98 protein-coding genes (2 of these 98 cut by a window edge) are annotated in these 115343 nt (G+C 73.4%); 46 read left to right on the top strand and 52 right to left on the bottom strand.

The annotated features are described in order from the left end of the window. Together AMK31_RS09260 and AMK31_RS09265 are read right to left on the bottom strand one after the other, a co-directional pair. Positions 1–618, bottom strand: the 5' portion of a protein-coding gene (locus tag AMK31_RS09260; RefSeq protein WP_073939902.1) for a hypothetical protein. Its footprint begins 234 nt before the window's first position; only the first 618 of its 852 coding nucleotides appear in the window; it begins with the start codon at positions 616–618; its stop codon lies beyond the left edge, outside the window. A gap of 102 nt (positions 619–720) precedes the next feature. After that, positions 721–1677 carry a GlxA family transcriptional regulator gene (locus tag AMK31_RS09265; protein ID WP_073939903.1) on the bottom strand — a complete coding sequence of 319 codons (957 nt, stop codon included), beginning with the start codon at positions 1675–1677 and terminating at the stop codon, positions 721–723. 71 nt (positions 1678–1748) lie between these two features. On the opposite strand from AMK31_RS09265, the gene AMK31_RS09270 reads away from it, so the two are divergent. The 4 genes from AMK31_RS09270 to AMK31_RS09285 all read left to right on the top strand — a co-directional run bounded on the left by AMK31_RS09270 (position 1749) and on the right by AMK31_RS09285 (position 4741). Further along, positions 1749–2699, top strand: a complete 951-nt coding sequence (locus AMK31_RS09270; protein WP_073939904.1) for an NADP-dependent oxidoreductase — start codon at positions 1749–1751, stop codon at positions 2697–2699. A gap of 195 nt (positions 2700–2894) precedes the next feature. Further along, positions 2895–3269: an anti-sigma factor antagonist gene (locus tag AMK31_RS09275; protein ID WP_079186780.1), complete on the top strand. Its 375-nt coding sequence runs from the start codon at positions 2895–2897 to the stop codon at positions 3267–3269. 189 nt (positions 3270–3458) lie between these two features. After that, the gene (locus AMK31_RS09280) at positions 3459–4112 is read left to right on the top strand and encodes a DUF4230 domain-containing protein (protein ID WP_073939906.1); all 654 of its coding nucleotides are present in this window, start codon (positions 3459–3461) and stop codon (positions 4110–4112) included. A 74-nt stretch (positions 4113–4186) separates the two neighbouring features. Next, the gene (locus AMK31_RS09285; protein WP_073939907.1) at positions 4187–4741 is read left to right on the top strand and encodes a VanZ family protein; all 555 of its coding nucleotides are present in this window, start codon (positions 4187–4189) and stop codon (positions 4739–4741) included. Here the strand turns inward: AMK31_RS09285 and AMK31_RS09290 are convergent. The 3 genes from AMK31_RS09290 to AMK31_RS09300 are packed head-to-tail and all read right to left on the bottom strand — an operon-like array spanning position 4738 to position 6852. Beyond that, positions 4738–4974, bottom strand: a complete 237-nt coding sequence (locus AMK31_RS09290) for a hypothetical protein (protein WP_073939908.1) — start codon at positions 4972–4974, stop codon at positions 4738–4740. The genes AMK31_RS09285 and AMK31_RS09290 overlap by 4 nt on opposite strands. 44 nt (positions 4975–5018) lie before the next feature. Beyond that, complete coding sequence (locus AMK31_RS09295) at positions 5019–6038, bottom strand: DNA topoisomerase IB (RefSeq protein ID WP_073939909.1); 1020 nt, start codon at positions 6036–6038, stop codon at positions 5019–5021. A gap of 4 nt (positions 6039–6042) precedes the next feature. Continuing rightward, positions 6043–6852: an SDR family oxidoreductase gene (locus AMK31_RS09300; protein ID WP_073939910.1), complete on the bottom strand. Its 810-nt coding sequence runs from the start codon at positions 6850–6852 to the stop codon at positions 6043–6045. Between the two features lie 138 nt (positions 6853–6990). Here AMK31_RS09300 and AMK31_RS09305 point away from each other — a divergent pair, with 138 nt between their 5' ends. The 3 genes from AMK31_RS09305 (at position 6991) to AMK31_RS09315 (ending at position 10040) form a co-directional block, all read left to right on the top strand. Continuing rightward, positions 6991–8019, top strand: a complete 1029-nt coding sequence (locus tag AMK31_RS09305; RefSeq protein ID WP_073939911.1) for a PHP domain-containing protein — start codon at positions 6991–6993, stop codon at positions 8017–8019. Positions 8020–8061: 42 nt separating this feature from the next. After that, positions 8062–8727: an HAD family hydrolase gene (locus AMK31_RS09310; RefSeq protein ID WP_073940135.1), complete on the top strand. Its 666-nt coding sequence runs from the start codon at positions 8062–8064 to the stop codon at positions 8725–8727. 284 nt (positions 8728–9011) lie between these two features. Then, positions 9012–10040 carry an SDR family oxidoreductase gene (locus AMK31_RS09315; RefSeq protein WP_073939912.1) on the top strand — a complete coding sequence of 343 codons (1029 nt, stop codon included), beginning with the start codon at positions 9012–9014 and terminating at the stop codon, positions 10038–10040. A gap of 16 nt (positions 10041–10056) precedes the next feature. Here the strand turns inward: AMK31_RS09315 and AMK31_RS09320 are convergent, their stop codons facing one another. Both AMK31_RS09320 and AMK31_RS09325 read right to left on the bottom strand, forming a co-directional pair. Next, positions 10057–10320 (bottom strand): hypothetical protein, encoded by a 264-nt coding sequence (locus AMK31_RS09320; protein ID WP_073939913.1) that lies wholly within the window; start codon positions 10318–10320, stop codon positions 10057–10059. A gap of 72 nt (positions 10321–10392) precedes the next feature. Beyond that, a complete protein-coding gene (locus tag AMK31_RS09325) occupies positions 10393–11682 on the bottom strand; it encodes an ROK family transcriptional regulator (RefSeq protein ID WP_073939914.1) in 1290 nt (429 codons plus the stop codon). Between the two features lie 342 nt (positions 11683–12024). Between AMK31_RS09325 and AMK31_RS09330 the strand changes: the two genes are divergently transcribed. The 3 genes from AMK31_RS09330 to AMK31_RS09340 are packed head-to-tail and all read left to right on the top strand — an operon-like array spanning position 12025 to position 15082. Continuing rightward, positions 12025–12519 (top strand): FBP domain-containing protein, encoded by a 495-nt coding sequence (locus tag AMK31_RS09330; protein WP_073939915.1) that lies wholly within the window; start codon positions 12025–12027, stop codon positions 12517–12519. A gap of 53 nt (positions 12520–12572) precedes the next feature. Next, entirely contained in the window at positions 12573–13829 is a 1257-nt protein-coding gene (locus AMK31_RS09335; protein WP_073939916.1) for an FUSC family protein, read from the top strand. Between the two features lie 50 nt (positions 13830–13879). Continuing rightward, positions 13880–15082: a lactonase family protein gene (locus AMK31_RS09340; RefSeq protein ID WP_079186781.1), complete on the top strand. Its 1203-nt coding sequence runs from the start codon at positions 13880–13882 to the stop codon at positions 15080–15082. Here the strand turns inward: AMK31_RS09340 and AMK31_RS09345 are convergent. Beyond that, positions 15050–15775: a DUF2470 domain-containing protein gene (locus AMK31_RS09345; RefSeq protein WP_073940136.1), complete on the bottom strand. Its 726-nt coding sequence runs from the start codon at positions 15773–15775 to the stop codon at positions 15050–15052. The genes AMK31_RS09340 and AMK31_RS09345 overlap by 33 nt on opposite strands. Positions 15776–15894: 119 nt before the next feature. Continuing rightward, positions 15895–16725 carry a pentapeptide repeat-containing protein gene (locus AMK31_RS42070; RefSeq protein ID WP_073939918.1) on the bottom strand — a complete coding sequence of 277 codons (831 nt, stop codon included), beginning with the start codon at positions 16723–16725 and terminating at the stop codon, positions 15895–15897. A gap of 140 nt (positions 16726–16865) precedes the next feature. Between AMK31_RS42070 and AMK31_RS09355 the strand changes: the two genes are divergently transcribed. After that, positions 16866–17066: a DUF5999 family protein gene (locus AMK31_RS09355; RefSeq protein WP_073939919.1), complete on the top strand. Its 201-nt coding sequence runs from the start codon at positions 16866–16868 to the stop codon at positions 17064–17066. Positions 17067–17104: 38 nt separating this feature from the next. On the opposite strand, the gene AMK31_RS09360 is transcribed toward AMK31_RS09355, so the two are convergent. The 9 genes from AMK31_RS09360 to AMK31_RS09400 all read right to left on the bottom strand — a co-directional run bounded on the left by AMK31_RS09360 (position 17105) and on the right by AMK31_RS09400 (position 27001). Then, complete coding sequence (locus tag AMK31_RS09360; RefSeq protein WP_073939920.1) at positions 17105–17842, bottom strand: PIG-L deacetylase family protein; 738 nt, start codon at positions 17840–17842, stop codon at positions 17105–17107. Positions 17843–17888: 46 nt separating this feature from the next. Next, positions 17889–19190 carry an alpha/beta fold hydrolase gene (locus tag AMK31_RS09365; RefSeq protein ID WP_073939921.1) on the bottom strand — a complete coding sequence of 434 codons (1302 nt, stop codon included), beginning with the start codon at positions 19188–19190 and terminating at the stop codon, positions 17889–17891. 183 nt (positions 19191–19373) lie between these two features. Further along, a complete protein-coding gene (locus tag AMK31_RS09370; RefSeq protein ID WP_073939922.1) occupies positions 19374–20399 on the bottom strand; it encodes a LacI family DNA-binding transcriptional regulator in 1026 nt (341 codons plus the stop codon). A gap of 82 nt (positions 20400–20481) precedes the next feature. Further along, positions 20482–21897 carry a BNR repeat-containing protein gene (locus AMK31_RS09375; protein ID WP_073939923.1) on the bottom strand — a complete coding sequence of 472 codons (1416 nt, stop codon included), beginning with the start codon at positions 21895–21897 and terminating at the stop codon, positions 20482–20484. A gap of 14 nt (positions 21898–21911) precedes the next feature. Then, the gene (locus AMK31_RS09380; RefSeq protein WP_073939924.1) at positions 21912–22232 is read right to left on the bottom strand and encodes an L-rhamnose mutarotase; all 321 of its coding nucleotides are present in this window, start codon (positions 22230–22232) and stop codon (positions 21912–21914) included. A gap of 30 nt (positions 22233–22262) precedes the next feature. Continuing rightward, positions 22263–23345, bottom strand: a complete 1083-nt coding sequence (gene rhaS / locus AMK31_RS09385; protein WP_073939925.1) for a rhamnose ABC transporter substrate-binding protein — start codon at positions 23343–23345, stop codon at positions 22263–22265. Between the two features lie 29 nt (positions 23346–23374). Beyond that, positions 23375–24382, bottom strand: coding sequence for an ABC transporter permease (locus AMK31_RS09390; protein WP_073939926.1), 1008 nt, complete (start codon positions 24380–24382; stop codon positions 23375–23377). After that, on the bottom strand, positions 24375–25415 hold the full coding sequence (locus AMK31_RS09395; protein WP_073939927.1) for an ABC transporter permease: 1041 nt from the start codon (positions 25413–25415) through the stop codon (positions 24375–24377). Before AMK31_RS09395 ends, AMK31_RS09390 begins: the two co-directional genes overlap by 8 nt. Then, a complete protein-coding gene (locus tag AMK31_RS09400; protein WP_385310290.1) occupies positions 25412–27001 on the bottom strand; it encodes a sugar ABC transporter ATP-binding protein in 1590 nt (529 codons plus the stop codon). The genes AMK31_RS09395 and AMK31_RS09400 overlap by 4 nt, the downstream gene beginning before the upstream one ends. A gap of 272 nt (positions 27002–27273) precedes the next feature. Here AMK31_RS09400 and rhaI point away from each other — a divergent pair, with 272 nt between their 5' ends. The 6 genes from rhaI to AMK31_RS09430 all read left to right on the top strand — a co-directional run bounded on the left by rhaI (position 27274) and on the right by AMK31_RS09430 (position 35067). Next, positions 27274–28434, top strand: a complete 1161-nt coding sequence (rhaI, locus tag AMK31_RS09405) for an L-rhamnose isomerase (RefSeq protein ID WP_073939928.1) — start codon at positions 27274–27276, stop codon at positions 28432–28434. 120 nt (positions 28435–28554) lie between these two features. Then, a complete protein-coding gene (locus AMK31_RS09410) occupies positions 28555–30594 on the top strand; it encodes a bifunctional rhamnulose-1-phosphate aldolase/short-chain dehydrogenase (RefSeq protein ID WP_073939929.1) in 2040 nt (679 codons plus the stop codon). 8 nt (positions 30595–30602) lie between these two features. Continuing rightward, complete coding sequence (locus AMK31_RS09415) at positions 30603–32039, top strand: rhamnulokinase (protein WP_073939930.1); 1437 nt, start codon at positions 30603–30605, stop codon at positions 32037–32039. A 114-nt stretch (positions 32040–32153) separates the two neighbouring features. Further along, the gene (locus tag AMK31_RS09420; RefSeq protein ID WP_073939931.1) at positions 32154–32909 is read left to right on the top strand and encodes a (Fe-S)-binding protein; all 756 of its coding nucleotides are present in this window, start codon (positions 32154–32156) and stop codon (positions 32907–32909) included. Further along, positions 32906–34384 (top strand): LutB/LldF family L-lactate oxidation iron-sulfur protein, encoded by a 1479-nt coding sequence (locus tag AMK31_RS09425; protein WP_073939932.1) that lies wholly within the window; start codon positions 32906–32908, stop codon positions 34382–34384. Before AMK31_RS09420 ends, AMK31_RS09425 begins: the two co-directional genes overlap by 4 nt. After that, complete coding sequence (locus AMK31_RS09430) at positions 34381–35067, top strand: LutC/YkgG family protein (protein WP_073939933.1); 687 nt, start codon at positions 34381–34383, stop codon at positions 35065–35067. The genes AMK31_RS09425 and AMK31_RS09430 overlap by 4 nt, the downstream gene beginning before the upstream one ends. On the opposite strand, the gene AMK31_RS09435 is transcribed toward AMK31_RS09430, so the two are convergent. Next, positions 35052–35405, bottom strand: a complete 354-nt coding sequence (locus AMK31_RS09435) for a winged helix-turn-helix transcriptional regulator (RefSeq protein WP_073939934.1) — start codon at positions 35403–35405, stop codon at positions 35052–35054. The two genes, AMK31_RS09430 and AMK31_RS09435, sit on opposite strands and share 16 nt — an antisense overlap. A gap of 102 nt (positions 35406–35507) precedes the next feature. Between AMK31_RS09435 and AMK31_RS09440 the strand changes: the two genes are divergently transcribed. Beyond that, positions 35508–36353: an NAD(P)H-binding protein gene (locus AMK31_RS09440; protein WP_073939935.1), complete on the top strand. Its 846-nt coding sequence runs from the start codon at positions 35508–35510 to the stop codon at positions 36351–36353. 3 nt (positions 36354–36356) lie between these two features. Here the strand turns inward: AMK31_RS09440 and AMK31_RS09445 are convergent, their stop codons facing one another. From AMK31_RS09445 to AMK31_RS09455, 3 genes are read right to left on the bottom strand one after another with little or no spacing between them, the layout of a single operon-like run. After that, positions 36357–37298: an ABC transporter substrate-binding protein gene (locus AMK31_RS09445; RefSeq protein ID WP_073939936.1), complete on the bottom strand. Its 942-nt coding sequence runs from the start codon at positions 37296–37298 to the stop codon at positions 36357–36359. Next, positions 37295–37966 carry an ABC transporter permease gene (locus AMK31_RS09450; protein WP_073939937.1) on the bottom strand — a complete coding sequence of 224 codons (672 nt, stop codon included), beginning with the start codon at positions 37964–37966 and terminating at the stop codon, positions 37295–37297. The genes AMK31_RS09445 and AMK31_RS09450 overlap by 4 nt, the downstream gene beginning before the upstream one ends. Beyond that, on the bottom strand, positions 37963–38643 hold the full coding sequence (locus AMK31_RS09455) for an ABC transporter permease (protein WP_073940137.1): 681 nt from the start codon (positions 38641–38643) through the stop codon (positions 37963–37965). The genes AMK31_RS09450 and AMK31_RS09455 overlap by 4 nt, the downstream gene beginning before the upstream one ends. A 148-nt stretch (positions 38644–38791) precedes the next feature. Between AMK31_RS09455 and AMK31_RS09460 the strand changes: the two genes are divergently transcribed. Both AMK31_RS09460 and AMK31_RS09465 read left to right on the top strand, forming a co-directional pair. After that, positions 38792–39649, top strand: coding sequence for an AAA family ATPase (locus AMK31_RS09460; protein WP_073939938.1), 858 nt, complete (start codon positions 38792–38794; stop codon positions 39647–39649). Continuing rightward, positions 39646–41019 carry a vWA domain-containing protein gene (locus AMK31_RS09465; RefSeq protein ID WP_073939939.1) on the top strand — a complete coding sequence of 458 codons (1374 nt, stop codon included), beginning with the start codon at positions 39646–39648 and terminating at the stop codon, positions 41017–41019. The genes AMK31_RS09460 and AMK31_RS09465 overlap by 4 nt, the downstream gene beginning before the upstream one ends. Positions 41020–41030: 11 nt before the next feature. Here the strand turns inward: AMK31_RS09465 and AMK31_RS09470 are convergent, their stop codons facing one another. The 20 genes from AMK31_RS09470 to AMK31_RS09565 all read right to left on the bottom strand — a co-directional run bounded on the left by AMK31_RS09470 (position 41031) and on the right by AMK31_RS09565 (position 64902). Beyond that, the gene (locus AMK31_RS09470; RefSeq protein WP_073939940.1) at positions 41031–41396 is read right to left on the bottom strand and encodes a cupin domain-containing protein; all 366 of its coding nucleotides are present in this window, start codon (positions 41394–41396) and stop codon (positions 41031–41033) included. Positions 41397–41578: 182 nt separating this feature from the next. Beyond that, complete coding sequence (locus tag AMK31_RS09475; RefSeq protein ID WP_073939941.1) at positions 41579–42559, bottom strand: pyridoxal-phosphate dependent enzyme; 981 nt, start codon at positions 42557–42559, stop codon at positions 41579–41581. Continuing rightward, positions 42556–43245, bottom strand: a complete 690-nt coding sequence (locus AMK31_RS09480) for a helix-turn-helix transcriptional regulator (RefSeq protein ID WP_073939942.1) — start codon at positions 43243–43245, stop codon at positions 42556–42558. The genes AMK31_RS09475 and AMK31_RS09480 overlap by 4 nt, the downstream gene beginning before the upstream one ends. A 58-nt stretch (positions 43246–43303) precedes the next feature. Then, positions 43304–43540, bottom strand: a complete 237-nt coding sequence (locus AMK31_RS09485) for a hypothetical protein (protein WP_073939943.1) — start codon at positions 43538–43540, stop codon at positions 43304–43306. Between the two features lie 97 nt (positions 43541–43637). After that, on the bottom strand, positions 43638–45188 hold the full coding sequence (locus AMK31_RS09490; protein WP_073939944.1) for a TRAFAC clade GTPase domain-containing protein: 1551 nt from the start codon (positions 45186–45188) through the stop codon (positions 43638–43640). A gap of 6 nt (positions 45189–45194) precedes the next feature. After that, a complete protein-coding gene (locus AMK31_RS09495; protein WP_073939945.1) occupies positions 45195–47687 on the bottom strand; it encodes a GTPase-associated protein 1-related protein in 2493 nt (830 codons plus the stop codon). Continuing rightward, positions 47684–48874 carry a TRAFAC clade GTPase domain-containing protein gene (locus tag AMK31_RS09500; protein ID WP_073939946.1) on the bottom strand — a complete coding sequence of 397 codons (1191 nt, stop codon included), beginning with the start codon at positions 48872–48874 and terminating at the stop codon, positions 47684–47686. Before AMK31_RS09500 ends, AMK31_RS09495 begins: the two co-directional genes overlap by 4 nt. Beyond that, complete coding sequence (locus tag AMK31_RS09505) at positions 48874–50931, bottom strand: Hsp70 family protein (RefSeq protein WP_073939947.1); 2058 nt, start codon at positions 50929–50931, stop codon at positions 48874–48876. Before AMK31_RS09505 ends, AMK31_RS09500 begins: the two co-directional genes overlap by 1 nt. Continuing rightward, positions 50928–53030, bottom strand: a complete 2103-nt coding sequence (locus AMK31_RS09510) for an AAA family ATPase (protein ID WP_079186795.1) — start codon at positions 53028–53030, stop codon at positions 50928–50930. Before AMK31_RS09510 ends, AMK31_RS09505 begins: the two co-directional genes overlap by 4 nt. Next, entirely contained in the window at positions 53027–54517 is a 1491-nt protein-coding gene (locus AMK31_RS09515; RefSeq protein ID WP_073939948.1) for a hypothetical protein, read from the bottom strand. Before AMK31_RS09515 ends, AMK31_RS09510 begins: the two co-directional genes overlap by 4 nt. Further along, entirely contained in the window at positions 54514–55164 is a 651-nt protein-coding gene (locus tag AMK31_RS09520) for a 4Fe-4S single cluster domain-containing protein (RefSeq protein ID WP_241842593.1), read from the bottom strand. Before AMK31_RS09520 ends, AMK31_RS09515 begins: the two co-directional genes overlap by 4 nt. Beyond that, entirely contained in the window at positions 55152–56276 is a 1125-nt protein-coding gene (locus AMK31_RS09525) for a protein kinase domain-containing protein (protein WP_079186782.1), read from the bottom strand. The genes AMK31_RS09520 and AMK31_RS09525 overlap by 13 nt, the downstream gene beginning before the upstream one ends. After that, complete coding sequence (locus AMK31_RS09530; protein WP_073939949.1) at positions 56273–57079, bottom strand: protein phosphatase 2C domain-containing protein; 807 nt, start codon at positions 57077–57079, stop codon at positions 56273–56275. The genes AMK31_RS09525 and AMK31_RS09530 overlap by 4 nt, the downstream gene beginning before the upstream one ends. After that, positions 57076–57846 carry a vWA domain-containing protein gene (locus AMK31_RS09535; RefSeq protein ID WP_073939950.1) on the bottom strand — a complete coding sequence of 257 codons (771 nt, stop codon included), beginning with the start codon at positions 57844–57846 and terminating at the stop codon, positions 57076–57078. Before AMK31_RS09535 ends, AMK31_RS09530 begins: the two co-directional genes overlap by 4 nt. Continuing rightward, on the bottom strand, positions 57843–58073 hold the full coding sequence (locus AMK31_RS09540; RefSeq protein WP_241842594.1) for a hypothetical protein: 231 nt from the start codon (positions 58071–58073) through the stop codon (positions 57843–57845). The genes AMK31_RS09535 and AMK31_RS09540 overlap by 4 nt, the downstream gene beginning before the upstream one ends. Positions 58074–58206: 133 nt before the next feature. After that, on the bottom strand, positions 58207–59343 hold the full coding sequence (locus AMK31_RS09545; RefSeq protein WP_073939952.1) for a hypothetical protein: 1137 nt from the start codon (positions 59341–59343) through the stop codon (positions 58207–58209). Between the two features lie 61 nt (positions 59344–59404). Continuing rightward, entirely contained in the window at positions 59405–60094 is a 690-nt protein-coding gene (locus AMK31_RS09550) for an RES family NAD+ phosphorylase (protein WP_241842595.1), read from the bottom strand. After that, positions 60091–60897 carry a hypothetical protein gene (locus tag AMK31_RS09555; RefSeq protein WP_073939953.1) on the bottom strand — a complete coding sequence of 269 codons (807 nt, stop codon included), beginning with the start codon at positions 60895–60897 and terminating at the stop codon, positions 60091–60093. The genes AMK31_RS09550 and AMK31_RS09555 overlap by 4 nt, the downstream gene beginning before the upstream one ends. Further along, positions 60894–64262, bottom strand: coding sequence for a CHAT domain-containing protein (locus AMK31_RS09560; RefSeq protein WP_241842596.1), 3369 nt, complete (start codon positions 64260–64262; stop codon positions 60894–60896). Before AMK31_RS09560 ends, AMK31_RS09555 begins: the two co-directional genes overlap by 4 nt. Positions 64263–64359: 97 nt before the next feature. Beyond that, positions 64360–64902, bottom strand: coding sequence for a hypothetical protein (locus tag AMK31_RS09565; RefSeq protein ID WP_241842597.1), 543 nt, complete (start codon positions 64900–64902; stop codon positions 64360–64362). Positions 64903–65150: 248 nt separating this feature from the next. Here AMK31_RS09565 and AMK31_RS09570 point away from each other — a divergent pair, with 248 nt between their 5' ends. Then, entirely contained in the window at positions 65151–68510 is a 3360-nt protein-coding gene (locus tag AMK31_RS09570; RefSeq protein WP_073939954.1) for a CHAT domain-containing protein, read from the top strand. A 243-nt stretch (positions 68511–68753) separates the two neighbouring features. Here the strand turns inward: AMK31_RS09570 and AMK31_RS09575 are convergent, their stop codons facing one another. After that, positions 68754–70721 carry an ATP-binding protein gene (locus tag AMK31_RS09575; RefSeq protein WP_143204224.1) on the bottom strand — a complete coding sequence of 656 codons (1968 nt, stop codon included), beginning with the start codon at positions 70719–70721 and terminating at the stop codon, positions 68754–68756. 292 nt (positions 70722–71013) lie between these two features. Here AMK31_RS09575 and AMK31_RS09580 point away from each other — a divergent pair, with 292 nt between their 5' ends. Next, a complete protein-coding gene (locus tag AMK31_RS09580) occupies positions 71014–71649 on the top strand; it encodes a TetR/AcrR family transcriptional regulator (protein ID WP_073939956.1) in 636 nt (211 codons plus the stop codon). Between the two features lie 100 nt (positions 71650–71749). On the opposite strand, the gene AMK31_RS09585 is transcribed toward AMK31_RS09580, so the two are convergent. Continuing rightward, positions 71750–72742 carry a pirin family protein gene (locus tag AMK31_RS09585; protein ID WP_073939957.1) on the bottom strand — a complete coding sequence of 331 codons (993 nt, stop codon included), beginning with the start codon at positions 72740–72742 and terminating at the stop codon, positions 71750–71752. A 174-nt stretch (positions 72743–72916) separates the two neighbouring features. Here AMK31_RS09585 and AMK31_RS09590 point away from each other — a divergent pair, with 174 nt between their 5' ends. Both AMK31_RS09590 and AMK31_RS09595 read left to right on the top strand, forming a co-directional pair. Then, on the top strand, positions 72917–73714 hold the full coding sequence (locus AMK31_RS09590; protein WP_073939958.1) for a VOC family protein: 798 nt from the start codon (positions 72917–72919) through the stop codon (positions 73712–73714). Between the two features lie 69 nt (positions 73715–73783). After that, positions 73784–74950, top strand: coding sequence for a PP2C family protein-serine/threonine phosphatase (locus AMK31_RS09595; protein ID WP_073939959.1), 1167 nt, complete (start codon positions 73784–73786; stop codon positions 74948–74950). Here the strand turns inward: AMK31_RS09595 and AMK31_RS09600 are convergent. Both AMK31_RS09600 and AMK31_RS09605 read right to left on the bottom strand, forming a co-directional pair. Beyond that, positions 74913–75524 carry a hypothetical protein gene (locus tag AMK31_RS09600; RefSeq protein WP_073939960.1) on the bottom strand — a complete coding sequence of 204 codons (612 nt, stop codon included), beginning with the start codon at positions 75522–75524 and terminating at the stop codon, positions 74913–74915. The genes AMK31_RS09595 and AMK31_RS09600 overlap by 38 nt on opposite strands. 44 nt (positions 75525–75568) lie before the next feature. Next, positions 75569–76879 (bottom strand): ROK family transcriptional regulator, encoded by a 1311-nt coding sequence (locus AMK31_RS09605; RefSeq protein ID WP_107468557.1) that lies wholly within the window; start codon positions 76877–76879, stop codon positions 75569–75571. A 169-nt stretch (positions 76880–77048) separates the two neighbouring features. On the opposite strand from AMK31_RS09605, the gene AMK31_RS09610 reads away from it, so the two are divergent. From AMK31_RS09610 to AMK31_RS09625, 4 genes are all read left to right on the top strand, one after another. After that, positions 77049–78365, top strand: a complete 1317-nt coding sequence (locus AMK31_RS09610) for an ABC transporter substrate-binding protein (protein ID WP_073939962.1) — start codon at positions 77049–77051, stop codon at positions 78363–78365. 14 nt (positions 78366–78379) lie between these two features. Beyond that, positions 78380–79387, top strand: coding sequence for a carbohydrate ABC transporter permease (locus tag AMK31_RS09615; protein ID WP_073939963.1), 1008 nt, complete (start codon positions 78380–78382; stop codon positions 79385–79387). A 31-nt stretch (positions 79388–79418) separates the two neighbouring features. After that, positions 79419–80258 carry a carbohydrate ABC transporter permease gene (locus tag AMK31_RS09620; protein ID WP_073939964.1) on the top strand — a complete coding sequence of 280 codons (840 nt, stop codon included), beginning with the start codon at positions 79419–79421 and terminating at the stop codon, positions 80256–80258. A 95-nt stretch (positions 80259–80353) separates the two neighbouring features. Next, on the top strand, positions 80354–81724 hold the full coding sequence (locus tag AMK31_RS09625) for a GH1 family beta-glucosidase (RefSeq protein ID WP_073939965.1): 1371 nt from the start codon (positions 80354–80356) through the stop codon (positions 81722–81724). Positions 81725–81775: 51 nt separating this feature from the next. Here the strand turns inward: AMK31_RS09625 and AMK31_RS09630 are convergent, their stop codons facing one another. After that, a complete protein-coding gene (locus AMK31_RS09630; RefSeq protein ID WP_073939966.1) occupies positions 81776–82795 on the bottom strand; it encodes a LacI family DNA-binding transcriptional regulator in 1020 nt (339 codons plus the stop codon). A gap of 196 nt (positions 82796–82991) precedes the next feature. Between AMK31_RS09630 and AMK31_RS09635 the strand changes: the two genes are divergently transcribed. The 5 genes from AMK31_RS09635 (at position 82992) to AMK31_RS40630 (ending at position 90400) form a co-directional block, all read left to right on the top strand. After that, positions 82992–85178 carry a discoidin domain-containing protein gene (locus tag AMK31_RS09635; protein WP_073939967.1) on the top strand — a complete coding sequence of 729 codons (2187 nt, stop codon included), beginning with the start codon at positions 82992–82994 and terminating at the stop codon, positions 85176–85178. Between the two features lie 99 nt (positions 85179–85277). Beyond that, positions 85278–87440 (top strand): discoidin domain-containing protein, encoded by a 2163-nt coding sequence (locus tag AMK31_RS09640; RefSeq protein ID WP_073939968.1) that lies wholly within the window; start codon positions 85278–85280, stop codon positions 87438–87440. A 24-nt stretch (positions 87441–87464) separates the two neighbouring features. Continuing rightward, positions 87465–88541, top strand: a complete 1077-nt coding sequence (locus tag AMK31_RS09645; protein ID WP_073939969.1) for a DUF1996 domain-containing protein — start codon at positions 87465–87467, stop codon at positions 88539–88541. 87 nt (positions 88542–88628) lie between these two features. Beyond that, positions 88629–90050: a GH1 family beta-glucosidase gene (locus AMK31_RS09650; protein WP_073939970.1), complete on the top strand. Its 1422-nt coding sequence runs from the start codon at positions 88629–88631 to the stop codon at positions 90048–90050. A gap of 116 nt (positions 90051–90166) precedes the next feature. Then, positions 90167–90400, top strand: a complete 234-nt coding sequence (locus AMK31_RS40630) for a peptidoglycan-binding domain-containing protein (protein WP_073939971.1) — start codon at positions 90167–90169, stop codon at positions 90398–90400. 33 nt (positions 90401–90433) lie between these two features. Here AMK31_RS40630 and AMK31_RS40635 read toward each other — a convergent pair whose 3' ends face one another. After that, positions 90434–91084 (bottom strand): lipocalin family protein, encoded by a 651-nt coding sequence (locus AMK31_RS40635; protein WP_073939972.1) that lies wholly within the window; start codon positions 91082–91084, stop codon positions 90434–90436. A gap of 149 nt (positions 91085–91233) precedes the next feature. Between AMK31_RS40635 and AMK31_RS09665 the strand changes: the two genes are divergently transcribed. The 8 genes from AMK31_RS09665 (at position 91234) to AMK31_RS09700 (ending at position 104904) form a co-directional block, all read left to right on the top strand. Further along, positions 91234–94608: a pyruvate carboxylase gene (locus AMK31_RS09665; protein ID WP_107468573.1), complete on the top strand. Its 3375-nt coding sequence runs from the start codon at positions 91234–91236 to the stop codon at positions 94606–94608. 206 nt (positions 94609–94814) lie between these two features. Further along, the gene (locus tag AMK31_RS09670) at positions 94815–96260 is read left to right on the top strand and encodes a Gfo/Idh/MocA family protein (RefSeq protein WP_073939973.1); all 1446 of its coding nucleotides are present in this window, start codon (positions 94815–94817) and stop codon (positions 96258–96260) included. A 171-nt stretch (positions 96261–96431) separates the two neighbouring features. After that, positions 96432–99215, top strand: a complete 2784-nt coding sequence (locus AMK31_RS09675) for a hypothetical protein (RefSeq protein ID WP_073939974.1) — start codon at positions 96432–96434, stop codon at positions 99213–99215. Between the two features lie 158 nt (positions 99216–99373). Then, positions 99374–99895 (top strand): hypothetical protein, encoded by a 522-nt coding sequence (locus tag AMK31_RS09680; RefSeq protein WP_073939975.1) that lies wholly within the window; start codon positions 99374–99376, stop codon positions 99893–99895. Positions 99896–100009: 114 nt separating this feature from the next. Beyond that, positions 100010–100888, top strand: a complete 879-nt coding sequence (locus tag AMK31_RS09685) for a hypothetical protein (RefSeq protein ID WP_073939976.1) — start codon at positions 100010–100012, stop codon at positions 100886–100888. Further along, positions 100885–102720, top strand: coding sequence for a sacsin N-terminal ATP-binding-like domain-containing protein (locus tag AMK31_RS09690; RefSeq protein ID WP_073939977.1), 1836 nt, complete (start codon positions 100885–100887; stop codon positions 102718–102720). The genes AMK31_RS09685 and AMK31_RS09690 overlap by 4 nt, the downstream gene beginning before the upstream one ends. A 59-nt stretch (positions 102721–102779) precedes the next feature. Then, positions 102780–103808: an urea transporter gene (locus AMK31_RS09695; protein WP_241842598.1), complete on the top strand. Its 1029-nt coding sequence runs from the start codon at positions 102780–102782 to the stop codon at positions 103806–103808. A 31-nt stretch (positions 103809–103839) separates the two neighbouring features. After that, complete coding sequence (locus tag AMK31_RS09700; RefSeq protein WP_073939978.1) at positions 103840–104904, top strand: lipoate--protein ligase family protein; 1065 nt, start codon at positions 103840–103842, stop codon at positions 104902–104904. 12 nt (positions 104905–104916) lie between these two features. Here AMK31_RS09700 and AMK31_RS09705 read toward each other — a convergent pair whose 3' ends face one another. Beyond that, positions 104917–105402 (bottom strand): flavin reductase family protein, encoded by a 486-nt coding sequence (locus AMK31_RS09705; RefSeq protein ID WP_073939979.1) that lies wholly within the window; start codon positions 105400–105402, stop codon positions 104917–104919. 121 nt (positions 105403–105523) lie between these two features. Between AMK31_RS09705 and AMK31_RS09710 the strand changes: the two genes are divergently transcribed. Then, positions 105524–105778 carry an EF-hand domain-containing protein gene (locus AMK31_RS09710; RefSeq protein ID WP_073939980.1) on the top strand — a complete coding sequence of 85 codons (255 nt, stop codon included), beginning with the start codon at positions 105524–105526 and terminating at the stop codon, positions 105776–105778. 9 nt (positions 105779–105787) lie between these two features. Here the strand turns inward: AMK31_RS09710 and AMK31_RS09715 are convergent, their stop codons facing one another. Next, positions 105788–107059 (bottom strand): helix-turn-helix domain-containing protein, encoded by a 1272-nt coding sequence (locus tag AMK31_RS09715; protein ID WP_143204225.1) that lies wholly within the window; start codon positions 107057–107059, stop codon positions 105788–105790. Between the two features lie 208 nt (positions 107060–107267). On the opposite strand from AMK31_RS09715, the gene AMK31_RS09720 reads away from it, so the two are divergent. Continuing rightward, positions 107268–108308, top strand: a complete 1041-nt coding sequence (locus AMK31_RS09720) for an esterase/lipase family protein (protein WP_073939982.1) — start codon at positions 107268–107270, stop codon at positions 108306–108308. 42 nt (positions 108309–108350) lie between these two features. Next, entirely contained in the window at positions 108351–110300 is a 1950-nt protein-coding gene (locus AMK31_RS09725; protein ID WP_073939983.1) for a serine/threonine-protein kinase, read from the top strand. A gap of 66 nt (positions 110301–110366) precedes the next feature. On the opposite strand, the gene AMK31_RS09730 is transcribed toward AMK31_RS09725, so the two are convergent. Further along, positions 110367–111044 carry a macro domain-containing protein gene (locus AMK31_RS09730; protein WP_073939984.1) on the bottom strand — a complete coding sequence of 226 codons (678 nt, stop codon included), beginning with the start codon at positions 111042–111044 and terminating at the stop codon, positions 110367–110369. 123 nt (positions 111045–111167) lie between these two features. Between AMK31_RS09730 and AMK31_RS09735 the strand changes: the two genes are divergently transcribed. Both AMK31_RS09735 and AMK31_RS09740 read left to right on the top strand, forming a co-directional pair. Beyond that, positions 111168–112787, top strand: a complete 1620-nt coding sequence (locus AMK31_RS09735; RefSeq protein ID WP_073939985.1) for an ADP-ribosyltransferase domain-containing protein — start codon at positions 111168–111170, stop codon at positions 112785–112787. A 176-nt stretch (positions 112788–112963) separates the two neighbouring features. Further along, positions 112964–113941, top strand: coding sequence for a helix-turn-helix domain-containing protein (locus AMK31_RS09740; RefSeq protein WP_073939986.1), 978 nt, complete (start codon positions 112964–112966; stop codon positions 113939–113941). 9 nt (positions 113942–113950) lie between these two features. On the opposite strand, the gene AMK31_RS09745 is transcribed toward AMK31_RS09740, so the two are convergent. Continuing rightward, positions 113951–115343, bottom strand: the 3' portion of a protein-coding gene (locus AMK31_RS09745) for a helix-turn-helix domain-containing protein (RefSeq protein WP_073939987.1). It continues 962 nt past the right edge of the window; only the last 1393 of its 2355 coding nucleotides appear in the window; its start codon lies beyond the right edge, outside the window; it ends in the stop codon at positions 113951–113953.

Here is a 115343-nt window from a genome sequence, read left to right on the forward strand (position 1 = left end):
CAGCTCCAGGAAGTGGGCGGCCTGCCAGTCGCAGTGGGCCGGGCCCTTCGAGGAGTTCACTTCGGTGATCGGGACGCGATTGCCGTGCGCATCCGTCCAGATCTCGTACCACTGGGTGTCGGTGAAGCTCGCCGGCAGCTCCGCCGGGTCGCAGGAGGCAGAGGTCTCCGGTCCCCAACCCGGTGCGTTCTCGCGGTCCTTGGCGACGACGACCGCGACCTTCGTGCGTCCCGCGACGTCGTAGGAGAACAGCACACGGTCGCGTTCCTCGCGCTCCACGCGGTAGCCGGAGCGCGGTACGCCGGGCTGCTCCATGTCGAAGTAGGCGGCCAGCCCCTCCTCGGGTGTGTCACCGCCGTCCCCCTCGCTCCACGCCTCGCCCGCGCCACCGGAGTAGATCTCCCCGTCGCACTCCAGCGCCCGCCCCGCCGCGCCCGACTCGATCCGGGTCGCCCGCGGGCCGTCCTCGTCGAGGTCCCGGGCCGGCACGTGCAGCGGTCCGCGGTACGGCGTGGCGGGCGGCGTGCCCTCGACCAGGATGTCCCCGTCACCGCCGCCGACGCATCCGCCGACCGCCGCGATCGTGAACACCGCGCCCGCCCAGAACCTGTTACGCATCCGCCGCCCCGTTCTCTGTTCACCGCCGTGACGTTGCCGCTCCTGAGACGGGGTGAGGGGCCGGAACGTTCGTCCCGGGGGCGCAGGGCGGCGCTGTCCGGGTCAGCGGGTCGCGCGGAATGTCCGGCGGTAGGTCTGGGGTGAGACGCCGATCGCCGCGTTCAGATGCTGGCGCAGGGAGGCGCCGGTGGCGAAGCCGACCCGGGCCGCGATCTGGTCGACCGTCAGGTCGCTGGCCTCCAGCAGCTGGCGGGCCTGGGCGACGCGCTGCTGGACGATCCAGCGGCCGGGGCTGAGGCCCACCTCGTCGTGGAAGCGGCGGGCGAAGGTGCGCAGGCTCATCCGGGCGTGCGCGGCGAGTTCGGAGAGGGTCAGCGGCTGGTCGAGGTGCTGCAGGGCCCAGGCCCGGGTGGCTGCGGTGGCGGCGGCCCCGGTCTCGGGGACGGGCCGCTCGATGTACTGCGCCTGGCCGCCGTCCCGGAACGGCGGCACGACACAGCGCCGGGCGACGGTGTTGGCGAGGTGGCTGCCGTGGTCCTTGCGGATCAGGTGCAGGCAGACGTCGACGCCGGAGGCGGCCCCGGCCGAGGTGAGGAACGGGTGGTCGTCGACGAAGAGCACGTCGGGGTCCAGGTCGATGTGCGGGTACCTGCTGCGGAAGAGGTCGGCCACCTGCCAGTGGGTGGTGGCCCTGCGCCCGTCCAGCAGCCCGGCCGCGGCGAGCACGAACGCACCGGTGCAGATGGACACCACCCGGGTGCCGGACCGGATGCGGGCGAGCGCGGCCCGTACGTCGTCGGGCAGCTCGGCGGTCACGGCGGACGGCGCGACGGGGGCGACGACCACCGTGTCGGCGGTCTCCAGGGCCTCGGGACCGTGCTGCACACCGATCGTGAAGTCGGCGTTGCTGCGCACCGGCCGGCCGTCGACGGTGCAGGTCAGCACCTCGTACCGGCCGTCGGCGGCGCCGAGGATACGGCTGGGGATGCCCAGCTCGAAGGGATAGACGCCGTCGAGCGCCAGGACCACGACCCGTTCGGTCCGCCGTTCACCACGCATGGCACGATCCTATCGAAGAGTGGCAATCATGCCATTGTCCGGGCGGGCGGAGCCCGGCAGGCTGGTTCACCATGAACGATGTGAACACGATGCGAGCCATCAGCCAGGACGTCCTCGGCGGTCCCGAGGTCCTGAAGGTCGTCGAGCGGGAGCGGCCCGCTCCCCGGCCCAACGAGGTACTGGTGCGGGTCCGGGCGGCCGGCGTCAATCCGACCGACTGGAAGCACCGCGCCACCGGCGGTTTCCTGGGCGAGCCGCCCTTCGTCCTGGGCTGGGACGTCTCCGGCGAGGTGGTGGAGACCGGCATCGGGGTGGCCGCCTTCCGGCCCGGCGACGAGGTCTTCGGCATGCTGCCGTACCCGTTCGGCCACGGCTCGCACGCCGAGTACGTCACCGTCCCGGCCCGCGCCCTGGCGCCCAAGCCGGCCGGGATCGACCACACCCAGGCGGGCGCGCTGCCGCTGGTCTCGCTGACCGCGTGGCAGGCGCTGGTGGAGACGGCGGACCTGCGGTCCGGGCAGCGGGTGCTGATCCACGCGGCGGCCGGCGGGGTCGGGCACGTGGCCGTGCAGATCGCCAAGGCGCGCGGCGCGTACGTGATCGGCACGGCGAGCGCCGGCAAGCACGACTTCCTGCGGGAGCTGGGCGCGGACGAGGTGATCGACTACCGGGAGACGGACTTCGCCGAGGCGGTCAAGGACGTCGACGTCGTCCTGGACACGATCGGCGGCGACACGTCCGTGCGCTCGCTGCGGGTCCTGCGTCCGGGCGGGCTGGTGGTCTCGATCCTCCCGGTCGGGTCGGACGACTTCTACGAGGAGGCCGACCGGCTCGGAGTGCGGGCGCTGCGGATGCTGGTGGACGCCGACCGCACCGGCATGCGCGCGATCGCCGAACTGGTCGAGGCGGGGCAGCTGCGCGCCACGATCGCGGGCACGTTCCCGCTGGCCGAGGCGGCCGAGGCGCACCGGCTCGGCGACACCGGCCGGACCACCGGGAAGCTGGTGCTGCTGATGGACTGAGGCGGTGCCGTCGACCGCGTCGTCGGCGTCGTCAGCGGCCGTGTCTCGCCACTTCGCTCACGACACGAAAGAACTCGGTCGCAATTCACAGACATATGACAATCGAACATGCTGAAATTCAGTCCGCGAGGGTAACTTGCAGGGCAGGGCGCGCAGTTGTGCGCCGACTCGGGGCTGGTTGGAGGCGATGTCGTCGTGCAGCAGGAGCCTGCACCGCTCTCCCGGTATGTGCGCGTCCTCCAGGACCGTGGCCACACGGTCCTGGAGTTCCGCGGGGAGATCGACATCGTCGCGGCCGAGGAGATCGCCCCGCACCTGGACGACGCGACCGCGTCGCCCGCCCCGCGGATCGTGATCGACCTCGGCCCGGTCGAGTTCTTCGACGCGTCCGGGCTGCGCCTGCTGTACCGGGCCCGCAGCCGGGTGCTCTCCCGCGGTGGACGGCTGTCCCTGGTCTGCGCCCACCCGCAGACCCTGCGGGTGCTGCGCACCGCGGGCCTGTTACGGCTGCTGCCCGCGCAGCCGACCCGGGACGCCGCCCTCGACCGTCCCGAGAGCCCCGCCCGCTGAACCCGCTCACTCGCTGAACCGCGTGAGCCGCCCCGCACCCACGGTCCGGCCGCCCTCGTCACCACGAACAGGGCGCAGACCGCCGGTGCGCTCCCGCGCGCCCCGGCAAGGAGCGTAGATGGCCGACTGACCGGTCTGGGACGGGAACTGAGGGGCATTCGAACGGGTGGAGGAAGGTGGTGCGTCACCATGGCGACTTCCCTCGGTCGGATACCGGGCTGGGCCAAGGCCCTGGCCGCCGTCGTGCTGGTGCTCGTGGTGCTGCTGGCCGGGCTGCGGCTGAGCGTGCTCCCGGGACTGAAGGACGTGTTCGGCACCGAGACCCACGACCGCTCCGGTCCGGCACTGCTCCGGTCGGTCCGGGACATCAGCCGCTACGAGGCGGCGTCCGGCAACTTCCAGGTGGTGGTGGACCTGGAGAAGGACACCAAGTACCTGCCGGACGCGGTGCGCGGCACCCGCACCCTGTACGTGGGCGCGGGCACCGTCGACGCGTACGTCGACCTCGGCAAGCTCGGCGAGGACGACGTGACGGTGAACGAGGACCGGACCTCGGCCACGCTGCGGCTGCCGCACGCGGCGCTCGGCACGCCGGCCCTCGACCCCGAGCGCTCCTACGCCGTCTCCAAGCAGCGCGGGCTCCTCGACCGGCTCGGTGACCTGTTCTCCGACAACCCGAACGGCGAACAGGCCGTGCAGCGGCTCGCGGTGCGGCACATCGGCGAGGCGGCCAGGGACAGCGGACTGACCGCGCGGGCCGAGAAGAACACCACGGACATGCTCGAGGGGCTGCTGGGCTCCCTCGGCTTCAAGGAGGTGCGGGTGCGCTACGGCAACGGCTGAGCGGACTCCGCATCGAAGGACTCGCCGGGGGTAACCGGCTTGCTACAGACGGCAGTTGAAGACTGGAGGACGGCATGGTACCGGGCGCCCTGCGCTCCCTGTTACCGTCGCGGCCGCGACCCGAGGAGGACAGCGGGCGCAAGCCCGCGCCCCGGCGGTTGCTCGCCGCCGGCGGCCGCGCGCTGGCGATGGTCTGCGCGTTCGTGATGATGGTGGCGTTCGCGGTGGTGCTGGCCCGGCTCACGCTGGAGCCCTCCCCCGCCTCCGAGGCGCTGACGCACAGCAATCTGCGTCCGGGCCGCTCCTTGCGGGCCTATCTGGACCAGCCCGCGCTGCGCGACGCGGTCAAGCAGGTCGGCGGCAATCTGCTGCTCGGCGTGCCCTTCGGCGTCCTCGTGCCGGTGCTCGCGCCCCGGGCGCGCGGCATCGTGCGGGTGCTGCTGCTCACCGCGTTCGTGATGCTGCTGGTGGAGCTGGCCCAGGGCTCGGTGGTGACGGGGCGCGCCTTCGACATCGACGACGTCATCCTCAACACGACGGGCGCGCTGGCGGGCTATCTGCTGCTGGGACGGCGGCTGGGACGCGCGGTGCACGCGCGTGGCCGGCGTGATCGACGAGACGCCCCCTAGTGCGGCGTCCAGGTGAACTTGTCGCCGCCCACCCAGCGCACCACGTCCGGGTCGTCCAGGTCGTGCACCGTGATGCCGAAGGCGGCGGCGGTCCTCAGGACGTCGGTGACGGTCCTGGCCTGACCGACCACTTCGCCGTCGATCTCCATGATGCGGAACGGCGGGCTGCCCGGCTGTACACCGAGCACCATGATCCGCGGGTGGGACATATGCGGGCTCGCGACTTCGGTCATGCCATAAAGCGTAGGACGGTTCCGGCCATCGGCATCCGGACGCGTCACGCGGTCAGCAGCTCCAGGACGGCCGCCTCGACGGCTCCCTGGGTGGCGGGCCGGCCGAAGTCGCCGTGCTCGCCGAGCCGGCTGAGCGTGGGCGCGATCGTACGACCCTGCTCGAACAGTTCGAACACGCGTGGGTCGATGTACGAGGACCGGCACACCGCCGGTGTGTTGCCCAGGTAGTGGCTGACCTCGCGGACGGCCCGCGCCGTCTGGCGGCGACGGGACGCCGGGGTGCCGCGGCCGCCCTCGGCGGTGACGGCCACCGCGACGGCGGCCAGCACGGTGGCGTGCCAGGTGCGGAAGTCCTTGGCGGTGATCTCGGTGCCGGACAGCCGGCGCAGGGCCTCGTTCAGGTCGTCGCCGTGCAGGTCGTGCCACGCCCGCCGCTCCCAGAAGGCGAGCAGCCGCTGCCCGCCGCGCACCGGGCGGCGCAGCAGGGCGCAGACCACCGCGTGCGCCTGGTCGTCCACCAGCGCCCGCATCGTCTCGACGCCGCCCTTGGCCGGATAGCTGAACGCGATCTCGCCCCGGCCGCAGCGCACGTGCTCGCGGAGCATCGTCGTCAGGCCGTAGGTCTCGCTCTCGCGGGTGTGCCGGTCGCTGCCGATGCGGAAGAAGCCGAGGTCCAGCAGGCGTACCGCGCAGGCGGTGACCCGTTCCCGGCTCAGGCCCCGGCCGGACAGGCCGGCGGTGACGCTGGTACGCAGGCCGGGCAGGGCGGCGGCGACCTCGCGGACGTGCTCGTGCTTGGCCTGCTCCTGCCGGGCCCGGAACTCCGCGTGGTACAGGTACTGACGGCGTCCGGCGTCGTCCGTGCCGACGGCCTGGAGGTGGCCGTCGGGCCAGGGGCAGATCCACACCTCCCGCCAGGCCGGCGGGATGGTCAGAGCGCGGACGCGGGCCAGCTGTCCGGGGTCGGTGAGCGGGTCGCCGTGCTGGTCGAGGTAGCGGAATCCGCGGCCGTGGCGGACCCGGGTGAGGCCGGGGTGGTCCCAGGAGCTGCAGCGCAGGCGCACGGTCTCAGGGGCGCCGCCAGTCGTCGCCGGTCAGGTGCGAGCCGGCCTGCGGGCCCATCCGGAGCATGCCGCCGTCGACGGCCCACGAGGCGCCGGTGACGTACGAGGCGTCGGGGCCGGCGAGGAAGGCGATCACGGCGGCCACCTCGCGGGCGTCGCCGGGCCTGCCGAGCGGGACGCCGGGGCGGCGCTCCTCGGTCACGTCGGTGTCCTCCTGGCCGGTCATGGGCGTGGCGATCTCGCCGGGGGCGACGGCGTTGACGGTGATGCCGTGCTCGGCGAGTTCCAGGGCCATGACCTGGGTGAGCAGTCCGAGGCCGCCCTTGGCCGCGCAGTAGGGGGCGGCGCCCACCCTCGGCTGGTGCTCGTGCACGGAGGTCACGTTGACGATCCGGCCCCCGTCGCCCTGCCGGATCATGTGCCGGGCCGCCCGCTGCCCGCACAGGAAGGGGCCGACGAGGTCGATGTCGAGGACCTCGCGGACGGTGGACAGCTTCAGGTCCAGGTACGGGGTGGCGGTGCCCGTGCCGGCGTTGTTCACCAGGACGTCGAGGCGGCCCAGCCGGTCGGCGAGCTCGTCGACGGCGTCCGTGGCGTCGGGCAGCCGGGTGAGGTCCATGTGCGCCACCTCCGCCCGCTGCCCGTGGGCGCGGACCTCTTCGGCGGTCTCCTCGGCGCCCTTCAGATCGTGGTGCCAGGTGACGCCGACGTCCAGGCCCGCGCGGGCCAGCCGTACGGCGGTGGCCCGGCCGATGCCGGAGTCGGCGCCGGTGATGACGGCGCTCTTGGGGTGCCGTGCGGTGGGGACGGACATCGGGGCCTCCTCCGGTCGGGGACGTCGGCGCCCTGCGGTTGTCGGCAGTACCCGGGCAGGCAGGGGGCAAACCGCCTGCTCCGTGGTGCGGGGCGGCGGGGCCTGGGGAACTCTGGAGGCCTGGACGAGGAGGTGACCATGGATCCCGTCGAGGCCCTGGACCGGATCGCGTTCCTGCTGGAGCGGTCACTGGCGCCGACGTACCGGGTGCGTGCCTTCCGTACGGCGGGCAGGGTGCTGGCGGCGCTGCCCGCGGAGGAGGTGCGGCAGCGGGCCGAGGCCGGGTCGCTGGAGTCGCTGAAGGGCGTCGGGCCGAAGACCGCCCAGGTGGTGCGGGAGGCACTGGCCGGGCAGGTGCCGGGGTATCTGGAGCAGCTGGAGAGCGAAGCCATGGCCCCGGCGCGGCGGCGTGGCGGGGCGGAGCTGCGGGCGCTGCTGCGCGGGGACTGCCATGTGCACTCCGACTGGTCGGACGGCGGCAGCCCGATCGAGGAGATGGGGCGGGCCGCGATCGGGCTGGGGCACGACTGGGTGGCCCTCACCGACCACTCCCCGCGGCTGACGGTGGCGCGGGGACTGTCCGCCGAGCGGCTGCGGGAGCAGCTGGACGTGGTGGCCGCGCTGAACGAGACGTGGGCGCCGTTCCGGCTGCTGACCGGGATCGAGTGCGACATCCTCGAGGACGGCTCGCTGGACCAGGAGCCGGAGCTGCTGGAGCGGCTGGACGTCGTGGTGGTGTCGGTGCACTCCAAGCTGCGCATGGACGCCCGGTCGATGACCCGCCGGATGGTGACCGCCGTACGCGATCCGCACGCCGATGTGCTGGGGCACTGTACGGGGCGGCTGGTGACCGGGCGGGGGCGGCCGGAGTCGGAGTTCGACGCGGACGCGGTGTTCGCGGCGTGCGCGGAGGCGGGCACGGCGGTGGAGATCAACAGCCGTCCGGAGCGCCTGGACCCGCCGCGCCGGCTGCTGCGCCGGGCCGTGGCGGCGGGCGTGCTGTTCTCGATCGACACCGACGCGCACGCGCCGGGCCAGCTGGACTGGCAGATCAACGGGTGCGAGCGCGCGGAGGAGTGCGGGGTGCCGCCCGAGCGGGTGGTGACCGGCTGGTCGGTGGAGGAGCTGCTGGCGTGGACCCGGGAGGGGCGGGTTCCGGCGGCCTGAGTTCGGTGACTCGTTGCTCGGAGAGCGAAGGGAATGCGGATCATGGAACGTGCGGCGGTGTTCGATGTCGACGGGACGCTCGTCGACACCAATCACCTCCATGTCACGGCCTGGTGGGAGGCTTTCCGCCAGGCGGGGCACCAGGTGCCGATGCATGCCGTGCACCGCGCGGTGGGGCTGCCCTCGGGCGACCTGATCGAGCGGCTGCTGGGCGAGGACCGGGACAAGGAGCGGGACGGTGATCTGAGCACCGCCCACAAGGCGTTGTACGGGCAGTTCTTCGACCGGCTGCCCGCGCTGCGGGACGCCGGGAACCTGCTGCGGCGGCTGCACGGCGACGGCTGGAAGGTCGTCCTCGCCACCTCGGCGAGCGGCCCGGAGCTGTCCGCGCTGCGCCGCGCCCTCGACGCGGACGACGCCATCACCGCGACGGCGAGCGCGGAGGACGTCGAGGCGGGCAAACCCTCCCCCGAGCCGGTCCAGCAGGCGCTGGAGCTGGCCGGGGTGCCGGCCGGGCGGGCGGTGTTCGTGGGCGACACGGTGTGGGACATGAAGGCCGGCAGCCGGGCCGGGGTGCGGTGCGTGGGCGTGCTGTGCGGCGGCATTCCGCGGGCCGACCTGGAGCGGGCCGGCGCGGACGCGGTGTACGACGATCCCGCGCATCTGCTGGCGTCCCTGGCGGACAGTCCCCTGGCCGCACTGACGTGACGGAGGTCACCGCCCGGGACGGCGGATGCCGGAACATCCCGAAGTGGTTGCCCGTTGAACCGTCCGTGGGTGCGGATGGGACAGTGTCCCCGGGCCTCACCTTTTGCCCACAGGGACGATCGTTCGGCTGAAGCCCTGTGGAGCGTCTCGCCGAGAGGCGACCGCCATCCGCGCCCACCACCTGCCGCCCCGACCGTGATTCCCCCGTCCGGTCGGGGCTTTTTTCCTGTTCTCGTCCGGGTACTCGGCCCTCCCGCGGAGCAACCGGCCGAGAGGAGCCGACAGTGAGCAGCACAGCGGGCAGCAGGGTCGTGGTGACGGGCGCCACCGGCAACGTCGGCACCAGCGTGGTGCGCCTCCTGTCGGAGGATCCGATGGTCGGCTCGGTGCGGGGACTGGCCCGCCGGACACCGCAGTGGGCGCCGGAGAAGACGGAGTGGTCGGCGGTCGATCTGTCCTCGGACCGGGCCGACCTGGTGAGCGAGTTCCGCGGCGCGGACGCCGTCATCCATCTGGCCTGGGCGTTCCAGCCGACGCACGATCCGGCGCGGACCTGGCGGACGAACGTGCTCGGCGGCATCCGGGTCTTCGACGCGGTGGCCGCGGCCGGGGTGCGGACGCTGGTGCACGCCTCCTCGGTCGGCACCTACTCGCCGGGCCCCAAGGACCAGACGGTGGACGAGTCCTGGCCGACGCACGGCTGGCCGGACGCCGCCTACTGCCGGGAGAAGGCCTATCTGGAGCGGACCCTGGACACCTTCGAGCGGGACCATCCGGACACCCGGGTGGTGCGGATGCGTCCGGCTTTCCTGTTCAAGCGGGAGTCGGCGAGCGAGCAGCGCCGGATCTTCGGCGGCCGGTTCCTGCCGGGGCCGCTGGCGCGCCCCGAGCTGCTGCCGTTCCTGCCGGACATCCCCGGACTGCGGGTGCAGGCGCTGCACACCGACGACGCCGCCGAGGCATACCGGCTGGCCCTCTGGTCGGACGTCCGGGGCGCGTTCAACCTCGCCGCGGATCCGCCCGTGGACGCCGAGCTGCTGGGCGGGATGCTGAACACCCGGCCGGTACGGATGCCGCGCACCGCGGCGCGCTCGGCGATCGCCGCCGCGTGGGGCCTGCGGCTGCTGCCCGCGTCCCCGCATCTGTTCGACGCGGTGCTCAGGCTGCCGCTGATGGACTGCTCCCGCGCGCAGGCCGAGCTCGGCTGGCAGCCGACCCGTACGGCCACCGAGGTGCTGGAGGAGTTCCTGCAGGGCCTCCAGCAGGGGGCGGGGGCGGACACCGAACCACTGCGCGGGCGCAAGGTCGGGTGAGCCGCCCGGCCCCCGCTCAGGCGGGCGACTCCTCCGGTCCCGGGTGCTCGGGGTGCACGGTGTCGGCGCGCTGGTCGCCTCGCCGGCCGGTGCCCGCCTCGTCGGTGTCCGGGACGTCCGCGGACGCGGCGTCGTCCTCGGTGCGGTGCGTGCTCTCCGGTCCCGACGGCCCCATGGGCACGTCCCACGGGTCCTCTTCCTCGCTCACCTGCTGGTCGGGCAGGTCCCGGCCCACGGGCCCGGTGCCCCGGCCCGACTCTTCGTCCCGGCGCTCGTCCACGGCGTACTCCTCTCGGCTCGGGCTTCTCGAGCGCCACGCGAGTACCCGCCCGGCACGCGCCGAAATCCCCGCTCAGCGCGGTGCCCGCTCCTCCAGCACGGCCCGCCAGGCCGGTGCGGGGCCCTGCGGGGCGGGCTCGGGGCGGCGGCCGCCGCGGGCGAAGAAGTCGGCGAGCGGCAGGATGGCGGCGCCGACGGTGACCGCGTCCGGACCGAGCCGTCCCAGGTCGATGGTGACCTGCTCGGCCGGGTGCCGCAGGGCGTACGCCTTGGCGTGCGCGCGTACGGCGGGCAGGAACCCGGCGCCGAGCTGGAGTCCGGCCCAGCCGCCGATCAGGATCCGCTCGGGCTGGAAGAGGTTGATCAGGTCGGACAGGCCCGCCCCCAGGTACTCGGCGGTCTCCTCCAGCACGGCGAGCGCGGCGGCGTCGGCCGTGCCGCCGTCGGCCGGGTAGGCGGCGGCGAGCATCGCGGTCAGCGCGGTCTCCTCGTCGGTGCCCTCGGGCGGCCGGCCGCCCTCCTCGCGCCAGCGCTCCAGCAGCGACTCGGCGCCCGCGTAGGCCTCCAGGCAGCCGAGCGCCCCGCAGCGGCAGCGGCGGCCGCGGACCCGTACGGTCAGATGGCCCCACTCGACGGCCCGTCCGTGCTCCACCTCGGGGGTGACCAGGCAGGCGCCGACGCCGGAGCCGAACAGCACCACGACCGCGTTGCGGGCGCCGCGTCCGCCGCCGAACCACATCTCGGCCTGGCCGAGGGTGCGGGCGCCGTTGTCGATGAACCAGCGGACGGTGCCGGGGAGCCCGGAGCCGGTACGGAGCAGTTCCTCCAGCGGGACGGCGTCCCAGCCGATCGTCTGGCCGTGCACCACGGCGCCGCGCTCCGGGGTGCGCTCGACGATGCCGGGTACGCCTATGCCGACGCCGAGCAGCCGCTCGGGGTCGACGCCGGCGCTCTCGGTGACCTCGGCGACGCCGTCGCGGATGTGGCCGACGATCACGTCGACGTCGTAGCGCCGCTGGCCCAGGGGGCGTTCGGCGCGGGCGAGTTCGGTGAGGGCCAGGTCGAACAGCTCGATCCGCACCCGGGTCTCGCCGACGTCGACGCCGATCATGTGGGCGCTGCCGGGGGCCACGCGCAGCAGGGTGCGGGGCCGGCCGCCGTCGGAGTCGACGCTGCCGGCCTCCTCGACCAGGCCGTCCGCGACGAGGTCGGCGACCACGTTGCTGACCGAACCGGAGCTGAGTCCCGTCGCCGGGCCCAGCTCGAAGCGGCTGAGCGGCCCGTCGAAGTAGAGCCGTTGCAGCACCGCCGTCCGGTTGGCCCGCCTGAGGTCGCGTACCGTCCGCCCGTTCCGCTCCGCCATGTGGCTCCTCCCGAACCCGTCCCCGCCTGCGCCTCATATTACTCAGCCACTTAATTAATGGGCTGAGCGAAGCGGGACGTTCCGCTTCCCGGCATGTGTCCAGCGTGTCGAGCCACGCGGCGGCGGCCGCCTCGTCGGCACCCGGGGCGCGTTCCCGGTACAGGGTACGGAACGCCTCGCGCACGCCCGGGGCCATGCGGGCGCCGTCGCCGCAGACGTACACGCGCCCGACGGCGAGCCGGCACGTCATAAATCGATGGCACACCCATTCATCAGCCGCCTACCCTGGACCCCGCGAAACCTAGACCCCCTAGCTTTCGGTTCGTCTACAGGAGGCACCCCGTGCGACCGCTGACCGAGAAGGACATCCGCGGTTCCTTCGTCAACTGCTCCAAGGGCGAGGCCAAGCGCCTGCCCGTCCCCCGGGACCTCGACGAACGCCCCTGGGACGATCTCGACTTCCTGGGCTGGCGGGATTCCGGGGCGCCCGACCGCAGCTATCTGGTCGTCGAGCGCGACGGGCGCCCGGTCGGCGTCACCCTGCGCTTCCCGCCCCCGCAGCGCGGTTTCCTCCAGCGCAGCATGTGCGGCCTGTGCCTGACCGGCCATCCGCGTGGCGGGGTCTCCCTGATGACCGCCCGCAAGGCGGGGGCCGCCGGCCGCGAGGGCAACTCGGTCGGCCTGTACATGTGCACGGACCTCGCCTGCTCGCTCTACGTGCGGGGCAAGAAGGTGCCGGAGAGCGGTGCCCGGTTCGAGGAGAGCCTGACGCTGGAGGAGCAGATCGCCCGCATGACCGGCAATCTTTTCGCCTTCCTGGACAAGCTGAACGCCTGAACGAACCCATGTGGGACGTTCGACGTCCACAGTGACGGGGAACAGCGCAAGGGATGCGAGATGTACGTGAGTGGCCGGGTCCTGTCGTGCGATGGGTGCAGCGGCGTCGTGACCCGGTGGTCGTCCAGTCCCTGCGCTCGACGTTCGCCGCGACCGTCGCATACGTCATCGCGCTGCGGCTGAGCCCCGAGGCGGCCCCGCTCACCGCGCCGCTGACCGCCCTGCTGGTCGTCCAGGTCACCCTCTACGCCACCATCACCAACGGCATCCGCCGGGTGAACTCCGTCGTGGCGGGGGTGCTGGTCGCCATCGCCTTCAGTCTGCTGGTGGGTCTGACCTGGTGGAGCCTGGCGCTGGTGATCATGGTGGCACTGGCGGTGGGCCATCTGGTGCGGGTCGACGAGTACGTGGCGGAGGTGGCGATCAGCGCGATGCTGGTCCTCGGTGTCACCGCCGTCGGGGAGTACGCGTGGGCGCGGGTGCTGGAGACACTGATCGGCGCGGTCGTGGGGCTCGCCTGCAATGTGCTGCTGCCGCCGCCCGTGTGGGTGGGCGAGGCGGGCGAGTCGATCGAGGGGCTGGCCCGCCGGATGCGGCAGCTGATGCTGCGGGTCGGCGAGGAGGCGGCGGGCCGCACCCCGGTGGAGCGGGCGGCCGAGCGGCTGCACGAGGCCCGCCGGCTGGACCACGACATCGTGCAGGTGGACGCGGCGCTGCGGCAGGCCGAGGACAGCCTGCGGCTCAACCCCAGGGTGCGCGAGGGGCTGCTGCACCGGATCGTGCTGCGCACCGGCCTGGACACGCTGGAGATCTGCACGGTCGTGCTGCGGGTGATCGCGCGCTCCCTCACCGACCTGGCGAAGGAGCGGGAGCCGGAGCCGCTGTTCGAGCCGGGGACCGGCGCCGTGGTGGAGCAGCTGCTGGCCGAGATCGCGGACGCGATCGTCAGCTTCTCGGTGCTGGTCACCACCCATGTCAGCACCAACGCCGAGTCGGCCGAGGAGCGGCTTGCCGCCGAGTTGCACCGGGCGGCGGCCACTCGGGACAAGCTGGCCGGCATGCTGCTGGAGGAGGTGCGCCGCGACCCTCGGCAGTGGCAGCTGTACGGCGCGGTGCTGGCCGAGGCGAACCGCATCATCGACGAGCTGGACATCGAGCACCGCTCGCGCCGGCTGCTGGAGGAGCTGGACCGCAGCACCCGGGAGCAGCGCGAACGCCGGCCGTGGCTGACCCGGCTGCGGGACCGGGCGCGCATCACCCGTCGGCGGCTGCGGGACCGGCTGGCCGCGGCCCGCCGCCGCACCACATGAGACGGTGGGGCGGCAGCGGAACACCGGCCGGCGAACCGAGGGGGACATCGATGGGCTTCAGCAGGCGCCGCTTCCTGGGCACGCTCGCCGCGCTCCCCGCGGCGGCCGCCTGCTCGTCCGCGCCGGGAGCGGAGGGCGACGCGCCCGGGGGCCGGCCGGGCACGCCGGGCAAGGCATCCCGCCGGCCGTCCCCGTCCCCGCCCGCGTCCGCGTCCCGGTCCGGTCCCCGGCCGCTGTACCTGGGCACGTACACCTCCGCCGAGGGCGGCGGCACCGGCATCGCGGTGGCCTCGTACGACCCGGCGACCGGCCGTGTGAGCGCGGCCGGCACGCTCACCGGGGTGGCCGATCCGTCGTATCTCGCCGCGCATCCGAACGGGCGCGTCGTGTACGCGGTGAGCGAGCGGGCGGACGGCGCGGTGACCGCCGTACGGCTCGCCGACCGGAAAATACTCGGGAGCCGGAGCACCGGCGGCGCGGGCCCGTGCCATCTGTCGGTGCACCCCGGCGGCCACTGGCTGCTCAGCGCGAACTACGCCTCGGGCAGCGTGGCCGTGCACCCGATCGACGCCTCGGGCGCGCCGGGCGAGCGCACCGACCTCGTCACGCACTCGCGTCCCGCGCCCGGGCCGGGGCAGGACGGGCCGCACGCCCACCAGATCCTCACCAGCCCCGACGGCGGCCATGTCCTCGCCGTGGACCTCGGCACCGACACGGTGTACACGTACCGCCTCGACGAGCAAAAGGGCACGCTCACGGAGGTCGCGCGGGCCCGCACCCGGCCGGGCGCCGGTCCGCGTCACCTGACCTTCCATCCCGGCGGCCGGTACGCGTATCTGGCCAACGAGGTCGACGACACGGTCGCGGTCTGCGCCTACGACCCGGACAGCGGCCGCCTGGACATCGGCGAGGGGCAGTCCACGGGCGCGGACGGCGATGTCACCAACTATCCGGCGCAGATCCTGGTCACCGCGGACGGCGCGTACGCGTTTCTCGCCAACCGCGGGCACGACAGTCTGGCCCGGTACGCGGTGGAGGAGGACGGGGCGCGGCTGCGGCTGCTCGGCACGGTGCCGGTGGCGGGGGACTTCCCGCGGCAGATCGCCTTCTCGCCGGACGGGCGGCTGCTGTTCACGGCGAACCAGCGGTCCGGCACGGTCTCCGTCTTCCACGTGGACGGCGCGAGCGGCGGGCTGCGGCTCGCGGGCGAGCCGTACGCCTCACCCGTCGCCGTCTGCGCGCTGCCGCTGTAGCGTGCGCGGGCAGTTCGCGGCGCTCGCCTGGGACAGCAGCACGTGCATCCGCTCGGTGAGCTGCGCGACGTCGTCGGCGGGCCGGTGGAAGGCCAGCCGTACGTCGCCGTGGGCGCGGCGGCGTTCGATGCGCAGGGTCAGCCCGTGCCGGTCGACGGCGAGCGGCTGCACCCGCAGGGCGCCGTGCAGGCTGCCCGGCTCGACGAGCCGGGTGAGCCGCTCGACGGCGTCGGGGTGGGCGTCGGCCAGGTGGGTCAGCAGCCGGGCCTCGGCCGTGGCCAGCGGGTCGGGGGCGGCCGTGGCGAACTCGTCGAGGTCGATCAGGTCGAGGCCCGCGGTGCGGTGCAGCATGACGCGACTGGCCTGGAAGACGAGGTCGCCGTCCCGGACGGTGAACCAGCCGGCGAGCGACAGCCGGGCGCGGATCCGGTTGCGCAGCGGGACGGGGGCGACGTCGGCGAACTCCAGGACGGCGGACGGCTCGCCGCGCGGCGCGCAGATCGCGGCGGCGAGCAGGGCGCTGTCGTCGGACACGTGCAGGATCACTCTGCCGTCCTCGGTCACGGTGTGCGCGCCGACCAGCTCCTCGCGGACACCCTCCGCGGACACCGCGCACGACCACGCGGCGGCCAGCACCGACCGGGCACGCTCCGCCGCGGCGGGCACGGCCGCCCAGACGTGGCCGTCTCCCATCCCGTCACCCATCCGAATCCTCCTTAGGTAAGCCTCACCTAACCTACCGAAGATCGGGGTGTACGCCAACCACGCGTGGCAAAGCCGTGGATCACCGGCGCGTCGGCGGAGCGCGTGGTTCAGGCCGCTCCGGTCCAGTGCGCCGGGCGGGTCACCGAGCGCGGCAGCCGGGTGCCCGGCCCGCCGCGGGCCGCGTTCACCTGCGGCTGGGTCAGGAAGAAGGCGCCGGTGAGATCGGCGTCGGTGAGGTCGGCGTCCCGCAGATCGGCGCCGATCAGATCCGCGCCCCGCAGGTCGGCGCCGGTCAGGTCGGCGGCGATCAGCCAGGCGCCGCGGAGGCTGGCACCCCGCAGGTCGGCGCCCTTGAGGCGGGCGCCCATCAGATCCGCGCCCCGGCGGTCCTTCTTACGCCCGCGCGTCCCCGCCCGCGCCAGCTCGCTGGTCTTCAGCAGGAGCACGTTGACCTCCTGCCGGTGCGCGGCGACGTCCAGCGCCGCGATCTCCTCGGGACTCTGCCGGGTCAGCTCCTCGGTCCGCTCCCGCAGGCGGCGCAGCTCGGCGTGGAGCGGACGGGCGGCGGGCAGGGTCAGGGCCTCGGTGAGGTACCAGAGCAGTTCGTGCAGTTGGCGGACGACGGGGAAGACCTCGAACATCCGGCGGGAGTGCTCGCGGGACCCGGCGCGCCAGTCCTCGCCGCCGAAGACGACCTGGGACACCTTCTGCCCGGCGCCGAAGCAGTCGTAGACCGTGCAGCCGGTGAATCCCTTGTTCCGCAGCCGGTCGTGGATGCCGCACCGGTGGTCGTCCCGGAGGTTGGGGCACGGCTCGCCGGCCGCCTTGTCCCGGGCGAAGTCCGCCGAGGCGGCGAAGGGCAGGGCGACGCAGCACAGGCCGAAGCAGCTGCCGCAGTCGCCGCGCAGCTCGGCCAGGTCGCCTTCGTGATCACGCATGCGCTCCACCCTAGACGGGCGCCCGGAGCGAAAACTCACCGACGAGTTTCCGCCGGTGTGGGGGTCCTCTCATCCAACGGAAAACATCCTCGGCTACTACGGAGACAGCAGCCGACCCACGGTCGCATCGAGGAGACGCCATGTGCAGCCACCAGCCGCCCTGCCCCACCTCCGACAGCCCGGACCACTGCCTGGCCGTGACCGTCTCGGCCCATCCCGAACAGGGCTGGACCCTGCTGTGCAACGGCACCATCGTCTTCGACGACACCGGTGAGCTGCTGCCGGACGGCCGGGTGGTCCGGCCCCACCGCGCCACCGGCGCCCTGACGGGCGCGCTCTGACGCCGGGTCGGCGGAAGAACGGTTCGAGCGGGAACGGCTCAGCGCGGGAACAGCTCGAACGCCACCGCCGGCCTCCCGCCGAACCGCTCCCCCGCCTCCGCGGTGGTCGTGGCCAGGAACTCCCGGACGTACGTCTCGGGGTCCTGGTCCGTCAGCGCCTCTATGTACGCGCGGTGCTCCAGCAGGGAGCGCACCGCCGCCTCCAGTCCCGCCGTCGCCTCCACGGCGTGGGTGGGCGTGGCGGAACCCGCGACGGCGACCCAGCGCACCCCGTCCCACGGCTGGAGGCCCTGCTCGGCCAGTTCGGGGAAGATCCAGCGGTTCCCGGCGTCGCCGGCCGCGTCCAGGGTGGCGCGGCCGACGGCGACATGGTCCGGGGTGTTCCAGGCGACGCCGCCCCAGGTGTCCCGGTGGTTGAGGGTGATCACCAGCTCGGGCCGGTGCCGGCGGATGGCGGCGGCGATGTCGCGGCGCAGGGCGGTGCCGTACTCGATGACGCCGTCGCGGTGGTCCAGGAACTCCACCGACGACACGCCGACGGCCGCGGCGCTGGCCCGCTGCTCCCGCTCGCGCAGCGGGCCGCACTCGGCCGGGTCCAGCGTGTCGATGCCGGCCTCGCCTCGGCTGGCGAGGACGTAGGCGACGTCCCGGCCGGCCGCCGTCCACTGGGCGATGGCGGCGGAGCAGCCGTACTCGAGGTCGTCCGGGTGTGCCACGACCGCGAGGGCGCGGGTCCAGTCCTCGGGCATCGGCGTCAGCTGGGTGATCTCTGTCATGGCTCGCAGAGTAGCGAAGGAGAGCCCCGCGCCCCGGGGCGTTCGCTCAGGCCTCGTCTCGCGCCAGGGCCAGGAGCCGGTCCAGCACGCGCGGGCCTCCCGCTCGCACCCCGTCGTGCTCGAACTCGTCCGTCACCCAGGTGCGCAGGCCCCTGATCCCCCGCGCGGTCTCCAGGGAGTGGGCCGTGTCCACGTACATGTCGTCGTGGTAGATCGCCGCCGCGACCGGCACCTCGTTCGCGGCGAGCCGGGCGGGGTCGTACAGCGGTGTCCAGTCGGTGCGGGCGGCGAGGAGTCCGGCGGTCTCGCGCAGGGGGCGCAGCGCCGGGTCGGTCTCGAACATCCAGGGGTAGACGCACTCCCCGGTGAACAGCAGCGGCCCGTCGCCCGCGAGCGCCTTGGCCGCGTCGAACTGCGGGAACTCGGCGCGCACCCGCTCGGCGGCCCAGGCGGTGGGGCGCTCGTCCTGGCTGTAGATCGCCTCGTGGACGAGGGCGTACAGGGGGTGTCCGGCGTACGACAGCAGGCCCTGCGCCTCCTCCTGGAAGGCGTCGGACAGCGCCGGGCCCTGCGGGGTGCGGACGAAGGCGTGCTCCAGCAGGAAGTGCAGGCGGTGGCTGCCCTCGCTGCCGCCGAGGAGGATGCCGAGGGACTGGAAGGCCTCGACGGTGAGCCGGTAGCCGTTCGGCAGGACCACGTCGTGGCTCAGCAGGTGGTCGGCGATCCGGCGGGCCCGCTCGACGTCCTGCGGGTAGCGGGCGTAGTGCGCGGCGACCTTGCGTTCGATGCGCGGGTAGGCGGCCCGGTAGACGTCGTCGGCGTGGGCGTCCAGGGACGGCAGTCCGCCGGTGACGACGGCGGCGGCCAGGCCCTCCGGGGCGGTGGAGAGGTAGTTCACCGTGCAGAAGCCGCCGAAGCTCTGGCCGAGGACGGTCCAGGGCGCGCCGCCGGTGACCTCACGGCGGATCAGCTCGCAGTCCTTCACGATCGCGTCCGCGCGGAACCGGGCGAGGTAGTCGGCCTGCTCGGCGGGGCCTCCGCGCAGCGGGAGGGTCTGGCGGTTGGCCGGTGTGGAGTGGCCGGTTCCGCGCTGGTCGAGCAGGAGGACGCGGTACTCCTTCAGGGCGCGGCCGAGCCAGGCCTGCCTGCCGACGAACCGGTTCGCGCCGAAGCCGGGGCCGCCCTGGAGGTAGAGCAGCCAGGGCAGGTCCTGGTGCGCCTTGTCGCCGGCGACGACCTCCCGCGCGTAGAGCTCGATCGTCTCCCCCGCCGGGTCGGCGTGGTCGAGGGGCACGGTGAAGCGGCGGTCGGTGAGGACGACGCCGGGCTGGCGGTAGCTGACGCTCAACGGGTCTCCCGGTGCGGACGGCGATGGTGATCGCGTCCCAGTTCAGCACATGTCCGGCGGCCGGGCGGGGGCGGGGATCAAGAGCTGTTGCTGAACGCCGGTTCAGCGGGGATCAAGAGCCGTTGCTGAACGACGGTTCAGCGGGCCCGGGTCCTCGCGAACGCGCGGCCGCCGACCGGCCGTTCAGCGCCCGGCCAGGCTGGAGCGGCGGACCACGAGCTCCGGCTGGAGGACGACCCGGCGGTGTTCGTGCGGGCGGCGGCCGGTGTCCGTCTCGGTCTCCTCCAGCAGCAGCTCGGCGGCGAGGGCGCCCATGGTGACGGCGGGCTGCCGTACCGAGGTGAGCGGGACCGCCGCGGCGGCGGCGAACTCGATGTCGTCGTAGCCGACGATGGCGAGCTCGTCCGGCACGCTCACCCCGGCCGCGTACATGGCCTGGAGCACGCCGAGGGCGAGCAGGTCGTTGGCGCAGAACACGGCGGTCGGCCGGTCGGTGAGGCCGAGGAGGCGGGCGCCGGCGTCCCGGCCCGCGGCGACGTCGAGGCGTTCGGTGGGCAGCTCCCGCAGCGCCTCCGGTCCGAGGCCCGCCTCAGCGAGCGCGGTCAGCGCGCCGGTGCGGCGGTCGCGGACCTGGTTCAGGCCGGGCGGCCCGCTGACGTACGCGACGGACCGGTGCCCGGCGTCGACGAGATGCCGTACGGCGAGCGCGCCGCCCGCCACGTCGTCGACGGAGACCGAGCATTCGGTGGTGCCCTCGGCGACCCGGTCGACCAGCACGAACGGGATGCCGTGGCGGCGGAAGGCACCGATGTTCCGCCCGGTCGCGTCGGCCGGGGTGAGCAACACGCCGCGCACCCGCTGCTCGGCGAAGAGGGACAGGTACTCGGCCTCCTCGCCGGGGTTCTGGGCGCTGTTGCAGACCATCACGCCGAGCCCCGCCTCGCGGGCGGCGCGCTCGGCGCCGCGTGCGACGTCGACGAAGAACGGGTTGCCCATGTCGAGCACGAGCAGCCCCATGATCCGGCTGCGGCCCGCGCGCAGCTGACGGGCGGACTCGCTGCGGACGTAGCCGAGCCGGTCGATCGCGGACAGCACGCGCGCCCGGGTCTCGGTGGCGACCGTGTCCGGGCGGTTGATGACGTTCGAGACCGTGCCCACGGAGACTCCGGCGGCGCGGGCGACGTCCTTGATACCCACCGACTGGGCCATCAGGCAGGGACCTCCATGGAGACGAGGGGCGGCGGGAAGGCCTTCACATTACCGTCATGCCGCCGCCCCGGAGCGGCCTCGGTCAGGCGGGCAGGCGGAAGTCGGCGACGCGGAGCGCCGACGGGGTCGTACCGCTGGACTTCTCCTGGTACATGACGGACAGCACACCGTCCTGCGCGATCCGTGTCTCGTCGACGACCACCTCGCCGAAGGCGTCGAGCCCCGCGCCGTCGTACAGCTGACGCCAGTCGCCGTACCCGGAGGCGGCGGAGGCCGCCGCGATCCTGCCGTACGGGAGGACGGCGTACGCGTTGTCGTACCCGTCCAGGACCAGCTTGGTGCGCTGGCTGGAGTTCAGCGGGACGGGGATCTCCGTCTTCCGCCAGCTGCCGGAGGCATCGCGGCGCACGTGGAAGGCGCGGCCGTTCGCGGTGCGGTCGGCGACGTAGTCCGTGGTGCACTGGCCGAAGCGGCCGGGCACGTAGGAGATGATCGCGTGTGGCCGGCCGGCCGAGTCGGTGGCCTGGCTCTCCTGGTTCATCAGGGAGTGATCGGGGTTCAGCGGGTCCACGACCAGACCCGCGTCGGTCACGGAGACCCGGTCGGAGCCCCCGGTGACGCCGACGACCGCGCCCTGGCCGTTGCGCCAGGTACGGCCCCGGTCGTCGGAGTACACGTAGCCGGTGTCGTGGTTGGTGATCCCGCCGCTCGCGCACATCACCGCGCCGTTCTGCTCCCGCCAGGTGAAGAAGGCGTGCAGCCGGCCGTGGCGGTCGTAGTCGATGCCGTGCAGGTACATGTTGCGGGCGGTGGACGAGCCGTGCTCGCTGGTGTACGTGCCGGTCGAGCCGGTCCACTCCCCCAGCGCCGTCCACCTGGTGCCGTCGTACTCGGCGAGGGCGTTGCGTCCGTTGCCGGAGACGCCGGCGCGGTAGCTGAGCTGGAGCCGGCCCTCGGGGGTGGCGACGAACTGCGGGTAGGTGAACCGGGAGGTGAGGGCGAGCCCGTCGAGTGTGCTCTGGGGCGCGCCGAAGCGGCTCGCGGTCCAGCTGGTGCCGGACGGGTCGTCCAGGAGTCCGGCGGCGGACTTCACGTAGGTGAACCCGTCGCTGTGGGAGTCCATGTTGAGGTGCAGCCGGCCGTCGGTCTTCGAGACGCCCATGGAGATGACGTTGTGGGAGTCGTCGTAGCGCAGCGTGTGGCCGGCCTCGACCGTCTGCCAGGTGCCGGAGCCGAGGGCGCGGCGGCCGACGACGGCGTTGCGGTCGGCGGTGTACCAGACGGCGTACTGGTGGCCCTTGTAGGTCAGCAGGCCGTTCTTCTGGAAGGAGTTGTTGTTGACCAGGCCGTCGTAGGACACGAAGTAGATCGCCCGGCTGTCCAGGGTGGTGGTTCCCGCCGGGGTGAGCGAGGGGCCGGGGCCGGCGGCCCGCGCGACGCCGGGGGCGGCGGCCGCGGCGGCCGCCAGGGCGGAGGCGAGCACGGTACGTCTTCTCATCCGGGAGCTCCAGGTCAGGCGAGGTGGAAGACCTCGGTGAGCGGCTTCATGGATTCGTCGGGCCGGGCCCCGTCCGGCGACTCGAAGAAGGGGGCCATCTCCGCCTGCCAGCGGGCGTTGACGTCCGTGGCCTCCATACCGGCGAGGGCGGCCTGGAAGTCCTCGGTCTCCAGGTAGCCGACGAGCAGGCCGTCGTCGCGCAGGAAGAGCGAGTAGTTGTGCCAGCCGGTGGCGGAGAGGGCGTCGAGCATCTCCGGCCACACGGCGGCGTGGCGTTCGCGGTACTCGGCGATCTTGTCCTGGCGGACCTTGAGCAGGAAGCAGACGCGCTGCATGAAGTACCAGCTCCCAAGAGGCGAAGGGACTCAGAAGTCGTAGTCGTCGATGTTCTCGGCGTCGAACACGGTCGGCTTGCCCAGGCTGATCACGCCGTCCTTGCCGATGGTGTACTCGCCCATGCCGCCGGCGGTGAAGGTCTCGCCCTCCTTGCCGGTGATCTGCCCGGAGGCCAGGGCGACGGCGGTGCGGGCGGCCAGTTCGCCGAGCTTGGCCGGGTCCCACAGCTCGAACGCCTCGACGGTGCCGTTCTTGACGTACTTGCGCATGTCGTTCGGGGTGCCGAGGCCGGTCAGCTTGACCTTGCCCTTGTACTTGGAGCCCGACAGGTACTGGGCGGCGGCCTTGATGCCGACGGTGGTCGGGGAGATGATCCCCTTCAGGTCCGGGTACTCCTGGAGCAGGCCCTGGGTCTGCTGGAAGGACTGCTGGGCGTCGTCGTTGCCGTACGCGACCTTCACCAGCTTCATGTCCTTGTACTTCGGATTCTTGAGCTCGTCCTTCATGAACTCGATCCAGGTGTTCTGGTTGGTCGCGGTCTGCGCGGCGGACAGGATCGCGATCTCGCCCTTGTAGCCGATCTGCTCGGCGAGCAGCTGCACCTCGGTGCGGCCCAGGTCCTCGGCGGACGCCTGCGAGATGAAGGCGTTGCGGCAATCCGGCTTGGTGTCGGAGTCGTAGGTGACGACCTTGATGTCGTTGCTCATGGCCTGCTTCAGCGCGGTGCACAGGGCACCCGGGTCCTGCGCCGAGACGGCCATCGCGTCGACCTGCTGCTGGGTGAGCGTGTTGACGTAGGAGACCTGCCCGGAGGTGTCGGTGGCACTGGACGGCCCGACCTCCTTGTAGCTGGAGCCCAGCTCCTTCAGCGCCTTCTCGCCGCCCTTGTCGGCGGTGGTGAAGTACGGGTTGTTCACCTGCTTCGGCAGGAACCCGACGGTGAGGCCCTTCTTCAGCTCGGCGTTCGGGTCCGCCTTGCCGGCGGTGGCGGCGGAACCGCCCTCGTTCGCGACGTCCTTCTTGGTGGTGCCGCCGCAGGCGGTGAGCGCCAGGGCGAGCGAGGTGGCGGTGGCGAGCGCCGCGCAGCTGCGGCGGAGGGCTGTCTTACGCATGGCTGTCGTCCTTTACGAGGAAGGGCTGGTCATGAGGTGGGAGTCGAGGCGGCTCTGCGGCCCGCCCTCGCTGTGGAGATCTGACGTACGACCCGGGGGCCGAGCACGGAGAGAACGAGCAGGACGCCGGTGACGACGATCTGCGACTGGGCCGAGACGTCCTGGAGGCTCATCACGTTCTGCAACGCCCCCAGCAGGAACACCCCGGCGATCGCACCGCCCAGCGTGCCCTTGCCGCCGTCGAAGTCGATGCCGCCGAGCAACACGGCCGCGACGACGGACAGTTCGAGCCCCGTCGCGTTGTCGTAGCGCGCGCTGGCGTAGTGCAGAGCCCAGAACACACCGGTGAGCGAGGCCATCAGGCCCGTCAGCGTGAACAGGATCAGCTTCTGCCGCTTGACCCGGATCCCGGCGAACCGCGCGGCCTCCTCGCTCGCCCCGATCGCGAACAGCGACCGCCCGAACGGCGTGGCGTGCAGCGCGATCACGGCGATCGCCAGCAGCACCAGGAACGGCAGGAACGCGTACGGGACGAACGTGTCGCCGATGCGGCCGGCCGCGAAGTCCAGGTACTGCGCGGGGAAGTCGGTCACGGCGTCGGAGCCGAGCACGATCTGCGCGATGCCCCGGTAGGCGGCGAGGGTGCCGATGGTCACGGCGAGGGACGGCAGCCCGAGCCTGGTCACGAGCAGGCCGTTGATCAGACCGCAGACCACGCCGAGCAGCAGACACAGCGGGATGATCGCCTCGATCGCCATGCCCTGGTTCCACAGCGCTCCCATCACCGCGCCGGACAGCCCGGCCGTGGAGGCGACGGAGAGGTCGATCTCGCCGGAGACGACGAGCAGGGTCATCGGCAGGGCGATCAGCGCGATGGGCAGGGTGTTGCCGATCAGGAACGACAGGTTCAGCGCGTTGCCGAAGCCGTCGACGAAGGAGAACGAGAACAGCAGCAGGACGATCAGGAGCGCACCGACGGCTGAGTCCCACCTCTTCAGGGCGGACCAACGGCTCACGCGCGTCAGGGACTCAGGCATGGCGGGCGTTCCTCTTCTTCAGGGCGTTGGCCACCCGCAGCGCGACGACGCGGTCGACCGCGATGGCGAGGATGAGCAGGATGCCGTTGATGGCGAGCACCCAGACCGAACTGACGCCGAGGGCGGGCAGCACACCGTTGACGGAGGTCAGCAGCAGCGCTCCGAGGGCCGCGCCGTAGACGCTGCCGGAGCCGCCGGTGAAGACCACTCCGCCGACGACGACCGCGCTGACGACGGTGAGTTCGTAGCCGTTGCCGGTGCCGGAGTCGACGTTGCCGAACCGGGCCAGGTACAGGGCGCCCGCGAGGCCGGCGAGGGCGCCGCAGAAGGTGTACGCGGCGAGGATCCGCTTGCGCACGGGGATGCCGGCGAGCCGGGCGGCCTCGGGGTTGGAGCCGAGCGCGTACAGCTCGCGGCCGCTGCCGAAGTGCTTGAGGTAGTACGCGGTCGCCACCAGCACGGCGAGCGCGATCAGCGCGAGGTACGGCACGGCGGAGACGCCGCCGGAGCCGAAGTCGACGAAGCCGCCGGGCAGGTCGGCCGCGGTGATCTGCCGGGAGCCGACCCAGATGGAGTCGATGCCCCGGATGACGTAGAGCGTGCCGAGGGTGACGACGAGCGCGGGCACCTGGCCGAGGCTGACCAGCAGTCCGTTGAGCAGTCCGAATCCGACGCCCGTCAGCACGGCGAGGAGGACGGCCACCGCGGAGTTCCCGCCGCCCTGGAGGTACGTTCCGGCGGCGAAGGCGCTGATGCCCAGGGTCGACCCGACCGACAGGTCGACGTTCCGGGTGATCACCACCAGGGACTGGCCGGTGGCGACCAGGACCAGGATGGTGGCGTTCAGCAGCAGGTCCTTGATGCCCTGCTCGGACAGGAACTCGCTGTTGCCGGCCTGGGTGACGGCGATCATCACCAGGAGGACGAGCAGGATGGCGAGCTCGCGCATCTTGAAGACGCGGTCGACCAGACGGGTGCCGCTCGACTTGGGCACGTCCGTCACGGGAGCTGGCTGAGGGGTGGTCACCGTCACGCGGCGGCCCTCCCGGTGGCTGCGGCCATCACGGTGGCTGCGGCCATCACGGTGGCTGCGGCCATCACGGTGGCTGCGGCCATCACGGTGGCTGCGGCCATCACGGTTTCCTCGGTGGCGTCGGAGCGCGGGATCTCGGCGGTCAGCCGGCCCTCGTGCATCACCAGCACGCGGTCGGCCATGCCGAGGATCTCGGGCAGGTCGGAGGAGATCATCAGGACGGCCACGCCGTCGGCGGCGAGCTGCGACAGCAGGCGGTGCACCTCGGCCTTCGTGCCGACGTCGATGCCGCGGGTGGGCTCGTCGACGATCAGCACCTTGGGCCGGGTGGCGAGCCACTTGGCGAGGACGACCTTCTGCTGGTTGCCGCCGGACAGGGTGGAGACGGCGTCGGCGATCCGGGCGTACTTCACCTGGAGCCTGACCGCCCAGTCCAGGGAGCGGCTGCGTTCGGCGCCCCGGTCCATCAGGCCGGCCCGGACCGTCGTACGCAGGCCGGTGAGGCCGATGTTGCGCTCGATGGACATGTCCATCAGCAGGCCCTGGGCGCGGCGGTCCTCGGGGACGAGGGCGAGCCCGGCGGCCATGGCGGTGGAGGGGGCGCCGTTGGCCAGGGCCCTGCCGTCGACGGTGACCTCTCCGGCGTCCCGGCGGTCGACGCCGAAGACGGCGCGGGCGACCTCGGTGCGGCCGGCGCCGACCAGTCCGGCGAGGCCGACGATCTCGCCGCGCCGCACCTCGAAGGAGACGTCGGTGAAGACGCCCTCGCGGGTCAGCCGGCGCACGCTGAGCGCGACCTCGCCGGGTGCCACGTCCTGCTTCGGATACAGCTCGTCGAGGTCGCGGCCGACCATCCGGCGCACCAGGTCGTCCTCGGTCATGCCGGCGAGGGGTTCACTGGCGATCCAGGCGCCGTCGCGCAGGGTGGTGACCTTCTGGCAGATCTCGAAGATCTCCTCCAGCCGGTGCGAGATGAACAGGACGGCGGCGCCCTGTTCCCTGAGGGTGCGGACGACGCCGAAGAGGCGGGCGACCTCGCTGCCGGTGAGCGCGGCGGTCGGCTCGTCCATGATCAGGACGCGGGCGTCGAAGGAGAGCGCCTTGGCGATCTCCACGATCTGCTGGTCCGCGATGGACAGTCCGCGGGCCGGGCGGTCGGGGTCGAGGTCGACGCCGAGGCGCCGCATCAGGGCGGCGGTGGCGGCGTGGGTGGCCTTGTGGTCGATGCGGCCGAGGGCGCGCCGCGGCCGGCGGCCCATGAAGATGTTCTCGGCGATCGACAGGTCGGGGAAGAGCGTGGGCTCCTGGTAGATCACGGCGATTCCGGCGTCGCGGGCGTCGCCGGGGCCGTGGAAGACGACGGGCGCGCCGTCGAGCAGCACCTGGCCGGCGTCCGGCCGGTGCACTCCGGCGAGCGTCTTGATGAGGGTCGACTTGCCCGCGCCGTTCTCGCCGGCGAGGGCGTGTACCTCGCCGGGGAACAGCTCCAGGGACACGTCCCGCAGGGCGCGTACGGCGCCGAAGGACTTGGAGATGCCCTGGAGCGCGAGCACCGGGGTCGGCCCCGTGTCGGACGGGTGGGTCATGGGGGCTCCTCGACGACGCGTGGGATCGGCGAGGCGGTCCGCACGGCGTCGTGAAAGGTTTCAACTGGGTTGCCGGGACGTTAGGCAGGCCGGGCTTGTCACGTCAATGGGGCAGTGTCGAAAAAATTTCGATAGTCGAAGGTCACGGCGGGGTCACGACGAGCAGGGTTGGTCAGAGCGCTTGACACCCCTTCGGGTGGCTCATAGCTTGCCGTTCTGAATCGTTTCATTGAATCCGTAGCAGCAACCCGTGTAGCAACAGGAGCCCAGCAGTGACCGATGTCGCCGCGGTGAAGGCCGCGCTCAGGACCCAGGCCGTCGAGACGCCGTCGTGGGCGTACGGGAACTCCGGGACCCGTTTCAAGGTGTTCGCCCAGCAGGGCGTGCCCCGCGATCCGCGCGAGAAGCTGGACGACGCGGCGAAGGTGCACGAGTTCACGGGCGTCGCCCCGACCGTGGCCCTGCACATCCCGTGGGACAAGGTCGACGACTACGCGGCGCTCGCCGGGCACGCCGCGGAGCGCGGCCTGCGGCTGGGCGCGATCAACTCCAACACCTTCCAGGACGACGACTACAGGCTGGGCAGCATCTGCCACCCCGACGCGGCGGTGCGGCGCAAGGCCGTCGGCCATCTGCTGGAGTGCGTCGACATCATGGACGCGACGGGCTCCAAGGACCTGAAGCTGTGGTTCGCCGACGGCACGAACTACCCCGGGCAGGACGACATCCGCGCCCGCCAGGACCGGCTCGCCGAGGGGCTGGCCGAGGTGTACGAACGGCTCGGCGACGGGCAGCGGATGCTGCTGGAGTACAAGTTCTTCGAGCCGGCGTTCTACACGACGGACGTGCCGGACTGGGGCACGGCGTACGCGCACTGCCTGAAGCTCGGGCCGAAGGCGCAGGTCGTCGTCGACACCGGGCACCACGCGCCCGGCACCAACATCGAGTTCATCGTCGCGACCCTGCTGCGCGAGGGGAAGCTCGGCGGGTTCGACTTCAACTCGCGGTTCTACGCCGACGACGACCTGATGGTGGGTGCGGCGGATCCCTTCCAGCTGTTCCGGATCATGTACGAGGTGGTCCGGGGCGGGGGGTTCACGCCCGAGGTCGCGTTCATGCTCGACCAGTGCCACAACATCGAGGCGAAGATCCCGGCGATCATCCGGTCGGTGATGAACGTGCAGGAGGCCACGGCGAAGGCGCTGCTCGTGGACGGTGACGCGCTGGCCGCCGCGCAGGCCTCCGGCGATGTGCTGGAGGCCAACGCGGTGCTGATGGACGCGTACAACACGGATGTGCGGCCGTTGCTGCGGGAGCTGCGGGAGGAGATGGGGCTGGACCCCGATCCGGTCGCGGCTTATCGGAAGTCCGGGTGGGCCGAGAAGATCGTCGCCGAGCGGGTCGGTGGGCAGCAGGCCGGTTGGGGGGCGTGAGCGTCATCGTCTGCCGGGTTCCGTGATCTTCGGACTGCGGGCCGTACGTGGCTGGTCGCGCAGTTCCCCGCGCCCCTGAGGGCGTCGCCGTCTCTCCCTTCTGAAAAGGACTGAACAGTCATGGCCACTCATCCTGAAGCCGCCGCTCTGCTCGCCCGTTCGCACCGGCTCGGTTCCGACCCGCGCAACACCAACTACGCCGGCGGGAACGCATCGGCGAAAGGCACCGACACCGACCCCGTGACGGGGGGTGATGTGGAGCTGATGTGGGTGAAGGGGTCCGGCGGGGACCTCGGGACGCTCACCGAGGCGGGGCTGGCCGTGCTGCGGCTGGACCGGCTGCGGGCGCTCGTCGACGTGTACCCCGGTGTGGATCGCGAGGACGAGATGGTCGCCGCGTTCGACTACTGCCTGCACGGCAAGGGCGGGGCGGCCCCGTCGATCGACACCGCGATGCACGGCCTGGTCGACGCCGCGCACGTCGACCATCTGCACCCCGACTCCGGGATCGCGCTGGCCTGCGCAGCCGACGGGGAGAAGCTGACCGCCGAGTGTTTCGGGGACAGCGTGGTGTGGGTGCCGTGGCGGCGGCCCGGGTTCCAGCTGGGCCTGGACATCGCGGCCGTCAAGGAGGCCAACCCGCAGGCCGTCGGGTGTGTGCTCGGCGGGCACGGGATCACGGCGTGGGGCGACACCGCGGAGGAGTGCGAGCGGAACTCGCTGCACATCATCCGCACCGCGGAGGCGTTCCTCGCGGAGCGCGGCAAGGCGGAGCCGTTCGGGCCCGTGATCGAGGGCTACGAGGCGCTGGGCGAGGCCGAGCGGCGGGAGCGGGCGGCGGCGCTGGCGCCGTACGTGCGGGCCGTCGCCTCGCAGGACAGGCCGCAGGTCGGGCACTTCACCGACAGCGACGTGGTGCTGGACTTCCTGGCCCGCGCCGAGCACCCGAGGCTCGCCGCGCTCGGCACGTCCTGCCCCGACCACTTCCTGCGCACCAAGGTCCGTCCGCTGGTCCTCGACGTGCCGCCGACGGCGCCGCTCCAGGAGGCGGTCGCGCGGCTGAAGGAGCTGCACGCCGAGTACCGCGAGGAGTACGCCGCCTACTACGACCGGCACGCCGAGCCCGGCTCCCCCGCCATGCGCGGCGCCGACCCGGCGATCGTGCTGATCCCCGGTGTGGGCATGTTCAGCTTCGGCAAGGACAAGCAGACCGCCCGGGTGGCGGGCGAGTTCTACGTCAACGCCATCAATGTGATGCGGGGCGCCGAGGCGGTCTCGACGTACGCGCCGATCGAGGAGTCGGAGAAGTTCCGCATCGAGTACTGGGCGCTGGAGGAGGCCAAGCTCCAGCGGATGCCGAAGCCGAAGCCGCTCGCGACGCGGGTGGCGCTGGTGACCGGTGCGGGCAGCGGGATCGGCAGGGCGATCGCGCACCGGCTGGTCGCCGAGGGCGCGTGCGTCGTCGTCGCCGATCTGAACGCGGAGAACGCGGCGGCCGTGGCCGAGGAGCTGGGCGGGCCGGACAAGGCCGTCGCCGTGACCGTGGACGTGACCTCGGAGGAGCAGATCGCCGAGGCGTTCCGGGCGGGCGTGCTGGCGTTCGGCGGGGTGGACCTGGTGGTCAACAACGCCGGGATCTCCATCTCCAAGCCGCTGCTGGAGACCTCCGCGAAGGACTGGGACCTCCAGCACGACATCATGGCCCGCGGTTCCTTCCTGGTGTCGCGGGAGGCGGCCCGGGTGATGACCGCGCAGGGGCTCGGCGGTGACATCGTCTACATCGCCAGCAAGAACGCCGTGTTCGCCGGTCCCAACAACATCGCCTATTCCGCGACCAAGGCCGACCAGGCGCACCAGGTGCGGCTCCTCGCCGCCGAGCTCGGCGAGCACGGCATCCGCGTCAACGGCGTCAACCCGGACGGTGTGGTGCGCGGCTCGGGCATCTTCGCCGGCGGCTGGGGCGCCCAGCGGGCCGCCGTGTACGGGGTGCCGGAGGAGAAGCTGGGCGAGTTCTACGCCCAGCGGACGCTGCTGAAGCGCGAGGTGCTGCCGGAGCACGTGGCGAACGCCGTGTTCGCGCTGACCGGCGGGGACCTGACGCACACCACCGGTCTGCACGTCCCGGTCGACGCGGGCGTCGCCGCCGCCTTCCTGCGGTGAGCGCGCTCGTGAAGTCGTACGCCGCGGTCGACCTCGGCGCGTCCAGTGGGCGTGTCATGGTCGGCCGCGTCGGCCGGCACGAACTGGAGCTGACCGAGGCGCACCGCTTCCCCAACCGGCCCGTGCGGCTGCCCGAAGGGCTGCGCTGGGACGTGCTCGGGCTGTACGCCGGGGTGCTGGAGGGGTTGCGGGCGGCCGGCCGGGTGGACTCCGTCGGCATCGACAGCTGGGCCGTGGACTACGGTCTGCTGGACGCGGACGGGGCGCTGCTCGGCAACCCGGTGCACTACCGGGACACGCGCACCGAGGGCATCGCGGAGTCGGTGTGGGCGACCGTGCCGGCGGCCGAGCTGTACGCGGCGACGGGGCTTCAGTACGCCCCGTTCAACACGCTGTACCAGCTGACCGCCGCCCGCTCGTCCGCGCAGTTCGCCCATGCCGAGCGGCTGCTGCTGATCCCGGATCTGATCGCCTACTGGCTGACCGGCGAGCAGGGCACCGAACTGACCAACGCCTCCACCACCCAGCTCGTCGACCCGCGCACCCGCGACTGGTCGTACGACGTGGCGGCGCGGCTCGGCATCGACCTGAGCCTGTTCGCGCCGCTGCGCCGGCCCGGCGATCCGGCGGGCGTGCTGCGCGCGGAGGTGCTGGAGGAGACCGGGCTGAGCGGTCCCGTGCCGGTGACGGCGGTCGGCTCGCACGACACGGCGTCCGCGGTGGCGGCCGTCCCGGCGACCGGTGAGCGGTTCGCGTACATCTGCACCGGCACCTGGTCGCTGGCCGGGCTGGAGCTGACGGCGCCCGTGCTGACCGAGGAGAGCCGCGCCGCCAACTTCACCAACGAGCTGGGGCTGGACGGCACGGTCCGCTATCTGCGGAACATCATGGGCCTGTGGCTGCTCCAGGAGTGCGTACGCGCCTGGGGCGAGCCGGATCTGGGCGAGCTGCTGCGGGCGGCCGCCGTGGTGCCGGCGCTGCGGTCGGTGGTGGACGCGGGGGACGCGGCGTTCCTCGCGCCGGGCCGGATGCCGGAGCGGATCGCCGAGGCGTGCCGGGGGTCGGGGCAGCCGGTGCCCGAGTCGCCCGCCGAGGTCACCCGGTGCATCCTCGACTCGCTCGCGCTCGCCCACCGCCGGGCCGTCGAGGACGCGCAGCGGCTCGCCGGGCACTGCGTCGACGTGGTGCACGTCGTCGGCGGCGGGGTGCGCAACGCGCTGCTGTGCCAGCTGACCGCCGACGCGTGCGGGCTGCCGGTGGTGGCGGGGCCCACCGAGGCGGCGGCGCTCGGCAACGTGCTGGTGCAGGCGCGCGCCCACGAACTGGTCGGCGACCGCGCCGACATGCGCCGGCTGCTCACCCGCACCCAGCCGCTCACCCGCTACGAACCGCGCGGCGACACCGCCCGCTGGCGCGCGGCCCAGGACCGGCTCGCCGCGCGCTGACCGCCGGCCGCCCCGGCCCGCCCTCCCCCGGCGGGCCGGGGCCGGGCCTGCTGCCGTCCCCGTCACCCCCGCACTACCCTGCACCCATCCGATGATCGACCCCGAGGAGCCGCGATGCGTGTCGCTCTGTTCCTGACCTGTGTCAACGACACGCTCTATCCGGACACCGGGCGTGCCGTGGTGAAGTTGCTGACCAGGCTGGGCGTGGAGGTCGACTTCCCGATGGCCCAGACGTGCTGCGGGCAGGCCCACTACAACACCGGCTACCGGCACGAGGCGGAGCCGCTGGCGCGGCATTTCGCCGACGTGTTCGGGGAGTACGAGGCGATCGTGACGCCGTCCGGGTCGTGCGGGGCGATGGTGCGGGAGCTGTATCCGCGGATGGGTGAGCGGGCGCGCGCGGAGGGCCGCGGGGACACGCTGGCCGCGACGCTGGCGCCGGTGGTGCCGAAGACGTACGAGCTGACGGAGTTCCTGGTGGACGTGCTGGGGGTGACGGACGTCGGCGCGTACTACCCGCACACGGTGACCTACCACCCGACCTGTCACGGGCTGCGCGGACTGGGGCTCGGCGACCGGCCGCGGCGGCTGCTGGAGGCGGTGAAGGGGCTGGAGCTGGTGGAGCTGCCGGGCGCGGAGGAGTGCTGCGGGTTCGGCGGCACGTTCGCGCTGAAGAACTCCGACGTCTCCGCGGCGATGGGCGCCGACAAGGTGCGCAACGCCGAGTCGACCGGCGCGGAGGTGCTGTGCGCGGCCGACAACTCCTGTCTGATGCACCTCGGCGGCACACTGACCCGGCTGCGGTCGGGGGTGCGCCCGGTGCACATCGCGGAGATCCTGGCGAGCACGGAAGAGGAGCCCCTGGCATGAGCGGAACGTATCTCGGCATGCCGGCCTTCCCGGCGGCGGCGCACGAGGCGGTGCGCGACACGACCCTGCGCGGCAATCTGCGGCACGCCACCCACACGATCCGCGCCAAGCGGGCCAGGGCGGTCGCCGAGGTCGAGGACTGGGCGCAGCTGCGCGAGGCCGGGAAGCGGATCAAGGACCATACGCTGCGTCATCTCGACGAGTACCTGGTCCGGTTGGAGGAGTCGGTCACGGCGGCCGGCGGTGTGGTCCACTGGGCCGCGGACGCCGAGGAGGCCAACCGGATCGTCACCGAACTGGTCAAGGCGACCGGGGAGGCGGAGGTCGTCAAGGTCAAGTCGATGGCCACGCAGGAGATCGGGCTCAACGAGGCCCTGGAGGCGGCGGGCATCCGCGCCTACGAGACCGATCTCGCCGAGCTGATCGTGCAGTTGGGCAAGGACCGGCCGTCGCACATCCTGGTCCCGGCGATCCACCGCAACCGCGGTGAGATCCGGGACATCTTCGCGCGCGAGATGGGCGAGTGGGGCCGCCCCGCCCCCGACGGGCTGACCGACACCCCCGCCGAACTCGCCGAGGCGGCCCGCCTGCACCTGCGGGAGAAGTTCCTGCGCGCCAAGGTGGGCGTCTCCGGCGCCAACTTCATGGTGGCCGAGACCGGCACGCTGGTGGTCGTGGAGTCCGAGGGCAACGGCCGGATGTGCCTGACCCTGCCCGAGACGCTGATCTCGGTGGTCGGCATCGAGAAGATCGTGCCGACCTGGCGGGACCTGGAGGTCTTCCTCCAGACCCTGCCCCGCTCCTCCACCGCCGAGCGGATGAACCCGTACACGAGCACGTGGACCGGTACGACGGACGAGGACGGGCCGAGGGTCTTCCACCTGGTGCTGCTCGACAACGGCCGCACCGACACCCTCGCCGACGAGGTCGGCCGCCAGGCCCTGCGCTGCATCCGCTGTTCGGCCTGTCTGAACGTGTGCCCGGTGTACGAGCGGGCCGGCGGCCACGCCTACGGCTCGGTCTACCCGGGCCCCATCGGCGCCATCCTCAGCCCCCAGCTGCGGGGCACCGGCAGCGACATCGACGCCTCGCTGCCGTACGCGTCGTCGCTGTGCGGCGCCTGCTACGAGGTGTGCCCGGTCGCCATCGACATCCCCGAGGTGCTGGTGCATCTGCGGGAGCGGGTCGCCCAGGGCGGCCCGGTGACCCGCGAGGGCAACCGGGTGGTGCTGCGCCCGGCGAAGGGGCATGCGGCCGAGCGGGCGGCGATGCGGGCGGCCCGCTGGGCGCTGTCCCGGCCCGGTGCCCTGCGCGCCGGGCAGCGCGTCGCCTCCCGCACCCGCCGGCTCCATCCGCGCACGCTGCCCGGTCCGGGCCGGGCGTGGAGCGGGACCCGGGATCTTCCGCCGGTGCCGGCGGAGCCGTTCCGGGACTGGTGGCAGCGGACGCACGGGGGAAGGAAGGACGCGAAGTGAGCAGCAGGGACCGGATTCTGGGCAGGGTCCGGCGGGCGCTGGCCGACGTGCCGCGCGAGGACACGCCGTACGAGCGGGCGGTCGTGCGGGACTATCTGCGGGAGCACGGCGGGCGCACCGCCGAGGAGACGGTCGGTCTGCTCGCCGAGAACCTGGCGGACTACCGGGCGCTCGTGCACCGGTGCGCGGCCGGCGAGCTGCCGTCGGTGATCGCCGGGCTGCTGTCCGGGCACGGCTCGCGGACGGTGCTGGTGCCGCCGGGCCTCGATCCGGCCTGGCTCGCGGCGTCCGGGGCGGAGCGGGTGGCGGACCGGGCCGGGTCGACGCCGCACGAGCTGGACCGGGTGGACAGCGTGGTCACGGGGTGCGCGGTGGCGATCGCCGAAACCGGCACGATCGTCCTGGACGGCGGCCCGGACCAGGGCCGTCGCCGCATCACGCTGGTGCCGGACCACCACATCTGTGTCGTACGGGTCCCCGAGCAGGTCGTCTCCTCCGTGCCGCAGGCCCTGCTGCGCCTCGATCCGGCCCGCCCGCTGACGTGGATCTCCGGTCCGTCGGCGACCAGCGACATCGAGCTGGACCGGGTCGAGGGGGTGCACGGGCCGCGCACCCTGGAGGTGGTGCTGGTGGCCGGTCAGCCGAGCGCGGACGTCACCTCGTCCAGTCAGTCCCCGTCGTAGGCCCGCCGGGCCCGTTCCACCTTCTCGAGGTTGTCGCCTGCCCACTCGGCGAGGTGGGCGAAGAGCGGGGCGAGGCTGCGGCCGAGGTCGCTGATCTCGTACTCGACGCGCGGCGGCACCTCCGGGTGGTAGGTGCGGATGACGAGTCCGTCCCGCTCCAGCTGACGCAGCCGCTGGGTGAGCACCTTGGGGGTGATCGCGGTGATCCGGCGTTCGAGTTCGACGAACCGCTGGCGGCCGTGGGTGTGCAGGGACCACAGGATCGGGGTGGTCCAGCGGCTGAAGACGATGTCCACGACCGGGGAGATCGGGCAGGCGAGTTCGGGGTCGTCCACCATGCGCGTTCCTTCGGGGTAGTCACTTTCCTCTAGGTACCTACTATATCGGCGCTGTTAGCGTCACCTCGTCGTCAAGCAGACACATCCGCGAGGGAGTTGGACATGTACGTGGTGACGGGGGCGACCGGCAACGTCGGGCGCGCGCTGGTGGGGGTACTGGCCGCGGCGGGCGCGGAGGTGACGGCGACGTCGCGCGCGATCACGGCGGCCGACGTGCCCGAGGGGGTGCGGCTGCGGCGGGCCGATCTGACGGACGCGGAGAGCCTGCGGCCGGTCCTCGACGGTGCCGAGGCGCTGTTCCTGCAGAACGGCGGTGCCGTCGCGCATCTGCTGCGCACCGGCGACGTGCTGGACGTCGCCAAGGGCGCCGGGGTGCGGCGGGTCGTGCTGCTGTCGTCGCAGGGTGTGGCGACGCGGCCCGGGTCCGCCTCGCACGGGCTTGTCGCGCGGGCCATCGAGGACGCGGTGCGGGAGTCGGGCCTGGAGTGGACCATCCTGCGCCCCGGCGGGTTCGCCTCCAACGCATACGCCTGGGCCGAGTCGGTGCGCAGCGGCCGCACGGTGGCCGCGCCGTTCGGTGACGTCGGTCTGCCGGTGATCGATCCGGACGACATCGCCGGCGTCGCCGCGGTGGCGCTGCGGGAGGACGGTCACGCCGGGGAGGTGTACGAGCTGACCGGCCCCGCTCTCGTCACGCCCCGGCAGCAGGCGGCGGCCATCGGGGCCGCGCTGGGCGAGCCGGTGCGGTTCGTGGAGCTGTCCCGGCAGGAGGCGGCGGCCGGGATGGCCGCGTTCATGCCGGCGGACGTGGTGGAGACGACGCTGTCCATCCTGGGCTCGCCCACCCCGGACGAGCAGCGGGTCGGGCCGGATACGGAGCGGGTGCTGGGCCGGGCGCCGGGCACGTTCGCCGAGTGGGCGCGGCGGAACGCCGCCGCCTTCCGGTGAGGTCTACTTCAGCAGGTTCTTCTCCTCCAGGTAGCCGCGCGCCACGTCCTTCGCCAGTCGCCGCCAGCTGTCGACCCGCTGGTTCAGCGCGGCCAGGTCGGCCGTCGTGAGCACGGCGTTGAGCCGGTTCAGGGCGTCGGCGGCGCCCGCACCGCCCGCGCGGGCCCGGTTGACGACCGGGACGACGTGGTCGGCGTTCTGCAGCCGCTTGTCGTCGGCGAGCAGGACCAGGCCGAACTCGTCGAGGGTGGCGTCGGTCGTGGTGGTCAGCACCAGCTGGTCCCGGCCGCTCTGCACGGCCCGCTTCGCCTGGGTGGTCCCGACGCCCTTGGGGTCGACGGCGACGACGTCGATGCCGTAGGTCTTCTTCAGGCCGGGCGCGCAGTACGGCCGCCGTACGCACTCGTCGCCCGCCGCGAGCCGCACCTTCAGTCCCGAGTCGCCGAGGTCGCTGAGGGTCTTCAGCCGGTGCCGGCGGGCGTACGACGCGCTGACCGCGAAGGCGTTCTGGTCGACGGCCCGGCCGGGGTCGAGCACGGTCAGTCCGCGGGGGGCGGCGAGCCGGCGCAGGGCGGTCATGGTGGTGCCGAGGTCGGGGGAGCCGGCCGGCGGGGCGTCGGGGCCGTGGGTCTTGGCGTTCAGCCAGTCGGCGAACGTGGCCGCGTACTCGGGCACGACGTCGATACGGCCGGACTCCAGGGCCGGTTCGTACAGCTCGCGGTTGGCGACGGTGAGCAGGGAGGTGCGGTAACCGGCCTGGTTCAGCAGCAGGGCGTACATCTGGGCGAGCAGGTCGCTCTCGGTGAAGCCCGCGGAGCCGACGGTCAGGCTCCGGCTGTCGCCGGGCGGCGCGGTGACCTGGCCGCGCGTCTCCAGGGAGGGGCCGGTGGCGCAGGCGGTGGCCAGGAGCAGCAGGGCCGCCGTCGCGGTCGTACGGAGTCTCATCGTGTCCGCCGGGCCCAGGCCGGGGCCAGTCGTCCGGTCAGGGCGAAGACGCCCTCGACGACGAGCGCGAAGGCGGCGACGAGGACGGCACCGGCGACCACCTGCGAGGTGTCGGCGAGGTTGAAGCCGGCCGTGATGATCCGGCCGAGCCCTCCCCCGCCCGCCAGCGCGGCGATGGTCGCGGTGGCGACGAGCTGGACGGCGGCGATCCGCACCCCGGTGAGGATCATCGGGAGGGAAAGGGGCAGTTCCACGTGAAACATCACCTGTCGCCCCGTCATCCCCATGCCGTACGCGACCTCCACGACGCCGCGGTCGACCTCCCGCATCCCGACGTACGCGTTGGTGAGCAGGGGCGGTACGGCGAACAGCACCAGCGCGACGACGGTCGGGCCCTCGCCCCACCGGCCGACGGGGGTGAGCAGCAGCAGGACGAGGACGGCGAAGGTGGGGATCGCGCGGCCCACGTTGGAGATGTTGACGGCGAGTGCCCCGCCCTTGCCGAGGTGGCCGAGGACGACGGCGACCGGCAGCGCGATCACGCAGCTGACGACGAGGCAGACGACGGTGAGGACCAGGTGCTGGAGGAGGCGGTGCCCGATGCCGTCGGCGCCGCTCCAGTGGGCGGGGTCGGTCAGCCAGTCCCAGGCCGCGGTGAGGGTGTTCATCCGCGGCCCGCCCTCGTCCAGGGGGTGAGCAGCCGCTGGACGCCGAGCAGCAGGACGTCGGCGACGACGGCGATCACCACGCAGAGCACGGAGGCGGTGAGCACCTGGGCCTTGAAGTAGGTGTTCATTCCGGCGTAGATGAGGTTGCCGAGCCCGCCGAAGCCGACGACGGCGCCCACCGTCACCAGGGAGACGGCGGAGACGGTGGCGATGCGCAGCCCGGCCATGGTGGCGGGCAGGGCGAGCGGCAGCTCCACGGCGAGCAGGAGGCGGAGGGGCCCGTAGCCCATGCCGCGGGCCGCCTGCCGGATGTCCTCGGGGACGGCGCGCAGTCCGGCGAGGATGTTGCGGACCAGCAGGGTCAGCGAGTACAGCACCAGTCCGGCGACGACCAGGGTGGCGGAGAGCCCGTACAGCGGCAGGAGCAGCGAGAACATCGCCAGCGACGGGATCGTGTAGAGGATCGTCGTCACGGCGAGCACCGGACCGGCCGCCCAGCCCCGGCGGTGTGCCAGCATCGCCAGCGGCAGGGCGAGGGCCAGGCCGATGAGCACCGAGACCGATGTCAGCTGGAGGTGCTGGACGACCGCGTCGCGGAGGATCTCGCGGCGGGTGGTCAGATACTCGCCACAGATCCACTCGTTGCGCGCGAGGCAGTCGTCCGGGGGCGCGGTCACCCGTCCATTGCAGCGGGCGGCGGCGAGGGCCGGCACGTTGTGCTCCCCCGTACGGGTGCGGCGATCCGGGGCCGGGGAAGGCGTGACACAGTCGGTGAACAAGCGCTTAGATAGGTGACTGCTCCTCGACGCCGATCTGGAGGCCCTGGTGTTCACTTCCGTCGACGACGTCTCCGCGCGCCTCGCCGAGACCGGCTATCTGGCCTCCCCCGCGGTCGCCACGACCGTCTTCCTCGCCGACCGGCTGGGCAAGCCGCTGCTCGTGGAGGGCCCCGCCGGGGTCGGCAAGACCGAGCTGGCCAAGGCGGTGGCGCAGGTCGCGGGGGCGCGGCTGGTGCGGTTGCAGTGCTACGAGGGCGTCGACGAGTCACGCGCCCTGTACGAGTGGAACCACGCCAAGCAGCTGCTGCGGATCAGCGCCGGGCGCGACGAGAATTGGGACGAGACGCGCACCGACATCTTCAGCGAGGAGTTCCTGCTGCCGCGCCCGCTGCTCACCGCGATCCGCGGCGACGATCCGAAGGTGCTGCTGATCGACGAGACCGACAAGGCCGACGTCGAGGTGGAGGGGCTGCTGCTGGAGGTGCTCAGCGACTTCCAGGTGACCGTCCCCGAGCTGGGCACGGTCACCGCGACCCGCCGGCCGTTCGTGGTGCTCACCTCGAACGCCTCCCGGGAACTGTCGGAGGCGCTGCGCCGCCGCTGTCTCTTCCTGCACATCGGCTTCCCCGAGGAGGAGCTGGAGCGGCGCATCGTCCGGCTGAAGGTGCCCGGCCTGGACGCGGCGCTGGCGGAGTCCGTCGTCCGGGTGGTGGGGGCGCTGCGGGCGATGGACCTGCGCAAGGTGCCCTCGGTCGCCGAGACCATCGACTGGGCCCGCACCCTGCTCGCGCTCGGCGCGCACACCCTCGACGAGACCGTCGTACGCGACACCCTCGGCGTGGTCCTCAAGCATCAGGACGACGTGCTGAAGGCCGCCGCCAAGCTCGACCTGGACGCGGTGTGACCGTGCCGGCCCCGGATGTCGCGGCCCGGCTGACGGGTCTGGTCGCCGCGCTGCGCTCGCACGGGGTGCGCGTCGGCACCGGGGAGAGCGTGGACGCGGCGCGGGCGGTGGAGACGCTGGGGTTCGCCGACCGTGAGCTGCTGCGCGAGGGGCTGGCGGCGACGCTGCTGCACACCGCCGACCAGCGACGCGTGTTCGACCCGGTGTTCGACCTGTACTTCCCGCGGACCGTCGGCGCGCCGGGAACGGCAGCGGCGGACGGCCCGGCGGACCGGTCGGAGCTGCGCGACCGGCTCGCGGCGGCGCTCGCCGCCGACGACACCGCCCTGCTGGAGCGGCTGGCGGCGGAGGCGGTCGACGGCTTCGGCGGCTACGGGAGCGGGCCGCGGTCGGACGGCTGGTCGGCGTACCAGACCCTCGACCGGCTGCGCCCGCAGACACTGCTCGCCCGGGTGCGCGACACGGTGCGGGCGGGTGACGGCGGCGCGGGATTCACCGACCGGCTGCTGGACGACGAGATCCGGCGGCGCATCGAGGTCTTCCGCGCGCAGGTGGCCGCGGAGGCGCGGCGCCGGGTCGCGGAGCGGCGCGGGCGCGACGAGATCGCCCGGCGGGCCGTGGCGCCCACCGCCGACCGGGTGGACTTCCTGTACGCCGGGCAGGACCGGCTCGCCGAACTGCGCCGCACGGTACGGCCGCTCGCCCGCAAGCTGGCCACCCGGCTCGCCGCCCGCCGCAGGCGGGCCGCCCGGGGCAGCATCGATCTGCGGCGGACCGTGCGCGGCTCGCTGTCGACGGGCGGGGTGCCGATGCGGCCCGTGCTGCGCCGGCGGCGGCCGGCCCGGCCCGAACTGGTTCTGCTGTGCGATGTGTCGGGCTCGGTGTCCGGGTTCTCCGACTTCACGATGCTGCTCGTGCAGGCGCTGCACGACCAGTTCTCCAAGGTGCGGGTGTTCGCCTTCGTCAACCGGATCGACGAGGTCACCGGGCTGCTGGAGCACGGCGCGGCCGACCCCGGCGGGCTGGGCGCGCGGATCCGCGCCGAGGCCACGCTCACCGGCTGGCACGGCAGCAGCGACTACGGCGCCGCGCTGGGCGAGTTCGCGGAGCGGTACGGCGACGCGGTGGGCCCGCGGACGACGGTGTTCGTGCTCGGTGACGCCCGGACGAACATGGCCGATCCGAACCTCCCGGCGCTCCGGCGGATCGCCGGGCGGGCCCGCCGCCTGTACTGGCTCAATCCCGAGCCGCGCGCCCAGTGGGGCACCGGGGACTCGGCCGCCCCCGAGTACGCCGAGCTGGTGGCGATGCACGAGTGCCGCACCGCGCATCAGCTCGGCGTTCTGGTCAGCCGGTTGCTGCCGGTGTGAGGACCGCCGGGTCATCCCTCATCGGGCTTGGCGTACTCCTTGGCGGTCTGACCCTCGAAGTCGTAGGCGACGCACGCCTCGTCGCCCACGACCCACGCGTCGTGTCCCGGGGAGCAGACGAAGGCCTCGCCCGGGCCGACCTCGCCCTCGGTGCCGTCGTCCATGCGGATGTGCAGGTGCCCCTGGACGACGTAGCCGTTGTGGTTCATCTGACAGCTGTCCGTGCCCGCGATCGGCCCCACGTCCTGGGACCAGCGCCAGCCCGGCTCGAAGGTCGCCACGGCGAAGTCGCATCCCGTCAGGTGGACGGCTTCCAGGTGTCCGTGCGGGAAGTCCCGCCGCTCGTCCGGCTTGTCGAGCATCTTCATCTCGAGCATGATGCTCCTCCCTTCCGGCCGCTTCCGCCGCGGCCGGGGCCGGTCCCCGTCTCCCCTGCGGCGCAGGCGGTACCGGCGGCGGCCGGACCCCTCACGTCCATCGTCCGCCGGGGCGTTGGGGGCCGCCATTCGGGGCGGGCCGTCAGACCTCGCCCCCGGCCCTCAGACCTCGCCCTCGGCCGTCAGCCCTCGCCGCCCCCGCAGAGCCGGGCGAAGCGCTCCGTGTCGATGTTGCCGCCCGAGACGATCACGCCGACGCGCCGCGGCAGGCCCGTGACGCGGCCGGAGAGCAGCGCGGCCAGCGGTGTCGCGCCGCTGGGCTCCACGACGATCTTCAGCCGTTCGAAGGCGAACCGCATCGCCGCCCTGATCTCGTCGTCGCTGACGAGGGCGATCTCGTCCACCAGCCGCCGGTTGACGGAGAAGGTCAGTTCGCCGGGCGTGTGCAGGGCCTGCCCGTCGGCGATGGTGCGCGGCACCGGGACGCTGATCCGGTGGCCCGCCTCCAGGGACCGCTTGGTGTCGTCGCCGGCCTCGGGCTCGACGCCGATCACCCGGATCCCGGCCCGCAGCCCCTTCACCGCCGTCGCGCTGCCCGCGATCAGTCCGCCGCCGCCCACGGGGGTGATCAGCGCGTCCAGCTCCCCCGCCTCCTCCAGCAGTTCCAGCGCCGCGGTGCCCTGTCCGGCGATGATGTGCGGGTGCTCGTAGGGCGGGATGACGGTGAGCCCCCGCTCGGCGGCCAGCGCCTCGGCGATGGCGACCCGGTCGCCGGTGTAGCGGTCGTAGGTGACGATCTCGGCGCCGTACCCGGCGGTCGCCTCCCGCTTGGACGCCGGGGCGTCCTCCGGCATGACGATCACCGCGGTGGTGCCGAGTTCGCGGGCGGCGAGGGCGACGGCCTGCGCGTGGTTGCCGGACGAGTAGGCGGCGATGCCCCGGGCCAGCTGATCGGGCGTCAGCCGGGAGGCCGCGTTGTAGGCGCCGCGGAACTTGAACGCGCCGACCCGCTGGAAGTTCTCGCACTTGAGCAGCACCTGGGCGCCGACCAGCCCGTCCAGGGTGCGCGAGCGCAGCACCGGGGTGCGGTGGGCGACCCCCTTGAGCCGGGCGGCGGCGGCGCGGACGTCGTCGAGCGTGACGGGCGGTCGGGTGGTCGTCACTGGTGTCCTCCCTGGGACTTCGGGTCGTCGGCCGTGGCTCTGGCCTGGGAGAGGTAGCTGTAGGCGGAGGCGCGGGAGATGCCGAGGCGGGCGGCGACCTGCTCCACCGCGCGGCGGACGGCGAAGACGCCGTGCTCGTCGAGGCTGCGGAACAGCTCCAGGCGGCTGTCGCGGTCCAGGCCGGCCCAGTTGTGCGCCTGGTGCGCCGCGTGGGTGTCGAGGATGGCGTCGACGACGGAGTCGATGTCGTTGCCGAAGGTGGTGACCGGGGTCCGCGTGGTGTCCGCGCCGAGTCCGGCGAGCCCGCCGAGGAGGGCCTGGGCGCGGTGCACGGCGGTGACGTCGAGATTGACGCAGAGCGCGCCGAAGACGGTGCCCGCGGAGTCCCGCAGCACCATCGTGGACGCCTTGACGAGGTCGCCGGAGCGGGTGCGGGTGAGGTAGTTCAGCTCGTCGGACGCCTCGTCGCCGCGGGCGAGGACCCGCATGCCGATCTCGCTCATCGCCCCGCCCACCGCCCGCCCGGTCACCGAACCGGCCACGGCCACCACCGACTTCTCCGGCTGCCGGTAGTCGTGCAGCACGACTTCGCACAGCGGACCAAAGGTGGCCACGAGCCCGTCGACGACGGGAACGAGCGCACCGATGATCGCGTCCCGCTCGGCGTCCAGGTCCTGCCCGGCCATGAGCCCCCCCCTCTTGGACTGTCAGTCCAGCGTCTGGACCTCCAGTCTAATCAGGTGCTCAGGCGTGTGCGTGCGTGACGTGGTAAGCGCGGGCCGTGTGGCCCGGGTTCTCACTGTTGTGACGCCCCGCCCCGGTGACCGCGGCGCTCTCGCTGAAGAAGATCATCGTGCCGTCCGCGCCCCTGCTGTCCGGTACGAAGCACTGTTCTTGCCGGCACCAGATGGCCCAGTACGTGTCGGCGTCGTCGAAGCCGCTGCTGAGCTCGAGAACCTGTTCCTCGCTGGGGTTTTCCATCAGAGATCGCCTTCCACCGTGCGTTTCCGGTTTCCGCGCGACGCGTCGTGCTCTGTTACCAGCCTGCTCCCCCGCGACAACGGCCCGCAACACCACTTCAGTCCCGCAGGCACCACGCCACGAACCGCCCGATGCTCGCGTCCACCCGGGCGTCGTCGTCCACCACCGAGGCCGTGCAGAAGAAGCGGACCTCCCGGAACTCCTGCTCCATCGCCTCCACCAGGCTGCGCAGGCCCAGGCTCTCGCGCAGCCAGGTGCGGGCGCTGTCGCTGTCGTCCGGGCGGTCGGGGGCGAGGCCGTGGCCGGCGAGCAGGTCCGTCTTGCTGACGGCGACCGCCAGGCGGGAGTCCGCCAGCGGCGCGCCCATGGCCGCGACCGCCTGGATCGACCGGCCGAAGACCTCCTCGGGATCCACGGTCGAGGCGAGCGTGCGGTCCAGCGGCGCGTCCGGGCCGGGGGCCAGGGACGTCCAGAACGCCTTCACCGCCATGGGGTCGAGGACGAAGACGAAGGTGCGGGCCTCCCGGGCGTAGCGCAGCGCGTCGGTCTCGTCGCGGTCGACGAAGCGTTCGCCGGCCGTGTCGAAGAGATGCACCAGCCGCTCGGCGCGGCCGCTGCCGAGGACGAAGGAGTGCGCCCGGGGCAGTGCCTTCTGGGTGGCCCGGGTGTGGCCCCGGATCCGCAGGACCTCCCGCAGCACCTGGTAGTTGCTGTTCGACTCCTCGTCGGCGAGGGTGATCGCCGGTCCGCCGTCGGCCGCCGCGTTCTCCAGCGACAGCAGCATCGCCGCCATCAACTGGGTCTTGCCCGCGGCCTGTCCGCCGATCAGCGGGAGGATCGTCTCGGGCATGTGCCCGGCGTCGGTGTTCATCGGCTTCCCGCAGTGCGGGTACACGCAGTACGCCTGGAGCCGCGCGTCCCGGCTCATCAGCATCAGCAGCGTCGGCATGCGCTGCCCGCACTCGCAGCGGCGCCGGAACAGGCCGTACGTCCCCGGGCGGATGTCGGCGTGCCGGCGCCGGCAGGCCGGGCTGGGGCAGTCGTACGCCGGGTAGGGGACGCGTTCGAAGCAGTGCGGGCAGAGCATGCCGGTGCGCAGCCGCTTCATCAGGAGCACGGACCGGTCGAGGGCCCGCAGGGTGCCGGCGACGAGCCGGGCGCCGCCCATCAGCAGGAGCAGGACGAGCGCGTGCAGGCCGAACAGCAGGCCGAGCGGCGGCACGGCCAGCAGCGCGCCGAGGCACAGGCCCGCGTACAGGGTGAGCCCGTACGGCACGGTGACGGCGCGGGTCCGGGTGGGGGCGGTGAACTGCCGTGTGGTCACGGCTCGGAAGGAGTCGCCGACCGTCCTGACGTACGACCGCCGTTCCAGGATGAGGAGTTGGCGCAGGTCGCGGAAGCCCGGTCCGAAGAAGTAGTTGCGGTACGCCTTCACGTCCTCGTCCTGGGGACGGTAGGGCGGCAGTGCCTGGAACTCGGGGGTGCGCCGGTACAGGACGCCGGCCAGCAGCCGTATGTGCCCGGTGAGCAGTTGCATCACCAGCGCCAGGCCGCGCAGCGCGGCGATGACGGGGGCGACGGGCAGGTACGCCGCGAGCGTGGCGAGGTAGAGGACGGGGATGAGGACGTAGGCGATGATCTCGGCCACCGGGTGTCACCGTCCCTTCTTCTTCCGGGAGTTGCCGGGGGGCTCTTCGCCCGGGGCGGCGGAGGACGTGCCGTCGGAGGTGCGGCGGCCGACGAAGGGGAGCTTGCGGACGAGTTTGCGCGCTCCGCCCTCGCGGGCCGTGATCCATTCGGCGTAGCGGTCGGCGAGGTCCCGGTCGTGGGGCCGGGTGGCGTGCTCCAGCCGTTTGAGGTCGGCGACCCGCCAGTACTGGGCGGGGTGGCTCATGATCGCGGCGGTGTCGTCCTTGTGCGCCTGGGAGAGGCCGGCCCGCGATCTGAGGGTGGCGGCCGCGACCACATGGCCGAGCGCGGTGTCGTCGAGCCGTTCCGCTCGTGTCACCAGGCGGCGCACGGCGGTCAGATAGCCGTCGAGGGTGGAGTGGCTCAGCTCGGGGAGGCGGTCGCGGAGCCGGCGGACGTCGGCGGGCAGGGCCAGCATGGCGGGCACCAGGCGGTACCGCTTGAGCGCCTGCGGCGCCGCCCACCGGTCGATGCCCGCGATGGCGAACGCGGCGGCGAGTTCGGTGGCCTCGCGGGCCTCGTGCAGCGCGGTGTGCAGGTCGAGCGTGGTGCGTACCCGTTCCCGCGCGGCGGCCGGCAGCCAGGCGGAGCGCCCCGGGGAGGCGAGCACCCGGCACAGTTCCAGGCAGGCCTGGAGGTCGCTCTCGTCGTCGATGCGCTGGTTCAGGGCCCGGTCGAGCCACTGGCCGACCGCCGGGTCCACGCGCTCGCCGGCGGGCAGCCGTTCGGCGATCGTGACGGCCTCCCGGTGGGTCCAGGTCCGCGACGGCTGCCGCCACAGGCCGCGCAGCAGCTCCTCGTCGGGTGACGCCGCTTCCCTGATCCGCAGGATCTTGAACATGAGGTCGACCGTGTGCGAGGGCTCCCGCTCGGCCCGGGCCCGCAGGTGATGCTCCAGGAGGACGGGGTGGTCGCGCAGGTCCCGCTCGTGCAGCAGTTCGGCCGGGAACTGCGAGAAGAGCTGTTCCTGCCCGCGGCGCCCCTCCAGCGCCTCCCGCACCGCGATCACCAGGGCCTCGCGCATCTCCGGAAGCTCCCGCACCAGTTCGGCCACCTCCCGGCGCAGCCCGGGGCCGGGCGTGGCGGACGCCCCGACCAGGGCGTGGGCGAGGGCCAGCGTCTCGCGCGCCAGGACCTCCGGTGCCGGGGCGAGCCGTGCGCCGAGCGCCCACAGCAGCAGCCGGGTCCGCTGCCGGGCGGTCGCCGCCTCGCCGCTCAGCAGCCGCTCCCACAGTGCGGTGGCCCGCTGCCGCACCGCGCGGTCGGCGAGCGGTACGGGCTCGGCGGCGTCCTGCGCGCCGGTCATGTAGGCCCGCATGCGGGAGGCGTGCAGCTTGCCCTCGATCTCCTGGTGCACGGTGAGGTCGCCGCCTGCCTTCGCGGCGGCGCTGAGCGCGGCCAGCTGGCGGTCGTCCAGTTCCCGGTGCTTGCGGTGCAGGTCGGCGGCGACGCCCGCCCGGCGCGGCCCCAGGTGGTCGGCGCCGGCCAGCCAGTCGATCACCGCGCGCACGTCGGCGGCGGCGAGCGTGATGCCGCCCGAGGCGGCCGCCGCGGCGACCGGGGCGTGCCAGTCGCCGGGGGTCTCCTCGCCGCCGTGGGCGTAGTCCGCCGTCCAGGACCAGACGGGCCGGACGGAGCCCACGCCGATCCGGGTGAGGAGCAGTGTCAGGTCGGGCGCGGCGACCTCGGGGAACACCCCGCGGGCGAAGTCGAAGACGGTGTACGCCGCCTCGTCGTCCGGCCCGAACTCCAGCTGCGCCTCGGGCACCGTGCCGATCAGGTGGAGCCGGCTGCGGGCGGGGCGCAGCACGTAGGTGGCGAAGGAGAGGCGGCGGGCGAGCGGGGGCGGCAGCAGGTAGGAGACGGCGGCGAACCAGTGCGCGACCCGGTCGCTGGTGTGGTCGACCACCACCACCGAGCCGTGTTCGGTGAGCGCGGCGAACACGGCGGCCAGCAGGTTCGGCAGCTGCGCCGCGTGCGGGTGGCCGTGCACGAAGTCGCGGACCGCGCGCACTCCGAGGGGCCCGCGCGGCGGTGCCGCGAGCGGTGGGAGCTCCGTGGTCGGGGACACGGTGCCGGCCCACACCGGGGAGCCCCACAGCTCGATGCCGAGCATCCCGTCCCCGGCCGCCGGGAAGTCCTCGCTGTGCAGGGCGTGCGCGAAGTAGTTGCCGAAGCGGCGGGCCGAGTCCCGGCCCACGTAGCGCACGCACAGCGCGGTGGCCCGGCGGCCCTGCCGGTCGTACGGCCGGTAGCAGAGGTTGACCGGGCAGCGCTCCAGCAGCTCCGGGGTGTCCGACTCCACCATGGAGCGCGGCGGTTCGTACCCGGCGAGCGCCTCCACGGCCTGCCGGGTCTCGGCGGTGACGCCCGCGCTGACGGCGTTGAACTGGAACCCGGAGAACCCGCTCAGCCCGTGCTCGCACGAGGTGTAGTACAGCTGCTGGAAGCGGGTCATCCGCGCCCTGCCTTCGGCACCGAGCCGAACTCGCTGAGCAGCCACAGCAGCGGATCGGCGACCCGGTAGGGCTGGATGCCGGTGGGGGCGACCCGGGCGTCGGGCGTGGGGTTGCGGCCGAGGGAGGAGACGCCGAAGTACCGGTAGCGGGTGTAGTGGTTGTCCAGCAGGTGGTCGATCGGCACGCCGTCCCAGTCCTTCAGCAGCCGGCGCACCTCCTCGTGGACGCTGAGGCTGTCGCCCACGTCGAACCGGCCGCGCGAGGTGGCGTGGGCGCGCAGCGGGCTGCCGCCCTCCAGCAGGTGCCAGAAGGCGTCCATCTTCGAGAACACCACCGCGATCGGCGTGTCGATCTTCTGCGCGGACCGGCCGCTGCGCGGGGCGAGGAGCAGGCTGGTGATCCGGGACAGGACGTTGATCGGCGCGTCCAGGCCCTCGGTGCCGGGCAGCGGAGTGCCGGGCAGGGCGCTGTCGCGGGCGCCCGGCATCTGCAGCGGGTCCAGCAGCAGCACGATGCCGTCGGCGCCGGTCAGATAGCGGGTGTTGAGTTCCACGCTCTCCCGGGAGCTGAAGTCCTCGCCGGCGGTGTCGAAGAACGACAGCACGGTGTGCTGCGGCCGTTCGCCGAGCAGGGTGCGCCGGCGCAGGCCGAAGCGGAACACCAGCGGGTCCACCCGGTTGAGGTTGGTGGAGGCGGTCTGGGTGCCGGGGAACATCTGGTTGGCGCCGTAGAGGCGTTCCTCGTAGTCGGAGCTGTAGCGCCGCATCGTCGCGTCGTCCAGGCCCATCAGATGCGCGCCGAACGCCTCGCCGACCCGGTGGCGCATCTCGTGCAGCAGCACCGTCATGTAGACGGTCTTGCCGGACGCCTTGGCGCCGACCATGGCGATCAGCCGGCTGTCCACCATGCCGAACTGGACGGGCAGCGCGGAGTGGCACACCGGGCAGATCCGGTACGTCGTCTCGCCCTCGCAGTCCGGGCAGGGGGCGGTGGGCTTGCGGCCGTCGGCGGCGAACACCGGGCCCAGGTCGTGGCTGGGGCGCGGGCCCATCCGGTCGTCGAGCACCTGGTCGCGGCTGGGCTCGCACTTCTTCCCGGCCCGGCTCAGGCGGGTGTTGCAGCGGAAGCGGATCTCGCGCGGGGCGAAACTCTCGTAGCAGTAGGGGCAGGTGAGGCGTCTGGCCATCAGGTCACTCGCAGTCTGTGCAATGCCGTCGGGCGGATCTCGATACCGGAGTCGGTGCCCGCGTTCGCGTCCGCGGGGAAGCAGACCAGCCAGGACGGGCCCCGGGTGGCCGGCAGCTGGACCTCCACGGTGAGCGGGGTGCCGGCGGGCAGGCGCTGCGCGGGCAGCTCGTGCACGACGGTGCCCTCGGCCGTGCTGGTGGGGCGGAACCGGCCGAGGCTGTGGACGATGCGCAGGCCGGGCAGGTCGCAGCCGGTCTCCGAGGTGAACGTGACGGTGGCCACCCGGCCCTTGAGGCGCCGGCGCACGGTCGGCTCGTACTCCACGACCGGCGGCTGCGCGGGGACGAGCAGCGACGAGGCGCCCTCGCACTCCCCGCCCAGGTCGGGGACCAGGGCCTCCACGGTCAGGGTGACCGCGCCCCGGCCGACGGCCAGGTCGAACCCGCCGTCGTGCTCGTACACCCGCCGCCGGCACACCACGTCCCCGTTCTTTGGTCCGCCGCCCGCCGAGCCGTCCTCCCGGCGCCAGCGGACCCGGGCGCTGAGGGCGCCCTCGGGCCACGCCCAGAGCACGAGCAGGTGGTCGTCGCGGCGGACGGCCTGGAGTTCGCCCACCGGGACGGCGAACAGGGACGGCGCTTCACCGGGTGTGCCGGTGCCGTCCGGATGTGCCGAGTGGGGCGGCGGGGGCGGTGGCTCGGGGGCGGCCGCGGGGGGTGCGGCCGGGGCCGAGGGCTGTGAGAGGTCCGGCGGCTGTCGGGGGCCGGGGATGGTGGCGGCGGGTCCGGTCGTGGGCGGGGTGTCCGGAGGCGACTCGGGGGGCGGTGCGGCGGGCTGCTGCCGCGCGGACGGGCCGGGCTCGGAGGTGTTCCCTGGGGCCGAGCCGGGCTCACCGTGCGGTGCGGGGCTGCCGTTCCCCGCCGGGGAGGTGTCCGGGCGCGCGGAGCCGTCGCCGTACGGAGAGCCGTCGCCGCGCGGGGACGCGTTCCGGTGCCCGGCGTCGGCTGCGTCGGGCGCTGCCCCCGTGCTCGCCGGGTGGGGCTCCGGTTCGGGGTCGTCCGGCTCGGGGGGCCAGGTCAGCGGGTCCGGGTCGGCCACGGCGGCGGGGGGTGCGGTGCGCGTGTCCGGGTCCGTCACGGCGGCCGGGGGCGCGGTGTCCGGGCGGAAGTGGCCGAAGTCCGCGCGGGCGGCGCTCCGCGGCGAACCGGTCACGACGCGCAGCACGCCGAAGTCGTGCAGCGCCAGCAGTCCGCGTACGACGGCGAGTTCGGGCATGTAGCAGCGCACCGTGAGATCCCGCGCGAGCGGCAGCGCCTCGATCTCGGCCCGCCGGCCGGGCGCGGCGTTCAGCCCGCCGGCGAGCAGGACGGTGTCCACCGCCGGTTCGGCGTCGGCCAGTTGCTCGGCGACGGCGGCGAGGGCGCGCTCCCGCAGCGGCGCCACCGCCTCCTCGAAGGTGGCCCGGTCGAGGGTCACCGGGTGCGGTGCGCCGGCCGTGTCGAGCACCGGCTCGGTGACGCTGTCGGCGGCGCCGAGCGCGCGCCGCAGCATCTCCGCGGCCCGGCGCGGGTCCGCCCCGTCGGGCAGCCGCCCGGCGAGCCGGGCGGCGAGCGCGGCGTCCCAGTCGTCCCCGCCGAGCCGGACGCTGTGCGTGCGGACGACGTGGACGGTGAGATCGGGGCTGACGGCGAGGAGGGTCAGGTCCAGGGTCGTCGCCCCCTGGTCGCAGACGAGGACCGCGTGGTCCACGCCCTCGGCGACCGCGCCGTAGTGCAGGGCCACGGCCACCGGGTCCGGCAGCACCCGGTCGACGACGAGCCCCGCGCCGTCCGCCGCGCGCCGCAGCTCGTCCTCGCCGCCGCCGGTGGCGGGTATGCCGAGCACGGCCCGCCCGTCCGGGCCGGGCGGGGCGGAGCCGAGCAGGGCGGGCAGGGCCCGCTGCGGGTCGAGGACGCCGTCCGTGCCGTCCAGTCCGGTCGTGACCACGTCCGGCAGGCCGTCGGGGCCGATACGTCCGACGTGTCCGAAACGGTGCCCGAGATCGATGGCGATCATGTCCTGCCGCTCCCCTCTCCCGTGAACGGCGCCGTCCCGTCGGCCGCCACCCGTACCGCGCCGTCGGCCCCGACGCCGACGCGCACGCGGCTGCCGGGCACGGGCCGGTGCTCCAGCAGATGGCGGACGACCGCCGACCGCACCTGTTCCAGCTCGTTGCGGATCTGCCGACCGCCGTACGCCTGGTGCTCGGGGTCCGCCATCCGCTCGGTGATCCACGGGTGCAGGGTCGCGGTGTCGGGGACCAGCTCGACGCGATGGCGTTCGCGGACCGACTCGGAGAGCTGCGCGAGCAGCCGGTCGGCGATCCTGACCACGTGCTCGTGGCGCAGCATGTCGAAGACGACCACGCCCGGCTTGAGCCGTCCGTAGATCTCCGGCCTGCCGATCTGCCGGAACTTGTCCTCCACGGCGCGGGTGAAGTGCGCCTGCAGCTCGGCGTAGGACAGGTCGTCGTCGCGTTCCTCCAGCAGGCTCTGCAGCGCCTCGGCGCCGGTGTTGGAGGTGAAGATGATCAGGCACTGGGAGAAGTAGGCCGTCTGGCCGCGGCCGTCGGTGAGGCGGCCGTCCTCCAGCACCTGGAGGAACTTGTCCAGCACCTTGGGGTGGGCCTTCTCGATCTCGTCGAAGAGCAGCACGCTGAACGGCCGCTCCTGCACCCGCCGGGTCAGTTCGCCGCCCTGCTCGTGGCCGATGTAGCCGGGTGGCGCGCCGGCCAGCCGTTCCGCCGCGTGCTCCTGCTGGTACTCGCTCATGTCGAAGCGGGCGTAGGCGCTCTGGTCGCCGAACATCAACTCGGCGACGGCCTTGGCGAGTTCGGTCTTGCCGACGCCGGTGGGTCCCACGAAGAAGAACGCTCCTCGGGGCCGGGCGGTCCCGGAGTTGCCGAAGTCGACGCCGACGAACGCGGACTGCAGCGCGGACGCCACGGCGTCGACGGCCGTGGCCTGGCCGACCACCCGGGTGCCGAGCACGTCGGCGGCGCGGGCGACGGTGTCCCGGTCGAGCTGGGTCCACGGGTCGACACTCACGTTGAGCCGGTGCAGTTCGAGCAGCTTGTCCGGCTTCTGCAGGGGGGCGTTGCGCAGCCACGAGGTCCTGGACAGGGAGTCGATGTCCCAGCCCGCCATGCCGTCGGTGGCACCGACGAGCCGTTCGAGGTCGGCGCGGGTGGCGTCCTGGGCCCCGTTGAAGTGGTGCTGCAGCCAGGTCAGCCACAGGCGCCGTTCGCTGGGGTCGGGCGGGCCGATGTGCAGGGCGGCGATCCGCGGGTCCTCCAGGTGGAACCAGCCGGGCAGCCGCCCGACGTCACCGACGGCGCACAGGACGGCGTTGCGGGCGTGCGGGGGCCGGCCGACGGCGGTGCGCGGGGTGACGGCGTCCGTCATGGCGGCGCGCAGCCGCAGATAGCCGAGCTGCGACTCGGGCTGGCCGGGCGGCAGCTGGTGGTCGACGTCCTCGAAGACGAAGGCGGTGGCCGCGTCGGGTGAGGCGACCAGGCGCTGCACGGTGGCGACGACGTCGTCGAAGGTCCTGGGCCGCCCCGACCGCCGTGGCGCGAACAGCCGCTCCCGGCCGCGCTGCCGCTCGTCGGCGCGCCTGGAGGACGCCGAGGCCGGCCGGTCGCCACCGGCCGGCGCGTCACCGGCGGGCCCGCCACCGGACGGCGCGCTCCCTCCCTCGCCGGTTCGCTCACCGGCGTCGTCACCGGCCCCTTCCCCCGCCGCACCGCCCGCGGTCTCACGCGGCCGTTCCTCCCGAAGCCGGTCGAAGCGTTCCGCGTGGCCCGGCAGCGGGAAGGTGAGCCCGTCGACCGGGTCCCACCAGCCGACGACCTCCGCGCCGCGCAGTTCGAGCAGTCCGGCGACCACCTGCCGGAAGGAGGCGGGCCGGTCGCGGAACCACCAGCGGTCCCTGATCTGCCCGTTGAGGATCACCTGGCGTCCGCGCCGCAGCTCCCAGCCGAGGGACACCGCCCACAGCGGCATCATGCCGTCCGCGGCGACCGGCTGCCCGTCCCCGCCCGTGCCCTCGCGCCGCTCGGGCGGCGGGGCCGACGGGGTGCCGTGCTGCGGTTTCGCCCATTCGACGGTGCTCACCCGCTCCACCTCCACTCCCCGGCGTCCGGCAGCGACCTGCCCTCGCCGCGCGGCGGCCTGCTTCGGCCGTGCGGTTTGCCGTCCCAGGTGAGTTCGCCGGGCACGAAGCCGTCCCGTTCGCCGATCGCCTCGTGCACCCGTTCCAGCAGCTGCTCGGTGCTGTCGCAGACCGCGGCGTCCGGGTCGGGGCGCAGCGTCACGTCGGGTTCGCCGTCGACGTGGTAGACGAGGACGGGTGTGCCGCCGCCGTCGGTGGCGATGGTCGTCTCGTACGTCGCCCCGCTGGGGCGTTCGAAGCCGAGCACCAGGCGTACGCCCTGCTCCTGTCCGCCGGTGAAGGCGAATCCCTCGCTGAGCATGGCGTCCTGGAGCGCCTGGGCGAGGTCCATCCGACGGGTGTGGGCGAGCTGCAGTTCGTCCAGGCGGAGTTCGGCTTCGGGGAGCAGTTCCTCGAGGGCGGTGACCGCCGTGAGCGCGTCGGCCGCCGCGCCGTCGGCGAGCGGCCCGGTGACGGCGTGGACGGCGGTCTCGATGCGGTGGGCGAGGTCCGGGTCGCCGAGTGTGCGGGCCTCGTCCGCCGCGTCCTCGGCGGAGCGGCGTACGACGCCGAGCCGGTCCCGCGCCTCGGCGAGGGCCTCGGCGTGGGCCGCGGCGAGCCGTTCCCGCTCGGCCTCCTCGGCGGCGGCCTGTGCGGCGGCCCGCTCCTCCGCCTCGCGCCGGGCCTCCTCGGCCTGGCGCTGTGCCTCCCGCGCCCGTTCGGCGCGCCGCCGTTCCTCGGCGGCCTGCCGCTCGGCGGTCGCGGCGTGCCGGGTGAGCGCGTGTTCCGCCGTGCCGAGCAGGGCCTCGAAGCGGGTCTCGCCGCCGGGTCCGGCGGTGGCGCGCAGTTCGCCGATGAGGTCGACGCAGGCCCGGTGCCCTTCCGGATCCTGTGCGGCGGCCTCGGGGCCGATGCCGGTCAGCCGGGCCTCCAGCGCGGCGAGCACGGCGTGCTGGTCGGCGCCCGGACCGGTGGGCTCGCCGCGGTGGCGCAGCAGGACGATCCGGCCGCGCAGTTCCTCGATCTCCCCGTCGAGGGGTTCGGCGCGGTCGATCCTGCCCTGGAGCGTGGCCAGCTGCTGTTCGAGGGCGGCCAGTTCGCCGGAGGCTGCGCCCCCGGACGCCATGGCCTCTCCCAGCAGGTTCCGCACCTCGGCCAGCCGGCGGGCGTCGGCGCCCGCCTGGTCCTGGCGCAGCCGGGCGGCGTGGGCGCGCTGTTCGGCGGCCCGCCGCTCGGCCAGCTCGGCCCTTCTGCGCTCCGCCTCCGCCCTGGCGCGCTCCCGGCGTGCGGCGGCCTCGGCGGCGCGCCTGGCGGCGCGTTCGGCGCGCTCCCTGGCGCGCTGTTCCTCGCGCCGCCGCCGGGCGGCGGCCTGGGCGCGGCGGCGTTCGGCCTCCTGCCGTGCGTAGGCCGGGGCGACCCTGACCGTGCTGTACTTCGGTGATCCGCTCATGTTTCCCTCCGCGCCTGGGTGTGCAGCACGAAGCCGCGCGCCGCGAGTCGTTCCTCGAGTCCCTCCCGGAAGCCGGGGGCCGGTGGCACCCCGGCCCAGGAGAGGGTTCCGTCGGCCTCCACGGACAGCTCGATCCCGGCGCTGGTGTCGGGCTGGGCCGCCAGGTCCGGGTAGCGGTCGGTGAGGGCGACGATGCGCTGGTTGGCGGAGCCGCGCCAGCGCAGACTGCCGTGCCGGGACGCCACGTAGGGGCCGTCGACGAGGAGGTCGAGGCGGCGCAGCAGCGCCTGCCGGTCGGGGCCGCCGCGGCGCAGGGCCTCGTACCGGAACCCGGAGTACGCCATCGCGCTGAGCTCCGGGCGGCGCGCCCGTACGGTGTCGAGCAGTTCGGCCAGTGCGGCCGCCTGGCTGAAGGGCTCCCCGCCGGAGAGGGTGACGCCCTCGATGCCGGGCAACCCGCATATCCAGTCGGCGAGTTCGGCCACCGGATGGGTCGTGCCGCCGTCGAAGGGCAGGGTCTCGGCGGCCACGCAGCCCCGGCAGCGCAGCGGGCAGCCCTGCACCCAGATCACGGCGCGGGCGCCGGGCCCGAGGACGGTGCAGCGGTCGAGCCGCCGGGCCACCGAGAGGAGCGTCAGCTCCGCCATGCGGTGTTCTCCTTCCGGTCGTGCGGGGTGGCGGCGGTGCGGGCCGCGGTGTCCGTGGCGGCGTCCGGGGGCCGGTCCGGGGCCGCGGGGCGGGCCTCCTGGCCCCGCTCGGCCAGGTCGCACCAGGGGCACCAGGGCCGTTCCACGGTGTGCACGTGCCGGGGGTCGGCCCGGCAGGTCCGCAGCCGTCCCGGCGCGCACTCCTCGGCGAGGGCGCCGGCCCAGTCCGCAGCGGTGGGCCGGTGCCCGCCGAACGCGGCGCGGAACAGAGCGAGGAGCCGGCGCGGCAGCAGGTCGGCGGGGGGCGCGGAGCGGGGCAGGACGACCGCCGTCCGGTCGAGGAGGCGGCAGCGGCCGTGCAGGACGTTGTCGTCGTAGGAGAGGTAGGCGCCGCCGTCGCCGGGGTGTCCGGCGAAGGGGTGGAGGCCGTGCATCAGCAGCTGGTGGACGAGGACGGCGAGCACGAAGTCGTCGGAGGCGTCGTCGGGCGCGGTGCCAGCGGGGGCGCCGATGCGTTCGGGGGCGGTGTATCCGGGGGTGCCCATGCGGCCGGGGAACACCTCGCCGCCGTCCCTGAACTGCCAGGAGTCGACGTCGGCGATACCGACCCCGCCGTGTCCGTCGACCCACAGGTTGTCGGGTTTGAGGTCGCCGACGACATAGCCCTCGCTGTGCAGGTCCGCGAGGAGGCGGGCGAGGGAGGCGGCGGCGGTGAGCGCGGTGGCCCAGGTCGCGCCGGGCAGGAACACCCGGCGGGCGGCCGGGGTCAGCAGGTGGGTGAGCGGCTGGTGGGCGTGGCGCATGTCGGTCATCAGGTAGCCGTCGACGCCGTCCGGTCCGGGGCCGCCGGCCCGTATCCCGGCCATCGGCCAGGCGACCCGCTGCGGGGTGCCGGAGAGCAGCCGGACGGTGCGCGGCTCGCGGCGCTGCCGCACCAGCCGGGCGATGCGGCGGCGGTAGGCGGCGGGGTCGGGCGGGGCGGGCACGAGCTTGGCGACCAGCGGGCGCGGGTCGTCGACGCCGTACACGACTCCTTCGGAGCCGCTGCCGATGCGCCGGGTCAGCCGCCATTCCCGTCCGTCGCCGGACACCGCTGTCAGGGCCACCGTCACCCGCCGTCCGTCAGGGCGCACAGCACGGTCAGGTCGTCGCCGGAGCGGGCCGCCTGCGGTCCGGAGAGCAGGGCGCGCAGGGGTTCGGCGTCGCCGCCGTTGTCGCGGAGGGTCGCGGCGAGCCCGCCGAAGAACCGCGCGGACGGCAGGGGCCCGGCGTGCGGCGGGAGCCGGTGGACGGAGGGGTGGTCGAGGGTGAGGGCGGCGCAGCCGTCGGTGGCGAGGACGACGCCGCTGAGGTGCGGCTCCCACACCACGAACGTGCGGGTCCGCAGCGCGGCCCCGGGCGAGGAGAGGAAGACCGGTCCGGGCCCGCCGGGGGCGGGCGGCGGCAGGACGAGGTGGCAGCGTTCCGCCGGGTCGGTCCCGGCGGGCTCGCGGGTCAGTACGGTGCCGAAGCAGTCGCCGACCGACACGAACGCCGCCCACGGGGGCCGTACGACGGCTGCGGCGAGCGTGGCGGCGAGCGCGCCCGCGTCCACCGGCCGGTCCGGAGTGGTCGCGGCCAGCAGGCTCCCGACGGCGCGCCGGTGGTCGGCGACCACGCGGGCTCCGGTCTCGGCGATCCACCGGGTCCAGGTCTCGGGCGGGTCCTGCGGGCCGGGGACGTCCTCGGCCAGGACCCGGCAGGCGGTGTCCACGGCGAGGTGCGCGCCGAGCGCGCTGCGTTCGCGCCCGCCGGCGCCGTCCGCGACGGCCAGCACGACCGTGTCGCCCGACTCGACCGCCTTGAAGGCGTCCTGGCATCCCTGGCCGGCGGCCAGGTGTCCGGTGCCCTGGACGGAGGCGCCCGCGACGATCACTGGTACTTCCGCTCGAGCTCGTCGAGGCGCTGCCGCTCCCGTGCCAGATCGGCCACCCGGCAGTGGATCTCGTCGGCGGCCTGCACGGCACCGATCCGGTCCGAGCTCTGGAACAGCAGGTCGAGGATCTGCCCGAAGTCCAGGCCCTCCAGCATCAGCGCGGCCTTGGGCGCGAGGACCCGCAGCAGCTCCAGGTCGGCGCCCCGCACGCCGATGGCCTGGAACACGCACTCGCCCCGCTCCTCGCCGCGGCGCACCTTCTCCGCGGTGCCGGCCAGCGCGGCGGGGTCCATCCGCCGGCCTTCGCGGTCGCTGGGCGCGCCGTCCGTCAGCACCCACAGGAACGGCCGCCGCACCTGGACGTGGCGCGCCTGGAGGGCCTGGTGGCGGTTCCTGGCGAGGTCGAGCGCGGTCTCGACGGCGTCGGTCATGCGGGTGAGCCCCGAGGCTTCGAGGCGGGGCGGGCGCATCCGGTCCACGGGGACGAACAGCCGGTCCGGCGGGACCTCTTCGACGGGCACGAGCCGTTCCCTGACGGGGTCGAGGACCCGTACCCGCGAGTCGAAGGTCATCAGGCAGACCTCCACCCGGGCGCGCAGCCTGGGTTCCGCCCTGACCCCGTCGAACCAGCCGGTCAGGGCGTCGTTGAGCTCGTCGATCCGGGGGTTGCCGGCCGGCCGGCCCATGGAGGCCGAGGTGTCGAGGATCAGGACGACGGGCTGCCGTTCGTCGTAGCCCTGCGCGAAGCCGAAGTCGTACTCACTCATGCCCGCCCCGTCCCGTTCTCGTCGCCGGGGTCCGCCGTCGCGTGGGCGACGAGCCCGCCGCGCGCCGGGTCGTGGCGCACCTCGACCTCGGTTCCCGGGGGCAGTCCCGGGGTGTCCGGGAGCATGCGCAGCAGCACTCCCTCGACCAGCACGTACGCGTCGGGAGCCGGCCAGGTGACGATCCGGCCCCGTGCCCCATGACCCCACTCTTCCATCCCGCCACTCATGTGCCCACGTTAGGTGACGCGACATCAACTGTCCGCGTCAGAACGGAAATCGCGCGCCCGGGTACGCCCGCACGCTCCTGTGCGCCCCCCGTGCCTCCCTACGCGCACCGGGGTGCTCTTCCATTGCAGCGGATCAGCCGGTCGGTCTCCGGTCACGGACCGGGCGGATTCCGGCCGGGATGCGCTCCACGAGTCCGGCCGCCTCCGGGGTGCTCACCACGAAGTGGACGTCCCAGGTCGCGCCGCGCGCCAACTCGGCTTCGACGGCCGCCCATACGGCGCCCAGCGACACGTGCGGCGGCAGCCCGCCGCGGCCCGAGCCGAGCAGCGGCAGGCAGATGGAGCGCAGCGGCGGGGTGTGGCGGCCCTGCTCCTCGGCGAGCAGCGCCAGCGCCCGGGCCACGGCCCGGGTGACGTCGGCCGGCAGCACGTTGTAGTCGTTGGTGCCGGCGCGGGGCACGGCGATCGCCGCGTGGTAGATCCGCCGTACGCCCTGCCCGGCGAGGGCGCCCGATCCGGTGGCGGCCACGGTGCCGGGCAGCACGGCGCGCCCCGACGTGCCGTGCCTGGCGGCCCAGGCGCGCAGTTCGCCGGGCAGCGGGTCCTCCAGGACCTCGCCGGTGACCCCGCGCACGGCGGCGGCGCGGCGCAGCGAGGCGGCGACGGACGCCTTGTAGGGCTCGGGCAGGGCGAGGTAGACGTTGGACGGGGAGACGACCACGTCCACGTCGCGCAGCAGGTCCACGGGGTGCAGATGGACGGTGAGCCGCACGGGGCGGCCGCCGGCCCAGGCGTCCACGGTGCGGTGGGTGCGGGCGCCCCACTCGCCGGCCGCGGCGCCGGACGGCACCCCGGCGGTCCCGTCCGGCTCCTGCGTGTCCCCCGTCTCGTCCGCGAGCCGCGCGATGTGCTCGGCGATCTCACCGAGGACCATCACCTCGTGGTCCTTGCGGAAGCGCTCGACGCTCACCCCGTACACCGAGGCCGCCCGCGACCGGCGCGAGGACGCCGGCCAGTCCCGGGTGCCCTGCGCCAGCCCCAGCGTGTACTCGGCGGCGGTCCGCAGCGTCCCCGCGTCCAGGCGCGCCACGGCGAGCCGCAGCAACGCCTCCACGGCCGCGCCCGGCGTGCGGGCGGCGCCCGCGCCCACCGCCTGGGCCGCCGACTCCAGCGCCGGCAGCGAACGTCCGTGCAGCCGCACCAGTCCCGCACGCCGAACTTCCTTCAGTTCAGCGAGAAGTGACGAGTGATCAGGGGGAGACGTCGCCATGGGACCACCATGGCATCACTCTTCACAGAGGGACAAGCCGCAGGCGGGCGGCCCCCGGGCCTCAGTGCCGCACGGGCCTGGAGATCTTCGCGCGCAGCGGATCCAGGATCTCGTCCGCCTGTTTCATGCCCTCCTCCGAGGCGAGATCCGGGATTCCCCGGTCGGGCAGCACCTCCAGCGGGCCGCCGTCGACGTGGGTGAGGCGATCGTGGAAGAGCACCAGGGCGCGCTCGCCACGGTTGCGCCGGGAGTCCCAGACCAGGCCCATGACGTCCGGTGCCTGGGCGCGGATCTCGCTCGACCAGCGCCGTGTCCAGGCGTAGTTGCTCTCGTCGTCCAGCAGGGTGGCGTCCCGGCAGACCGCGGCCAGGTCCCGGCCGGTCACCAGGGAGGCCAGGGTCAGCTCGCACCGGGTGCGCAGGACGCTCAGCGACCGCTCCCGGACCACCGCGTACGGGATCCGCTGCTCGCTGTGCGCCGGTTCCCAGGGCCGGGAGCGCAGGACGCTCTCCGCGAGGGCGGTCAGCGGGCTCTCGGCCAGGTACAGGCTGTGGTACCGGTCGAGCACGGTCCCCTCGAAGCGGCCTCCCTCGAAGTGGATGTCCGCGAGTCGCGGGTTGAACTCGCCGGGCCCGTACTCGGTCCTGTGCACCCGCCACAGCTCGGTACCCGCCGGGATCACCGCCCGGTTCGGGCGCAGGACCAGCTCCGTCATGGGAAAGAACCCGGTCATGGTCGAGACGTCGCTCATCCTTCGCCCTCCACCAGTGCGGTGGCCGCGCCGACCAGCCGGTGGTCGGGCAGCCGGCCGAGGAGCCGTGCGGGGGTTCCGCCCAGCCAGGTGTTGCCGCTGAGCCACCAGGCGGCGGCGCCCCACGGGTCGATGTCCGCGAGCAGCAGCCGGTTGACCTCCAGGACGACGTCGTACGGGCTGCCGCCGGCCGCGCCGAACTGGAACTCCGGGTAGCGGTCGCCGTCTCGGGGGTCGGCCAGCCGGATCAGCTCGGCGGGCGGGGCGCCGCCGCAGCGGGCCCGCGCCTCGGCCGCGGAGAGGGCGGGCGCGCGGAGCAGTTCGTCCTGACCGGTGTCGGTCTCGGTGGCTGGTTCGGGTGCTGGCTCGGGCGTTGGTTCTGGCGCAGGTTCGGGCGTCGGTTCGGGCGTTGATCCGAGCGCAGGCTCGGGCGTCGGTTCGGGCGTAAGCTCGGGCGTTGATCCGGGCGTCGGTTCGGGCGCCGCCGACGGGTGTGCCAGCCAGGTCACCAGTTCCCGCGCGCCCGCCACGGCCGACGGTCCGGGCGGTGCCGCGACCAGCCGGGACGAGTCCATCTCCTCGCGCACCGGGTGGTCGAGGGCCAGCGGCAGCAGCGCCAGGCGCACGCCCTGGAGCGCCTTGCGGACCGCTCTGTCGTCGTCCGGCGGTGTTCCGGCGAGTGCCGTGAGCCGGGTGAGCAGCAGCCGGTGCTGCTCGTCGTCCATGGCCTCGCGGATGCTGTCCCGGTGTTCGCCGATCAGGGCGAGCAGCCGTTCCGCCGCACCCGAGTCCCCTTGGTTCACGCCTTCCTCCCTTCGGTCGTCGTCCGGGCCGGGCCCGGATGTCCCTGGTGGATGAACGGGGCCCACAGCGCGACCCGTTCGAGCCCGGGCCGCCGCATCTGCCGCAGCAGTTCGCCGTGCAGGGAGCCCGGGTTCTCCCGCTCGGGGTCGAGCATCCACAGCTGCGCGGCGCGCAGCGCGTCGACGGGGCTGAGCCGGTCGACGGTGAGGTGGTGGTGGAACACGGCCATCAGCAGGGCCGACGCGCTGTCCCTGGCCGTCCATCGCGATCCGACGACGTCCCGCGCGCCCCCGGCGACGAACGCCGTGGTGAGGGTCAGCGCCTCGTCGTGGTCGCGGGTGCTCAGATCGGTCTCGCAGGCACTCAGCACGACCAGCGGGCCGTCGGCCGCCGCCCCCGGGTTCTCCCGGTCGAGCAGCCGGGTCACCGTCAGGCCGGCGCCCTCGGCGAGATGCAGACCCGAGACCGTCGGGCGGGTCCCCGCCGAGCCGTGCGCGGCGACGTGCAGCAGCGAGGCGCCGTCGGCGAGCAGGGCGAGGAGGTCGTCGGGCGTGCCGGGGACCAGTTCGTCGTCGTCGGCCTCGTAGATCGCACCGCACAGCCGTGATTCGGGGTAGAAGGAGTCGCGCAGGGCCATGACCTCGATCTCGGCGTGCAGCAGATCCATGTTCGGGTCGGCCACCAGGACGGGGGCCGCCGCCGGGTCGCGCGGCGCGCGCCGCACCGTACGCAGGAACTGGCCGCCGGAGGCCGCGTAGCTGACGACCGTGGTCCGGCAGAGGTGGTCGTGGGGCGCGTCGGGCGGGAAGCGCGCGGCGTGCCAGGGGACGATGCCGAGGCGTCCGCAGGGCACCAGGACTGCTCTGAGCGGCCCTTCGTCGCGTTCCCCGTCGGCCGTCAGCCGCTGCTCGATGCCGCCGAGGACGGGGCCGAGCACCTGGAACGCCCAGTCGCACAGCTCGTCGAGGGCGTCCTCCCAGGCCTGCGTGGCCGCGGCGTCGCGGGGGTGTCGCTGGTGGGCCGCCGTGGCGTCGAGGTAGGTCTCCAGCGGGCCGCTCCCGGTGCCGGACAGCAGCGGCAGCGGGCCCACGCCGACGCCGATCCGCGGCCCCACCGCGATGACGACGCCCGGGTCGTCGCGCTCGCCGGGGACGAGGTAGACGAGGACGTCCGCGCCGCTCTCCTCGACGCCGTCGGCGAGGTCGCCGAGCGTGGGCGTGCCGAGCAGGCCGCCCTCCCGCCGGTAGCCGAGGGCGTCGAGGGCCTGGCGGCGCAGGGTGCTGGGCAGCATGCCGGGGACCTCGCCCCCGGCCTCGGTGCCGCTGTCGCGGGAGGCCGCCCGCCAGGCCTCGGCCAGGTCGGGACGCCCGGCCCGCTCCAGCAGTTCCGGTACGGCCGAGGAGGTGGACGCGGCCTGAAGCACCAAGGCCCGGCCCAGTTCCAGGGCGGTGACGGCCTCGTGCACCCGCCCGTACGACAGCGCCCACCGGGCGGCCAGCAGTCCGCGGCTCGCCCCGGAGCGGGCGGCCATCAGCCCGTGCTCCGCGCCGGACTGGAGCAGCACGTCGGCGGCGAGCGTGGTCAGCGACTCCAGGGCGGTGTCCAGGGCGGAGACGTCCTCGCGGTCGTCCCTGAGCAGGCGGCGCGTGTGGTACGCCTCGGCCAGGTGCCACAGCGCCTCGGCGGCGATCCGGGGTGCCCGGCCCTCCCGTACCCCGTCACGCACCCGTTCCAGCTCGTCGATCGCGGCGTCGAGCAGCGCCGGGTCCTGCGCCTGGGCGTAACGCACGGTCAGGGCGAGTGCCGAGGTGTAGAGGGTGTCCGTCGAGGCGTCGGCGGGCGGGGGCTCGTGATCGGGTACCGCGGTCGGCTGTTCGCCGGTGAGCACCGCGCGCATCAGGCCGAAGTCGGGGGCGTAGGGCAGCGGAAGCTCGGAACCGAAGGGCAGACCGCTCTCCTTGGCGCCGGTCGTGCCCTTCTCGATGGCCGACAGGGACCGCAGCAGGTGCTCCTTGTCCCGGGTGACCGCGCCGAGCCTGCCGTACGCCGCGCCGAGCGTCCACTCGGCCATGAAGCGCAGCGGAGCGTCCTCGGGGACCGACCGTCCCAGCGCTTCGGCCTCTTCCACCAGCTCTTCGAGCGCCGCTAGGTCCTCGGCCTCCCCGGCCGCCATGATGCGGGCGTACAGCGGCAGCGCGCGGCCCAGGACGGTGGGGTCGCCGACGTGCGGGGGCAGTGATCCGGCGATCTTCTCCATGTGGCCGGCGATGGCCTCGCTGTGGTCGCGGCCGGCCGACCAGTCCGCGTAGGTGCCGCCGACGCCCGGGCTGATGTGGAGCAGCAGGGCCCGCAGGCTCTCCAGGGCGGAGGTCGCGTTCGCGGCACCCGGCAGGGACAGGTCCTGCACCGAACGCAGCCTGCCGAGCAGGTGGTTGAGCGCCTGGGGGTCGCCGCTCTTCAGAACGTCGTCGAGTCCGGAGGTGGTGGCGTGGACGGCGTCCAGGGCGGCGACCATGTTGCGCAGGTCGTCGGCGGTGAGGGCCGGTTTCGGTTCGGGTTCCGGCTCGGGTTCCGGTTCCGGCTCTGGTTCCGGCTGGGATGGTTCCCGCTCGGGTTCCGGTTCCGGCCGGGCTTGTGGTTCCGGCTCCGGCCGTGCGCCGGGGCCCGGAGCGGTGCCGGGCGTGCCGCCGCCCGCTCCGAACATCCGCTCCATCATCCGCCGCAGCTCGTCCGCGTGCGGAGAACCGGCGGGCATCATGCCCGCCACCAGATCGCTCAGGCCGGGCCCGGACGGAGCCGACAGGACCGCCAGCGACCGGCGCAGGTGCTCCAGAAGCTCCGGTGGCAGCGGCAGCTCCAGCACCTCCGTCATCAGCCGCTGGATCTCCGTCGCCGCGGCCATCATCCCGGCGAGGCCGACACGCGACTGCCAGTCCAGGAACGCGGTGAGGTCGGGCGGGGCGCCGGGGGCGCCCGGCTGCGGCCGGACCGGCGAGACATGGGTCATCAGGAACAGCGCCGCCCACCGGCGGTCCTCCTCGGACACCGCCGCGCCGAGCGGAGTGGCCGGGTCACGTGCCTCGCGCAGCAGCTTCTCGGCCCGCTCCCGGTCCGCGGGCGTCCCGCCCCCGGCGGCGTGCCGCAGGGTCAGCGCGCCCGCCAGCCAGACGTCCACCGCGCCGCGCAGCTCCGCGTCGTGGTCCAGCAGCCGGGACAGCTGGTCGAGTTCGGTGACGGACGCGTCGTACGCCCGCGTCGTCGGCGTGGCGCCGCCCATGCCGGGCATCAGCCGCCGTACCCGCTCCGCCGCGTCCGTCGCCCAGGCGCGCAGGCCCTGGACACCGCCGCTCTCCTCCTGGCTCACCGGCACCCTGCCTCTCCGGGACCTCGACAGCCCTTTGGATCACCCCACTATGCCGATCCACCGCGCGCCCGGGGGCGACTTCCACCGGTTCTCCCGCTCAACGCCCGGAATCCGACCGCGCCGCGCCCAGGTCGGCGCGCATCGCCCGGCGCATCTCCCGCAGCCGCTCCCACAGGGCGTCGATGTCGCGCTGGACGGCGGCCGGCGAGTCCCCCGGTCCCGGCACCCCGTCGTCGAGCCGCCGCACCATGCCGTACAGGGCGCCCAGTTCGTGGCTGACGGTGGCCGCCGGGCCGAGCACCCGGTCCGGCAGCCGCATCTGGGCCTCGGCGTACACCTCGCGGTGCTGGTCGCGCGCGGCGGTGAGCCGCTGCCGTACGGACGGCAGCTCGGTTTCACGGCCCAGGGCGTGCAACACGTCGGTGAGGGCGGCGAGATAGTGCCGGGCGGCGGTGTTGACCGCCACATAGCAGGCCCGCAGCTCCAGCGCCTCGCTGCGCCGCTCCCACAGTTCCTCGGCGCGTTGCTGCTCGCGCCGGCGGCCGCGGTCCGCCGCGCGCTGGGTCAGCAGCGCGGACAGCAGCGTTCCGACCACTCCGACGACCGCGACCAGCGTCGCGGTCCCCACACCGACGTCCACCCGGCCCCCATCCCTCGTTTCCGCCGCACGACCAGGGAAGCAGCGCGGGCCGGGCCCGGTGAATGCCCGGCCCGGACGTCGCCCGGTGTTCGCCCCGCCGCCGACCAGCCGGGCGGCCGGCGGGCGAATCCCGGTCGGCACCCGGGCGCTTGGGCCGAAACCGGTGCGCCCGGTGGTGCCGCGCCGCATCATGTGCCCACGGGCGCGACCGGGGCGTCGCGGCGCGGCGGGCGAGGCGGGGAGGCACGGTGCGGGACGAGGAGAGCGGCGGCGTACGGGGACTGCGGGCCTGGGCCGCCGAGGCGACCACGCGAGGTGCCGAGCTGATCCGCCGGGTGGGCAAGGAACCCGTGACCGCCGAGGAGTTCGACGCTACGGCCGCCGAACTCCGGCAGCTGCGGCTGCTGCTGGACCACGACCGGGCGCTGCTCGGCACGGTCACGCTGTCGCTCGGGGCCCTGCTCGCCATGCGGCACGCCACCGGGCAGGGCACACCGGCGGACCGCGAGGAGGCGAGACGTCTGCTCGAGGAGGTGCGGGACCCGGCGACGCCCGCCGGGGAGGCGGTGCCGGCGGAGGGGCGGCGCTGGGCGGCGCTGTACCTGCTGACGCTGAACGAGCTGGCGGTGCCGGGTTCCGGCCCGGGATCCGCACCGGACTTCTGGTCCGTCTTCGACCAGTCGCTGGGTGCGAGGCACGGTGATCCGGCCGCCGAGGCGGCGAAGGTCGCGTCGCTGGCCGCCGAGCTGGAGGGGCTGCCGTTGCCCCCGGAGGCCCGGGACCAGGTGCGGCAGATCCAGGACGTGCTGTCGTACGTGTCGCGGGCCGACTTCTCCGACCCCGGGACGCTGATGTCGATGCTGCCCGCGGACTTCCCGTTCACCGAGCAGCTGAGGATGCTGCTGAACCTGATGCCGTCCGTTCCGGACACCCCGGACACCCCGGCCACCCCGGCCACCCCGGCCACCCCGGACACCCCGGCCACTCCGGCCACTTCGAACACGGAGGACTCCGGACCGCGGCAGGAGCCGAGGGCGCGTACCGGGGCGGAGGCCGAGGGGGACGACACCGTCACCGGGGCGTGGCTCGCCGCGCTGCTCGGCACCACGGAAGCCATGCGCGACGGCGATCCGGAAGCCCTCAGCCGGCTCCTCCAGCGGCTGGCCGGGGACCTCGACCGGCTGCCGGACGGTCATGACCGGGCCGGCGAGATCCGGCAGCTCATCGGACTGGTGCTTCAGACGGGCGAACCGCTCGGGGGCAGCCGGATCGACGGCGCCGTCGCCGAGACCCACCGGGAGTCCGTCGGCGAGCACTACGCGCGGCTGGCGGAGGCCGATCCCGCCGCCGCCCAGCTCACCGTCCCGCTGCGGGCGATGAACCTGCTGGTCGCCCTGCGCGCGGCGGAGGACGCCGAGGACGAGCGCGAGCTGCTGCGGCTGGTGGGCGAGCTCGCGGAACTGGAGCGGACCACTCCGGAGGATCACGCCTTCCGGTCGCTGGTGCTGCTGGCGCACGGCAACGCGCTCGCCACGCTCGGCCACCGCACCGGGAACACCGAGAACATGGTGCGGGGCCTGGCCCGGCAGCAGGAGGCCCTGACGGCCTCGTCGGTGCGGGAACTCGGCCTGCCGGAGAGCCTTCTCACCTCCGTCCAGGAGGCTCTGCAGGCCTCCCGGGCCGTGGTCGGCGGGACCCCCGACCTGATGCCCGCGCCCACGCCGCTGCCCGCGAACGCCTCCACGGACACCCGTTACCTCGCCGGTCTCTCGGCGACGCTCCGGCACTCCGTGACCCGGGACCCGGCCGACCTGGACTTCGCCATCGGCGAGCTGGAGCAGGTCCGGGCGCAGGTCCGCAAGGGCCGGTCACCGCAGCTCGCGGGCGACGCGCTGTGGCAGCTCGCGGAGAACTACCGGACCCGGTCGGGCCGTACCGGGGACGCCTCGGACCGGGCGGCGGCCACGAACGCGGCGCTGGAAGCGCTCCAGGCGCTCGCCGGTGACGTCGTCCTGCAGACCGGCCCCGACCACGGCCTGCTGGCCGCCCGGTCGGGTGCCGACCGCGGGGTGCGGGCGGCGATCTGGGCGGCCGCCGAGGGACGGGTCGAGGACGCCGTGGCCGCGCTGGAGCTGGGCCGGGCCCTGGTGCTGCAGGCGGCGGCCACCTCGCGGGCGGTGCCCGAACTGCTCCAGGCCCGCGGGCACTGCGAACTCGCGCGGGCATGGCGGGACGCGGAGGCGGGAGCGCCGGGCACCGCCGACGGACTGCCCCGCGAACTGCCCAGCTCGCTGCGCCGCCGCGCGCTCCAGGCGCTGGGGCACCGGGATCCGGACGGGGCGCTGTTCCGCACGCCCACGGTCGGAGAACTCAAGGCCGGGGTCGCGGCGGGTGACGCCGACGCGCTGGTCTACCTGCTCGCCGGCCAGGGCGACACGCCCGGCATGGCGATCGTGGTGGGCCCGGACACCGGCACCGGCGTCCGCGCGTTGCCGCTGCTGTCCGGTGAGCACAGCGGTCCGCTGGAGCGCTACCTCGACGCGGCGGGCGCGCGCCAGCGGCAGCCCCGGGACGCGGGCGTCGCCCAGGCGTGGGAACAGGCCCTCGCCGAGCTGTGCGACTGGGCGACCGGCGCGGTGATCGCCCCCGTCATGACGGGCATCGCGGAACGGCTCGCCGCCGACGACGGCCGGCGCAAGGACCGTCCCGGCCCGCCCAGGCTGGTGCTGGTGCCCTGCGGGCGGCTCGGCATCGTGCCGTGGCACGCGGCCCGGCTGCCCTCCGAGGCGCCGCACGACTACGTCTGCGAGGCCATGGTGATCAGCTACGCCGCGTCCGGCAGGCAGTTCCTCGACACCGTCCGCCGCGCGCCGCGCGTCCCGGGCGCCGCGGCCGTCCTGGTGGCGGACCCGACGATGACCCTCACCCACGCCGAACTGGAGGTCACGGCGCTGCGGCAGGGGCCGTACCCCGAGGCCCGGCTGTACGGCGACTTCTTCGAGCCCCCGGTCGAACCGGTGGGGCCCGGCACGCCCGACGATCTGCTCGACGAGCTCACCGGCGGCGCGTCCCTGCTGCACCTGGCGTGCCACGGCTCGGCGGGCGTCAGCCCGACGGAGTCCTCGCTGCAACTGGCCTCCCCCGACGTCTCCTCGGCGGGAACGGATCCGGGCCTGCTGACCGTGTCCCGGCTGCTCGCCCGGCCGGCCGGCGAACGAACCGGGACCGACGGCCCGTTGGTCGTGCTCAGTGCCTGCGAGACCGATCTGACCCACCGTGACCACGACGAGGCACTGACCCTGACGACCGCCTTCGTGGCGCGCGGCGCGCGCGACGTGGTCGGCTCGCGGTGGGCCACCGCCGACTCGGCGGCGGCGCTGATGATGGCCGTCTTCCACCACTACCTGACCGTCGAGGGCCGGAGCCCGGTCGACGCGCTCAGGGCCGCGCAGGCGTGGATGCTGAACCCGCGCCGCGAGAACCCGGGTTCACTCGACGGCCGGCTCCTCGACGAACTGCGCAAGGGCCCCACCCTGGACCATCCGGCCGCCTGGGCCGCGTTCATCCACCAGGGCCATCCGGGTCCGGCCACGCCGGGGAGGCGGTGAACGCGGGCCGCGCGTCCACGGGAGCGGTCCGCCTCGCGCGGCACCGGTCCGTCTCACGGGGCGCCGGTTCACGGTCGAGCGCGTGAACGCGGGCCGCGCGCCCACGGGACCTGTCCGTCTCACGCGGCACCGGTCCGCCCCGCGCGGCGCCGGTTCACGGTCGAGCGGCCGGCCGCGCCGCTCGCACCACCCCGCCGCGCCGCTCGCACCGCCCTGCCGCGCCGCTCGCACCACCCCGCCGCGTCAGCGAGTCGCCGGGCCGGCGGTGAGCAGCGGCCGGTGCCCGTCCGCGGGCGGTGCCGGCGTGGGCGGCCGGCCGTGCCCCGCCGGCGCCCCGGACTCGATGTCGGCGACCAGTTGCCGTAGCGCGGCGACCACCTGCGGGGACGGCGGTCCGGCGGGCAGGCCGCCCAGCGCGCGGCGGGCCCGGTGCCAGGCGCGTCCGCGGTGGCCGTCCCGCTGGTCCACGACGGCCTGGGCGTACCGCGCCAGGAGGCAGGCCCAGGTGTCGTCCCGGACGTCCGGGTCGGCCAGGGCGCGCCGGGCGCTGCGGCGGGCGGCGCCGGGGGCGAACGCCGCCTGGGCCACGGCCGCGGCGGCCCGGCTGACGGCCGGGGAGGGGCCGCCGGGGGCACCGTAGGGGATGCCGTCCGCGGCCTGCTGGAAGTGCGCGGCGGCGGCCGGGGCGTCGTGCTCGTGCAGGGCCAGGAGGCCCTGCACATGGGCGATGCGGCCGAGGGTGGCGTCGTCCCCGGCCAGCACGGCGGCCGGCCAGGCGCGGCCCAGCAGGGTGCGGGCCTCCAGTGGGTCGGTGGCCGCGGTCAGCCATGCCGCGAGCCACAGCGCGCGCACCGCCACGGGGCTGTCCGGTTCGCACAGCGGCAGCAGGTGGGTGATGTGCCGGCGGCCCTCCTCGGCGCTGTCGTACACCGCCCACCAGAACCACAGGCCGACGACGGCCTCCAGGGCGCCGTGCGCGTACTCGGGGTGGGCGACGGCGTACCGCACCGCCGCGCCGATCTCGGCGTGTTCGTCGCGGGCGACCTGGACGGCCTGCCGCTGGCTGCCGCCGTGCCACAGGTTCTCCGCGACGGCGGCCGCGCGCCGGCAGTGCGCGAGGTGCCGTTCGGCGGCCACGGGCAGCTCGCCCGCCTCCCGCAGCCGTTCGGCGCCGAACTCCCGGGCGGCCCGCGTCATCCGGTAGCGGGGCTGGAGCGCTCCGCCGGTGCCGCCCACCGGTTCCAGGATGCCCACCGCCGTCAGCTGGGCCAGGCACGCGGGCACCTGGTCGGCCCGGACACCCGCGCCGGCGCACAGGAAGACGGCGGTGGACTCGGCGAAGGAGTCCACGAAGACGCTGGCCCGGTCCCACACGATCCGCACCGCCCGGTCGTACAGCACGTATCCGGCGCCGATCGCCTCGCGCAGCGAGCGGTGTCTGCGCAGCGTCGGGTGCGGGCTGCTCAGCCAGCCCTGATCGCGCCGCAGCAGCCCGGCGAGTTCGCCGACCGGGAGCCGGGGCGTCTGCGCGGCGGCCAGTTCGATGGCGAGGGGCACTCCCTCGACCAGCCGGCACACCTCCGCCGCCGCGCGCAGCTGCTCGTCCCCGGCGTGGAACCCCCGTGCCGCGGCGCGGGCCCGTTCGACGAACAGCCGTACGGCGGGGCCGGGGGCGCCCGGGTCGTCCGGCACCTCGCAGCTCAGCGGGGCGAGCCGCAGCACGCGCTCGTCGCCGAGGCCGAGGACGCGGCGGGCGGTGACGAGCACGCGCAGATCCGGTACGGCCATCAGCAGCCGCTGCACGAGGCCCACGCACTCGGCGTGGACGGGGTCGACGTCGTCCAGGAACAGCAGGACGGGGGCGGCGTGCAGGTCCCGGACCAGCGCGATCACATCGGTCCCCGCGTCGATCCTGCGCCTGCCGGTCACCGCCCGGGCGAGGGCCGCGCCGAGCGCTCCGGGCCCGCCCGGTCCGCTGCCCTGCCAGCGCACCCTGACCGTGCGCCGCCACGGGCGGTCCCGCCGGGACGCCGCGACTTCGGCGGCCAGGCGGCTCTTGCCCACGCCCGCCATGCCGGTGACGGTCACCAGCCGGTGAGCGGCGAGGTACTCGCGCAGCAGGGCCGTCTCCCGCTCCCTGCCGACGAGGGCGTCCGAGGTCCGGTTCCCGGACGCGGGCCGGAACACCGGCCCTCCGACACTTGTCCACACGTCCTTGACTCCCCGAACCGTTTCGGTGCGCGATCGCCTGCCGACGCCGCCGCAGTCGCCGCAGCGGACTGCAGAACCGTCACTGCAAAGGCCTCATGGCAACCCCAACGCGACGCCGGGCACCGGGTAGCGCCCACCGGCCCCGGACCACACCGGACGACGAACGTCCGAACACCCGCACGTACGGGCCGGCCCGCAACCCGGTACCCCACCGCCGGGTCCGGTCGGGCACCGCCCGCGGAAGACTTCTGAGGGAACCATCAGGACTGTGGGTGATGGTTAGACTCGGCGTATGCCGACGTCAGCCCCGCCCGCCAACCGGTTCGAACGCCGCCGCGCCGCGACTCGGCAGGCCCTGATCAGCGCGGCCCGGCAGATCCTGGCCGAGACCGGCGACACCAGCGTGAGCATCCAGGCCATCGCCGATCGCGCGGACGTCGGCTTCGGCTCCTTCTACAACCACTTCGAGTCCAAGACCGCCCTCTTCGACGAGGCGGTGCTCGACGCCCTCGACGAGTACGGGCGGACGATCGACGAACGGCTGGCCGGCGTCGACGACCCCGCCGAGCGGATCGCGTTCGGTGTCCGCCTCAGCGCCGCGATGGCCGACACGCATCCGGAGATCATGCGCGTGCTGCGCCACCGCGGGCTCGGGCACATCCACTCCGAGCGCGGCCTGTCCCCCCGCGCCCTCGGCGACCTGGAGACCGGCAAGGCCTCCGGCCGCTTCACCGTCACCGACTCCGCGATCGCCCTCTCCGCGCTGGGCGGCAGTCTGCTGGCCCTGCTGGACCTCCGCCTCCACCAGCCGCTCCGCGACAGCGAGGAGGCCGCCAGGAGCATGGCCGAGCTGATGCTGCGCATGCTCGGCGTCCCGGCGGACGAGGCCCACGGCATCGCCCACCGCCCGCTGCCCGCCCACGGCTGAACCGGGCCCGCCTCTGGACCGGGCCCGCGCCTGAACCGGGCCCGCGGCTGAACCGGCACCGCGCGGCACCGGCCCGCGCGCGCCGGCGGCAGGGCGGCACTCAGCGGCGCGGCGGGTTCCCGCGCGGCCGGATGGTGGCGTGGGGCAGGGCGGGGGCGGGCAGCCGCTCACCCGGGTAACCGGCCACGGCGCCGAAGCGGTCGGAGGCGTTCTCCCAGTCCTCCCGCGCGCGGACGATGTCCTCGTGGTCGCGCCCGATGAAGTTCCACCACATGACGATCTCCTCCTCGAACGGCGGGCCGCCGAGCAGCACGAGGCGGGCCGTGCCGTCCGACTCGTTGACGAGGGTCAGGGTGTCGGCGCCGGGGTGCGTGTAGCCCAGCTCGGCCGGGCGCAGGAGGGTTCCGGCCAGGCGGACGTCCCCCCGGTCGACGAGGAGGCCGTGCTCGAAGCCGGGGTCCACGGGCAGGGTGAGCGTCGCGCGCGGTTCCAGCACGATCTCGGCGCCGAGGAGCGGCGTGAAGGTCCGCACCGGGGAGGTGACGCCGGCGAGGGTGCCGAGGAAGACCCTGATCTCGGCGCCGTCCCGCCGCACCGGCTCGGGGACGTGGTGCTGGAAGTCCCTCGCCGTGGCGCGGTGTTCCCCGGGGAGCGCCACCCACAGCTGTACGCCGTGCAGGATCGTGGTGCGCGGGGTGGAGACCTCCGAGTGGGCGATGCCGTGGCCGCCCGTCATGAGGTTCAGCTCGCCGGGGCGCACGAGGGCGTGGCTGCCGAGGCTGTCGCGGTGCTCGATCTCACCGCTGAACAGCCAGCTCACGGTCTGCAGTCCGGTGTGCGGGTGCGGGGCGACGTCCATGCCGCCGGTGCGGGCGACGTCGTCGGGGCCGTAGTGGTCGGCGAAGCACCAGGCGCCGATCAGCGTCCGGGCGCGCTGGGGCAGCGTGCGCCGTACGGTCATCGCACGCGGACCGCCGAGGGGCACGTCGCGCGGGGTGAGCACGTCCACGCGCGGCTCGACGGAGGAGGGCGCGCCGCCGTCCTCGGTGGATCCGCATCGCACCTCGACGGGTCGTGTCTCGACGTTGCTCATCTGGGTCCGCCTCCTGCCACCATGATTCGTCCATCATGATTGTTTTGATTTCAACAATACGCCACGGCGACGCCCCGCCGTGAGCGCGGCTGACGGGCGATTGTCAGTGGCCGGTGTCACGCTGGGTCCACACAGGACCAGTCCACACAGGAACAAGGGAAGGGCACCGCCGCCATGATCACCACGGACTTCTCCCCCGGCTCCCCCTGCTGGCTGGACCTCGGCACCCCCGACGTGCGGGCCACGGCGTCCTTCTACGGCGCCGTGCTCGGCTGGGACTACGAGTCCATGGGCGAGAGCGAGGAGATGGAAGGGGGCGTGTTCCGCAAGGACGGCAAGATCGTCGCCGGGCTCGGCAAGCTCACCGAGGAGGGCGCCCGCTCCGCGTGGATGATCTACTTCGGTGTCGCCGACGCCGACGCGACCACCCAGGCGGTGCGCGACGCGGGCGGCACGGTGCGGGTCGAGCCGAGGGACCTCGACGAGTGGGGCCGGATGGCGCAGTACGACGACCCGCTGGGAGGCCAGTTCGCCGTCTGGCAGCCGGGCACCAGCAAGGGCGTGGAGCTGGTCGACGAGCCGGGCTCGCTGTCCTGGACCGAGCTGTACACGAGCGACGCCGCGGGCGCGAAGGACTTCTACGGCGCGGTCCTCGGCTGGCGGTTCAACGACACGGAACTGCCGGGCGGCGGCGGCACCTACTCCCTCATCACCCCCGCCGGACTGCCCGAGGAGCGCATGCACGGCGGCATCATGCAGCTGCCCTCGGAGCACCTCGCCCTGGCCGGCGGGCGGCCGTACTGGCACCCCGTCTTCCACGTCGAGGACTGCGACGCGGCGGTCGCCAAGGTCACCGGCAACGGCGGCAGCGTCCAGATGGGACCGGAGGACGCGCCGGGCGTCGGCCGGCTGGCGGTCTGCCTCGACCCGGCGAACGCGGACTTCGTGGTCCTCACCCCCACCCGGGGCTGACCGCCGGGACGGCGGCCGGCACACCCGCGCGAGGAGGTGCCCGGCACCGCGCGGGTGTATGCAGGTTCCATGGGCCTTCGGCTGCGGCGCGGCGGTCACCGCGGATCCTGGGAAGGGCAGCACGCTCTGCTCGCGGTGCCGCTCGCGCTCATCGCGATCGTCACCGTGAGCGACATCATCGCGCCCGCCGAAGTGCACCTCGGACCCTTCCTGGCCGCCGCTCCCGCCCTCACCGCGTCCTTCGCGGGCCCCTGGACCACCGCGTGCGTCGGTGCCCTCGCCGTCCTGGCGCAGTCGGTCGTGGCGGTCGTACGGACCAGTCTCGTCGACCTCAACCACAGTCTCCAGATCACCGCGCTGGTGGTGATCTCGGTGTGCGTCACCTTCTTCGCCCACCTGCGGGAACAGCACGAGAGACAGCTCTCGCAACTGCGCACGGTGGCCGATGCCGCCCAGCAGGTCGTGCTGCGGCCGCTGCCCCGCCGGATCGGCCCGCTGCGCGTGGCCTCGGTGTACCTGGCCGCCGAGGCCGAGGCACAGATCGGCGGTGATCTGTTCGCCGCGGTGCGCACCGCGCGGGGGACCCGGTTCATCGTCGGGGACGTGCGCGGCAAGGGGCTGGCGGCGATCGGTGACGCCGCGCTGCTGCTGGGCGCCTTCCGCGCCGCCGCGCACCGGCAGGCCGACCTGCCCTCGCTGGTCGCCTGGCTGGAGGGAACCGTCTCCTCCGACCTCGACGACCCCGGGGCGGCGGCGCCCGGCACCGGAAAGGCCCCCAGCGAGGCCTTCATCACCGCCGCCGTCCTCGACGTCCCCGACGAGACATCCGTCCTGCACCTGATCAACTGCGGCCATCCGCCGCCCCTGCTGCTCAGCGAAGGCCGGGTCACCCCCCTGGAGGTACGCGATCCCGCCCCGCCGCTGGGGCTCACCGCGTTCCAGGACTCCCCCTTCACCGTGCAGGACTTCGCCTTCCGTCCCGGCGATCTCCTGCTGCTGTACACCGACGGCGTCATGGAGGCCCGCGACGGCTCCGGGGCCTTCTATCCGCTGGCCCAGCGCATGGCCGCCGCCCCCGGGGACGGCCCGCAGGCCCTTCTGCGCCATATGCGCGCGGACCTGCTCGCCCACACGCTGGGCGGCCACCTCGGGGACGACGCGGCCATGGTGGCCATCGCCCGCGAGGCGTCGCCCGGTGTCACCGCACCGCGGCCGGGTCGCCCCGGACGACCGTGACCCGGTCGGGCTCGCCGAGGCCCGCCCGGTTGATCCGGCCGCGTCCCCCGTCCACGCCGTCGGCGGCCAGGCGGGAACGCGGCCCGGGCGGCGCCAGCCGGCCCACGAAGCCCTCGCTGAGCCCCCGTCCCGTGTCGGCGTACTCGTACCGAACGGCGTACGTCCGGCCGTCGTGCAGCCATTCGCAGCGCGCCGGCGGCCGCGCGAGGACCGACTCGAACCAGTCGGCCGTCCGGCTCGCCGCCTCCGCCGGGCCGACGCGGTCGGCGGCGAAGGCGAGTTCGGTCGGCGTCCCGGGAAGCGTGAAGTCCTGGTTGTGGAGCCGGTCGCCGCGGACGGCGGCACCGTCGAAGTGGGCGCCGACCGTCAGCACTCCCCTGCGCAGCTCCGGGTCGTCGATGTCCAGGTAGGCGAGCAGCCGTCCGTACGGGGTGCGCGGCGGCGGCAGCAGTACGGCGCCGAGCGGGTCCACGGGCCACGAGCGCGCCCGCGCGGCGAGCACATCGGCGAACAGCCGCTGACCGGCGCTCAGCGCGTCCTCGTCGTCGTATTCGAACGGGGGAATCTCCTCCACGACGGCACCTTACGGCGGGCTCACGACGGCACCCTACGGCGGGCTCATGACGTCACCCGGTCCCGTATCGCCGTCTGCCACGCCGGGGCCGGTGTGCCGGGCCGCTCCTGCGGGCGCCGGCCGCCGCGGGCGAAGAAGTCGGCGAGGGGCAGCACGGCCGCGCCGACGGTGACCGCCTCGGGGCCGAGTCTGCCCAGGTCGATACGGGTGCGCGCGGCCGGGTGGCGCAACGCGTACGCCGTGGCGTGGGTCTTCACCTCGTCGAGGAAGCGGCTGCCGAGCTGGAGGCCGGCCCAGCCGCCGACGAGGATGCGTTCGGGCTGGAAGAGGTTGATGAGGTCGGCGAAGCCGGCGCCCAGGTATTCGGCGGTCTCCTCCAGCACGGCGAGGGCGGTCCGGTCGGGCTCCGTCTCCGCGTCGTCCGGATAGGCGGCGGCGAGCATCGCGGTGAGCGCCGTCTCCTCGTGGGTGCCCTCGGGCGGGGTGCCGCCGGCCTCCCGCCACCGGTCGAGCAGCGCCTCCGCGCCCGCGTACGCCTCCAGGCAGCCGAGGGTTCCGCAGCGGCAGCGGCGGCCCCGGACCCGGACGGTCAGATGGCCCCATTCGACGGCCCGGCCGGGCCCCATGTCCTCGGAGATCACGCTGGCGCCGACACCGGAGCCGAAGAGGACGAAGACCGCGCTGCGCGCGCCGCGCCCGGCGCCGAACCACATCTCGGCCTGGCCGAGGGTCTTGGCGCCGTTGTCGATGCGGTACGGCACGCTCGCCGGCAGGGCGCCGCTCTCGCGCAGCAGGCGCTCCAGCGGGACGCCGTTCCAGCCGATGGTCTGGCCGTGCACCACGGCGCCGTCCTGCGGGGTGTGTTCGACGATGCCGGGTACGCCGATGCCGACGCCGAGCAGCCGTTCGGCCGGGACGCCGGCCCGGCGCAGCACCTCGGCGATGCCGTCCTGGACGTGCCCGACGACGACCGCGACGTCGTAGCGGGCGTGCCGGTCGGTCTCGGTGGTGGACAGGGCCCGCTCGGTGCGGGCGAGTTCGGTGAGCGTGAGGTCGAACAGCTCGACGCGGACGCGGGTCTCGCCGATGTCGACGCCGATCATGCGGCCGCCGGCCGGGCTGACGCGCAGCAGGGTGCGCGGCCGGCCCCCGGCGGAGTCGACGCTGCCGGCCTCCTCGACCAGTCCCTCGGCGACGAGTTCGGCGACCACGTTGCTGACCGAGCCGGAGCTGAGCCCGATGGCCGGGCCGAGGGCGAGGCGGCTGAGCGGCCCGTCGAAATACAACCGTTGCAGAACCGCGGCACGGTTCTCGCGCCGCAGGTCACGCACCGTGCGGCCACTTCTCGCTGGCACTTCGCCCCCTGTCCTTAGGGTCCCTGCCCGCAACATACCCGTGGCAAGGGCCTTGACGCACACTTCTCGTGGTTATTAACTCACGGCGTAAATTAAGCCGTACGGAGAGCCATGCGGGGCGCTCGCCGTGCCGGTTCCACGTCATCCCCCGAAAGGGTCCGGAGCAGCCATGCGCAGAATCAGAGCCGCAGTCACCGGCGCCGTCACCTTGTCCCTCGCGCTCACCGCGGCCGCGTGCGGCGGCGGTTCCACCACGGGCGGCGGGTCGAACGACTCGCCCAAGACCTTGACCTACTGGGCCTCCAACCAGGGCGCGAGCGTCGAGGTCGACAAGAAGGTCCTCCAGCCCGAGCTCGACAAGTTCGAGAAGCGCACCGGCATCAAGGTGAAGCTGGAGGTCGTGCCCTGGTCGGACCTGCTGAACCGGATCCTGACCGCCACCACCTCCGGCCAGGGTCCCGACGTCCTCAACATCGGCAACACCTGGTCGGCCTCGCTCCAGGCGACCGGCGCGCTGCTCCCCTGGGACGAGAAGAACCTCGACAAGATCGGCGGCAGGGACCGCTTCGTGGAGTCGGCGCTCGGCTCGACCGGCGTCCAGGGCCAGGACCCGGCCGCCGTGCCGCTGTACTCGATGGCGTACGCCCTCTACTACAACAAGAAGCTGTTCGCGGAGGCCGGCATAGAGAAGCCGCCGGCCACCTGGGACGAGCTGGTCGCCGCCGGCAAGAAGCTCACCGCCAAGGGCAAGAACGGCATCGGCGTCGAGGGCTCCAACCTGTCCAACAACATCCACCAGGTCTTCGTGCTCGGCAAGCAGCACGGCGCGGACTTCTTCACCCCCGACGGCAAGCCGGACTTCACCTCCGACGGCGCGGTCGCCGCGGTCAAGCAGTACGTCGACCTGATGGCCGAGCACGAGATCGTCGCCCCGGGCAACGCCGAGTACGCCCAGAACCAGTCCCTGAGCGACTTCTCCAACGACAAGACCGGCATGGTGCTGTGGCAGACCGCCTCCGCCACCTTCAAGACGCAGGGCATGAAGGACGACGAGTGGGGCGTGGCACCCGCACCCGTCCAGTCCGGCCGGCCCGGCACCGGCGAGGCCACCAACTCCATGGTCGCCGGCATCAACATGTCGGTGTTCAAGAACACCGACAACCTCGACGGCGCGCTCGACTTCGTGAAGTTCATGACCAGCGACGAGGAACAGAAGATCCTCAACAAGGCCTACGGCTCCATCCCGCCGGTCAAGAGCGCCCAGCAGGACCCCGCGTTCGACGCCCCGGCCCTGGCCGTGCTGCGCGACACCCTCGCCACCAGCGCCGCCGCGCTGCCGCAGGTCCCCGAGGAGTCCCAGTTCGAGACCGTCGTCGGCACCGCGGTCAAGGACCTCTTCGCCGACGCCGCCGCCGGCCGCGCCGTCACCACGGCGTCGGTGCGCGCGAAGCTCGAGAAGGCCCAGCAGCAGATGCCGAAGAAGTAGGCGCGATCCCTGCCATGACCACGACCGTCGCATCCCGCCACGACAGGCCCGGGCCGGGGACGACGCGCAAGACGGGCCGTCCCGGAGCGCAGCGGAACCCCCGCCGCTCCGGGCGGCGGCTGCGCCACGTCTCACTGCCCTACCTGTTGCTCCTGCCCGCCCTGGTCCTCGAACTCCTCGTCCACCTCGTGCCGATGCTGATGGGCATCGTCATGAGCTTCAAGGAACTGACCCAGTTCTACATCTCCAACTGGTCCGAAGCCCCGTGGGCCGGCCTCGACAACTTCCGGATGGCGGTCGACTTCAACGCCCCGGTGGGCGAGGCGCTGCTGAAGTCGTTCCTGACCACCTGTCTGTTCACCGTCTGCTCGGTCGGCCTGTGCTGGCTGATCGGCACCGCCGCCGCGATCTTCCTCCAGGAGAAGTTCCGCGGCCGGGGCCTGCTGCGCACCCTGTTCCTCGTCCCGTACGCGCTGCCCGTGTACGCGGCCGTGATCACCTGGGTGTTCATGTTCCAGCGGGACAACGGCCTGGTGAACCACGTGCTGCACGACCAGCTCGGCATCGGCGACGACCCGGCCTTCTGGCTCGTCGGCGACAACGCCTTCTGGGCGCTGCTGACCGTGTCGGTGTGGAAGGGCTGGCCGTTCGCCTTCCTGACCCTGATGGCCGGCCTCCAGAACATCCCCAAGGACATGTACGAGGCGGCCGCCCTGGACGGCGCGGGCGTCTGGAAGCAGATCCGGCACATCACCCTGCCGTCGCTGCGCCCCGTCAACCAGGTGCTGGTGCTCGTGCTGTTCCTGTGGACGTTCAACGACTTCAACACACCGTTCGTGCTGTTCGGCAAGGCGGCCCCGGAGTCCGCCGACCTGATCTCCCTGCACATCTACCAGTCCTCGTTCCAGACCTGGAACTTCGGCACCGGCTCGGCCATGTCCGTCCTGCTGCTGCTGTTCCTGCTCGTCGTGACCGGCGTCTACCTGCTGGTCACCGGCCGGGGAGGGAAGGCCCGTGCCTGACACCTCGAAACGGCGCGCCCCGCGCTCGCCGATGTCCGCCCCGCCGTCCTTCCTGTGGACCCGGCGGCTCTTCCTCACGGTCCTGACCGTGTTCGTGCTGCTTCCGGTGTACGTGATGCTCTCCAGCTCGCTGAAGCCGCTGGAGGACGTCTCGGGGAAGTTCCAGTGGATCCCGTCCGGGCTGACGGTCCGGCCGTACATCGACATCTGGGACACGGTGCCGCTCGCGGACTACTTCGTGAACTCCCTGATCGTCTCGGGCGCCGCCACCGTCTGCTCGGTGGCCATCGCGGTCTTCGCCGCCTACGCCGTCAGCCGCTACGACTTCCGCGGCAAGCGGGTCTTCACGGTCACCGTGCTGTCGACGCAGATGTTCCCCGGCATCCTGTTCCTGCTGCCGCTGTTCCTCATCTACGTCAACATCGGCAACGCCACCGGCATCGCCCTGTTCGGCTCCCGCGGCGGACTGATCCTCACCTACCTCACCTTCTCCCTGCCGTTCTCCATCTGGATGCTGATCGGGTACTTCGACTCGATCCCGCGCGACCTGGACGAGGCGGCCAAGGTCGACGGGTGCGGTCCGGTCGGCGCGCTGTTCCGGGTGATCGTCCCGGCGGCCGTGCCGGGCATCATCGCGGTCGCCGTGTACGCCTTCATGACCGCCTGGGGCGAGGTGCTGTTCGCCTCCGTCATGACGAACGACACCACACGCACCCTCGCCGTCGGCCTCCAGGGCTACTCCACGCTCAACGACGTGTACTGGAACCAGATCATGGCGGCGTCCCTCGTGGTGAGCGTGCCGGTCGTCGCCGGCTTCCTGCTGCTGCAGCGCTATCTGATCACCGGCCTGACCGCGGGCGCCGTGAAGTGACGCCCGCGCCGGCTCCCGCCGCGTCCGCCTGCCGGGCGGCGGGAGCCGCAGTCCCTCCTTCTCCCGCTCCCCCGCGCATTCCCGAAAGGTCTTCCGTGTCCGAATCCGCAGCCCCGCACGCCCTCGACCTGGCCGCCTTCCCGGCCGACTTCACCTGGGGCACCGCGACCTCCGCCTACCAGATCGAGGGCGCGGTGGCCGAGGACGGCCGTGCCCCGTCCATCTGGGACACCTTCTCCCACACCCCCGGCAAGGTCGACAACGACGACCACGGCGACATCGCCTGCGACCACTACCACCGCTGGCCCGAGGACATCGCCCTGATGCGGGAACTCGGCACCGACGGCTACCGGATGTCCATCGCCTGGCCGCGCGTCCTGCCCGGCGGCGACGGCCCCGTCAACCCGGCCGGTCTCGACTTCTACGACCGCCTCGTCGACGCCCTGCTCGCCGCCGGCATCACCCCCTCCGTCACCCTCTACCACTGGGACCTGCCCCAGGCCCTCCAGGACCGCGGCGGCTGGACGGAACGGGACACCGCGGAACACCTCGCCGCCTACGCCTCGGTCGTCGCCGCCCGGCTCGGCGACCGCGTCACCCGGTGGGCCACCCTCAACGAGCCGCTGTGCTCCGGCTGGATCGGGCACCTGGAAGGCAGGATGGCCCCCGGCCTGACCGACCTCACCGCGGCCGTACGCGCCTCCTACCACCTCCTGCTCGCGCACGGCCTGGCCGTGCGGGCGGTCCGGGCCGCCGCGCCCGGCGCGCAGATCGGCCTGGTCACGAACCACTCCACCGTGGAACCCGCCTCCGCCCGTCCCGAGGACACCGCGGCCGCCGTCCGCATGGACGGCCACAGCAACCGCTGGTGGCTCGACCCGGTGTACGGGCGCGGTTTCCCCGCCGACATGCGCGAGCTGTACGGCGTGGAGCTGCCCGAGCGGCCCGGCGACCTGGAGGTGATGGCGACGCCGACCGACTGGCACGGCCTCAACTACTACTTCCCGGTGGTCGTCGCCGACGACCCCGAGGGCCCGGTGCCGTACGCCCGTGAGGTCAAGGTGCCCGGCGTGCCCCGTTCCGGCATGGACTGGCCGGTCGACGCGGCGGGCCTGGAGGGCATGCTGATGCGCCTGACCGAGGACTACGGGGCCCGCCGCATCTACGTCACCGAGAACGGCTCCGCCTACCCGGACACGGTCGCCGCCGACGGCAGCGTGCACGACCCCGAGCGCATCCGGTACCTGGAGGAGCATCTCGCCGCCTGTGCCCGCGCCGTGCGCAAGGGCGCCCCGCTGGCCGGGTACTACGCCTGGTCGCTGCTGGACAACTTCGAGTGGGCGTACGGCTACGACAAGCGGTTCGGGCTGGTCCACGTCGACTACGCGACCCAGCGGCGCACGCTGAAGAGCAGCGGGCGCCGCTACGCGGAGATCATCCGCGCGCACCGGAGCACCGTGTCCTGAGCCCGGATGCCCGGTCCTCGGTGCCGGTCCCGGGCGGACCGGCACCCCGGGTCAGGCCGACTCGCGGACCACCAGCTCCGGTTCGAAGACCACCGACGAGGGCTGCTCGGCGGTGCCGCGCAGCTGCTCCACGAGCAGCCGGGCCGCCGCCGCGGCCATCTCCTCCACCGGCTGGCGCACCGTCGTCAGCGGCGGCCTGCACTCGCCGGCCGCGCTGGAGTCGTCGAAGCCCACCACGGCCACGTCGCCCGGCACCGACAGCCCCTGCTCCCGCAGGTACTGGCACGCCCCCTGGGCCATCAGGTCGTTCGCGGCGAACACTCCGTCCAGGCGGGGGTGTTCGCGCAGGAGGCGGGCCATCGCCCGCCGTCCGCTCTCCGCGGTGAACCGCCCCTTGACCACGGGCACCTCGGTGACGCCCGCCGCGGCCAGTGCCTCGCGGAAGCCGTCCAGGCGCTGCCGGGCGGCGGGGGCGGAGTCGGGGGCGGCGATGGTGGCGAGGCGGCGCCGGCCCCGGGCCAGCAGGTGTCCGGCCGCGAGCCGGGCGCCCGCCTCGTTGTCGAGGTCGACGAAGCCCGCCCGCGGACCACCCGGCGGGCGGCCGAACGTGACCGTCGTGATCCCCGCCGCGACCAGCATCCCCGGCAGCGGGTCGTCCACGTCGAGCGAGACCACCAGGGCCCCGTCGGCGGCGCCCTGCCCGAGGTAGTCCACCACCTGGCTCCTGGCCTGCGCCGACTCGGCCACCAGCAGGACCGGCTGGACACCCCGCTCGCGCAGCAGGCCGAGCGCTCCGTCGACCACGCGCCCGAAGAACGGGTCGGCGAAGACCCGGGCGGCGAAGGCCTCGCCGACCGCGGAGAGCACCAGCGCCACCGCGCCCGTGCGGCGTGTCACCAGGGACCGGGCCGCCTGGTTGGGCGTGTAGCCGGTCCGGGTGATGGCCCGGCGCACCACTTCCTGGATCTCCGGGTCCACGTTGCGCACCCCGTTGACCACGCGCGACACCGTCGCGCGCGACACCCCGGCCTCGCGCGCGACGTCTTCCAGTGTCGGTCCCCTCTTCGCCACGCAGGAACCCTAACGCGCTGTCGTCGTCCGGGTACGCGCAGGTGCCGCACGTGATCACCCAGACTTAAGCCAAGTCAAAAGAAAAGCGCCGCACGACGCTTGACCGGCCACCGACAGGGCGGGCAAGGTTCCGGGAGAGCGCTCTCCCACACGCGCTCCCACTCTTCTCCCCTCAGTCAGACCAAGAGGAGCCCCCATGCCTTCAGTCGGGACACCGCCGACCTTCCGGCGCCCTTCCCCGACAGCCAGACGCGCCACCGCCGGCGCCCTGGTCTCGTCCCTGGTCGGAACGCTGCTGGCGCTCGGACCGGCCACGTCCGCCCAGGCAGCCGACCCGGTGCTGCTCTCGCAGGGCCGGACGGCCACCGCCTCGTCGACCGAGGGCGCGGCGTTCGCCGCCTCCGCGGCGGTCGACGGCAACCTCACCGGCACCCGCTGGGCCAGCCAGTGGACCGACGACCAGTGGCTCCAGGTCGACCTCGGCACCAGCGCCGACATCAGCCGCGTCGTCCTCACCTGGGAAGCCGCCTACGGCAAGGCCTACGACATCCAGCTCTCCGACAACGGCACCGACTGGCACACCGCCAAGTCCGTCACCGCCGGCGACGGCGGAACCGACGACCTCACCCTCTCCGGAACCGGCCGCTACGTCCGCCTCAAAGGCCTCACCCGCGCCACCGGATACGGCTACTCCCTCTGGGAGTTCCAGGTCTACGGCAACGGCGACACCACCCAGCTGCCGGGTGGCGGCGACCTCGGCCCGAACGTGCATGTGATCGACCCGTCGACGCCCGACATCCAGGGCAAGCTCGACACGGTGTTCAAGCAGCAGGAGTCGGCGCAGTTCGGCAACGGCCGGCACGCCTTCCTGTTCAAGCCGGGCACCTACGACAACCTCAACGCCCAGATCGGCTTCTACACCCAGATCGCGGGCCTCGGGCTCAAGCCCGACGACACGCTGATCAACGGTGACATCACCGTCGACGCCGGCTGGTTCAACGGCAACGCCACGCAGAACTTCTGGCGCGGCGCCGAGAACCTCGCGGTCGACCCGGTCAACGGCACCGACCGGTGGGCCGTCTCGCAGGCCTCCTCCTTCCGCCGGATGCACGTCAAGGGCGGTCTCAACCTGGCGCCGAACGGCTACGGCTGGGCCAGCGGCGGCTACATCGCCGACTCGAAGATCGACGGGCAGATCGGCAACTACTCGCAGCAGCAGTGGTACACGCGGGACAGCTCCATCGGCGGATGGTCGAACTCCGTGTGGAACCAGGTCTTCTCCGGTGTCGCGGGCGCCCCGGCGAACAGCTTCCCCGAGCCGCGCTACACCACCCTCCAGAACACCCCGGTCTCCCGCGAGAAGCCGTTCCTGTACCTCGACGGCAACGAGTACAAGGTGTTCGCGCCGGCCAAGCGCACCAACGCGCGTGGCACGACCTGGGAGAGCGGCACCCCGCAGGGTCAGTCCGTCCCGCTCAGCCGCTTCTACGTGGTCAAGCCCGGCGCCACCGCCGCGACCATCAACCAGGCGCTCGCGCAGGGCCTCCACCTGCTGTTCACGCCCGGTGTGTACCACGTCGACCGGACCATCGAGATCAACCGGCCCGACACGATCGTGCTCGGCCTGGGCCTCGCCACGATCATCCCGGACAACGGCGTCACCGCCATGCGGGTCGCCGACGTGGACGGCGTGCGGCTGGCGGGCTTCCTGATCGACGCGGGACCGGTCAACTCGCCGACACTGCTGGAGGTCGGCCCGCAGAACGCCTCCGCCGACCACTCCGCGAACCCCACCACCGTGCAGGACGTGTACATCCGCATCGGCGGCGCGGGCGCGGGCAAGGCCACCACCAGCATGGTCGTCAACAACGACGACACCATCGTCGACCACACCTGGGTGTGGCGCGCCGACCACGGCGAGGGCGTCGGCTGGGAGACCAACCGGGCCGACTACGGCGTCCGGGTCAACGGTGACGACGTGCTGGCCACCGGCCTGTTCGTGGAGCACTTCAACAAGTACGACGTCGAGTGGTACGGCGAGCGCGGCCGCACGATCTTCTTCCAGAACGAGAAGGCGTACGACGCCCCGAACCAGGCCGCCATCCAGAACGGCGCCACCAAGGGCTACGCGGCGTACCGCGTCGACGACTCCGTGGACACCCACGAGGGCTGGGGCATGGGCAGCTACTGCTACTACAACGTCGACCCGACGATCCGTCAGGACCACGGCTTCAAGGCTCCGGTGAAGCCCGGCGTGAAGTTCCACAGCCTGCTCACCGTCTCGCTCGGCGGCAACGGCCAGTTCGAGCACGTCATCAACGACACCGGCGCCCCCACCGAGGGCACCGCGACCGTCCCGTCGACCGTCGTCTCCTTCCCCTGACGGTCCCGTGAACTCCCTCCCGGGCGGCGCCCCGAGTCCCCGCCGCGCCACCCGGGAGGGAAACCGACCTCCCCTCCGTACGCCCGCACAGGAGCCGCCATGCACCCGCACCGCACCTTGAGAAGAAGACGACGCGCGGCCTGTCTCGTGTCGTTGGGCGCCCTGCTCGCCGGATCCGTCACCGTGGTGACGGCCGCGCCCGCCACCGCTGCCGAAACCCTGCTCTCGCAGGGCAAGTCCGCCACCGCGTCGTCCAGCGAGGGCGCCGCGTTCGCCGCCTCGGCGGCGGTCGACGGCAACCTCACCGGCACCCGCTGGGCCAGCCAGTGGACCGACGACCAGTGGCTCCAGGTCGACCTCGGCACCAGCGCCGACATCAGCCGCGTCGTCCTCACCTGGGAAGCCGCCTACGGCAAGGCCTACGACATCCAGCTCTCCGACAACGGCACCGACTGGCGCACCGCCAAGTCCGTCACCGCCGGCGACGGCGGAACCGACGACCTCACCCTCTCCGGAACCGGCCGCTACGTCCGCCTCAAAGGCCTCACCCGCGCCACCGGATACGGCTACTCCCTCTGGGAGTTCCAGGTCTACGGCAACGGCGACACCCAGCCCGGCCCCGGCGGCGCCGTCCGGGTCACCGGCTCGCAGGGCGACTGGCAGCTGACCGTCGGCGGGCAGCCGTACACCGTCAAGGGCGTCACCTGGGGTCCGGCGATCGCCGACGCCGGACGTCACATGCCCGATGTGAAGTCCATGGGCGTCAACACCATCCGCACCTGGGGCACCGACGGCGGCACCAAGCCGCTGCTGGACGCCGCGGCCGCCCACGGCATCCGGGTGATCAACGGCTTCTGGCTGCAGCCGGGCGGCGGCCCGGGATCCGGCGGCTGTGTGAACTACGTGACCGACTCCGCGTACAAGACGAACATGCTGACCGAGTTCGCCCAGTGGGTCGAGACGTACAAGTCCCACCCGGCGACGCTGATGTGGAACGTCGGCAACGAGTCCGTCCTCGGCCTGCAGAACTGCTACAGCGGCAGCGCACTGGAGGCGCAGCGCGACGCGTACACGTCCTTCGTCAACGACGTCGCGAAGAAGATCCACTCCATCGACCCGGACCACCCCGTGACGTCCACCGACGCCTGGACGGGTGCCTGGCCGTACTACAAGCGCAACGCCCCCGACCTGGACCTGTACTCGATGAACTCCTACGGCGACATCTGCGGTGTGCGCCAGGACTGGGAGGAGGGCGGCTACAGCAAGCCGTACATCGTCACCGAGACCGGCCCGGCCGGCGAGTGGGAGGTGCCCGACGACGCCAACGGGGTCCCCGACGAGCCGACCGACGTGCAGAAGGCGGAGGGCTACACCGAGGCGTGGAACTGCGTCACCGGCCACGACGGTGTCGCCCTGGGCGCGACGGTGTTCCACTACGGCGTCGAGCACGACTTCGGCGGCGTCTGGTTCAACCTGGTGCCCGACGGCCTGAAGCGGCTGTCGTACTACGCCGTGAAGAAGGCGTACACGGGTTCCACGGCGGGCGACAACACCCCGCCGGTCGTCTCCGGCATGACCGTCAGTCCCGCGGGATCCGCCCCTGCGGGCGGTGAGTTCACCGTGCGCGCCGACGTCCGCGACCCCGACGGCGACGCCGTCACGTACAAGATCTTCCTGAGCGGCAACTACGCCAACGGCGACAAGCGCCTGGTCGAGGCGGAGTGGCGGGCCACCGGCAACGGCACGTTCGCCGTCACCGCCCCCGAGAAGCTCGGCGTGTGGAAGGTGTACGTCCAGGCCGAGGACGGACACGGCAACGCAGGCATCGAGACCAAGTCCGTCAAGGTCGTCGCCCCTCCCGTCACCGGCACCGACCTGGCCCTGAACCGGCCCACCACCGCCTCCTCCTTCCAGGCCTCCTACGGCGACTGCCCGTGCACCCCGCAGAACGCCACCGACGGCAACGCCACCACCCGCTGGGCCAGCGACTGGAGCGACCCGCAGTGGATCCAGGTGGACCTCGGCTCGGTCCGCTCCGTCCGCCGGCTCCAGCTCGTCTGGGACCCGGCCTACGCCAAGGCGTACGAGGTCCGGGTCTCCGACGACGGCACCAACTGGCGCACCGTGCACAGCACCACCACCGGCAACGGCGACGTCGACACGGTCGACGTGGCCGCCGATGCCCGCCACGTCCGGCTCCAGCTCACCGCCCGCGGCACCGGCTGGGGCTACTCCCTCCATGAGTTCGGCGTCTACGGCTGATCCAACCCCACCGAGGAGAAGCTGATGAGATCACGATCGAGAACCCTGTCCGCCCTCTTACTGACGGTCGCGCTGGCCGCCTCCGCGTCGGTCGCCGGCACGTTCGCCGCGGCGTCCGACGACGGCGGCCGCGCCGGAGCGTCCGCCCACGCCGGACACGCCATGGCGGCGGCCGCGGTACCCACGGCCGACGACCCCGACGGCGACGGCTACATCCCGGCTAACCCGCCGGTCACCGGCGTCACCCCGTCGCAGGCGACCCCACCGCCGCGCTACCACAAGGAGTTCCAGGCCAACTGTTCCGTCACGCACACCGCGCCGGACGACCCGATCGTGTACCCGGGGCAGCCCGGCAGGTCCCACGACCACACGTTCATGGGCAACACGACGACGAACGCCGGCAGCACCACGGCGAGCCTCTACGGAGGGAACACCACCTGCCTGGCACCGGCCGACGCCTCCGCGTACTGGATGCCGTCGCTGTACAAGGGGGACAAGAAGATCCTCCCCGTCGGCCCGCAGGTCATCTACTACAAGGCCGGTGTCACCGACTACACCAGCGTGCGGCCCTTCCCCAAGGGACTGCGGTACGTCGTCGGCAACCCCATGCAGAGCGCCCAGGAGTTCCGCGCCCACAAGGGCTTCGTCGAGGGCTGGGAATGCGGTGACAGCTTCTTCAACGTCGACATCCCGGCGAGCTGCCCGAGCCGGCCCGACGTTCAGCTCAACATCCGCTTCCAGGCTCCCAGTTGCTGGGACGGCAAGTACCTCGACACCCCCGACCACCAGAGCCACATGGCCTACCCGGTGGTCAAACCCGGCACCAACGACAACATGTGCCCGGCCTCCCACCCGGTCGCCCTGCCGATGATCGAGTTCAAGATGGCCTTCCCGGTCAACGGCGACATGAGCGACGTCCGCCTGGCCAGCGGACGCGGCTACTCCTTCCACTACGACTTCTTCAACGCCTGGGAGGAGCGCACCCTCAAGGCGCTGGTCGACCACTGCATCGTCGGCGGACTGCAGTGCGACACCCGCGGCTACGACCAGAACCACCCGGAGCGGGGCGCGGTACTGAACGCCGACCACCGCCTCCCCTGACCCCCTCCCCCTCCCGTCGGCCCGGACGCCTCCTCCCCCTCCCGGCGTCCGGGCCGGCGGCCACTCCAGCGAGGACCGCCACCCGCCATGACCACGACCGCCCCGTCGGCCACCGACCGCCACGACGCCCTCATCGACCGGCTGCCCCCGGACTTCCGCTTCGGTGCGGCCACCTCCGCGTTCCAGATCGAGGGCGCCACCGCCGAGGACGGCCGCACCGCGTCCATCTGGGACACCTTCTGCCGCGTCCCGGGGGCCGTGGACAACGGTGACACCGGTGACATCGCCTGCGACCACTACCACCGCATGCCCGAGGACGTCGCCCTGCTGGCCGCGCTCGGCCTGGACACCTACCGTTTCTCCGTCTCCTGGCCCCGCGTCCAGCCCGGCGGGCGCGGCCCGGCGAACCCGGCCGGCCTCGACTTCTACGACCGGCTGGTCGACGAACTGCTCGCCCGGGGCGTCACGCCCTGGCTCACCCTCTACCACTGGGACCTGCCGCAGGAGCTCCAGGACGCGGGCGGCTGGCCCGCCCGCGACACCGCCCACCGCTTCGCCGACTACGCCGAACTGGTCCACGACCGTCTCGGCGACCGCGTCGAGCACTGGACCACGCTCAACGAGCCGTTCTGCTCGGCCGTCCTCGGCCATGTGGAGGGCGTGCACGCGCCGGGCGGCCGTTCCCTCGCCGACGGTGTACGCGCCGTGCACCATCTGCACCTCGGGCACGGTCTCGCCGTGCGGCGGCTGCGCTCCGCCGCCCGCCGTCCCCTCGACATCGCCGTCACCCACCTGCTGGGCACCAGCCGGCCCGCCTCCGGCAGCGCGGCGGACCGCGAGGCCGCCCGCCGGGCCGACGCCTTCGGCTTCCGCTTCTACCTCGATCCGATCCTGCGCGGCCGCTACCCGCGGGACCTGATCGACGACCTGGCCGCGCGGGGTGTCCGGATCCCCGTCCGCGACGGCGACCTGGAGGTCATCGCCGAGCCCGTCGACACCCTCGGGGTCAACTACTACCGCTCGATGCGCGCCTGCGGAACCGACGAGCGCGGCGCCACCGTCGACGCCCACGGCGCCCCCGTCACCCGCGGACTGCCGCACGGCGGGCTCCCGGTGACGGGGCTCGGCTGGGAGGTGATGCCGCACGACCTCACCGAGCTGCTGCTGCGCATCTCCCGCGACTACCCGGGCGTGCCGCTGGTCGTCACCGAGAACGGCGCCGCCTACGAGGACCGGCCCGACGCCGAGGGCTTCGTCGACGACACCGAACGCACGGCCTACCTCGCCGCCCATCTGGCGGCCGTCGCCGAGGCCCGCGTCCGCGGGGCCGACGTCCGCGGCTACTTCGCCTGGTCCCTGCTCGACAACTTCGAATGGGCGTACGGCTATGCCCAGCGTTTCGGTCTCGTCCGCGTCGACTACGCCACCCAGACCCGCACGCCGAAACGCAGCGCGCTGTGGCTGCGCGACACCGCCCACCGCGTCCGCGGTGCGTCGGGTCACGGGTGACCCGGCCCCGGTGCCGCGCGCCACATCGCTTCGGAGCGGGGGATCAGCGCGGCCGGCCGCAGTGGACGTGCCTGCCGTGCCCGGCGTCACCGGGGCCGAGGACGTGGCCCCTGCTGGTGAGCGAGGTCGACGCCCGTCCCGCGGGCTCCGACGTCGAAGCGCCGCGGTTCCTGCTCGACAACGCCGGTCTGCCCACGGACATCACCGGCGCGTTCAGCGCGGCGACGGCCCGCGACCTCGCCTCGTTCCAGGAGTCCCACGGGCTGCCGGCGACCGGCGAGGCGGATGTGCCGACCTGGCGCGCGCTGATGGCGGCTCAGGCGCCGACGCTGCGCACCCGGCCGTCCTGAGCGGGGTCCGGCCGGCTCACCCGCCCGCGCTGCTCACACGCGCGTGCAGGTGTGGACGGTCATGCCGCTCGGCTCGATGTGGCGGATGCGCAGCACGCCGCTCTGCTTGGTGTAGTTCACGTCGAGCTGCTGGCCGTCGCCGGTCCCCGGCATCCCCGGCGGCTGCCAGGGCAGGAACAGGGACACGGAGTCGCCGACGGTCGCCGGCACGTTCTCGGCGGCGGCCTCGTCGGTCGGCTCGCCCGGCTCGCCGGCGCCCTCACCGCTGCCGAAATCGTCGGAGACGCCCAGCACCAGCCGACCGCCCTGGAGCGCCCAGGTGCCCTGCTCGGCCTTGCCGGCGCCGAAGTCCAGTGTCCAGGCGCCGTCCCGGACGGTCGCGGAGTACGAGAACGTCTCCCCGTCGGTGGTCTCCGTGGTGATCTTCCAGGTACCGCGGACGAAGGCGGCGAGGGTGTTGCCCGCGACTCCCTTGGTCCCGCCGCTCCCGCTCCCGGTCCCGCCGCCGTCCTGGCCGTCGCCGCCGGTCGTCCCGCCGTCGTTCTTCGTCCCGCCGCCGCTCTTCTTGTCCCCGTCGCCCTTGCAGGCGGCGACCAGCGAGGCGCCGACACCGACGGCGAGGTAGCGCAGAGCGGTACGGCGGCCCACCATCCGGGACATCGCCCGCAACACGTCGAGACTCATCTCTTTTTCCCCGTTCATGCCAATCGCGTGATCGACGGCGAGCCTACTGCGGCCGTCGTTGAACCGGGCAAGTGGCCCGGCTCACATGGCATGTCAGGGCCACCGCCGACACCATGGTCCTCGTCACCGGCAGGCCGAAGGGATCCAGGATGTTCCGCAAGGTGCTGGTCGCCAACCGAGGCGAGATTGCGATTCGCGCGTTCCGCGCCGGATATGAGCTGGGCGCGCGCACCGTCGCGGTCTTCCCTTACGAGGACCGCAACTCACTGCACCGGCTCAAGGCCGACGAGGCCTACCAGATCGGTGAGCAGGGGCACCCGGTGCGCGCCTATCTGTCCGTGGAGGAGATCGTCCGGGCCGCCCGCGAGGCCGGTGCGGACGCCGTGTACCCGGGGTACGGGTTCCTGTCCGAGAACCCGGAGCTGGCGCGCGCCTGCGCCGAGGCCGGCATCACGTTCGTCGGCCCGGACGCCGACACGCTGGAGCTGACCGGCAACAAGGCCCGCGCGGTGGCCGCCGCCCGCGCGGCCGGGGTGCCGGTGCTCGGCTCCTCGGCGCCGTCCACCGACGTCGACGAGCTGGTCCGTGCCGCCGAGGACATCGGTTTCCCGGTGTTCGTCAAGGCGGTCGCGGGCGGCGGCGGTCGCGGCATGCGCCGCGTGGAGGATCCGGCGGCGCTGCGCGAGTCCATCGAGGCGGCCTCGCGGGAGGCGGCGTCGGCGTTCGGCGACCCGACCGTGTTCCTGGAGAAGGCGGTCGTCGATCCGCGCCACATCGAGGTGCAGATCCTCGCCGACGGCCAGGGCAACGTCATGCACCTGTTCGAGCGGGACTGTTCGCTCCAGCGCCGCCACCAGAAGGTGATCGAGCTGGCGCCGGCGCCGAACCTGGCTCCCGAGCTGCGGGAGCGGATCTGCGCGGACGCGGTGCGGTTCGCCCGCGAGATCGGCTACCGCAACGCGGGCACGGTGGAGTTCCTGCTCGACCGGGACGGCAACCACGTCTTCATCGAGATGAACCCGCGCATCCAGGTCGAGCACACCGTCACCGAGGAGGTGACGGACGTCGACCTGGTCCAGTCCCAGCTGCGGATCGCGGCCGGTGAGACGCTGGCGGACCTGGGGCTGTCCCAGGAGACCCTGACGCTGCGCGGCGCGGCCCTGCAGTGCCGTATCACCACCGAGGACCCGGCGAACGGCTTCCGCCCGGACACCGGCCGGATCAGCGCCTACCGCTCCCCCGGCGGCTCCGGCATCCGGCTGGACGGCGGCACCACCCACGCCGGTACGGAGATCAGCGCGCACTTCGACTCCATGCTGGTGAAGCTGACCTGCCGGGGCCGGGACTTCACGGCCGCGATCGGCCGGGCCCGGCGCGCGGTGGCCGAGTTCCGCATCCGCGGCGTCGCCACGAACATCCCCTTCCTGCAGGCTGTGCTGGACGACCCGGACTTCCAGGCCGGCCGGGTCACCACCTCGTTCATCGAGGAGCGCCCGCATCTGCTGACCGCGCGGCACTCCGCCGACCGCGGCACCAAGCTCCTGACGTACCTCGCCGACGTCACGGTGAACAAGCCGTACGGCGAGCGCCCCGAGCTGGGGGACCCGGCGGGCAAGCTGCCGCCGCTGCCCGCCGGCGCGCCGCCCGCGGGTTCGCGCCAGCGCCTCACCGAACTCGGCCCCGAGGGCTTCGCCCGCGCGCTGCGCGAGGCGCCCACCCTGGGCGTCACCGACACCACGTTCCGCGACGCCCACCAGTCGCTGCTGGCGACCCGGGTGCGCACCAAGGACCTGCTGGCGGTCGCCCCGCACGTGGCGCACACCCTGCCCGGACTGCTGTCCCTGGAGTGCTGGGGCGGCGCCACCTACGACGTGGCGCTGCGCTTCCTCGCCGAGGACCCGTGGGAGCGGCTGGCGGCGCTGCGCGAGGCGGTGCCGAACATCTGCCTCCAGATGCTGCTGCGCGGCCGCAACACCGTCGGCTACACGCCGTACCCCACGGAGGTGACCGACGCGTTCGTGCAGGAGGCCGCGGCCACCGGCATCGACATCTTCCGCATCTTCGACGCGCTCAACGACGTCTCCCAGATGCGTCCGGCGATCGAGGCCGTACGGGAGACCGGTACGGCGGTCGCGGAGGTCGCGCTCTGCTACACAGCCGACCTCTCCGACCCGAACGAGCGGCTCTACACCCTCGACTACTACCTGCGGCTGGCCGAGCAGATCGTCGAGGCCGGCGCCCATGTGCTGGCCGTCAAGGACATGGCGGGCCTGCTGCGCGCCCCGGCGGCGGCGACGCTGGTGTCCGCGCTGCGCCGCGAGTTCGACCTGCCGGTCCATCTGCACACCCACGACACGGCGGGCGGCCAGCTCGCCACCTACCTCGCGGCGGCGCAGGCGGGCGTGGACGCGGTGGACGGGGCGGTGGCCTCCATGGCGGGCACCACCTCGCAGCCGTCGCTGTCGGCGATCGTGGCGGCGACCGACCACTCCGACCGGCCGACCGGCCTTGACCTCCAGGCCGTCGGTGACCTGGAGCCGTACTGGGAGGGCGTCCGCAAGATCTACGCCCCCTTCGAGTCCGGGCTCGCCTCCCCCACCGGGCGTGTCTACCACCACGAGATCCCGGGCGGGCAGCTGTCCAACCTGCGCACCCAGGCGGTCGCGCTGGGCCTCGGGGACCGCTTCGAGGACATCGAGGCGATGTACGCCGCCGCCGACCGCATCCTGGGCCGGCTGGTGAAGGTCACCCCGTCCTCCAAGGTGGTCGGCGACCTGGCCCTGCACCTGGTGGGTGCCGGGGTGGCGCCGGAGGACTTCGAGGCGACGCCGGACCGGTTCGACATCCCGGACTCCGTCATCGGGTTCCTGCGCGGCGAGCTGGGCACCCCGCCTGGCGGCTGGCCGGAGCCGTTCCGCACCAAGGCGCTCCAGGGGCGCGGCGAGGCCAAGCCGGTCCAGGAGCTGACGGAGGAGGACCGGGCGGGCCTGGAGAAGTCCCGGCGCTCCACGCTCAACCGGCTGCTGTTCCCGGGCCCGACGCGTGACTTCGAGGCCCACCGTCAGGCGTACGGCGACACCGGCGTGCTGGACAGCAAGGACTTCTTCTACGGTCTGCGCCCCGCCAAGGAGTACGCCGTCGACCTGGAGCCCGGCGTGCGGCTGCTCATCGAGCTGCAGGCCATCGGCGAGGCCGACGCGCGCGGCATGCGCACCGTGATGTCCAGCCTGAACGGCCAGTTGCGGCCGATCCAGGTGCGGGACGCCGCGGCCGCGTCGGACGCGCCCGTCACCGAGAAGGCCGACCGGTCCGACCCCGGCCATGTGGCGGCCCCGTTCGCGGGCGTGGTGACGCTGGCCGTCGCCGAGGGCGACGAGGTGGCGGCGGGGGCGACGGTGGCCACCATCGAGGCGATGAAGATGGAGGCCGCGATCACCGCCCCGAAGGCCGGGCGGGTGCGCAGGCTCGCCATCAACCGGGTCCAGCAGGTGGAGGGCGGTGACCTGCTGGTCGAGATCGGCTGACCTTCGCGCACGATCACACCCGGCCGGGGCGGCTCCGTCGCCCCGGCCGGGTGTTTTCCGGGTTCTTGCGCTTCACCCGACCCCCGCATGCTCGTTTCTGCTTGGAACTGCTTCTTTTCAATCACCTATTGACACCTGGCGCTTGCGTGGACAAAGTCATGCGGCAGCAAGAGCAGCCGGCCACGCATAAGGGAGCGATCCGCGCCATGCATGAAATCCCTGCTGTCTCACGCCGTACCCTCATGGGCGGGGCCCTGGCCTCCGGTGCCGTCGTCGCCGGACTCGGCGCCCCGGCCTCCGCCGCGCCCGCCGCCGCCCCCGACGCCCCGACCGCCGACGGCGCACCGCCGCGGCGCCGGGGCCAGAAGTCCATGGTCGACGTCCCGTTCGACGAGTACCGCACGGTCCGCGTCGCCCTGATCGGTCTCGGCAACCGGGGCCACGGCATGGCGTCCGGCTGGGCCGCCGTCCCGGGCTGCACGGTGACCGCCGTGTGCGACATCCGCACCGACCGCGCCAGACGCACCGCCGACCGGCTCGTCGCCGAGGGGCGGCCCAGGCCCGCCGAGTACGGCGGCTCCGCCGACGCCTACGCGCGCATGCTGCGCCGCGACGACATCGACCTCGTCTACATCGCCACACCGTGGGAGTTCCACTACGAACAGGGCCGTGCCGCGCTGCTGGCGGGCAAGCACGCCCTGGTCGAACTGCCCGTCGCCACCGAACTGCACGAGCTGTGGGACCTCGTCGACACCAGCGAGCGCACCCGCCGCCATCTGTTCCTGTCCGAGAACTGCAACTACGGCCGCAACGAGCTGGCGATGCTGAAGATGGCCCACGACGGGCTGTTCGGCGAGATCACCAACGGCCACGGCGGCTATCTGCACGATCTTCGCGCCCTGCTGTTCTCCGACACCTACTACACCGACTCCTGGCGGCGGCTGTGGCACACCCGCAGCACCGCGTCCTTCTACGCCATGCACGGCCTCGGCCCGATCGCGGCGGCCATGGACATCAACCGCGGCGACCGGCTGACCACCCTGCGGGCCACCGCCACCGAGCCGAAGGGCCTCGCCGACTACCGCGAACGGTTCGTGCCCAAGTCCCACCCGAGCTGGAAGGAGACCTACATCAACGGTGACCTCGTCACCTGTCTCATCGACACCGCGCAGGGCCGGGTCATCCGCGCCGAGCACGACGTCAGCTCGCCGCGCCCCTACAGCCGTATCAACTCGCTGGCCGGCAGCCGCGGCATCTTCGAGGACTACGCGGGGGTGACGTCCGCGAGCGGCGGCCGGGTGTACATCGAACCGGACCACAGCGGCCACACCTGGCGGGCGTTCGACGCCTTCCGCAAGGAGTTCGACCACTGGCTGTGGCTGAAGATCGGCGACGACGCCGCCAACAACGGCGGCCACGGCGGGATGGACTACGTCCTGCAGTGGCGCATGGTGCAGCAGATGCGCGCCGGGCTCGTCCCCGACATGGACGTCTACGACGCCGCCGCCTGGTGCTCGCCCGTCCCCCTGAGCGTCAAGTCCCTGGCGGCGGGCGGCCGTCCGGTCGCCGTGCCGGACTTCACCCGCGGCTCGTGGGTCAACCACCGCACGGGACTCGACTCGCGCCCGAGTGAGATGCCGCCGGTCCCCTGATCCCGGGAACCGCTCGCCGGGGCCGGCGCGGGCACCGCCGGCCCCGGCGGCTGACCGGTTTCGGCCGTCTCACCGCGCACAGGCAACCCACGAGGCCGCTCTCCGCCTCCTCCTGCACGAGGGGCGACCGCCGCAACGGCGCCCCGGACCCGGGAGTTGAGGAGAGGATCATTGATACGTGCCCGAATAACGTGGGCCGCCGCCCTCGCGGCGGTGACACTGGCGGGTGTGACGCCCGCCGTGGCGCAGGCCCGTCCGCAGCCGGCCGGCGCCGCCGTCACGGCGACGGGTGACGGCGCGGACGAACTGCCGCCCGGCTGGCGGATCATCGCCACCGACGAGGGGAACGCCCTCGAATGGCGCGCGCCGCGGCGCGTCCCGCCGGGCGACGCCCGCGTGGAGTTCCGCACCGACGGCGGACTGGTGGGCGTACCGACACCGGACGAGGACGGGCGTACCTTTCGGCTGCCCCTGGAGGAGTCCCGGCCGGTCGAGTTGACGGGCCTTCAGGTGGTGGCGGGCGGCCGCCGGCTTGACCGGCCGTCCGGCGCGTCGGACCGGCCGGACGCGTCCGCCCCGCGTGCCCCGCAGCTCCCTCCCCGGCTGCCCGCGGGCGCTGTCGACCCGGGCAAGCCGGGCCCGTTCGCCACGGTCACCGGCGAGTACGCCCTCGACTCGATCCGGCTGCCCGGCTACAAGGCGCCGATCGAGATGCGGGGCGTGGTCGTGGCCCCGAAGGGAGCTACCGGCAAGCGTCCCCTCGCCCTCTTCCTGCACGGCCGGCACGCCACCTGTTACGTGCCCGGCCAGGGCGAGGACCAGACGACGATCGACTGGCCCTGCGCCGCCGGCGCCAAGCCGATCCCGAGCCACCGCGGCTACCTGCGGGACCAGAAGCTGCTCGCCTCCCAGGGCTATGTGACGGTCTCCGTCTCCGCCAACGGAGTCAACGGCCAGGACGCCGAGGTGGAGGACGCGGGCGCGCAGGCCCGTTCGTCGCTGGTGCGCAAGCATCTGGCGCGCTGGGCGGACTGGTCCGCCAAGCCGTCCACCGCGCCGGAGGCCGTGCGCAAGGCCCCGAAGGCCGACCTGTCCCGGGTGCTGCTGGTCGGCCACTCGCGCGGCGGTGAGGGCGTGAACCGGGCCGCCATGGACTCCCTCTACCCGCCGCCGCCCGCCCAGGACGGCAACGTGGGGCGGGCCCGCTGGACCGTGCGCGGCACCGTGCTCATCGGCCCGACCGTCTTCGGCCAGAACCCCGTGCCCGACGTGCCGTCGCTGACGATCCTGCCGGGCTGCGACGGTGACGTCTCCGACCTCCAGGGCCAGGTGTACGTCGACGGCACCCGTGGCGTGAGCAGCGGCAAGGCCCTGCACAGCGCGGTCCACATCACGGGCGCCAACCACAACTTCTTCAACAGCGAGTGGACGCCGGGCGAGGCGAAGGCGCCCGCGAGCGACGACTTCTGGGACGACCCCGAGGACCGGGACCCGGTGTGCTCCGCCGGCACCGCCACCCGTCTCACCGCCCAGCAGCAGCACCGCGCCGGCGCCACCTACATCGCCGCCGCCGCGCGGCTGTTCGTCGCCGGTGACGACCGGGTGCGCGAGCTGGTGGACGGCACCGGCCGCCGGGCCCCCTCGGCGGATCCCGCGCGCGTCCTGACCCACGCGGTCGGCGCGGGCCGGGGCGCCGGCTTCCTGCCCGACGGCTCGGTGAAGGTGACCGGCGGACGGCTGTGCAACGCGGTCGACACGGACGAGCGGACCGCCTGCCTGGGCGAGAACGTGTCCGGTTCGTCGCCGCACTTCGCGCGCTGGTGGCCGGAGCGCGAGGAGGGGCGGCGCGCCGTCGCCCTGAAGTGGTCCGCGCCGGACACACCGGCCCGGGTCCGGCCCGCCGAGCCCGTCTCCCTCAAGGGGGCGAAGAGCCTGGCGCTGCGTGTCATCGTGCCGCCCAACAGCAGTGGCACACGGCTCGACGTCTCCGTCACCGACGCGTCCGGCAAGCGCGCCACCCTCGGCACCGTCCGGGCGGACGGGCTGCCGGGCAGCGAGCGCACCGCCTCCTACTGGGCGCAGGAGCTGCGCGTCCCGCTCACCGCGGCCGTCCGCGCGGGTCTCGACCTGTCCAAGGTCGGCGCGCTTGAGCTGACGCCGCGTTCGCGGTCCGGCAAGGCCTGGCTGATGGACGCCCACGCGTGGAAGCCGGGCACGCCCGCCGTGCGCGCGGCGAGCCTGAGCCGGGTCGACATCGGCCGCGTCACGGTCGACGAGGGCGACTCGGGCGAGCGCACCTACCAGGTGCCGGTCCGGGTCTCCGGAAAGGGCGGCGGCGCGGTCCGGCTGTACGTCGTGGACCCGGACACCGGGGCGACCCGGCATCGCCTCGTCACCATGCGTCCCGGGCACCCCGGCACGGACGTGACGGTGAAGGTGACGGGCAACGAGCGCTACGCCTGGGACATCACCCACAACCTGCTCGCGAAGGCGGTCCGCGGCACGGTCGTCGGCTCGTACTCCGGTGGTGTCACCGTCCGCAACGACGACCCGATGCCCGAGGTCAGCGTGACGCCGGCCGCCGGCGAGGTCACCGAGGGACAGCCGCTGCGCTGGCGGATCTCGCTGTCCGCGCCCGCCGACGTACCGCTGGCGTCCCCGCTGAGCGTGGCACCGGCCGGCGACCGACCCGAGCTGTCCACCCGGGACGTCGACCCGGAGTGGCTGCGCGACATGGTCGGCGAGGTGCCCGACGGCGAAGTGCCGCTGTCCGAACTGGACTACTTCTCCCTGTGGGCCCCGGTGCCGGCCGGTGAGCTGAGCGCGGAGGTGGCGGTGCCCACGGTCCGCGACCGGGTCGCCGAGCCCACGGAGTACGTGGTCTTCCAGCCCACCGACATGGAGGGCGAGCCGCACGGCCCGGCCGTGACAGGCGCGGTCCGCGACGCGTCGTAACTCCCCTTCGGAGTCCCGCACTCGGGCCCCGTACCCCTGCCCGGCGGGGGTGCGGGGCCCTCTGGCGGACGCGCGTAGAGCTCGGGCATCATCTCCCTGCACCGCCTTGCACAGTCACCCCACCGGTAGACACGACTCAGCGCAGGGAAGGGGTCCGTATGAAGGCTCGCAAGGCCGTCACGGGCAAGCTCCGCTCGATCCTCACCGCTCTCACCCTCCTCGTCGCCCCCGGCCTCGTCGTGGTCGGCGGCGCCGGTGAGGCGTTCGCCGTCACCAAGATCAGTCACGCCACCGCGACCTCCATGTTCCGCGAGGTCGGCATCACCTGGTCGTCGTCGGGCGGCTGTTCCGACCGCAACAACCCGACCTGTACGTCCTTCGAGCAGCTGAACCTCGCCACCGCCCAGGGCGCCCAGACCCTGAAGCGGGCCAGCGGATGCGCGCTGAACATCACCGGCGGCACGGAGACCGGTCACGCGTCCGGCACGTACTCGCACTGGAACGGCTACAAGCTCGACTACAGCAAGTACACCTGCCTCGGGAACTACATCAAGAACAACTTCACCTACATCGGCGTGCGCGGCGACGGCGCCCCGCAGTGGCGGTCCGGCTCCGGCAACATCTACGCCGACGAGGGCAACCACTGGGACGTCCTGTACTACAACTGCGGCGGCTGCTGAGCCCGGACGGCAGGCCCGTGATCACCCCGTGAAGGCGGGGGCTATTGTCTGCACGTCAGCCACACATGGGGGGCTGACCTGTGTGGATGCTGTGCGGGAGGGGTGGTTCGTCCTATGGGGAAGAAGATCGAGGAACTCCAGGTGGAGATCGACGAGCTGGCGTTGTCACTCGTCGGGTGGCAGGTCGACGACGTTCGCGCGCGCCTGGTGACGCAGAGTTTCGACGACACCCACTTCCAGGAGATCGCCGTCTCGGGCACGGCCCGGTTCCTCGCGGAGGACTGGACGGACCGCTTCTCCCGCGGCGAGGCCGACGACTACCCGCCCACGCTCCTGCTCGGGGTGAGCCCCGTGGACCGGCCGGAGGCCGTCAGTTACACGCACGCCCTGCTGGAGACGATCCGGAAGGCGGGCAAGCGGCCGGTGCGGTTCTCGCACTCGAGCGACACCTGGGAGTGCTCGAAGCCGGTCAGGCCCGAGCAGATCCGGTTCCAGGTGACGTCCTTCGACCTGGCGGACACCAACCTCGACCTGGGATGGCCGACCGGGAAGACCAAGCCGCTGCCGGTCGAGGTGATCGACGAGACGGCCCACGAGGCGGTACGGCTGAAGCCGGCCGTCTGCGACGCGGCCGTCGTCGGCAAGAAGCGGGACGCCTCGGTGCAGGTCCGGCTCGGCGGCTTCGCCGAGTTCGGGTCCGCCCAGGACCTGTGGAGCGTGCTCGCGGCCACCGAGCCGTGGCGCGACGAGGACGACCGGGAGGAAGCGTTCGAGACGCCGTTGCCGGGCGTCGTCGTGGAGGTCCTCGACGACACCGGCTTCCTCCTCGACAAGCGGGACTCCTACCTCGGCGGCTTCGTGCCCGTCGCGGAAGGCGGCCGGCTGCCCGCGCGGCAGCCGCGCTGGGTCGCCCAGTACTCGTTCGGCGTGCACGACCTGGCCGGTGACCCGGCGCGTGTCGTGGTGCGGCTCCTGGACGCGGAGGACCTGTGACCGACCTGATCGGCGAGGTCGCCGCGCTGCAGCGGACCCTCGTGGCCGAACACGGGCAGGCTCCGGGGCTGTTCCGGGAGATCGCCCGCATGGAGGAGCTGCTCGCCGACACCTACCGCGACCGGGTGCCGTACGAGTTGCTGCAGAACTCCGACGACGCCGGCTCGACGACGGTGGTGGTGGAGGACCTGGGGGACGGCCGGTTCCGGTGGAGCAACGACGGCCGGCCGCTGGACGCCGCCGACGTGGAAGCCCTGTGCCGGAGCGCCAACTCGACCAAGACCCGGGGCGGTGACTCGATCGGCTACCGCGGCATCGGCTTCAAGTCGCTCGCCGCGATCGCCGCGCGCATCGAGGTCCGGTCCGCCGGTGTCCGTTTCGCCTTCGACCGGGCGACGGCGGCCGCGCTGCTCGGCACGTCGGCCGAGGACGCGGTGCCGCTGATCCGGATCCCGGCCGAGGTGGGCCCGGACGCCCCCGTCGACGGGGTGGCCTTCACCGTCAGGTACCGGCCCGACGCCGCGGGCGCGGGCGTGCCGGGGGCCGTCGACCCGCTCAGCGCGCTGTTCCTGCGGCATGTGACCGAGATCCGCACACGGATGGCGGGCGGGCGCCAGGACATCCGGATCGAGCGGGGCGCGTCCCGGGTCGTGCTCCGTCTCGGCGAAGAGGCGGCGGCCTTCGCGCTGCTGCGGCACGGGGCCGCGACCGTCGCCGTGCCGCTCGACGCGCGCGCCCTGGCCATGACGGGCGTCCGGGGGCGGCTGGCCTGCTTCCTGCCGCTGCAGGACGACGTCGGGCTGCCGGTGATCGTCTCGGGTGACGTCCTGACCGATCCGTCCCGGACGCACGCGGTCACGGCGGACGCCTCGACCCGTACGGTCCTCGCCGACGCGGCCCGGGCGATCGCCGCGGGGCTCCGCTCGCCCGGCGACCCGGTGTTCGACCGGCTGTGGCAGCTGGTCCTGGAGGGCGAGGACCTGCGGGCCATGATGGTCTCGGGCCACGCGTCCGCGGCCAAGCTGTTCGTGACCGCCCTGCGTGCGGAGATGACCGCGCGGCGCCCGCAGTTCGCCCACTCGTCGCTGCCGCTGACACCGGACGACGTGGCCGTGCTCTTCCCGGGCGGCGCTCCCCGGGCGCTGTACGAGCCCGGCAACCAGGCCGCCGCGCGGGCGCTGAAGGCGGTGCTGGGCCTGCCCGCCCTCGACTTCGGCACCGCGCTGGAGCGCACGGACCCGTCCCGCCTCTCGGAGGAGCTGCGGGCCGGCCTCGGGGACCACTTCCGCGAACTCGCCCGTACCCATGGCCGGAAACTCACCGCGGCGGAGAGCCGGCTGGTGGCGGAAGCCGAGCCGCGGCGGACGGTGGAGACCCCGGCACCGGCCGCCGACGCCGTCCGGGTCACCAAGGCCGCCGCCCCGGCCGACGACTCTCTGGGGTCGGTCCTCAAGCGCTGGCGGGCGGCGGAGGTCGCGGCGATGGAGTACCTCAACCGGCTCGGCTGGAACCTGCGTGACGTCAGCGCGCAGAACGTGGGGTACGACCTGGAGGGGACGGACGCCCGCGGTGCGTCCGTCCGTATCGAGGTGAAGAAGGTGGACCGGCCCGACGCGCGGTTCGCCATGACCAACAACGAGATGTCGCTCATGCTGACGCAGCCGGGCGGCTATCTGCTCGCGCTCGTCGTCGGCGACGGCCGCCACGCGCGCCTGATGCTGCTCGACCCGTCCCGGGACGACCTGCCCAAGGAGCGCGTCTGCCGCCGCTGGGACTGGGAGTTCACCGACTGGTCCCGGTTCGCGGTGCCGGTCGACACCGGTACCATGTAGCGGAAACACATTTCCGCATTACGGAAAGCATGGGTGGGGCTCGTCTGAGGGGGCGGGGCGTGCGACGGTCGGCGTGGACTCGGTGGTGGCGTCCGGAACACACCTGGGGCTTCGGCGCGCAGGTACTGCGCGGCCTGGCCCAGGTGCTGTTCCTGGCCAACCCGTGGACGGGCGCCGTCTTCCTGCTGACCCTGTGCCTGGCCGACTGGCGGTACGCCGGGTACGCGCTGGGCGGCGCCCTCCTCGGCACCGGCACCGCACGCGCGCTGGGGGTGTCCCGCGACCGGGTCGATCCGGGGCTGGAGGGCTTCAACTCCTGCCTCACCGCCCTGTGCTTCGCGGTCGTCCTCGGCGCGGACAGACCGTCCACGGCCCTGCTCGCCGCCGCGGGCAGCGTCGTCGTCACGATCCTCACCGCGGCGGTCGTGCGCCTGCTGCACGTCTGGAGCCTGCCGCCGCTGACCCTGCCGTACTGCCTGCTGGCGGTCGCGACGACCGTCGCCGCGCCCGCCTTCCAACGGGTCCGGCGCGGCGGCGACGGCGTCGCCGCGCTGCCCGCCACCGCGTCCGGCCCGACCGCCCTGCCCCTGGAGGAGCTGGGAGCGGCGTTCTTCCGCAACGTGTCCCAGCTCTTCTTCCTCGACCAGTGGTACGCGGGCGCGCTGCTGCTCGCGGGCGTCTTCCTGGCCAGCCGGACGGCCGGGGCGGCCGCCTGCGCCGGCAGCGCCGCGGGCATCCTGACCGCGTGGGCGCTCGGCGCGCCGGCCGAGCGCGTCGCCGACGGCACCATGGGCTGCAACGCGGTGCTCGTCGCCCTCGCCCTGTGCGGGGTGTTCCTGCCGGCGACGCCGGCCAGCCTGCTCTACGCGCTGCTCGGCGCGGCCACCGCGACCGTCCTGACACCCGCCCTCGCCGCCCTGCTCGCCCCCTCCGGCGGCCGCGCGTTCACCCTGCCGTTCGTCCTGACGACCCTCGGCTTCCTGGCCGCCGCCCGGTCCTTCCCCCGGCTGACCGGCGACGGAAACCCGGGCCCGGCACCGCTCGGCCGCCGTACATGTCGGGAATCATCCGTGCCGGCCGGACGTTGATCGATCGGAAGCGGGAGACGGAGACGGTCGAGTGCACGGTGAGTTCAAGATCCCCGGCGGCAAGCTGGTCGTGGTCGACGTGGACGCCGAGGACGGTGTGCTGTGCCGGACACGTGTCGCGGGCGACTTCTTCCTGGAACCGGACGAGGCCCTCGACGCGGTGAACCGCGCGCTGGACGGGGCGCCGGCGGACACGGACGCGGCGGGCCTGGCCGCCCGCGTCGACGCGGCGCTCCCCGAGGGGACGGTGATGTACGGGCTGACCTCGGAAGGCATCGCCATCGCCGTCCGCCGCGCCCTCGCGCACGCCACGGACTGGACCGACTACGACTGGCAGCTGATCCACGAGGGGCCGCAGTCCCCGGCCCTGCACATGGCGCTGGACGAGGTGCTGACCGCCGAGGTCGCCGCGGGCCGGCGCGCGCCGACGCTGCGGGTGTGGGAGTGGGACGCCCCCGCGGTGATCATCGGCAGCTTCCAGTCCCTGCGCAACGAGGTCGACGCCGAGGGCGCCGCCCGGCACGGCGTGGAGGTCGTACGCCGGATCTCCGGCGGCGGCGCGATGTTCGTGGAGCCGGGCAACACGATCACCTATTCGCTGTCCGTGCCCGAGGCGCTGGTCCAGGGACTGTCCTTCCAGGACAGCTACGCCTACCTCGACGACTGGGTGCTCGGCGCGCTCGGCGACATGGGGATCAGAGCCTGGTACCAGCCGCTGAACGACATCGCGACGGACCAGGGCAAGATCGCGGGCGCCGCCCAGAAGCGGGTCGTGGGGCCCGACGGGCGTCCCGGCGCCGTGCTGCACCACGTGACCATGTCGTACGACATCGACGCCGGCAAGATGCTCGAAGTGCTGCGCATCGGGCGGGAGAAACTGTCCGACAAGGGCATCAAGAGCGCGAGGAAGCGCGTGGACCCGCTGCGCCGGCAGACCGGCCTGCCCCGCGAGGCCGTCATCGACCGGATGATCGACTCCTTCCACGGCCGGTACGGGCTGTCGCCGGGCAAGGTGACGGACGAGGAGCTGGCCCGCGCCCAGGAGCTGGCGCGCACCAAGTTCTCCTCACCGGACTGGACGGCCCGCGTGCCGTGACCGGCCCGCCGGTCAGTCCACCGGGTGGCCGGGGCTGATGTCGAGGGCGTCGCGCAGGCGCAGCAGCGGACCCTCCTCCGCCTGCCCGCCGCCGCGTACCGGCTCCAGGACGAAGCCGACGTGATCGCCGCCGTCGACCCGGATCCGCACGGTGCCGACGAACCAGGCGGCCGCGTCCTCGAGCACCAGCGCCCCGTCGTCCTCCCGCCGCCAGCGCACCCGCGTGAACTTGTCGACCTCGTCGCCGGACTCCCCGCCGAACAGCGCGGCCAGATCGTGCCGGTCCCGGGTCAGCAGGTGGACGGTGAGGCGGTCCGCGTCACGGGCCACCTCGTAGGTCCGGTTGAGCTTGGACAGCCACACCACGTAGCGCGCCGGCCGCATGGAGCACTGCGCGGAGAAGCCCACCAGGCAGCCCGCGCGCTGCTCCCCCACCGCGGCCGTGACCACGCACATCTCGGGGTTGAGCCGGTCGAGGAACGCATCGATGTCCGCCACGCCCCTATGAGTGCCCCGTCCGCCCCTCGGTTCACTCCCTCGGGGAACCCGGAAGCCGTTCGGGACGTCATCCGTGGTGAGCGGAGCCCGTCGGCTGCCGACGACGAGACGAGGACGACGTATGAGTGACAAGGCCCGGAAACTGTTCGAGGCGCTGGACCTCGACCACGACGGGACCCTGACCCGCGAAGAGGTGATCGTCGCCCTGCGGACCAAGGGGCCCTCCCTGGCGGCGGCCGGTGTGCTGCCGTCCTGGGGGCTCCAGGACGCCGACGCCTCCTCCGCCCTGTTCGACGCGGCCGACCAGAACGGGGACGCCGTGCTCACGCTGGACGAGTTCGCCGCGGTGGTGGACCGCCGGTTCGGCTGGAGCTGACCGGCGCCGTCAGCGGGGAGCCGGAACGCTCCCGTCCCGCAGGGCGCGGGTGCGCAGCGCCAGCAGCGCCTCGAACCGGAAGGCGGGGTCGTCGAGCCGGTCCCCGAACAGCTCCTCCAGCTTCCGCAGCCGCTTGCGTGCCGTCTGCGGATGGATGTCCAGCGCACGTGCCACCTCCGGGGCCGTACGGCTCCACGACATCAGCAGCGCGTCCAGCGTCTCCGCCAGCCGCGCCGCCCGGCCGGCCGGCAGGTCCCGCAGGACGCCCAGCACCCGGTCGCCGAGCAGCCGGCCGATGTGGATCCCGTGGCGCAGATGCGCCTCCGCCAGCCCGTCCCCCGCACTGACGAACGCGCCGCCCCCGGCCGCCGCGCCTTCCCTGCCCGCGGTGGAGCCGTGGCCGGTCAGCATCAGGCGGGCGCAGTGCAGCGACACCCAGGCGTCCCGCGGTGACACCGCGGGCCCGAGCGCCGCCGTCCGCCCGCGCACGGCCGTCCGCAGCCGCTCCACCGTCCCCCTGTCCTCCGGGCCGGGGACGATCAGCACCAGGTCGGCGCCGTGCGTCAGCGTGAGGATCCCCGTGTCGCGTTCCGGCCCCAGACCCGGCAGCCGCCCGGCGCCCGCGCCGTGGCGCACCAGCAGGCACGCGACCGCCTCCGGCAGCGGCCACTCGGCCTCCACGGCGAGTCGCTGCACCGCGTCCCACTGCCCGGCGCGCCGCTGGTCCAGCAGGCACGCGGCGAGCGTCCGCCGGCTGCGCCGGAGCCCGCCCTCCGCTCTGGCCTGGGCCGCCGCGAACCCCTTCACCGACTCGTTGGACAGCACGTTGATGTGCGTGAGCACCGCCTCGTGCAGCGGCATCACCACCTCGAAGGGCAGCGAAGCCGACTGCGCGGTCTCGGCGTAGAGCCGGGCGCCGACGCGGGCGCCCACCCGGAAGGCGGCCTGCAACGAGTCGGTGGTGCGCCCGTTCAGGAACTCCAGCCGGCCCAGTCCGCGGAAGTGCCGCACATGATGGTCCTGGAGGCTGTGCGGTTCCTCCGTCAGCTCCACGAACTGCCCGATGGCCCGCCGCACCGACCCGGCGAGGTCCCGTCCCATCGCGGAGTCCAGCGGCCTTCGGTAGGCGGGCACCTCCTCACGGATCACGTCGATCATGTCCGCGGCGATCGCGTCGATCCGCGGTCTCAGCACCACCGCCAGCGCGGGCGGCAGCTCCCGCCAGGGGCGGCGGGTGAACACCTGGTCCGGCTGCCGCGTCGGCATCGTCTCGTTCCACACGCCCGCCAGCGTGCCTCCGGTGTCCCGGGAACGCACCGTGATCAGGCAGAAGTGTCATGCGGGTGACACCTTTCGCGCGGCCTGCGCCACATCGCTGGTCCCGCGCCCGGCCCGGAGTCCAGCGTGATCCCGACGCTACGCGCCGGTAACCAACGTGCCATCGCCGCTGGGCGGAGCACGACGGCGCCTCGGGACAAGGAGAACGAGCATGGATGGCAACGGGACGACGCCGATCCACCCGCCCGCCCGGCGGCACGCGCGACGCAGACGGGGACTGACCGCGACCGCCGCCGGCCTGGCGGTCGCCCTGGGACTGGGCCTGTCCTCCCTGCCGCGCGGCGAGGCCGCCGCGTCGCAGGACCCGGCGAACGCCGCCACGTCGCAGGACGCGGCCGGCACGTCCGTATCCGGCGACGGCACGGCCCGGGCCGCCACCGAGCCGCGCGGGCCGGAGCAGAGCGGCTTCCCGTCCGCGTTCGGGTACTCGCTGCTGCACCCCACGGCCGTACCGGCGGGCGCGAACGACTGGTCGTGCCGCCTCGGCCCGGAGCACCCCAACCCGGTCGTCCTGGTGCACGGCACCTTCGAGAACCGCTACGCCAACTGGGCGGGCCTCTCGCCGCGGCTGAAGGAGGCCGGGTACTGCGTCTACGCGCTCAACTACGGAGCCGCGGAACTCGCCCCGCTGAAGGCCACCGGCGACATCCCCGCCTCCGCCGGACAGCTCGCCGCCTTCGTCGACGAGGTGCGTGCCGCCACCGGCGCGGCCGAGGTGGACCTGGTCGGCCACTCCCAGGGCGGGCTGATGCCGCGCTACTACATCGAACGGCTCGGCGGCGCGGCCGAGGTGGACAAGCTGATCGCGCTGACCCCGACCAATCACGGCACCACCCTCCAGGGCATGGGCCTCATGGCGCGCGCGATACCGGGCGCCGACGAACTTCTCGGGACCTCGTGCACGGCCTGCGAGCAGCAGATCGTCGGCTCCGGCTTCCTCAGGGACCTCAACTCCGACGGCGGCGTCGACCCGGGCGTCGACTACACCGTCATTACCACGGTCCACGACCAGGTGGTGACGCCCTACGCCTCGTCCTACCTCCCGCCGGCCGGCAACGTCACCAATCACACCGTTCAGAAGTACTGCCTCACCAACGACAGCGACCACGTCGACATCAGCTACGACCCGCTCGCCGCCCGCCTGGTCCTCAACGCGCTGGATCCGGCCCGCAGCAGCCGTCCCGCCTGCTGAACGGGCTGTGCCGGGCGCGCCGTTGTGCGAGGATCCGGTGCCATGCGTGCACTGTCCCCCGGTGATCCGTCGTCCATAGGCACGTACCGGCTCCTCGGCCGGCTCGGGTCCGGCGGAATGGGACGCGTCTACCTCGGGCGGTCGCCCGGCGGGCGGATCGTGGCGGTCAAGCTGGTGCAGGAGGAGCTGGCCCGGCAGGGCGAGTTCCGGGCCCGGTTCGCGCGGGAGGTGGCGGCGGCCCGGAAGGTCGGCGGGGAGTGGACCGCGGCCGTGCTGGACGCCGACACCGACGCCGAGCAGCCGTGGGTGGCCACCGCCTACGTGGCCGGGCCCTCGCTGGAGTCGGTCGTGGCCGAGGGGTACGGGCCGCTGCCGCCCGAGTCCGTGCGGGCCCTCGCCCACCGGCTCGCCCTCGCCCTGACGTCGATCCGGGACGCGGGGCTCGTGCACCGCGACCTCAAGCCGTCCAACATCCTGCTCACGGTCGACGGCCCCCGCGTCATCGACTTCGGCATCGCCCGGGCCCTCGACACCGTCACCGGCGGCGGTCTCACCAGGACCGGCGCGGTGATCGGGTCGCCGGGGTTCATGTCGCCGGAGCAGGTCCGGGGCGAACGGGTCACCACGGCTTCCGACGTCTTCTCCCTCGGCTCGGTGCTGGCCTACGCGGCGAGCGGACGCATGCCGTTCGGCAGCTCCGAGATCGGGCTGCACGCCCTGATGTTCCGCATCGCCCAGGAGGAGCCCGACCTGGGCGGACTGCCCGGCGAACTCGTCGGACTGGTGCGGGACTGCCTGGCCAAGGAGCCGGGCGCCCGCCCCGGTCTGGACGAGCTGGTCGAGCGTACGCGTTCGTCCGCCACCGCCGGGGCGGCCTGGCTGCCCGCCGAACTGCTCGCCGACCTCGGCAGCCACGCGTCACGGCTGCTGGACACCGACGGACCGGAGCCCACGGTCGTCGACACGCCGACACCCGCGAGAGGGGCCACCGGGGCATCCGGGCCGACACCGGACGCCGTTGAGGATTCGAGGCCCTCGACGGCCCGGCGGCGTCTGGCCGTTCTCGGCGCCGTGCTGGCGCTGATCGCGACGGCGACGGTGGTGTTCGTCGCCCTGCGACCGGACGGGGACCCCGGCGGAACCGAGCGGTCGACGGCACAGGGGGCCACGGGGACGACCGCGAAGACCCGTCCGCCGTCCTCGTCCGGGTCGCCGTCACCATCGGCCTCCGCCGCCGGCTCCCCGCCGCACTCCCCGTCCGCCTCGGGTCGCGCCGCCGAACGGATGCCGAAGTCCCTGGTGGGGGCGTGGGAGGGAACCGTGCCGACCGACGACGGGATGGCCCGCACACCGCGTGTCCGGATCGAGCTGAAGGCGGGTACGCGAGGGCAGCCCCTCGCCACCTACGCCCGGCTCGGCTACTTCTCCCGGTGCGAGGCCCGCAGTTCCCTGCGCTCCGTCGACGGCGACTCGATCACCCTCGGCGAGGCCCGCTGGGTGGACGAGCAGACGGTCGACGGCGAGAACCGGGAGGAGTGCGGCGCTCCCCCGTCCGGGCAGACGGTGAGGTTGCGGTCCGACGACACGGCCGAATGGACCGGCGGCGGCACCACACTCGGCCTCCACCGGGCGTCGAGCGGTGCCGCGCCCGTCCCCGAGGAGTACCTGGGCACCTGGGAGTTCATCGACCTGGAGAACAACCGCACCGGCGAGTTCCTCACCATCGCGCAGGGCCCGGCCGGCGGCCAGATCATCACCACCGGCGGCTGGGCGGGCTGCGAGTACACCCAGACCCTGAGCACCATCAACGACGGTCTCGGCTACGGCCCGCAACAGCTCAGCCTCGACGACGACAGCGAGGGCGCCGACGCCTGCGAGCGGGGCACGAACGGCAGCTCGGTCATCGAGCCGTCCGACGACGGCGGCCTGCTCATATGGCAGATGTACGACCTGGGCAGCGAACCGGGCTCGCTGGTGCGGGCCAGGGGCTAGGGACGGGACGGGTCAGAGGCCAGGGACGGCTCAGAGGCCAGGGACGGGTCGGAGGGCAGTGGCCGGTCAGCGCCGGGAGGTGCCGCGCGCGGGCGGTGCTATGCGGACCCGCTTCTCCTCGGGCGCGTTCTCGAGGTCGTCGAGCTGTGCGACGATCGTGCTGCGCAGGTCGTCGTAGTCCTCGAACGAGTAGTCCTGGAACAGCGTGTAGCCGGACCACATCAGGTTGGCGCACACCCGTGCCGGCACGCGGCCGGTCCGGGCGCCCATCCCGACCAGCGCGACGGACGTGATGCTGCCCGGCGCCTGCGCGTTCTGCCGGTGGATCGCCTGGAACGCGGCGGCGCACGCCAGGGCCACGTTCAGCGTCTCGCTGACGTTCTGCGAGGACGTCTCCATCGTCGGCGTCGAGATCAGGAACCTGGGGTTGGTCGCGCCGGAGGGAACGCACACCGCGCTGCCCACCGGGAGGCTCCCGGCGAACCGGTCGCGGATCGCCCGCTGCACACGCAGCTGGATGCCCGCACCGAGGTACCGCTTGACGGCCGCGTCGACCCCGCCGTCCATCCGGCCCCGCGAGTTCGTCGGGCTGACCCAGGCGTCGACCTGCTCGTCGAGGATCGAGCCCTTGCGGATCTCGATGCCCGGGGTGTCGGCGAAGGCCGCCCGCCACGCCTCCACCACATGCGTGTTGATGTCGGTCAACACGACCTTGAGCGGTGCCTGCTCACGGTTCACGGTCATGGTGCACTCCCAGGTGAGAAACGGTCCTTCCACTGATCACGACGCTACCGCGCCCCACTGACAACGCAGTTGGGAGCTTCCGCCGGAGCCCCGTTGTCAGAGCCCGCTGCTAGCCTCCCGGCCATGATCGACTCCAACGCCTCCGCGCAGCCCGACCCGAACGACCCGCTGGCTCTCGCCGAACTGTTCAAGGGCGGCGGTGAACCCTGGCTGCCGCTGCTCAAGCCGGTCATCGAGGCACAGCCGGACGCGGCCGCGTTCATCGGCCCGGGCCGCGGCCAGGACGTCGTACCCGTCCGCGAACTGACCTTCCAGGCGCTCAAGCCCAACCCGCCGCACAAGTGGAAGGTCGTCGTCTTCGGTCAGAACCCGTACCCGCGGCCGGAGAGCGCCACCGGCATCGCCATGTTCGACAACACCTTCCACGACTGGAAGGACAGCCAGTTCGGCAGGGTCGTCAGCATCCGCTGCATCATCAAGGCGGCGGCGATGTGGAAGTACGGCATACCGAAGAAGACGCCGATCGCCGACATCCGCGCGCTGCTCAAGGAGCGGGACACCGTCCAGCCGCCGGAGTGGTTCCAGGCGATGCTCACCCAGGGCGTCCTGCTGCTGAACGCGGCCCTGACCGCCAGCAGCGACGGGCCGCGCGGAGCCGAACCGCACACCGCGTTCTGGCGTCCGGTCGCCGAGCGGATCGTCGAGGAGATCCTGAAGGCCAAGCAGGACGCCGACGAGGAGGACCGCGGTGTCGTCTTCGCCTGGTGGGGGGCGCACGCCCGCAGCCTGAAGAAGGTCGTCCAACAGCTCCAGAAGAAGTACCCCGACGTCGAGGTCCGGCACATCGACCACGCCAACCCGGCGGCGCAGGGCGACATCTTCTGCGACGGCGACCACTTCGCCATGGTGAACGACGCCCTCGCGTCGCTGGGCGCCGACACGATCGACTGGCTGCCGAGCAAGGGGTGGAACGAGGCCGCGGCGGAGGGCGACGGGCCGGACGGCGGCGTCGCCGAGCGCATGGGCGCGTTCATCACGTCCACCATGGAGCTGCACCAGCTGTACCTGGAACGGCTCGCGAGCGTCAAGGACGAGGGCCTCGTCCTGCCCGCGATCACCGGTGTGTTCGACACGCCGCTCATGGACTTCCAGGACGCCGTCGCCCCGGTCGCGAAGGTACTGCGGGGCCTCGACAGGCACATCGCGCGTTCGCACGAGTTCGGCAAGGCGCGAGCGGACGAACCGGCCGGGGGCGGCCTGTCCGCGGAGGCGATCGCCGCCCTCTACCTCTACACCTGCGAGTCCGCGTTCTACCGGGAGATCAACGCCGTCCTGCGTTCCCCGGACCGGAGCAGGCTCGTCCCGTATCTGCCGTACCTGCGGCTGCTGTTCGCGGCGGTCTCGCAGCTGCCCACCCGTACGGAGCCCTTGTGGCGCGGGGTGGCGCTGGACCTGCGGGCGCAGTACCCGCTCGGCCGGACGGTGACCTGGTGGGGCGTGTCCTCGTGCACGTCCGAGCCGAATGTGGCGCGGGCGTTCCTCGGCAGTCGCGGCAAGCGGACGCTGTTCGAGGTGGTCCCCTCGAAGGCCGTCGGCATCCGCAGTTTCTCCGCGTTCACCGGCGAGGAGGAGTTCATCCTGCTGCCGGGCACCCAGTTGAAGGTGACGGAGGTGAAGGCCGGGCGCGGCGGGCTGTGCACCGTGAGACTGACCGAGGTGGACGAGCAGCCCCTGGTGTCCTGAGCGCGCCACGCCGACACGTCATCTCGCGGTCGGGGTCGGCTCGACCGCGCCGGACGCATCGCCGTTTCTTCCTCCGATTCTTCCTGGACCGCCCCGACCCGGGATGGTGACATCGTCCTGGGTCCCGCGTCGGCTTCGCATCGAAGGCCGAACACGATGTCCGGGGAGGAAATGCTGTGTCCGTCGTTCTTTCCACCGAGGCGCTGTCCGCCGCCGAACGGGCGGAACGCTGGCAGGAGGCGGTGTCGCGTACGTTCGTACCGCTCGACGTCCGTCTCCTGGAGCCGGAGCCGGCCCCGGGGCGGATCGTGAGTCACCGGCTCGGCGCGCTGCAGGTGAGTCGTGTCCAGGCGGGGCCGCAAGTGGTGACGCGCAGCAGGCGGTTGATCGCCCGCGACGACCGGCGTTACCTCTTCCTCACCCTCCAGCAGCACGGCACCGCCGTGAAGGAGCAGGACGGCCGGGAAGTCCTGGTCGCGCCGGGCGAGTTCTCCCTCTCGGACTCGGCGCGGCTGTTCCGGAAGAAGATCGAGGGCGAGTTCGCGTTCGTCTCCTTCCACTTCCCCCGTGAGGAGTTGCGGGTGCGTGAGGAGGATCTGCGGGCGCTGACGGCGACGGCCTTCTCCGGTCAGGAGGGCAGTGGCGCGCTGGTGACGGCCTATCTGGCCCGTATGGCGGACGAGGTGTCCGGTCTGGGCGAGGCCGTGGGCCGCGAGTTCGCCGCGACCGCGCTGGACCTGCTGGCCCTGCTGATCGACGAACGGCGCGGACGGTTCACCCCGCAGGCGCCGGAGACCGCCGGGGCCATGCTCGCGAAGGTGAAGGACCACATCCTGCGCAATCTCTCCGACCCGGGCCTGTCACCGTCCGGGATCGCCGCGGCGCACTTCCTGTCGGTTCGTTATGTGCACAAGCTGTTCGAGCTGGAAGAGGTCAGCGTCAGCGAGTGGATCCGGGCCCAGCGCCTGGAACGGTGCCGCCGGGATCTGCTGCGGCCCGCGACCGCGCGCCTCGGGGTGGCGGCGGTCGCCCGGCGCTGGGGTTTCGTCAGCGCCAGTCACTTCAGCCGGGTCTTCCGCGCGGCCTACGGCGTGACGCCCCGCGACTGGCAGGTGCACGGTCCGTCGGAGCACCGTGTCCCCGAGCCGGTGTGAGCCGGCTCGTCACCCGAAGCGCGCGGGCGGGGACGGACGGCCCGCGACCAGGGAGTCGAGGGAAGTACGGGCCTCTTCGAGCAGTTCCGAGGGGAGGCGTTCGCCCATCGCGAGGGCGGCGCGGAACTCGGCCTCGGCCTCGGTGTGCTCGCCGAGGTGGGTGAGCGCGTGGCCGAGATGGAGGCGGAGCATGCCCTCACGGTCGTGCCAGCCGTGGGCGTCGAGCTGGCCGCGCAGCGGACGCAGCGCCTCGGCCGCCTCCCGCCAGCGGCCCTCGTTGAGGTGGACGAACGACACGTTGAACGTGGCGTACATCAGCGTGTACTCGCGGATGCTGGGCGGCACGCGGTCGTGGTTGTGCGGGGCCGCGAGGGTGCTCATGACCTCCTCGTAGGCAGCCAGGGCCTCCTTGGGGCGGCCGGCCTTCTCCGCCACCCGCACGGTGAAGGCGGACGCCGCGAGATATCCGTTGATCTCGTCGGCTTCGACGAACAGGTCCATGGCCCGGCGGTAGTTGTCCGTGGCGGTCGACAGGTCGCCGGTCATGGCGTGCAGCCCGCCGAGGTGGTGGTGCGCCCAGCCCTGCTGGACGAGGTCCCCGCATCCCCGGGCGAGTTCGAGCGCGTGTGCGGCCTCCGCGATGGCCTTGTCGGACCGGCGTTCGGCGAGCCAGTAGGCCCCCGAGAGGCTGTTGCGGTGGCCGGCCTCCAGTGCGGGGTCGCCCAGCGCGGCGCCCGCTTCGGCCGCGCGCCGGTAGACCTCCACCCAGTGGCCCCAGGACACCCAGTGGTCCGAGAACCAGAACGTGGCGTCGGCGACCTCGGCGACCCTGGCGTGCTCGCCGGCCTCGGCGGCCTCGCGGAAGGCGGCCAGCCAGTGGTCGCTCTCCGTCTTGAGCCACCGCATGGCCTGCTCGCGGTCGTCGAGGACGACGAGGCGGTCGGGGTCCGCCGGGGGCGCCCCGTAGTCCGGTTCGTACCAGCGGCCGGCGAGCACGGTCGTGTCCAGCAGCCAGGTGCGCAGCCGGGTCCGCGCGGCCTGCGACTCCTGCTCGGTGTCCTCGGCGCGGTGGCGGGCCCGGGCGTACAGCCGCAGCAGGTCGTGGAAGCGGTAGCGGTCGCCGCGGGCGGCCATCAGCAGTCCCGCTTCCAGCAGTTCCTCCAGCAGGTCCTCCGCGGCGAGCAGCGACGTGTCGGCGAGCACGGCGGCCGGCGGGATGCCGAAGTCGCCTCCCGGCACCAGCGACAGCAGCCGGAACATGCGGGCCGCGCCCGGCGCGAGACGCGAGTAGGAGAGCGCGAAGGCGGAGTTCACGCGCAGGTCCCCGGCGCTGAGCGCGTCCAGTCTGCGTTCCTCGTCGGCGAGCCGGTCGGCGAGCCGCTGCAGGCTCCAGTTGGTGCGC

Origin of the sequence: Streptomyces sp. TSRI0107 (genome assembly GCF_001905845.1) — a bacterium.
Classification (GTDB): Bacteria; Actinomycetota; Actinomycetes; order Streptomycetales; family Streptomycetaceae; genus Streptomyces.

What these genes read in the sequence shown, in the direction of transcription:
- AMK31_RS09380 (WP_073939924.1), bottom strand. Translation starts at nt 22,232, where the DNA reads ATGCAGCGCGTCTGCTTCCTGCTCAAGGTCCGCCAGGACAAGATCGCC.
- AMK31_RS09535 (WP_073939950.1), bottom strand. Translation starts at nt 57,846, where the DNA reads ATGAGTGAGTACGACTTCGGCTTCGCGCAGGGCTACGACGAACGGCAG.
- AMK31_RS09310 (WP_073940135.1), top strand. Translation starts at nt 8,062, where the DNA reads ATGGAACGTGCGGCGGTGTTCGATGTCGACGGGACGCTCGTCGACACC.
- AMK31_RS09640 (WP_073939968.1), top strand. Translation starts at nt 85,278, where the DNA reads ATGCACCCGCACCGCACCTTGAGAAGAAGACGACGCGCGGCCTGTCTC.
- AMK31_RS09345 (WP_073940136.1), bottom strand. Translation starts at nt 15,775, where the DNA reads ATGGGAGACGGCCACGTCTGGGCGGCCGTGCCCGCCGCGGCGGAGCGT.
- AMK31_RS09580 (WP_073939956.1), top strand. Translation starts at nt 71,014, where the DNA reads ATGCCGACGTCAGCCCCGCCCGCCAACCGGTTCGAACGCCGCCGCGCC.
- AMK31_RS09375 (WP_073939923.1), bottom strand. Translation starts at nt 21,897, where the DNA reads ATGAGAAGACGTACCGTGCTCGCCTCCGCCCTGGCGGCCGCCGCGGCC.
- AMK31_RS09370 (WP_073939922.1), bottom strand. Translation starts at nt 20,399, where the DNA reads ATGGCCCAGTCGGTGGGTATCAAGGACGTCGCCCGCGCCGCCGGAGTC.
- AMK31_RS09270 (WP_073939904.1), top strand. Translation starts at nt 1,749, where the DNA reads ATGAACGATGTGAACACGATGCGAGCCATCAGCCAGGACGTCCTCGGC.
- AMK31_RS09680 (WP_073939975.1), top strand. Translation starts at nt 99,374, where the DNA reads ATGAAGGCTCGCAAGGCCGTCACGGGCAAGCTCCGCTCGATCCTCACC.
- AMK31_RS09635 (WP_073939967.1), top strand. Translation starts at nt 82,992, where the DNA reads ATGCCTTCAGTCGGGACACCGCCGACCTTCCGGCGCCCTTCCCCGACA.
- AMK31_RS09290 (WP_073939908.1), bottom strand. Translation starts at nt 4,974, where the DNA reads ATGACCGAAGTCGCGAGCCCGCATATGTCCCACCCGCGGATCATGGTG.
- AMK31_RS09545 (WP_073939952.1), bottom strand. Translation starts at nt 59,343, where the DNA reads ATGGCGACGTCTCCCCCTGATCACTCGTCACTTCTCGCTGAACTGAAG.
- rhaS (WP_073939925.1), bottom strand. Translation starts at nt 23,345, where the DNA reads ATGCGTAAGACAGCCCTCCGCCGCAGCTGCGCGGCGCTCGCCACCGCC.
- AMK31_RS09590 (WP_073939958.1), top strand. Translation starts at nt 72,917, where the DNA reads ATGATCACCACGGACTTCTCCCCCGGCTCCCCCTGCTGGCTGGACCTC.
- AMK31_RS09265 (WP_073939903.1), bottom strand. Translation starts at nt 1,677, where the DNA reads ATGCGTGGTGAACGGCGGACCGAACGGGTCGTGGTCCTGGCGCTCGAC.
- AMK31_RS09500 (WP_073939946.1), bottom strand. Translation starts at nt 48,874, where the DNA reads ATGGCCAGACGCCTCACCTGCCCCTACTGCTACGAGAGTTTCGCCCCG.
- AMK31_RS09595 (WP_073939959.1), top strand. Translation starts at nt 73,784, where the DNA reads ATGGGCCTTCGGCTGCGGCGCGGCGGTCACCGCGGATCCTGGGAAGGG.
- AMK31_RS09360 (WP_073939920.1), bottom strand. Translation starts at nt 17,842, where the DNA reads ATGACAGAGATCACCCAGCTGACGCCGATGCCCGAGGACTGGACCCGC.
- AMK31_RS09485 (WP_073939943.1), bottom strand. Translation starts at nt 43,540, where the DNA reads ATGGAAAACCCCAGCGAGGAACAGGTTCTCGAGCTCAGCAGCGGCTTC.
- AMK31_RS09425 (WP_073939932.1), top strand. Translation starts at nt 32,906, where the DNA reads ATGAGCGGAACGTATCTCGGCATGCCGGCCTTCCCGGCGGCGGCGCAC.
- AMK31_RS09685 (WP_073939976.1), top strand. Translation starts at nt 100,010, where the DNA reads ATGGGGAAGAAGATCGAGGAACTCCAGGTGGAGATCGACGAGCTGGCG.
- AMK31_RS09735 (WP_073939985.1), top strand. Translation starts at nt 111,168, where the DNA reads ATGATCGACTCCAACGCCTCCGCGCAGCCCGACCCGAACGACCCGCTG.
- AMK31_RS40635 (WP_073939972.1), bottom strand. Translation starts at nt 91,084, where the DNA reads ATGAGTCTCGACGTGTTGCGGGCGATGTCCCGGATGGTGGGCCGCCGT.
- AMK31_RS09355 (WP_073939919.1), top strand. Translation starts at nt 16,866, where the DNA reads ATGTGCAGCCACCAGCCGCCCTGCCCCACCTCCGACAGCCCGGACCAC.
- AMK31_RS09540 (WP_241842594.1), bottom strand. Translation starts at nt 58,073, where the DNA reads ATGAGTGGCGGGATGGAAGAGTGGGGTCATGGGGCACGGGGCCGGATC.
- AMK31_RS09665 (WP_107468573.1), top strand. Translation starts at nt 91,234, where the DNA reads ATGTTCCGCAAGGTGCTGGTCGCCAACCGAGGCGAGATTGCGATTCGC.
- AMK31_RS09725 (WP_073939983.1), top strand. Translation starts at nt 108,351, where the DNA reads ATGCGTGCACTGTCCCCCGGTGATCCGTCGTCCATAGGCACGTACCGG.
- AMK31_RS09670 (WP_073939973.1), top strand. Translation starts at nt 94,815, where the DNA reads ATGCATGAAATCCCTGCTGTCTCACGCCGTACCCTCATGGGCGGGGCC.
- AMK31_RS09445 (WP_073939936.1), bottom strand. Translation starts at nt 37,298, where the DNA reads ATGAGACTCCGTACGACCGCGACGGCGGCCCTGCTGCTCCTGGCCACC.
- AMK31_RS09400 (WP_385310290.1), bottom strand. Translation starts at nt 27,001, where the DNA reads ATGACCCACCCGTCCGACACGGGGCCGACCCCGGTGCTCGCGCTCCAG.
- AMK31_RS09610 (WP_073939962.1), top strand. Translation starts at nt 77,049, where the DNA reads ATGCGCAGAATCAGAGCCGCAGTCACCGGCGCCGTCACCTTGTCCCTC.
- AMK31_RS09440 (WP_073939935.1), top strand. Translation starts at nt 35,508, where the DNA reads ATGTACGTGGTGACGGGGGCGACCGGCAACGTCGGGCGCGCGCTGGTG.
- AMK31_RS09420 (WP_073939931.1), top strand. Translation starts at nt 32,154, where the DNA reads ATGCGTGTCGCTCTGTTCCTGACCTGTGTCAACGACACGCTCTATCCG.
- AMK31_RS09300 (WP_073939910.1), bottom strand. Translation starts at nt 6,852, where the DNA reads ATGTCCGTCCCCACCGCACGGCACCCCAAGAGCGCCGTCATCACCGGC.
- AMK31_RS42070 (WP_073939918.1), bottom strand. Translation starts at nt 16,725, where the DNA reads ATGCGTGATCACGAAGGCGACCTGGCCGAGCTGCGCGGCGACTGCGGC.
- AMK31_RS09620 (WP_073939964.1), top strand. Translation starts at nt 79,419, where the DNA reads ATGTCCGCCCCGCCGTCCTTCCTGTGGACCCGGCGGCTCTTCCTCACG.
- AMK31_RS09495 (WP_073939945.1), bottom strand. Translation starts at nt 47,687, where the DNA reads ATGACCCGCTTCCAGCAGCTGTACTACACCTCGTGCGAGCACGGGCTG.
- AMK31_RS09280 (WP_073939906.1), top strand. Translation starts at nt 3,459, where the DNA reads ATGGCGACTTCCCTCGGTCGGATACCGGGCTGGGCCAAGGCCCTGGCC.
- AMK31_RS09340 (WP_079186781.1), top strand. Translation starts at nt 13,880, where the DNA reads ATGGGCTTCAGCAGGCGCCGCTTCCTGGGCACGCTCGCCGCGCTCCCC.
- AMK31_RS09515 (WP_073939948.1), bottom strand. Translation starts at nt 54,517, where the DNA reads ATGAGCGGATCACCGAAGTACAGCACGGTCAGGGTCGCCCCGGCCTAC.
- AMK31_RS09325 (WP_073939914.1), bottom strand. Translation starts at nt 11,682, where the DNA reads ATGGCGGAGCGGAACGGGCGGACGGTACGCGACCTCAGGCGGGCCAAC.
- AMK31_RS09520 (WP_241842593.1), bottom strand. Translation starts at nt 55,164, where the DNA reads ATGGCGGAGCTGACGCTCCTCTCGGTGGCCCGGCGGCTCGACCGCTGC.
- AMK31_RS09285 (WP_073939907.1), top strand. Translation starts at nt 4,187, where the DNA reads ATGGTACCGGGCGCCCTGCGCTCCCTGTTACCGTCGCGGCCGCGACCC.
- AMK31_RS09305 (WP_073939911.1), top strand. Translation starts at nt 6,991, where the DNA reads ATGGATCCCGTCGAGGCCCTGGACCGGATCGCGTTCCTGCTGGAGCGG.
- AMK31_RS09390 (WP_073939926.1), bottom strand. Translation starts at nt 24,382, where the DNA reads ATGCCTGAGTCCCTGACGCGCGTGAGCCGTTGGTCCGCCCTGAAGAGG.
- AMK31_RS09410 (WP_073939929.1), top strand. Translation starts at nt 28,555, where the DNA reads ATGGCCACTCATCCTGAAGCCGCCGCTCTGCTCGCCCGTTCGCACCGG.
- AMK31_RS09650 (WP_073939970.1), top strand. Translation starts at nt 88,629, where the DNA reads ATGACCACGACCGCCCCGTCGGCCACCGACCGCCACGACGCCCTCATC.
- AMK31_RS09730 (WP_073939984.1), bottom strand. Translation starts at nt 111,044, where the DNA reads ATGACCGTGAACCGTGAGCAGGCACCGCTCAAGGTCGTGTTGACCGAC.
- AMK31_RS09615 (WP_073939963.1), top strand. Translation starts at nt 78,380, where the DNA reads ATGACCACGACCGTCGCATCCCGCCACGACAGGCCCGGGCCGGGGACG.
- AMK31_RS09710 (WP_073939980.1), top strand. Translation starts at nt 105,524, where the DNA reads ATGAGTGACAAGGCCCGGAAACTGTTCGAGGCGCTGGACCTCGACCAC.
- AMK31_RS09585 (WP_073939957.1), bottom strand. Translation starts at nt 72,742, where the DNA reads ATGAGCAACGTCGAGACACGACCCGTCGAGGTGCGATGCGGATCCACC.
- AMK31_RS09720 (WP_073939982.1), top strand. Translation starts at nt 107,268, where the DNA reads ATGGATGGCAACGGGACGACGCCGATCCACCCGCCCGCCCGGCGGCAC.
- AMK31_RS09645 (WP_073939969.1), top strand. Translation starts at nt 87,465, where the DNA reads ATGAGATCACGATCGAGAACCCTGTCCGCCCTCTTACTGACGGTCGCG.
- AMK31_RS09470 (WP_073939940.1), bottom strand. Translation starts at nt 41,396, where the DNA reads ATGCTCGAGATGAAGATGCTCGACAAGCCGGACGAGCGGCGGGACTTC.
- AMK31_RS09505 (WP_073939947.1), bottom strand. Translation starts at nt 50,931, where the DNA reads ATGATCGCCATCGATCTCGGGCACCGTTTCGGACACGTCGGACGTATC.
- AMK31_RS09435 (WP_073939934.1), bottom strand. Translation starts at nt 35,405, where the DNA reads ATGGTGGACGACCCCGAACTCGCCTGCCCGATCTCCCCGGTCGTGGAC.
- AMK31_RS09335 (WP_073939916.1), top strand. Translation starts at nt 12,573, where the DNA reads ATGCGAGATGTACGTGAGTGGCCGGGTCCTGTCGTGCGATGGGTGCAG.
- AMK31_RS09550 (WP_241842595.1), bottom strand. Translation starts at nt 60,094, where the DNA reads ATGAGCGACGTCTCGACCATGACCGGGTTCTTTCCCATGACGGAGCTG.
- AMK31_RS09450 (WP_073939937.1), bottom strand. Translation starts at nt 37,966, where the DNA reads ATGAACACCCTCACCGCGGCCTGGGACTGGCTGACCGACCCCGCCCAC.
- AMK31_RS09480 (WP_073939942.1), bottom strand. Translation starts at nt 43,245, where the DNA reads ATGGCCGGGCAGGACCTGGACGCCGAGCGGGACGCGATCATCGGTGCG.